Here is a 112538-nt window from a genome sequence, read left to right as displayed (position 1 = left end):
TGAACATCGGCATCTTCGGCGTCGGCTGGATCGCCTATCTGATCACCGGCTTCATCGGCGCCTGCATTCTGATTGCGGTCGGACGACTGGTGCGCCGCTAACCTCTGTCGGCACTTGCTATGCGAAAAAGGCCACCGCGGCATGCGTGATCGCGGCCTTTTTCTTTTCGCCGAAAAGTCCTAGATGACGTGGGTAGAGCGAGCGCTGGACAAGCGCTTGCCAATGAGCCGGGTTTCACATGGTCACCGTCCTTGACACGATTGCCAATGCGCCGCGCCTGCGGCATCCCGAAAAGGCGCACAAGCCGGATCAGGACGTACTGCGCAAGCCTGACTGGATCCGCGTCAAGGCGCCGATATCGAAAGGCTATGCCGAGACGCGCGAAATCGTGAAGTCTCACAAGCTGGTGACGGTTTGCGAAGAGGCGGGCTGCCCCAATATCGGCGAGTGCTGGGAGAAGAAGCACGCCACCTTCATGATCATGGGCGAGATCTGCACGCGGGCCTGCGCCTTTTGCAATGTCGCCACCGGCATCCCGACCGCACTCGATCCCGACGAGCCGGCGCGTGTCGCGCATGCGGTCAAGCAGATGGGCTTGAGCCATGTCGTCATCACCTCCGTCGATCGCGACGATCTCGCGGATGGCGGGGCCCAGCATTTTGCCGATGTCATCCGTGCGATCAGGGCAGCAACCCCGTTGACGACGATCGAAATCCTGACGCCCGATTTCCTGCGCAAGGACGGTGCGCTGGAGATCGTCGTGGCGGCCAAGCCGGATGTTTTCAACCATAATCTCGAGACCGTGCCGTCTAACTATCTGACGGTTCGGCCGGGCGCGCGCTATTTCCACTCGATCAGGCTCTTGCAGCGGGTCAAGGAGCTTGACCCCTCGATCTTCACCAAGTCCGGCATCATGGTTGGCCTTGGCGAGGAGCGGAACGAAATCCTGCAACTAATGGACGATCTGCGTTCGGCCAATGTCGATTTCATGACCATCGGCCAATATCTGCAGCCGTCGAAGAAACACCATCCGGTGATCCGCTTCGTCACGCCTGAGGAATTCAAGTCCTTCGAGACGATCGGCAAGACCAAGGGCTTCCTGCTGGTGGCGTCAAGCCCGCTGACACGCTCGTCGCACCATGCCGGCGACGATTTCGCCAGACTACGCGCGGCGCGTGAAGCGTTTCTCAGGAAGTCCGCCTAACAAACTGGTTTCATGCCACAATTCGAAGCCCATCGCCGCGTCGCGCATACGCCGGAGCAGATGTTCGCTCTGGTCGCCGATGTCGAATCCTATCCGCAATTCCTTCCGCTTTGCGAGGCACTGACGGTTCGCTCACGCAAGGAACGCGACGGACGCACCTTGCTCATCGCCGACATGAGCATCGGCTACAAGGCGATCCGCGAGACCTTTACCACGCAGGTGCTGCTGAAGCCGGACGAGAACGCCATCGATGTCAAATACATTGACGGCCCTTTCAAATATCTGAGCAATGTCTGGCGCTTCGACCCGGCGGACGGCAGCGGTTGCAACGTCTGCTTCTTTATCGACTACGAGTTCAAGAGCCGCATTTTGGGGGCGTTGATGGGAACCATGTTCGACCGCGCCTTCCGCATGTTCTCCGAGGCGTTCGAGAAAAGGGCCGAAATCATCTACGGCGCGCCATCGGCAGCCTGATCCGCAGCGAGCGCGCGCAGACCCAGCTCAAGCGCATGCCGGACCGTCTCCCGGCGGATGAAATCACGGCCCTTGTCGGCGAACAGCTGGCATTCGCTGACTACCGGCCGGCCAGCCACGGCGACGCCGAACCAGACCAGGCCGACAGGTTTTTCCGCCGAGCCGCCGGCCGGACCGGCGATGCCAGTTACCGCCAGTGCAAGCCCGGCCGGCGAATGGGCCAAGGCTCCGGCCGCCATCTCCACTGCGGTCTCGCGCGAGACCGCGCCGTGCGCCTCGAGCGTAGCGGCCGAGACGCCGAGCATCTCGGTCTTGGCCTGGTTGGAATAGGTGATGAAGCCGCGATCGACCACCGCGGAAGAGCCGGCGATGTCGGTCAGGGCGGCGATGATCATGCCCCCGGTGCAGCTCTCGGCCGTCGCCAGCGTGATGCCGCGCTGCTGGCAGGCCTGAAGTAGGGCATCTGCGAGATCGCTATTGCTCACTCGGGGACATCCCCTGGAAACACGACGCTGGCGGTCGCGATGGCCGCTATGCCTTCCTCACGGCCGACGAAGCCGAGCTTCTCATTGGTTGTCGCCTTGATCGAAATGCGATCGAGCGAAATTCGCAGGATTGCGGAAAGCGTTTCGGTCATGGCCTCGCGATGCGGGCCGACGCGCGGCGCCTCGCAGATCAGGGTGATATCGGCGTTGGCGATGCGCCCGCCGCGCGCGCGCACCAGCTTGGCCGCGTGTTCGACGAAGATGCGCGAAGCGGCCCCTTTCCACTGCGGGTCGGAGGGCGGGAAATGCGTTCCGATGTCACCGGCGCCGCAGGTGGCGAGCAGGGCGTCGGTCAAGGCGTGGAGACCGACATCGGCATCCGAATGGCCGGACAATTTCCTGTCGTGTGGAATGGCGACGCCGCACAGGGTGACATGGTCGCCGGGCTCGAACGCATGGACGTCATAGCCATTGCCGGTTCGGATGTCGGGAAAACGTGGGGCGCTAGAAAGCCGCTGATCCGCCATTGCAATATCCCGTGCCCAGGTCAGTTTGACGTTCTCCGGCGAGCCAGGAACGATCTTCACCGGAATATGCGCCCATTCGGCGATTGCCGCATCGTCGGTGAAATCCGCTTTGCCCAGATGATGAGCCTTTTCGTGCGCAGCCAGAATCGGCCAGAACGGAAAGCCTTGCGGTGTCTGTGCGGCATAAAGCCCGGCCCTGGACACGGTTTCGCCGATCATGCCTTCTGCCGTTTCGCGCTTGAGCGTGTCGGCAACCGGCAAAGCAGGCAGTGCCCCCTGGCGCTCGCCAATAGCGGCGATCGTGCGGTCTATCAGTTCCGCATCGACAAACGGCCGGGCCGCATCATGGATCAGGACCCGGCCCGGCGCATTGCTTCTCAACGCCAGCAGTCCAAGGCGGACGGACTCCTGCCGTGACGTACCGCCGGTCACAGCGACGACACGGTCGGCGTTCGCACCGGCCGCACGGCGGAAAAGCGCGCCGTCGTCGGCATGGATAGCAACGACGACAGGTCCAATCTTCGGATGCGTCAGAAAGGCGCCGAGCGTGCGTGCAATAACGGCGCCGCCGCCAATTTGCTGGTACTGCTTTGGCCCATTGGCCTGTCCGGCGCGCGCGCCGCGGCCGGCAGCAACGATGACCACGGCGACCTTGTCGTCCGCAGCTTGCTTTTCGCTCACATCTCTCATGCCGAGACGCTTAACCCATGATCCCGAAAAGTGGTATCGCTTTTGAAAGACCCAGGATTGATGCGGTGCGGCGATCCGTTTTTTTTCCCAAATGCGCCTTAATGTCACGACATTGCGCGTTGCACATTGCCGTCGTTCTGGCTAGAGAATGTGCAGCAACCGAAGGTGCTTGGTTTTTGTGCATGCCTGATGTGACCAAATTGGCTTCGCCGCTAGATGTGGGTGGCGTGAGAATCCGCAATCGCGTGTTTCTCGCGCCGATGTCGGGCATTACCGACGAACCGTTCCGGCAGCGCGCCCATGCCCATGGCGCCGGGCTGGTTGTATCGGAAATGGTGGCGAGCGGTGAGCTTGCAAAGGGCAGGGCTGGTTCGGGCCTGCGCATCCGTCATTCCGGGCTGCCTGTTCACATGGTCCAGCTTGCCGGCCGCGAGGCGGTGCACATGGCCGAGGGCGCGCGAATCGCGGCCGGCGAGGGCGCCGACATCATCGACATCAACATGGGCTGTCCGGCCAAGAAGGTGACTGGCGGCTATGCCGGTTCGGCACTGATGCGAGACCTCGACCACGCGCTGTCGCTGATCGAAGCGGTGGTCGGCGCGGTCAACGTGCCGGTCACGGTCAAGATGCGGCTCGGCTGGGACGAAGGTGCGCTCAACGCGCCGATGCTGGCGCGACGCGCCGAGCAGGCCGGGGTGATGATGGTGACGGTACACGGCCGGACACGTTGTCAGTTCTACCAGGGCAAGGCCGACTGGCGTGCCATCGCACGCGTCAAGCAGGCGGTCTCTATCCCGGTCGTTGCCAATGGCGATGTCGGCTCGCCGGCAGAGGCCGCGTCGATCCTCGAGCAGTCTGGCGCCGACGCGGTGATGGTCGGCCGCGCGCACTATGGCGCGCCGTGGACGGCCGGCAGCATTGTAGCGGCCGCGCTGGCCGAGCCGGTATCCAGCATGCCGGAAAGCCCGCAAGCGCTGGCCGACTACGTCATTGCCCATTACGAAGACATGCTGGCGCTCTATGGCGTGGAAAGCGGAGTGCGCCAGGCGCGCAAGCATCTCGGCTGGTATCTCGACCGCCACGCCGGCGGCACAAGCGACGACCGGCGCAAGACCATACTCACGTCTTTCGAGCCTGGGCGTGTCATTGCGTTGCTGCGCGACATGTTTTCAACCGCTCCCGAAGCGGCGAACCTGCGGAGTGCGGCATGAACGCCACCGTCACACAGAGCACGGATATGGCGGACGCCGCGCATATTGTGCTCAACACCATTCGCCGGCCGGTAATCATGGTCGATCCGCAAGGTTTCATCACCTTCGCCAATGCCGATGCCGAGGATTTTTTCCGGTCGAGCGCCACGATGCTCGCCCGCAACACGCTGCACAAGCTCATTCCTTTCGGCAGCCCGCTGCTGACGCTTGTCGACCAGGTGCGCGAGCGCCGGGCACCGGTCAACGAATACCGGGTCGACGTGTCGTCGCCACGTCTCGGCATCGAGAAGGTGGTCGACCTCTACGTCGCACCAGTGACGGAATTTCCAGGCTCGGTCGTGGTGATGTTCCAGGAACGCTCAATGGCCGACAAGATCGACCGGCAGATGACGCATCGCGGTGCGGCACGCTCGGTCACCGGCCTCGCCGCGATGCTTGCCCATGAGATCAAGAACCCGCTGTCCGGCATTCGTGGTGCTGCGCAGTTGCTAGAGCTGTCGGCGTCCGACGAGGATCGCGCACTGACCAGGCTGATCACCGACGAAACCGACCGCATTGTCTCGCTGGTCGACCGCATGGAGGTGTTTTCCGACGAGCGGCCGATCGACCGCTACCCCGTCAACATCCATGTCGTGCTCGACCATGTCAAGGCAATCGCCAAGAACGGTTTTGCCAAGCGAATCAAGATATTGGAGGACTATGATCCATCATTGCCTCCGGTTTTTGCCAATCGCGACCAGCTCATCCAGGTGTTTCTCAATCTGGTAAAAAATGCCGCCGAGGCGATCGGCAGTGATCCGCAGGGCGAGATCATGCTATCGACCGCCTTCCGTCCGGGCATCCGTGTTTCCGTACCCGGGACCCAGGACCGCGTATCGCTGCCATTGGAATTCTGCGTGCGTGACAACGGTTCGGGTGTTTCCGAAGACATCCTGCCGATCCTATTCGATCCTTTCATCACTACCAAGCCGAACGGCTCCGGTCTCGGTCTGGCGCTGGTCGCAAAGATCGTCGGCGAGCATGGCGGCATCATTGAATGCGAATCGACCCCGCGCGGCACCACTTTCCGCATCCTGATGCCGGCGTGGAAAGAAACCCAGTTTGGCACCGACGACGACGGTGAAGGAGACCGCAAATGACCGTTCGCGGCAATATTCTCGTCGCCGACGACGATGCGGCCATCCGCACTGTCCTCAACCAGGCGCTTTCGCGCGTCGGCCATGACGTGCGCGTCACGTCCAACGCTTCGACGCTGTGGCGCTGGGTTGCGGCGGGCGAGGGCGATCTGGTTATCACCGATGTTGTCATGCCTGACGAGAACGCCTTCGACATGCTGCCGCGCATCAAGAAGGCGCGACCGGAACTGCCGGTCATCGTCATGAGTGCGCAGAACACGTTCATGACAGCAATTCGTGCCTCCGAAACCGGGGCCTACGAGTATCTGCCGAAACCGTTCGACCTGACGGAGCTGCTTAACATCGTCAACCGCGCTCTTTCCGAGCCGCGGCGGCCGAAGATCGATACGCGGGCCGACGAGCCGCCGGAAACGATGCCGCTGGTCGGCCGCTCGGCGGCCATGCAGGACATCTACCGCATGCTGGCGCGCATGATGCAGACCGACCTGACGGTCATGATCAGCGGCGAGTCGGGTACCGGCAAGGAACTGGTGGCGCGCGCGCTGCATGAATACGGCCGCCGCCGAGGCGGTCCGTTCGTCGCTATCAACATGGCGGCGATCCCGCGCGACCTGATCGAATCGGAGTTGTTCGGGCACGAGAAGGGCGCCTTTACCGGCGCGCAGAACCGCTCCACCGGCCGTTTCGAGCAGGCCGAAGGCGGCACGCTCTTCCTCGACGAGATCGGTGATATGCCGATGGAAGCGCAGACGCGGCTGCTGCGTGTGTTGCAGCAGGGCGAATACACCACGGTCGGCGGCCGCACGCCGATCAAGACCGACGTGCGCATCGTCGCTGCCACCAACAAGGACCTGCGCACACTGATTAATCAGGGGCTTTTCCGCGAGGACCTGTTCTACCGCTTGAATGTTGTGCCGCTCAGGCTGCCGGCGCTGCGCGAGCGGTCGGAGGACATTCCGGACCTCGTCCGCCACTTCTTCAAGCTCGGCGTCAGTGAAGGCTTGCAGACCAAGCGCATTTCCACCGGCGGCATCGAGCTGATGAAGCGCTACCCATGGCCCGGTAATGTGCGCGAACTCGAAAACCTCATTCGCAGGCTGGCCGCACTGTATTCGCAGGACGAGATTTCCGCCGAGATCATCGAGGCGGAGTTGAAGACCGGCGAAAGGCCTGTCGTTCCAGGTGGCGGCAACCTCATTCCCGATGACCTTTCCATCGGCCAGGCGGTGGAGCATTTCCTGCAACGCTATTTTGCCTCGTTTGCCGGCGACCTGCCCCCGGCCGGGCTCTATCAGCGAATCCTCTCTGAGGTCGAATATCCGCTGGTCCTCGCCTCGATGACCGCAACGCGCGGTAACCAGATCAAGGCTGCCGAATTGCTGGGGCTCAACCGCAACACGCTGCGCAAGAAGATTCGCGAACTCGGCGTCAACGTCTACAAATCGTCCAGGCAGGTCTAGACGAATCCCTTTACGAGCGCTTTCCAGGGGATCGATTGCCGAAAGATTTCCGTCTAGGCCACACTTGTTGCATAATCGCCACAATGCGTTGCATACATCCGACGTAATCACTGGCTCTAGACAGCGACATGGCCCTGCACGCACCGACACTGAGCAAATCGCTTTTCAGCAATACGGGCGCGCGAGACGGTCGCCGGCTGCTTGCGCTGCCGGGCGTGATCGCCATTGCCGGTGCGCTGGTGACGGCGGCGATCTCCTTCGCCATTCTGGTCGGTGCGACGCCGATCACGCCCGACGCGAGGACGACGCTGGCGCTGATTGCGCTTAATGCGGCGTTCGTCCTGTTTCTGATTTTGCTGGTCGGCCGCGAGGTGCATCGCATCCTGATGGCACGACGGCATGGCAAGGCTGCGTCGCGGCTGCATGTGCGCATAGTGGCGATGTTTGCGCTGGTCGCCGCCATCCCCGCCATCATGGTGGCGATCATCGCGTCGATCACGCTCGACATCGGCCTCGACCGCTGGTTCGAGATCCGCACCAAGACGATCGTCAATTCGTCGTTGTCGATCGCTGACGCCTATGTGCAGGAAAACGCGCGAAATCTTCAGGGCACGACGTTGTCGATGGCTTACGACCTCGACGCTTCGCGCACGCTTTACGGCCTCGATCGTACCGGTTTCCTCGACCTCATGAACAAGGAGGCGGTGGGTCGCTCGCTGGCGCACGCGGCACTCATCAAGCCCGATGGTTCCTTCGTCATGAGCGCCAAGACCGACGCGGACTTTGCCATGCCAGAGCCGCCTGAGGGCGCCGTGGCAAGCGCTGCAGACGGCAAGCCGGTGCTGATAGAACCGCGCACCCGCAACATCATGGGTGCCATCGTCAAGCTGCGCGAGATCGACGGCCTCTATCTTTACACCATCCGCCTCGTCGATCCCGAGGTGATCAAGGCGCGGCAGATCGTCAAATCCAACACCGCCGAATATCGCGGTCTCGAAGACAATCGCCGCACCTCGCAAGTGGCTTTCGCGCTTCCCTATCTGTCGCTGACGCTGATCATCATCCTGTCCGCCATCTGGACCGGCATTGCGGTGGCCGACCGCCTGGTGCGGCCGATTCGTCAGCTCATCGGCGCGGCCGACGAGGTCGCTACCGGCAATCTCGACGTAGCCGTGCCTGTCCGCCCCTCCGACGGTGACGTCGCCTCGCTCGGCGACACCTTCAACAAGATGCTGATGGAGCTGAAATCGCAGCGCAACGAGATCCTGTCGGCCAAGGATTTGATCGACGAGCGGCGGCGCTTTTCGGAGGCGGTGCTTGCCGGCGTCACCGCCGGGGTCATCGGCGTCGATCCATATGGCATCGTCACCATCGTCAACCGTTCGGCCGAAACCATGCTGGCCATATCCGCTCCGGCAGCGCTTGGGCAGAACCTTTCCGCGGTGCTGCCGCATGTCGGCCGCGTCTTCGAGATCGGCCGCAAATCGGGCAAGCCGGTCTATCGCGAACAGGTCACCTTCTATCGTGCCGGCACCGAACGGACCTTCAACGTGCAGATCACGATTGAAGCCGGCGACGACGGTTCGGAGGATAAGTCCTACGTCGTGACAGTCGACGACATTACCGATCTGGTCCAGGCACAGCGTTCCTCTGCATGGGCCGACGTGGCGCGGCGCATCGCCCACGAGATCAAGAACCCGCTGACGCCGATCCAGCTTTCGGCCGAGCGCATCAAGCGCCGTTACGGCAAGGTCATCACCGAGGACCGTGAGGTTTTCGATCAATGCACCGACACCATCATCCGGCAAGTGGAGGACATCGGCCGCATGGTCGACGAGTTCTCGGCGTTCGCCCGCATGCCGAAACCGGAAATGAAGGCAATCGATCTGCGCGATTCGTTGCGCGAGGCCTCGTTCCTGGTCGAAGTAAGCCGCGCCGACATCACCTTCGAGCGCGTCTTCGGCAATGAGCCGCTCAAAGGCACGTTCGACAGCCGCCTGATGGCGCAGGCGTTCGGCAACGTCATCAAGAATGCCGCCGAAGCCATCGACGGACTTGATGCAGAGGATCGTCCGCACGGCATAATCCGGATTCAAGCCGGACGTCAGAATGGCGCGATTCGAATCGACGTCATCGACAACGGCAGGGGCTTGCCGCGCGAAAACCGGCAGCGCTTGCTCGAGCCTTACATGACGACACGCGAGAAAGGCACCGGGCTTGGCCTCGCTATCGTCAAGAAGATCGTGGAGGACCATGGCGGGCGACTCGAATTGCACGATGCACCAGCGGACTTCCACGATGGGCGGGGTGCAATGATCAGCATCATCCTGCCGGTTGCCGCCACAGTTCCGATACGCGGCGAGGGCAAGACGGAACACGAAAAAGAAACTGAAAAGGTCGGTAATGGCGTCTGATATTCTCATCGTCGATGACGAGGAAGACATCCGCGAACTCGTCGCCGGTATCCTGAGCGACGAAGGTCACGAAACACGCACGGCGTTTGACGCCGACAGCGCGCTGGCGGCGGTCGCCGACCGAGCACCCCGGCTGATCTTCCTCGACATCTGGCTGCAGGGTTCGCGGCTCGATGGCCTCGCTTTGCTGGACGAGATCAAGACGATGCACCCGAACCTGCCGGTGGTGATGATCTCGGGCCACGGCAATATCGAAACGGCGGTCTCGGCCATCCGCCGCGGCGCCTATGATTTTATTGAAAAGCCGTTCAAGGCCGACAGGCTGATCCTTATTGCCGAACGGGCGCTTGAAACGTCCAAATTGAGACGCGAGGTTTCGGATCTCAAATTGCGCAGCGGCGAGACTTTCGACCTCATCGGCATGTCGTCGGCAATGAGCCAATTGCGCCAGACCATCGAGCGCGTCGCGCCGACCAACAGCCGCGTCATGATTATCGGCCCCTCCGGCTCGGGCAAGGAACTGGCGGCGCGCGCCATCCACGCATTGTCGGCGCGCAAGAGTGCACCTTTTGTGACGCTGAGCGCCGCCAACATCACGCCTGAGCGTATGGAGATCGAGCTGTTCGGCACCGAATCGAACGGCGTCGAACGCAAGGTCGGCGCGCTGGAGGAAGCCCATCGCGGCATTCTCTACATCGATGAAGTGGCCGATATGCCGCGCGAGACGCAAAACAAGATCCTGCGCGTGCTGGTCGAACAGCAGTTCGAGCGGGTAGGGGGCACCAAGCGGGTCAAGGTCGACGTGCGCATCATCTCGTCGACCTCGCAGAACCTCGAAGCCATGATCGCCGACGGCCGTTTCCGTGAGGACCTTTATCATCGCCTGGCCGTGGTTCCGGTCATGGTGCCGGGACTGGCCGAGCGTCGCGAGGACATTCCTTATCTGGTCGACAATTTCATGAAGCAGATCGCTCGCCAGGCCGGCATCAAGCCGCGTCGCATCGGCGACGACGCGCTGGCGGTGCTGCAGGCGCACAACTGGCCGGGCAACGTTCGGCAGTTGCGAAACAATGTCGAGCGTCTGATGATCCTGGCGCGTGGCGATGATGTCGATGCGCCGATCACCGCCGACCTCTTGCCTGCCGAGATCGGCGACGTCATGCCGCGCACTCCAAACAAGTCCGATCAGCACATAATGGCGCTGCCGCTGCGTGAAGCACGCGAACAATTCGAAAAGGATTATCTGATCGCCCAGATCAACCGTTTTGGCGGCAACATCTCGAAGACGGCAGAGTTTATCGGCATGGAACGCTCTGCATTGCACCGCAAGCTGAAGTCGCTGGGCGTCTGACAGCCAAACCAGTCGTGGCCCACGCAATTATCGGTTACTGCGGTCCTTGGAATCGCATAAGAAAGCTGGGACTTCTTCCAGGGATTTGCCATGCCGCGCATTGCCTATGTTAACGGGCGCTATGTCGCTCACGCCGAAGCTTCGGTGCATATCGAAGACCGTGGCTATCAATTCGCCGATGGCGTCTACGAGGTCTGCGAGGTGGCACGAGGCTTCATCGTCGACATGCCGCGCCATCTCGCTCGATTGAATCGCTCACTTACCGAACTCTCGATCGATTGGCCGATCACGCGCGGCGTGCTACCGCTCGTCATGCGCGAGGTGGTGCGCCGCAACCATGTCGTCGACGGTCTGATCTACGTCCAGGTGACACGCGGCGTCGCCAGCCGCGAGTTTTTCTTCCCGCCGGCGGGCACGAAGCCGTCACTGGTGGTGATCGCCAAAAAAGCCGATCCTGCAGTTGCCGCGAAGCGGGCCGAGAGCGGGATCCGGGTCATCACGGTGCCGGAGAACCGATGGGATCGGGTCGATATCAAGTCGGTCGGCCTGCTGCCGAACGTGCTGGCCAAGCAGAAAGCCAAGGAAGCCGGCGCTCAGGAGGCCTGGTTCGTTGATGTTGACGGTACCGTCAAGGAAGGTGGATCGTCGAACGCGTGGATCATCACCAGGGACGGCGTGCTGGTGACACGGCCCGCCGAGCACGGCATCCTGCGCGGCATCACCCGCACGACACTGTTCGATGTCGCCGCCAAGCTTGGCCTGAAGATTGAGGAGCGCGGCTTTTCGGTTGCCGAAGCCAAGGCCGCGCGCGAGGTTTTCATCAGCTCTGCAACCACGATTGCCATGCCGGTGGTGGCGATCGATGGCGCTCCCGTCGCCAACGGCCACCCGGGCTCGATAACAGTTTCATTACGGCAGGCCTTTTTTGACGTTGCGGAAAAAAGTCCAGCCTGATAACCGCACAGATGGAATGAACATCAATATATCTCGTTCTGCTTGTCGTTACTGACGGCAAGATGGTGTTTGCGTGCTTGACATGTGCCGGCTAATTTGGCGCATTGGCCTGCAAACCGAAGGGGATCGGCGAAAGACAAGAACAATGGCGGAACGATCGCAAAATCTTCAGGACCTGTTCCTGAATTCAGTTCGCAAGAGCAAAAACCCACTCACCATCTTTCTCATCAACGGCGTGAAGCTGACCGGCGTGGTCACTTCGTTCGATAATTTCTGCGTTCTGCTGCGTCGCGACGGCCATTCCCAGCTTGTCTACAAGCACGCTATTTCCACGATCATGCCGAGCCAGCCGGTTCAGATGTTCGATGGTGAGGAAAGCCAGGGCGCCTGATTGGCACGTGAGAAAGACGCGGACCGCAGCGTTCGCGGAAAACCAGCACATCAGACCGGGACAGAGGCCAACGGCCGGACCCGGGCGGTGGTCATCGTGCCGGTGCTTACCCGGCAGCCGCGTGGCGACGACGATACCAATCGTCCGCGCCTGACCCGTTCCGCCGAGGCCCGTCGCGACGAGGCGGTCGGCCTCGCCAGCGCCATCGACCTTGACTTGGTCCACACGGCGGTGGTGACCGTCAATGATCCACGTCCGGCGACCCTGCTCGGCAGCGGCAAGGTCGCGGAGTTCGCCGAGATCGTCAAAGAGGGCCACGCGGAAGTGGTCATTGTCGATCATCCGCTGACCCCGGTACAGCAGCGCAACCTCGAAAAAGAGTTGAACGCCAAGGTGCTCGACCGCACCGGGCTGATCCTGGAGATTTTCGGCGAGCGCGCCCGCACCAAAGAAGGCACGCTGCAGGTCGACCTTGCCCATCTCAACTACCAGAAGGGCCGCCTTGTCCGAAGCTGGACCCACCTCGAGCGCCAGCGCGGCGGCGCCGGCTTTCTCGGCGGTCCTGGCGAGACCCAGATCGAGTCGGATCGGCGTGTGCTGCAGGACAAGATCACCAAGCTGAAGCACGAGCTCGAAACCGTGCGCCGCACCCGCGACCTGCACCGTGCCAAGCGCAAGAAGGTGCCATTTCCGGTGGTGGCGATCGTCGGCTACACCAATGCCGGCAAGTCGACGCTGTTCAACCGGCTGACCGGAGCAGGGGTGCTGGCCGAAGACATGCTGTTTGCCACGCTCGACCAGACGCTGCGCCGCGTGCGCCTGCCGCACGGTACGCCGATCATCCTTTCCGACACGGTAGGCTTCATTTCCGACCTGCCAACACATCTGGTCGCGGCCTTCAGGGCGACGCTGGAGGAAGTGGTCGAGGCAGACCTCGTCATTCATCTGCGCGACATCTCCGATCCCGATACGGCCGCGCAGGCCGAAGATGTCGAGCGCATCCTTGCCGATCTCGGCGTCGATGCCCGCGATAGCAAGCGCGTCATCGAAGTATGGAACAAGATCGACCGGCTCGACGAGGGCAACCGGGCGCGGCTGCTTGCTGATGGTGCTGACGGCAAGAAGGCACCGCCAATCGCCATATCGGCAGTGACCGGCGAGGGCATCGATGCGCTGAAGGCGATCATCGAGACGATGATGTCGGGCGAACTGGAGACGTTCACCGTCACGCTCAAGCCCGACCAACTCGCCGTCGTCGACTGGCTTTACCGCAACGGCGACATCGCCTCGCGTGATGACAATGAGGATGGCAGCGTGACCATCGCGCTCAAGGCCACGCACAGCGCCCGGCAGGAGATCGAAAGCCGATTGCGACGTCAAAACAGCGGGTAGGGACCTTTACTTCGCGCTTTTTGCTTGCTGCCAGAGCGCTTCCATCTCGTCCAGCGTCGCCTCTTCTAGGCTGTTTCCCGACGCTTGCAGCGTCCGCTCGACATAGTGGAAGCGCGACCGGAATTTTTCGTTGGTGCCGCTGAGTGCCGCTTCGGAATCAATTTTGAGGTGCCGGCCGAGATTGACGATCGCAAACAGCATGTCGCCGAACTCATCCTTGATCGGCGCGCTGTCGCCTTTGGCGAGCGCTTCGCGCAATTCGCCGATCTCCTCCTCTATCTTTTCGAGGATCGGTGCCGCCTCGCTCCAGTCGAAGCCGACGCGGGCGGCCTTTTCCTGCAGCTTGAGCGCCCGGGTCAGCGCGGGCAGCGCGACCGGCACGCTGTCGAGAAAGCCCTTGCCATGGTCTTCCGGGTCGAGCCCACGGGTGAGGCGCGCACTGCGCTTCTCCGCCTTTTCCTCTGCCTTGATCTTTTCCCACATGCCCTTGGCCATGCCGGCGCTGCGCGCCTTGTCGTCGCCGAAGACATGGGGATGGCGGCGGATCATTTTTGTGGTGATGGCCTGGACCACATCGCCGAATGAAAATTCGCCGGCCTCCTCGGCCATTTGCGCGTGGTAGACCACTTGCAGCAGGAGATCGCCAAGCTCGTCCCGCAGATCGTCGAGATCGCCGCGCGCAATGGCGTCCGCCACTTCGTAGGCTTCCTCGATCGTGTATGGCGCGATTGTCGAAAAGCCCTGCTCGATATCCCACGGGCAACCGGTTTCCGGCGCCCGCAGCGCTGCCATGATCTCGATCAGCCGGGAAATGTCTTTCGAGGGTTTCATCTGGGAAACGCTATCCTGTACACGGCTGTGCGGCCAACGGCTTCAGCCGGTGAGGGCGCCTTGTCCACAGATGGGCCGCCAGACCATGATACGAAAGTGGAAGCCGGTTTCCGGAAGATCCTAGTTAGCAAAAGCATCAGTCGAGCACGGAGACGATCGCCTTGGCGAGCGCATCCATGCCGTCCTCGGGCAGCCCGGCAACGTTGATGCGGCTGTCGCCGACCATGTAGATGCCATGCTCGGCGCGCAGCCGCTCGACTTGCGCTTCCGACAGGCCGAGCCGGGAAAACATGCCGCGATGGCTGGCGACGAAATCGAAACGGTCGGAGTTGGACTGCCGGCGCAGCGCCTCGGAGAACTGGACGCGCAGCCGCAGCATGCGCAGCCGCATCTCTTCAAGCTCTGCCTCCCAATCGGAACGCAATGCGGGGTCTTCGAGCACGATGCGCACCGCCGCCGCGCCGTGGTCCGGCGGCATCGAATACATGGCACGTGCCGCCGACAGCATCTGGCCCATCGCCAAATCCGCCTGCGCGCCGTCTTTCGCCATGATCAGCGCTGCACCGACTCGGTCGCGATAGACGGCAAAGTTCTTCGAGCAGCTCGAGGCAACGACCATTTCCGGAACTTTTGCCGCCAGAAGGCGCAAGCCGGCGGCATCCGCATCAAGCCCGTCGCCAAAGCCCTGATAGGCGATGTCGACAAAGGGCAGCAGGCCGCGCTCAACGACAAGATCGGCAATGGCAGCCCATTGCGGGATTTCTAGATTGGCGCCCGTCGGGTTATGGCAACAGCCATGCAACAATACGACGTCGCCAGGATTGGCGGTTCTCAATGCATTCAGCATGTCGTCGAAGCGAACCGCACCAGAAGCAGCGTCGAAATAGGGATATTCGCGTGTCTGCAGGCCAGCGGCGCGCATCACCGGCGTGTGGTTCGGCCATGTCGGATCCGACAGCCAGACCATCGCGTCGGTGCGAGTCCTTTTCAGTAGCTCTGCCACCAGCCGCAGCGCGCCGGAGCCGCCGGGCGCCTGTGCCGCACGAATGCGCGTCATGTCGGCGGCTGGGCCGAACACCAATCTGGCCATCGCCGCGTTGAAGGCGGTATCCCCGGCAAGGCCGAGATAGGTCTTGGTATCCTGGCCCTGCAGCAACCGCTTTTCGGCTTCGCGCACCGCGCGCATCACCGGCGTCTTGCCGTCGCGATCCTTATAGACGCCGACCCCGAGATCGACCTTGTCGGGACGCGGGTCGGCGCGATAGAGGCCGATCAAGGCCAGGATCTTGTCGGCAGGCGCGGGCTGGAGATTTTCGAACATCGATAAGTTTCCGTTGGCGGCGGAGTGATACGCAAACCGGCCGTGCTTTGCCAGCAGTTTGATATGCGCCAACTCGGCGTCGGTTTGCCTCGAGGGCGGGCCGATACTATCTGCCGGGCGAGGGTAGGCGCGATATCTCCCAGAGAGAGCGCGGCGAGCCGAAAAATTCGGGGAGAGCGGGATTAAAATTCCGACCTGCTCCGTAAACAGGACATGAAACGGCCGATGCCACGCTTCGACATTCTGGGACAGCTCGGTTCACTGCGCCGCTATGCACGCTCGCTGACACGCGACAGCGCCGATGCAGAGGATCTGGTGCATGATGCGCTGGTGCGTGCCTATGAGCGACGCGGCAGCTTCCGCTCCGGCGGAAACCTTCGCGTATGGCTGCTGTCGATCGTCCACAACGCGTTCATCGACGGCTTGCGATCCCGCAAATCCGAAGCAATGCGCATCGAACAGGCCGGCTATCTCGCCGAGGCCAGCGTCCAGGCTGCGCAGGAACATTCGGTCCGTCTGGCACAGGTGCGCGACGCTTTTTTCACATTGCCGGAAGAGCAGCGTTGCGCGCTGCATCTCGTCGCCATCGAGGGGCTCAGCTACAGCGAGGCAGCCGAGGTTAGCGGCGTGCCGCTTGGCACGCTGATGTCGCGCATCGGCAGGGCACGTGCGGCACTCCGCGAGATGGAGGACGCGGCACCGGCACGGGCGAAAGGCCATCTGAAGATCGTCGGAGGTCGATGATGAACCAACTGCGCGATCCCGTGACCGACACCGATCTTGACGCCTATGTCGACGATCAGCTGGACGTGGCGCGTCGCATCGAGGTGGAGGCGTTCCTTTCGGCCCGCCCGGAGGCGGCCGCGCGGGTGATGTCCGACCTGCGGATGCGTGACGAATTGCGCGTGGCGCTTGCCGGATCGAAAGGCATGGCGCGGCCCGCGACGGCCGATGCTGCACGGCGGCTGGAGCGGGGATTGGCGCGCGGCCGCGTCCTTGGTGCTTTGCAGCGAGCGGCGGCAGTCGCTGTCTTCGTCGCCGCCGGCTGGCTTGCGAACGGGCTCATCGGACCGATATCGGTGACGGAAGTCGTCGCTTCGACCCATCCGCCCGCCTATGTGGAGGACGCGGTCCGGGCGCACCGCACGACGCTCGTGCGCGAGGCGATGTCGTCGCAACCCGAAGCGCCCGGCTACAATGCCGACGAAATTCGCGCCGCGACGGCGATCATTATGCCATCGCTGCCAGCGGACTGGACGGTCCGCGACGTGCAGATCTACCCATCGCAGTTCGGCCCGAGCGTCGAGATGGCTGTCGAGACGAAAGAGATGGGGCTGGTCTCGTTGTTCGCAACCAGGCCCGGGACATTCGACGTCGTCAAGCCGACTGTCGTTCCCTCGGGCGATGTTTCCTCAGCTTATTTCCAGATCGGCGAGGTCGCCTACGCGGTCGTCGCACGTAGAGATATCCAAGGCATAGATCTCACGGCCGAATCGCTCGCCAAGACGCTTTACTGATCGACCTTCAAGAAGGAGAACCAAATGAACAATCTCGGATATATCGGGGCCGGAGCCCGAGCCGGAGCCGTCTACGACGAAGGCCTGCGCCGGCACATGCTGCGCGTCTACAACTACATGGGCCTTGGCCTCGTCGTTACGGGCGTGATCGCGTTCGTGGTGGCTTCCACACCCGCGCTTTACGTGCCGATCTTCTCCACACCGCTGAAATGGGTGGTTATGCTGGCACCACTGGCCTTTGTGCTCTTGTTCTCGTTCCGGATGCAGACGATGTCGGCGGCCGGCGCCCAGGCGATGTTCTGGGCATTCTGCGCGGTCATGGGGCTGTCGCTGGCTTCCGTGTTCCTGGTCTTTACCGGCACCAGCATCGCACGCACCTTCTTCATCGCCGCCACCATGTTCGGCGCGACCAGCCTTTACGGGTACACGACCAAACGCGACCTGACGCAGTTCTCGTCGTTCCTGATCATGGGCCTGATCGGCGTGGTGATCGCCAGCATCGTCAATATCTTCCTGGGCTCGACCGCGCTCCAGTTTGCGATCTCGGTGATCGGCATCGCCGTCTTCATCGGCCTCACCGCCTGGGATACCCAGACTATCAAGGAGCAGTATGCGGAAAACTTCGGTGCGGAATCACAGCAGAAGCTCGCTGTCTTCGGTGCATTCTCGCTCTATCTGAACTTCATCAACATCTTCCAACTGCTGTTGAACTTCACCGGCGAGCGCGAATAGCCGGCGTCGGACCACGACCGGAGGCGGATATCATGGACAGAAACGATCAACAGGCGATCGGACACCTCTTCGAGAAGTTGGCAAATGTCGAGCGCCAGGCGCCGCCGCGCGATGCGGAAGCAGAGCGCTTCATCCAGGATCAGATCGGTCAGCAGCCTGGCGCGCCATATTACATGGCCCAGACGATCGTGGTGCAGGAGCAGGCCTTGAACGCAGCTCAGGCACGCATCGAAGAACTGGAAGAGCAGGCGCAGCAGCCCGCCAGCGGTGGACCGCTCAGCAGCTTCTTCGGCCGCAGCGGCGGCAGGCGCTCAGGCTCGGTTCCGCGGGTAGGGCGCGCCGCCTCCGTTGCAACTGAAGGGTCGCAGGACACGCCACAGCGGGCAGGCGGCGGTTTTCTTGCTGGCGCTGCGCAGACCACGATGGGCGTGGCCGGCGGAGTGCTGCTCGGCAACGCGATCGCCGGCATGTTTGGCGGCAGCGAAGCGAAGGCAGCTGAACAGCCGACGCCGCAGCCGGACGAAGCCGATCAGGCAGGCGATGCCAGCTCCGACAATGGCGGTGACTTCGGTGATATGGAGTTCTGACGAGCGACCCAGACTGTGCCTGTGCCGGCGCTGGTGACGATTGCGGGTCAGCATAGGCGAGATGGCGAGGGCAGCATCCGGGAAGCGAGCCCTCGCCGGCGGCTAATAACCCAGGCGCTTCAGTTCAGTCTTGACCGCTGCGATCGTCTTGAAGCGGAAGTGCTTCGTTGTGCCGTCGCGCCAATGGCAGTCGCATGTGGCGTCGAACTTCCGGGTCGCTTTCAATTGAGTCAGCGCCTTCTGGCCTGGCTTTGGACCGTCGAAGATGCGAACTTCGTAGAGCGTTCCTTCGACATCGTAGTGCATCTGAGCCCAGGAAAGTATCACGATCAGTTCCTTTGCCGGGTCGTGGTCGGCGTTGGCGAGGCCGAGCGCTATGTCCGGTGTGTCGCCCTCTTGTTCACCGATCGTGACCTGGATTGCGCGATATCTGTTGTCAGCTAGCCGTTGCAGCGCGACGAGCGGGCGTTCCGGATAGTCCTCAGCGGTCTGGTAATCGACGAAGAGTGTCTGGAGGCCGCTCCAACTCACGGCTGTGGTGTGCGGATCAGCATTGTCGGCGAACCCAACAACACGTTTGGCGAAAGCCAGGTCGTTCTCGCCTGGCGCACGATCAAGGTCCTGCGCTCGCGCGCCAGTGAGCGCGCAGGCGAGGGTGAGGACGAAACTTGTGAAGAGCCAAAGTCGCTTCATGATTCGCAACCCTAGCATGCCGGTTGCGAATCTTCGCGCCTGGCCGTCGGCAGCGGGATGTGGAACTCCCGCGCGCACCAGTCGCATAAGATAGATTATGGAACTGAAATGGCGGATAAGGATGTGGCGTGGAAGTGGCACCAGCGAGCCGCTGGGCCGCTTTTAGAGCGAGAATTGAGACCCCACTCAGAAACCCAACCGTAAAAACTCGATCCTTCACGCTGATTCGTAAGGGATTTCGATCGTCATGCCATCATAAGCAGGCTCGACGTTGGCCGGCGTCTCGGCCATTACCGTGGCGTAGTCGAGTGGCACATGCATATGCGTCAGCACCGCGTTCTTCGGCGCCAGTCTTTCGATCCAGCCAAGCGCCTGGCCAAGCGACAGATGGCTCGGATGGACGGTGTATTGCAGCGCGTCGATGACCAGCACGTCCAACCCGCGCAAACGCTCGGCGGTCGCGTCCGGAAAGTCGCTGACATCAGGGCAATAAGCCAGCCCGCCGATGCGGAAACCCAGCGAGGTGATGTCGCCATGAAGCTGCACCAGCGGTTCGAGGGTGAGGGCGCCGCCCTCGCCCTCGATCACCACCAGCCTGTCGTGGTCGATGATATGGGCGTTGACGATCGGCGGATACGAACTGCCTTTCGGTGTTTCGAAACAGTAGCGGAACGCCTCGCGTAAGCGCAGCATGGTGGCCTGATCGGCATGGATGTCGATCCGGTGGCGCTGCTCCAGTACGAAGCCGCGCAAATCGTCGATGCCGTGGATATGGTCGGCATGCGGATGTGTATAGACCACCGCATCGATGCGCCTGACCGATGCCAGCAGCATCTGCTCGCGGAAATCCGGGCCGGTGTCGATGACGACCGTGGTCCGGACGCCATTCGCCGCGATCCGCTCGACGAGCGCTGCGGTGCGCGTGCGCCGGTTCCGGGGGTTCGCGGGATCGCAACTGCCCCAGTCGCCGGTGATGCGTGGCGTGCCCGGCGATGAGCCGCAGCCGAGGACGGTAAGACGTAACCGGTCGCTCATGCGTCAGGCGCCCGGCGCGCTCGGGCGCGGCATTTTCCTGAACAGCCGGAAGAAATTATCCGTGGTGATATCAGCGATCTCGGCCTCGCTGAAGCCGATCGTCTCGGCCAGCACCTTGGCTGTATGCGCGACATAGGCGGGCTCATTGCGCTTGCCGCGAAACGGGATCGGCGCAAGGTATGGCGCGTCGGTTTCGACCAGCAGACGGTCGCGCGGCACATCGGCGGCGACGGCGCGCAGCTCGGCGGAGTTCTTGAAGGTCAGGATACCGGAAAACGAAACGTAGCCGCCGAGCGCGACACCGATCTCGGCTAGCCTGCGCCCAGACGAAAAACAGTGCAGGATGAAGGGGAAGGCGCCCTTCCCTGTTTCTTCTTCGAGGATGTCAGCCATGTCGTCGTCGGCGTCGCGCGAATGGATGACCAGCGGCAGACCGGTCACGCGCGCCGCGGCGATGTGGGTGCGAAAGCCCTGAGCCTGTGCGTCGCGCGGCGCATGATCGTAGAAATAGTCGAGCCCGGCCTCGCCGATCGCCACCACTTTGCGATGAGCAGAGAGCCGCACCAGATCATCGACAGTGACGTCAAGCTCTTCCGCCGCATTGTGCGGATGGGTGCCCACCGAGCAATAGACCTCATCGACAGTCTCTGCAATCTCAAGCACTTGGCTAAATCGCTTCACCCTCGTCGAGATCGTCACCATACGGCCGACGCCGGCCGCGAGGGCGCGGGCGACGATGGTCGCCCGCTCTTCGGCGAAATCCGGAAAGTCGAGATGGCAGTGACTGTCGACCAGCATCAGGCGCTTGTATCCGTTTGCTCGACATAGCGTGGAAATACTGGTTCCGGCGCCGGCAGTGCCGTACCGGACACCAGCGCATGAGCTTCGGCGACATGCGCGAAGTCGCGGCTGTCCGCCGGCACTGCCAAAAGATCGAGCAGCTTTGCCGCCGAGCCTGGAATGAAGGGCTGGCACAGCAATCCGACACGCCGGATCACCTCAGCCGTCGTCCACAGCACCGTTTCCATGCGTGCCGGATCGGTCTTCTTCAGCGCCCATGGCTCCTGCCCGGCGAAATAGCGGTTGGCTTCGGCCACCACGCCAAAGATCGCCGCCAGCGCCAAATGGATGCCCTGGTCGGCCATCGTCCTGCGCGCCGTGACAAGGGCGGCATCTGCCTGATCGAGGATCGCCTTGTCGGCGTCGCTCAATTCGCCACGCTTCGGCACCACGCCGCCGCAGTTCTTGGCGATCATCGACAGCGAGCGCTGCGCCAGATTGCCGAGATCGTTGGCAAGGTCGGCATTGGTGCGGTTGACGATCGCATCATGGCTGTAGCTACCGTCCTGACCGAACGGCACTTCTCGCAGGAAGAAATAGCGCACCTGGTCGAGACCGTAGTGCTCGATCATGGCGAACGGGTCGATGACGTTGCCGACCGACTTCGACATTTTCTCGCCGCGGTTGAACAAAAAACCATGCGCGAACACGCGCTTCGGCAATTCGATGCCAGCCGACATCAGGAAAGCCGGCCAGTAGACCGCGTGAAAGCGCACGATATCCTTGCCGATGACATGAACGTTTGCAGGCCAGAAAGACCATCTCTCGCTGGCCGGATCCGGATAACCGGCAGCGGTGATGTAGTTGGTCAGTGCATCGACCCAGACATACATCACATGCTTGTCGTCGCCCGGGACCGGCACGCCCCAGTTAAACGTGGTGCGCGAGATGGACAGATCCCTGAGGCCGGATTTGACGAAGCTGACGATTTCATTGCGCCGCTCCGCCGGCCCGACGAATTCCGGGCTGTTCTCGTACAGTGCGAGCAGCCTGTCCTGATAGGCGGAAAGCCGAAAGAAATAGCTTTCTTCTTCGGTCCATTCGACAGGCGAGCCGAGCGGTTCGCGGCGCACGCCGTCGTCGCCGACCTTGGTTTCGGCCTCGTCGAAATAGGCTTCCTGCCGCACCGAATACCAGCCGCTGTAGCGGTCGAGGTAAATGTCGCCATTCTCAGCCATGCGTGTCCAGATCGCCTGGCAGGCCTTGTAGTGCCGGTCCTCGGTCGTTCGGATAAAAACGTCGTTCGAGCAGCCGGTCGCTTCGAGCATCGAACGGAAGATCGCCGAATTGCGATCGGCAAGCGCCTTCGGCGTCAGGCCTTCGGCGTCCGCCGTCTGCTGCATCTTCAAGCCGTGCTCGTCGGTCCCCGAGACAAAGAAGACGTCCTTGCCGTCGAGCCGCTGGAAGCGGGCAAGCGTGTCGCTGGCGATCACATTGTAGGCATGGCCGATATGCGGCTTTCCGTTCGGATAGAAGATCGGCGTCGTGACGTAGTATTTTTCGCGTGACATGGATGAGCCGTCATGAATGTCTGAATGAAAGATGTCGCGGTGAGATATCGCATCGAAACGGCAATTGCCATCCGAGGCCAATGCGGTGGCTTCGAAGTTCCTGCGATTGATTGGGATCAATGCTCAGGGGCTTCAAAAGCCACGCCAGCGGCCGTCACATTCGCATTGCAGAATTCAGGCGGTCGATCATGGTTAGGGCGTGCTGCTTTTTGTCGAGATTGTAGGTCTCGGTTTCAGATATAGCGTTCAAAGCCTCGTGCCAAGTATCCGACAGCGTTTTGGCCCGCGCGAGATCGCCGGCGAGCGCGGCCTGGCTGGCGCCGGCCGACAGCAGGTCGAGCGCGCGGCGATTGAATATCTCGAACGGGATTGCCTGGTCGCGGCCGGCGACCGCCTCGGCAAGACGGTAGGCGCCTGCGACATCTATCTTTTTGGACATCACCAGGGCATCGAGGGTGGCGGCGATTTCAAGCCCGCCATACTGCGTCAACAGGATCGCGTTGCGCGCGCTGCCCCCTGCCCGCTCCGCCAGCGCCGCGCGCGCCGCAGGATCCTCGGGTGGCGGCGGCTCGATGCCCTCCAGAACCGCCATCAAGCTCTTGGCATCGAGCGGGGCTAATCGCACCATCTGGCAGCGCGACCGGATCGTCGGCAGCAGACTGCCCGGCGCATGGACGATGAGGATGAACAAGGTGCGCGCGGGTGGCTCTTCAAGATTCTTCAGCAAGGCATTGGCAGCATTGGTGTTCATGTCGTCGGCGGGATCGACGATAACCACCCGGTAGCTGCCGTCGTGCGAGGTCAGCGACAGAAAACGGCTGACCTTGCGGATTTCGTCGACCGTGACCACTGTCTTGAAGCTCTTGGTCTTGTCGTTCGCCGGGCGTGTAAGATGCAGCACCGAAGGATGCGCGCCGGTGGCGATCTGTCGAAACAGCGACGAAGCCGGATCTGGAACGGCAAGGCTTTCCGGCGCCTGCTCGAAGACCGGGTGCTTCAACAGATGATGCGCCAGGTGAAAGGCCAGCGTCGCCTTGCCGATGCCAACCGGTCCGGCAAAGATCAGTGCGTGCGGCAGCTTTCCCGAGCGGTAAGCGGTGGCGAGCATGTTGGCCGCCTGCAGGTGACCGACAAGACGCGGCGTCTCGGATGGCTCGGGCACCCCGTCCAGCGTGTCGTGCTGTTCGGGCGCGATGCGTTCGAAAATCATGCTGGCGCCGCCTGCCTTCTTTGTGCCGGCATCATCCTCTCGAGAGCCGCGAAGACCGCGGCGGTAACGACATCCTCCACCGCATCTAGGTCGGCTGAGGCATCGACGACAACGCAGCGTTCGGGTTCAGCTGAGGCGATCGCGAGAAACGCCTCGCGCCGGCGTTGGTGGATGGCCAATGTTTCTTTCTCGAAGCGGTCCGGTCCGTCACTGCTGCCCCGCCGGGCGGTAGCGCGCCTCAGGCCCTCGGCGGGGTCGATGTCGAAGATCAGTGTCATGTCCGGCACCATGCCGTTGATGGCGACCTTCTCCAATGCGTCCATGAATGCCGGGTCGAGGCCGCCGGTGACGCCCTGGTAGACGCGCGAGGAATCCATGAAACGATCGCAAAGTACGACCGAACCGCGCTCGACTGCCGGCCGGATGACCTGTTCGACATGGTCGGAACGCGCAGCGGCGAAAAGCAGCGCTTCCATCTTGGGGCCGAACGGCTCGGCTGCGCCTGAAAGCAGGACATGCCTGACCGCCTCCGCGCCCGGCGAGCCACCCGGCTCACGTGTCACCAGCACATCGTATTTCTTGGCGCGCATCTTCTTTGCCAGCCGCTCGATCTGCGTCGACTTGCCTGCTCCTTCGCCGCCTTCAAAAGTGATGAAAAATCCGCGCGCCAAAGCCTTTGTCCATACTTCGGGGACCGTATAGTCCCGGCGGGAAAAAAGGTCCACCGCGACGGTGCTAACGCAGCCAGCCGACGGCCAGTTCCTTGGCGGCGTCGAGCGCGCGCTGCGGCAGCGAACCGACACCGATCGACTCGGCGGCAAACAGCGGCGTCTCCTGGCTCAGCGTATCGCCGATCCAGACGCGCAGCGTACCCACCGGCTGCCCCTCCTCCACCGGCGCTGCCACCGGTCCGTCATAGACGATCCTGGCGGTGAGCTTGTCGCGGTTGGTGATCGGCAGGAAGATCTGCACCGGTCCTTTTGCCTTTAACGTGACACCGGACTTGGCGCCGCCAAAGACCTGGGCTTCGCCAACCACTTCGTCCTTGGCGAATACTTCAGTCTTCTCGAACGAGCGAACGCCCCAGTCGAGCAGCTTTCGCGCTTCCTCAGCACGCTCACGGTCGTTTGCCAGGCCGCTCATCGCCGCGATCACCCTTGTGCCGTTGTGGCTGACCGAGCCGACAATGCCGAACCCGGATTGCTCGCTGGCACCGACCGCGAGCCCGTCGGCGCCTATGTCCATGGCCAGTAGCGGATTGCGGTTCCTCTGGGAAATCTTGTTCCAGGTAAAATCCTTCTGGCCGTAATAGCGGTAGAGATCCGGGTAGTTGCGCCAGATATGCAGCGCCAGAAGCGCGAGTTCGCGAACGCTCGTTTGCTGCCCATCGGCCGGCAGACCGGTGGAATTGACGAAAGTCGATTTCTGCAAGCCGATCTGGCGGGCACGCTCGGTCATCTGCGCCGCGAAGTTTGCTTCGGACCCGGCCATTCCTTCAGCGATGACGATACAGCCGTCATTGGCCGCCTGCACGGTCACGCCCTGGATCAGGTCTTCCAGCCGGATCGTCGACTTGAGCTTGGCGAACATGGTCGATGTCCCCGAAGGAGCGCCGCCTTTGCGCCAGGCGTTCTCGCTCACCACGAAGGTGTCATCGAGCGTCATGCGCCCTGATTTGATGGCGTCGAAAACCACTTCCATCGTCATCAGCTTGGCCAGCGAGGCCGGCGGGATCAACCTGTCGGCGTCCTTGGAAAACAGCACGGTTCCGGTTTCGGCATCGATCATGAAGACCTGCGCGGCCTTGGTCTCGAAAAGCTGAGCTGAGGCCTGCGCAAGCGAGAGCAGCAGCAGGCCGAGCGCCATAAGCCCGGTGAAAGGGTGAAAAGATTTCATCAGGTTCGACCCGTGAGCCGGCGCTTTTGCAAGTTGGCAGAAGCTATCAGGCTTTTGCCTGGCGGATCAATCGCGCGCGAAAAAACCAGGCAGCCCCGAGCTCAGTTGCGTACAGCAAGCGCATCCGGCGCACCATGCGACCACGCTGCCTGCAGCATCTCGTCCAGGCTGCCACGACCGTCGGCAAAGAGGTTGACCGAGTACCAGTCCTTGCCTTCAAGTTCCGAGCGCTGGATTTCGGTCTTGCCGAAGTTGGAAAGCTGGGCCGCCACACGCTCCGCTTCGGCGGCATTCTCGAATGAACCCGCCGCGACATAGGCGGTGGGCGACCCGGCTGGAGGGGCTTGCCGCTTCCACGATTGAAGAATTTCGGCGGGCGACATGCCGGCGCCATCCAGCTCGGCAAACGCGTTGGAGGCGCGTTGCACGCGCTCGTCGGCGTAAGACAGCGACGCCACGGTGAACGGCGATTGCGCCGGCAGGTTGATCTCCGGGCGCTCCGGCACGATCGGGCCGAAATCGGGCAGTACAATGTCTCCCAAAGCAGATGCTTGCACTGCCATGACAGGCCGTGCATCGGATCTCTGCCCGGAATTCGTCAGCTGACCGGGGAACGGCACGGCAGCAGCGCTCACCGGCAGGCTTGGCGACGGCCCATTCATCGCGACCATGACACCGCTGGGCAGGCCGTCCGACGGATCCGGCGCCCTGTTGCCTGGACGATACGAAGCCATAAGATACTGCCCGTCATTGCCTTCAAGCGGCGCACGGCCGACATATTCGACCTTCACCTCGGCCGTACCGATGTTGGCATAATCGAGCATTTCAGCAGCGCGCTTCGACACATCGATGATGCGTCCATCATGATAGGGTCCGCGGTCGTTGACGCGCACGATCACCGAGCTGCCGGTCTTCATGTTGGTGACCCGCGCATAGCTCGGCAGCGGCATGGTCGGATGCGCCGCGGTCAGATCTGCCATGTCGTAGACTTCGCCGTTGGCGGTCAACCGGCCGTGGAAGGCCTCACCGTACCAGGATGCGAGGCCAACCTTGGCGTAACGTTTGTCTTCCTTCGGATAATACCATTTGCCGCGCACCTGATAGGGCTTGCCGAGCTGGTCGCGTCCGCGAGACGTCTTGAACATGACGCGCGGGCTGGCTTTCACGCCGTATTCGGCTTCGGAAAAATATTCCTTGGAGCGAGGTTTCTTGTTGACCATCGCCTTTTGCTGCGGCCCGGCACATGCTGCAAGAAAGGCTGCCGACAAGGCAAACAGCGCGAAAGCGGAAGCGCGACGAAGACGCGGGCGCGCCGTGGTCTGCATATTTTGATTGTCCCCTATAGCATCGACGAAGGCACCGCAGCATGAACGTCAGCGATGCCAAAGCACCCACTCCAGAAACGCCGGCGACGCCCTACCCCAATCCTTTTTGTGCGCAGGAATTGTTTATCACCGTATTAACCGATTGTGGTCGGAACCGGGCGAGATTGTGGCACGGACCGCCTCGCTGATCGGCATGAAAATCATCGCTGATCGATCAGCAATGCGGTTCGTGGCGCGTTGCCCTTGGCTGGCCTGGCTGCGAGCGCAGATTCAGGGACCGAAGATCACAAGCTCGGTGAACGTCAGATCTCCAGGTGCGGGTGGTCTGGGACCCTTGAAGTATTTCAGCCCCTTGTTGGGCCGGTACCATCCCACCAAACCTGGAATCGGCTCCTTGGCGTCGACAAAGCAAACCAGGATTCCGCTTCGCAAGAGAAAGCGCCCCATCGCACCGGCGCAGCGGCTCAAATCCGCAAGCGAGCGGCAATAGATGACCTGATGGCACTGGATAACACCGTGCAACATTCGGCGCGGCATCAATACCAAGGGGAACGCTGCTCCGTCGCAAATGCAGATCAACGACAGGCAGCCCAGCGCGGCGTGTTCCGAGAGTATGTATCTCTCACTCTCGGGCAGCATCGCCAATTCCGGAAGATCGGGACGCACTTCGACCACGCGACATGACCGCTGCGCCGAACTCAAAGCCGGCAAGAAGGTAAATTGTCCGCTGGAGAAGAGCCGAAAGCCGAGCGCCCGGTTGGCTTTCAATGTCGCTTGTGCAGGCGAAATGTTCGTGTAGGTCACGTCCTTCCGCTTGAGAACCGCCGCAACCAACATGGCGCCATAGGGACGGAAATCTGCATCGACTGACCAGCTTGAAAGATTGCAGCGAATTTCCTCGCTCTCCGACCCCTGATAGCGAGCATAAAGGGTGAGCACAACGCCGACGATCCGACCGGCATGCTCCAAAGCAAAGCCATATCGTGGGAACTCGGCAACCGCAGGACGCTGCGACAAACGGGTCAGAGCGTGTATCCAGTAACTCCGGTTACGCGCCGGAAAGCCCCTGCACAGGCAATCAACCACTCCCTCCCAGTCGGTTTCGCGGATTGGTCTACAGCGAAGACCGGGCGGGAGAGCGCCAAGTACGGCCAAAATCAACTCCAGAATACGATTTACTTACATGTGCCTAATGCGCTCCACATATCAGCGCTCAACGATTAATAGTCCGTGCGGGTTTTAAAAACGATTTTCCACACTCAGCACAAACACAGCTTGCCATGACGCTGCTCACGCCCTGGATCGCGCCGAAAGGTGCGGCCGCCACGGTTGACTTGGCGTTGAATGCGGCTTTACAGGGATGGAGCGCGAACCGGTCGGGGAACGTCCTGGTGCCAATCCGGTACCGACAGCTCGAACCCGCTCCTCTCGCGATATCCTAAGTGATTGAAAAATCACCTTGGAGGGATGGCCGAGCGGTTTAAGGCACCGGTCTTGAAAACCGGCGTGGGTGCAAGCCCACCGTGGGTTCGAATCCCACTCCCTCCGCCAGATCCGTCCAATTTCTTCAATCCTGCAGGCATGACGTCGAGTTTTCCGCTCGTCGGATTCTCGACTGCCTGGGTTTAACAGGCCGGTCCGCTTCGGGGAGAACTGCCGCTCTGCCCCATGCAGCGCACCACCTCTCGCGTCGCTGAAATGCGACAGGTGCTGATCATGGCAACGATACCAAAGTACCGGTGATACTATTGCGTAATCAACAACCTGCCACAAAGCGAACACTGTCACCCGCCGCGCAGCCGCGCTCGTCGGGTTGATTTCTCCGCCCGAATATGGTGCTTCACCCGCCTATGAATAAACTATTTTCTGCGGTCCTCGGATGGACGATAGTGGCTTGGCCGGCCGGCGCGATGGACAGCGCATTGCGCGCCGGCCTGCTGAAACTCGATCCGCAAACCCGGCTGGAGCAGCGATGCGACGCCGAAATTCTCGACCGGATTACCCGCGACGACCACAAATACAAAGCCGATCGTGTCGTCGCCTACGCTTTTGCGACGCCCGAAATGGGCGCCGATGCGATCAAGAGCCCGGGTGCTGCGTTTCGCAGCAAGGGACAGTGGTACCGGCTGAAATTCAAATGCGAAACAGCGCCGGACCATATGGAAGTCCTGCAGCTCCGCTATCGGATCGGTGATGAAATTCCGGAAAGCGACTGGCCCAAATACAATCTCTATAACTAGGCATTCGCGACCTGTGGCCGCATTTTGCCGGTGTTCGGGCCGATCGTCGCAAACTCTGTATATTGCCGCAATAACGGGCGGTTTGCCGACCTTGTTCCAACCAGTCCCTTGACGCGCGTGAACCATACACGTTAGGCCCTCCAGGCGTTCGACGCGAACGGTCGGCCAACCAGCAAGGGACTTCCAGTCGATGGAAATTTTCACTGCCGCGGGCTTCTCTGCCCTGCTCCAGGTCATCGCCATCGACCTCGTGCTTGCAGGCGATAACGCCATCGTCATCGGCTTGGCCGCGGCGGGCTTGCCGGTCGAGCAGCGCAAGAGAGCGATTCTCATCGGCGTGGTGGCGGCGACGGTGCTGCGTATCGGTTTTGCTGCGATCACCGTCACCCTGTTACAGATTGTCGGCCTGCTGCTGGCCGGCGGCATCTTGCTGCTGTGGGTGTGCTGGAAAATGTATCGCGAGCTGCGCACGTCGTATGCCGACGAGGTGGAGGCGACCGAAGCGCTGTCCAATTCCGATATCAACAGCGATGATATGGTGGCCGGCAAGGCGCGCAAGAAGACCTTGGGTCAGGCGGCATTGCAGATCGTCATCGCCGACGTGTCGATGTCGCTCGACAACGTACTGGCGGTCGCCGGCGCGGCGCGCGATCACTTCCAGGTGCTGGTGATAGGCCTCGTCCTGTCGATCGCGCTGATGGGCCTTGCCGCGAGCTTCATCGCCAAGCTGCTGCACCGCCATCGCTGGATCGCCTATATCGGCCTTTTGATCATCTTTTATGTCGCACTCGATATGATCTACCGGGGCGCGGTGGAAGTCTTGCCGCATGTCAGCAGTGCGGTGAGCTGACACGCCGACTCGAATTCTCATCGGCCGGCCTTTCAGCTTCGGCGAGCCTTCGGCGACGCTGGCGGTTGCGTTTCGCCGCAGCCGCTGCCCATACCAATGCCGCGACAAGTGTGATACTGCGCCGCCAATCCTGAAAATCCGGAAAAGCTTAGATGTCCGCCCCTCGCGTCAGTTTCGTCAGCCTTGGATGCCCGAAAGCCCTTGTGGATTCCGAGCGCATTATCACCCGCCTGCGCGCCGAAGGCTACGAGATCGCCCGCAAGCACGACGGCGCCGACCTAGTCGTCGTCAACACCTGTGGCTTCCTCGATTCGGCTCGCGACGAATCGCTCAACGCCATCGGCTCCGCACTTTCGGAGAATGGCAAAGTTATCGTCACCGGCTGCCTCGGCGCCGAGCCGGACGTCATCCGTGAAAGACATCCGAACGTCCTCGCCATCACCGGACCACAAGCTTATGAAAGCGTGATGGCGGCGGTGTATGAGGCTGCCCCCCCGAGCCATGATCCCCACATCGACCTTTTGCCGCCGCAAGGGGTCAAGCTCACGCCGCGCCACTATGCGTATCTCAAGATTTCGGAAGGCTGCAACAACCGCTGCACCTTCTGCATCATCCCGGCGCTGCGTGGCGACCTGGTATCGCGGCCGGCCGCCGACGTGTTGCGCGAAGCCGAGAAGCTGGCCAAGGCCGGGGTCAAGGAGATCCTCGTCATCTCGCAGGATACCAGCGCCTACGGCATCGATATCAAATACCAGACCAGCATGTTCGGCGATCGCGAAGTGCGGGCGAAATTCCTCGATCTATCGGAAGAACTGGGCAAGCTCGGTGTCTGGGTGCGCATGCACTATGTCTATCCCTACCCGCATGTCGCGGACGTCATCCCACTGATGGCCGAAGGCAAGATTCTTCCCTATCTCGATATCCCATTCCAGCACGCCTCGCTGCAGGTGCTGAAGAACATGCGCCGGCCCGCTCATGGCGAAAAGACGCTCGAGCGCATTCGCGGCTGGCGCGACGTCTGCCCGGACCTTGCCATCCGCTCCACCTTCATCGTCGGCTTCCCCGGCGAGACGGACGACGACTTCGAGATGCTGCTCGACTGGCTGGACGAGGCCAAGATCGACCGCGCCGGCTGTTTCAAATACGAGCCGGTCAGAGGCGCCCGCTCAAACGAGCTCGGCCTCGAGCAAGTGCCGCAGGAGATCAAGGAAGCCCGCTGGCACCGCTTCATGCAGCGCCAGCAGAAGATTTCGGCAACGCAGCTAACCAAGAAAATTGGCAAGCGACTGCCGGTCCTGATCGACGAGGCGCATGGCAATTCGGCCAAGGGCCGGACCAAATACGATGCGCCCGAAATCGACGGTTCGGTCCATATCCAGTCGCGGCGGCCACTGCGCGCCGGCGACATCGTCACGGTCAAGGTCGAGCGCGCCGACGCTTACGACCTTTACGGCTCAGCAGTCTGATATTCCGTCCAAAATGAAAAGGGCGCCGCGTGGCGCCCTTTCGTTCGATATGTTTCCGACCGCCTACTGCGGCAGCTTGTCGTCGACGCCCTTCACGTAGAAATTCATGCCGAGCAACGTGGCGTCGTCGGCGACCTCGCCCTCCTTCAGCCAAGGAGTGCCGTCCTGCTTGGCGATCGGCCCGGTGAAGGGGTTCCAGCCGTCGGCGATCTTCTTGGTGGTGGCTTCGGCCATCGCCTTGACGTCGTCGGGCATGTTGGTGAACGGCGCCAGCTTGACGGCGCCGTCCTTAATACCGAGCCAGACATTGTCGGGCTTCCAGGTGCCGTCGAGCGCCGCCTGGACCCGGCTGATGTAGTAGGGACCCCACTCGTCGGTCAGCGCGGTCAGCTGCGCGTGCGGCGCGAACTTGATCATGTCGGAGGACTGCCCGAAGCCGTGCAGCTTGCGCTCCTCCGCCACCTGCAAGGCAGCGGTCGAGTCGGTGTGCTGGACGATGATATCGGCGCCCTGGTCGAACAATGCCTTGGCAGCATCGGCCTCCTTGCCCGGATCGAACCAGGAGTTCACCCACACGATCTTCGCCTTGAAGTTCGGGTTGATCGACTGTGCGCCGAGCATAAAGGAATTTATGCCCATCACCACTTCCGGGATCGGGAAGGAAACGATGTAGCCGGCGACGCCCGACTTCGATTGCTTGGCGGCGATCTGGCCAAGCACGTAGCGGCCTTCGTAGAAACGCGCATTGTAGATGCCGAGATTTTCGGCCGTCTTGTAGCCGGTGGCGTGCTCGAACATCACCTTGGGGAATTTCTTGGCGATCTTCACTTCCGGGTCCATGAAGCCGAAGGACGTGCCGAAAATGATCTTGCATCCCTCGCGCGCCAGGCGCTCGAAGGCGCGGTCGGCATCGGGGCCTTCGGAGACGTTTTCGAGATAGGCGGTCTCGACCTTGTCGCCGAGTGCCTTTTCCACCTCGAGGCGGCCTTGGTCGTGCTGGTAGGAGTAGCCGAAATCGCCGATCGGGCCGGTGTAGACCCAGCACGCCTTCAGCTTGTCCGCCGCCTGGGCTGATGCCGCCAGCGACAATGCGGCCGTCGTCGCCATCAGGGCAATAAGCAGTTTTTTCATTGTGTTACCTCTCTGAGTTAAGCCTTGGAGCTTCCGTCTTTTTGTTGTCAACGATCCGGAACGAATGGCTGGCCCAAGGAGGCCGGCGTGTTCATCATCGTCAAACGCTTGTTGCGCGAGATTAGAACGAGAACCACGACGGTTGCCAGATAGGGCAGCGAAGAAAGCAGTTGCGAGGGAAACGATTTTAAGAACGCAATTAACTTGTAGAGCAACCAGGGCGCGTCGACGAAGTCCTGCAGATTTATGGCTTGGACGTGAAGCTGGCCAACCCAGATCGCGCCGAAAATATAGGCGCCGGCCAGCACCCGCCATGGCCGCCAGGAGGCGAAGACGACCAGAGCCAGCGCGATCCAGCCGCGGCCGGCGGTCATGTTCTCCACCCATTGCGGTGTGTAGACCAGCGATAGGTGACCGCCGGCGAGGCCGGCACAAGCGCCGCCGAAAATCACTGAGAGATAGCGGTAGCGGATGACGTGGATGCCAAGCGCATGGGCGGATGCATGGCTGTCGCCGATCGAGCGCAGCGTGAGCCCGGTGCGGGTCTTGAACAGGAACCACATGACGGCGGCGGTCAGCGCGATCGAGATGTAGAAGATTGGATCCTGGCCGAACAGCAGCCTGCCGACGACGGGGATTGCGGTCAGGCCGGGAATATCGAGGTTTGGCAGCCTTTCGCCGGGCTGGCCGACAAAATTCGTTCCCATCATGCCGGAAAGGCCGAGGCCGAGCAGTGTCAGCGATAGGCCGGTGGCCACCTGATTGGTGGCCAGCGACAGCGTCATGACGGCAAACAGAAGCGAGAACACTGCCCCCATGGTGATTGCCGCCAACAGCCCTATCCAAGGCGAGCCGGTGAGATAGCCGGCGCCGAAACCGCCGACGGCACCCATGATCATCATTCCTTCGACGCCGAGATTGAGCACACCCGAACGTTCGACCACCAGTTCGCCGATCGCCGCGATCAGCAGCGGCGTCGCCGCCGTCGCGATGGTCAAGAGGATGTTGACGGTGATGTCCATCAGCGGGCTTCCTCCAGCTTCGGCGCTGCCTCGAGCTTCGGCGCGGAAAAGCCGGTCAGGCGAATGCGGTAATGGATGAGCGTGTCACAGCCGAGCACGAAGAACAAAAGCATGCCCTGGAACACGCGCGCCACCTTGTCGGAGATGCCGAGCGCGCTTTGCACTGCCTCGCCGCCCAGATAGGTCAGCGCCAGCACAAGGCCTGCGGCGACGATGCCGAGCGGATTGAGCCGGCCGAGAAATGCCACGATGATAGCGGTAAATCCGTAGCCGGGCGAGATCACCGGCTGCAATTGTCCGATGGCTCCCGAGACCTCCGAAATCCCTGCAAGTCCGGCCAGTGCGCCCGACAGCAGGAAGGCAAAGAAGACCATGCGGTTAAGGCCAAACCCGGCGAAGCGCCCTGCCCTCGGGCTTGAGCCGAGCACGCGGACCTCGAAGCCTTTCAGCATACGGCTCATCAGGATCCAGATCAGTATCGCCGCGATCAGCGCGAAGACAAATCCCCAGTTTGCCCGGCCGGATTCCGGGAGGAGTTCCGGCAGTATGGCCGAGTCGTTGAACTGGATGGTCTGCGGGAAACCGTGGCCCTGCGGATCGCGCCACGGCCCGCGTACGAGCCAATCGAGGAAGAGCTGGGCGACATAGACCAGCATCAGGCTGGTCAGGATCTCGTTGGTGTTGAAGCGCGTCTTCAGCAGTGCCGGGATTGCAGCATAGGCGGCCCCACCGACCATGCCGAGCAGAAGCATCAGCGGCAGCACCAATGGGCCTTCGAACTGCGGAAACAGCACGGGAATGATCGAGCCGACAATGCCGCCCAGGATGAACTGGCCTTCGGCGCCGATGTTCCAGATGTTGGCCTTGTAGCAGACCGACAGTCCGACCGCGATCAGGATCAGGGGGGCGGCCTTGATCGCCAGCTCATGCAGCTGCCAGACCTGGCTGATCGGTTCGATGAAGTAGATGCGGAACGCAGTCAACGGGTTGACGCCGAGCAGCGCGAACATGATGGCACCGGCAATGATCGTCAAAACGAAAGCGATGAAAGGCGAGAGTGCCGAAAACAGCATCGAGCGCTGCGGGCGTTTTACAAGTTCGAGGCGCATCAAGCCGTCTCCAGCGTATGTTCGGCATGCCCGGGTTCGGCGCCGCCCATCAGCAGCCCGATCTTCTCGAATGTCGCTTCAGCTATCGGCAGCGGCTTCGATAGTTCGCCATTGTGCATGACCGTGATCGCATCGGAAATCTCGAACAGCTCGTCGAGGTCCTGGCTGATCACCAGCACCGCCGAGCCGCTACGTGCCAGTTCGATCAGCGCCTGGCGGATGTGGGCGGCCGCACCCGCGTCGACGCCCCAGGTCGGCTGATTGACCACCAAGACGCTCGGCCGGCGGTCGAGTTCGCGGCCGACGATGAATTTCTGCAGATTGCCGCCCGAAAGAGCCGCAGCTTCCGGATCCGGCGCGCTCTTGCGCACGTCCATCGCCTTTATGATGCGCTGGGCAGCGGTATGGATCGCATCGCCCTTGACCATTCCACCGGCGCCGACAAACATCTTGCCATCGGTGGCGTGGCGCGACAGAAGCAGGTTCTCCGAAAGCTTCATGCGCGGTGCTGCGCCATGGCCGAGCCGCTCTTCCGGGACGAAGGCAGCGCCCATCAGACGCCTGCCGGTGATGGTGAGGCCGCCGGCATCCTTGCCGCGGATGCGGACCGAGCCGGCATCCTGCTGCAGCACCTCGCCGGAAACGGACTCGAAGAATTCGCCCTGGCCGTTGCCGGCGACACCGGCAATACCGATCACCTCGCCGGCGCGGACGTCAAGATTGATGTTCCTGAGCGGGATCGAGAACGGGGTCGCCGGCTTGCGGGTGAGTTCGCGGATTTGAAGCAGCACCGGCGCGGTCTCGATACCCTCGGCCGGCGCACGCACCACGGCCAGCACCTCGTTGCCGACCATCATCCGCGCCAACGAAGACGCGGTTTCCTGGCGCGGATTGCAATGGCCGACCACCTTGCCGTGACGCAGCACGGTGGCGCGGTCGCAGATCCGTTTGACCTCTTCCAGCCGGTGCGAAATGTAGAGGATGGACTTTCCTTCCGAACGCAGCCGTTCGAGCGTCTCGAACAACTTATCGGCCTCCTGCGGCGTCAGCACCGAAGTTGGTTCGTCGAGGATGATGAGTTGCGGCGTCTGCAGCAGGCAGCGGATGATTTCGATACGCTGACGCTCGCCGACCGACAGATCACCGACCAGCGATAGCGGATCGAGAGGCAGGCCGTAACTGTAGGAGAGCGCCCTCGCCTTGGCCGCGATCGTGCTGATCGGCGAGCCGTCATCCAGCGACAGCGCGATGTTCTCCGCCGCCGTCAGCGCTTCGAACAGGGAAAAATGCTGGAAAACCATGCCGATGCCGAGCTTTTTTGCGGTGCCGGGGCTGGTGATCCTAACCGCCTGGCCATTCCAGAAAATCTCGCCGGAATTCGGTTCCAGCGATCCAAACAGCATTTTCACCAGGGTCGACTTGCCGGCGCCGTTCTCGCCAAGCAACGCATGGATCTCGCCCTTGGCGATGTTGAGATCGACATGGTCGCACGCCGTCAACGTGCCGAATATCTTTGTGAGGCCGCGAACCTCAAGCAGGTTTGCGCCGTCCTGATCTGCACTCACGGTGCCTCCATCTGGTTTGCCAGACATGTTCTGTGTTCCCGCAAGCATCGTATGCGCGGGCTGCTCTCTACGGTAAGCGCCTCACGACTTGAAAGAGCTTCAAGAATTTCAGCGGAAACTCAAGCGGTAAAGAGCAGTTCGCAAGAACGGCGGCGTCGGCGGCCCGAAACGGCGGGCGCCTAAGGGATAAGTATTGTTGTCCCGGTGGTCCTGCGCCCTTCGAGATCGGAATGCGCCTTGCCGGCCTCGCTGAGCGCGTAACGCTGGTTTATCTTGATCTTGACGGCGCCGCTGAGCACCACGTCGAACAAGGCGGCGGCGGAAACCTCGAGGTCTTCGCGCCTGGCATTATAGACGAACAGCGTCGGCCGCGTTGCGAACAGCGAGCCCTTCTGCGCCAGCAACGAGATGCTGAAGGGCGGGATCGGCCCAGACGATTGACCGAAGCTGACGAAAGTGCCGAGCGGCCGCAGGCAATCGAGCGAGGCTGGAAATGTGTCGTTGCCGACTGAATCGTAGACAACGTCGCATTTCTTGCCACCGGTGATAGCGGCAACGCCGGCCACGAAATCCTGTTCGCGATAGTTGATCACGTGGTCGAAGCCATGCGCCTTGGCGAGCTCGATCTTGTCGGTGGAACTCGCCGTGCCGATCACTGTCGCGCCGAGATGCTTGGCCCATTGACCGAGGATCAGCCCGACACCGCCGGCCGCCGCATGAAACAGGATCGTGTCGCCGGCTTTCACCTTGAATGTACGGCGCAACAGATATTCGGCCGTCATGCCCTTTAGCATCATCGCCGCGGCCTGTTCGTCGCTGATGCCGTCCGGCACCTTCACCACTCGGTCGGCAGCGATCACGCGCTGCTCGGCATAGGCGCCGGTGGTCACGGCATAGGCGACGCGATCGCCGGGTTTGAGCCAGTCGACATCCGAGCCGACCTTCAAGACCACGCCGGCCGCCTCGCCGCCGGGGATCAGCGGAAATCCGCCCTGCGGCGGATAGAGGCCCGAGCGATAATAGACGTCGATGAAATTGAGACCGATCGCGCTGTGCTTGACCAGGATCTGTCCCGAGCCTGGCTGCCCGGGATCGGCGTCCTCATAGGTCAGGACCTCCGGACCGCCATGGGCATGGATGCGGATCGTTTTGGACATTTTCAGGCTCTCTTGGGATCAGGCTTTCTTGTCCGGCTTGGCGCCGAGATTTGGAAAGAACTGCATGATAGCGCCGATGCAGGCGAGGTAAAGCCCGGTGACCGTAATCCCGATCTTGATGAAATCGCTGACCTGCTCGCCCAGCACGCCGATCTGGTCGTAGAAGGAGGCAAGTGCCGCCTGCGCCAGCGCCAGCGCGCCGAAAGCGCACCAAAGCAGCGTCATGCCGAGATTGATTGGCCGCAGCCGCTTCACCCGCACCGGATGGATGAAATTGATCGGCACGAAGGTGAGAATGCCGGCCACCACGACCACGGCGAAGGAAACCCATTGTCCTGGTTCGATGACGAACAGCGTGAACACCACCATGTTCCAGACGACCGGAAAGCCTTTGAAGAAATTCTCCTTCGTCTTCATGCCGGTATCGGCATAGTAGATCGCGCTCGACACCACGATTATCGCCGCAGACAGGAACGACAGGCGCTCGCCCATGAAGCCGCGCTGATAGAGCGCGAAGGCCGGAATCAACACGTAGGTCACGTAGTCGATGATGTTGTCGAGCAGTTCGCCCGACCATGTCGGCAGGATTTCCTTGACGTCGAGCTTCCTGGCGATCGGCCCGTCGATGCCGTCGACGAAAAGCGCCAGGCCCAGCCACCAGAACATCGCCGTCCAGCGCTGCTCGCTTGCCGCCACCAGCGACAGAAACGCCAGGAATGAGCCCGACGCGGTCAAGAGATGGACCGAGAACGCCCGCGCCTGAGGCCATGTGACTTTCTTCTTCGGCCGCGGAATCCGGTCGGCGATTTTCCTGGCCGTCGTCTTCTTGCTCACGGGCCCCGCCAATCCAGCTTGCAGATTTCGGCCGAGCGGCCAGCAAAGTTCCAGTTGCGGCCAAAGGCCCGCATCTTGCTCTTGTCGGATTTGGCGACGATGATTTCCGGCGCAATCCAGTATTCCGAATTGCTGATGACCGTATCCTTGTCGCGATCCTTGCCGGTGATCGGCGTCACCGCACCATCGATAATCTTCGGTATCTGGAAGATACGTGTTTTCTCACGCGTCTCGTAGGTGATCGGCACCTGCTCGACGCCGAGGAACTGTCCGACCAGGATGGAGAGCAGCGATGTGGTTCCACCGGCCTTGCCGGTGAATATCTTCGTCAGTCCCTTCACAGCGTAAACCGAGGCGCGCTTGTCGATGAAAAGGCCGGCCGTCCAGTTGCCGCGGCTCATATAGCCGGGGATTTCCATGATCAGCCCAAGATTGAGACCGGACAGGTCGACCTCGCCGAAATGGCCGGCATCGATGCGGAACCCCGCCCAGGTTTGGCAATAGCCTTCCGTAGGCGGATGGTTGCCGAGCGACAGAACGCAAGGGCAAAAAACCGTGCAATTGCAGGAGAGGACGAGTTCTCCCTTCATTGCCCAGTTTTGGTCTGTCATCGAATTGTCCCCCTCATGTCGAGACTACTAGTAGCGCTGCTGCCCAGACAAGCAGTATCGCACCGGCCAGCCGCGTCGGCAGATTGCCTGCCGTCTGCTTTTCGACCAGGCTGAACAAGCCGATCAGCGCCATCCAGAACACGTTCATCACACCGAGGGCAAACATTACCAGCATTAGAGCCCAGCAGCATCCAAGGCACCACAGGCCCTGCTTCATGCCGAGCCGCAAAATGCGAATAGGCCTGGCGCTCCAGTTGGCGAACAGGATCGAGAACGGATTTCTGCACTTGTCCAGACAGACTTCCTTCAGCCGGCTGAACTGATAGAGACCAGCGATCGACAGCGCGCCTGCCCCGGCAATTCCAACCAGCGGATCGAGCATCTGCCCGGATGAGGCGAATGCATGGATTGCGAACGTCAGGGCAGCGAACATTGCCGAGGCGACAAGCCAGACGCTCAAATATCCAGCGACCAGGGTCAGCGGATGGACGGCCGGCTCCCTCTTGATCCGGGCGGTATCCGCGATCTCGCAATAGGTGCGAATCATCGGCGCCGCGGAGGGCAGCATGGTCGCGATGGCCATCAACAGCCACATCGCGGTGAGTGCCCCGCCTTGCGCGCCTAGGCTTGCGCGAAGCGGCGCCGGCGCAAGGCAGAGGGCGAAGAAACGCGCAAGGAAATCCGGCAACGGCAGTAGCGGCAGGTATTCCAGCACGGCGTCGCCGGGTACATCGGCGCCCGGGAGCCGGCTCACCGCCCCCCGAACTGCCATTGCGCCGAGAAGGAGCCAGGCAAGGGCAACGCCCATGCCGGCAACAACGCTCACGGTCAGTCGAGGGCTGCGCGCAACGCTCGCCATCGCGCGGCCGGTACCGTCGAGGTGGCTGAAATTGTCTTGTTGGCCGGTCATGGCAACCGAATGGGCCGAATCGCCGCGTTGATCAAGCCGCATCACCTGACCTATATGGACCAGCAGGTCGGACAGACCTCACCTCCCAATCCGGAAGCCGAATTTGAACCATCGGGAAACAGCACGGATACTGGTCGCCGGCAGCGGTCCTGCGGGGCTGATCGCGGCGCTTGGCTTTGCCGAGGCGGGCTTTCCCGTGACGCTCGTCGGACCCGACGCAGCCGGCCCCGACGGCCGGACGACAGCCTTGATGAACCCTGCCCTAGAGATGTTCGAACGGCTAGGGATCTTCGACGGAATCAGGCCGCACGCAGCGCCGCTCAAGGTGATGCGTATCGTTGACGCAACCAACCGGTTGATCCGCAGCCCGACAGTGACCTTTCGCGCCAGCGAGATCAACGAAGAGCAATTCGGGCTGAACTTGCCCAACAGCGTTCTCAACCGCACGCTAGCCGAGGCTGTCGCGCATTCGGGTATCGAATGGCGAAAGTCGATGGTGGAGGCATGGCGCCTCGATGCCGACCATGCCCATGCCGTTCTCGCCGACGGTAGCGAGGTTGAGGCATCGTTGGCAGTTGCCGCCGATGGCCGTCAATCGCCGGCCCGCGAGGCAGCCGGCATCCGGACCTCGGTCCGATCCTTTCCGCAGGCGGCGCTGGTGCTCAATTTCGGTCACCGCAGCGACCATGCTTTCACCTCGACCGAATTCCACACCGAAACCGGTCCGTTCACACAGGTTCCCCTGCCCGGCAACCGGTCCAGCCTTGTCTGGGTGCTCGAACCCGAAATCGCCAAGGATCTTGCAGCACTCGACGAGGCCGAGCTTTCGACGCGGGTCGAACAGCGGATGCAATCGATGCTGGGCCGCGTGTCGGTTGAGCCCGGCCGGCAGGTCTACCCACTTTCAGCGGTAAGCCCGTGGCGGTTTGCGCATCGCCGCGTGGCACTTGTCGGTGAAGCCGCCCACGTGTTTCCCCCAATCGGCGCGCAAGGGCTTAATCTCGGCATCCGGGACATTGACGACCTGATTGGTACCGCAAGCAGAAACCGCTCGGACCCGGGCGCCGCCCAGGCGCTTGCAGCCTATGATTTCAAGCGGCGGCCGGACATTCTGGCGCGCAGCAGCGCGGTCAACCTGCTGAACATGTCGTTGCTTTCCGACATGCTGCCGGCCCAGCTGATGCGCAGTGCTGGTCTTGGCGCGCTTGAGGGGTTTGCGCCGTTGCGGGCGTTTTTCATGCGCGAGGGTCTTCGACCCGGCAGCGGTTTTGCGGCGTTTTTTGGCGGATTGCGAAAAGCGGCCGCGCGATAGCGATCGTGGCGCCGCCCTTGATCCGCATCTTGTGATGCTCAACCCGGCATCAAGTTGATCGGGATTGAATTGACGCGGCGTCTGCGCCAAATAATGACGATATCGACCGTAAGGCCTGGGCCGATCTTTGCCTGACCGGTGTGTAAGAATCTAAAGTCCTGGAGCGTTTCGTTGCGTGTTCCAGGATGCGTGGCGTTCAAGAAGTTCAAGTGGTGAGTGCGATGAAGACAGCCAAATTCTCGATCGGACAGGTGGTTCGCCACCGGCTGTTTCCGTTCCGCGGCGTCATTTTCGACGTCGATCCGCAATTCGCCAATACCGACGAATGGTACGAGGCGATCCCCGCTGACGTGCGGCCGCGCAAGGACCAGCCCTTCTATCATCTGCTCGCCGAGAATTCGGAGACGGAATACATCGCCTATGTGTCCGAGCAGAATTTACTCGAGGACCGGTCGGGCGAACCGGTTCGGCATCCGCAGATTGGTGAAATGTTCGACAAGAAGCCGGACGGGCGCTACGAGCCGAAGCACCAATTGAGACATTGACTTAGTCGGGATCTGGCTGGGCTCGGACAGGCTTGAGACAAGTCTTGACCCGATAATCAGCCGATTCAATAAAAAAGCGGGGCATGAACCCCGCTTTTTGTTTTGTTCGAAAACCCGTCGATCAGTTGGCGGCCTTCGCCTTTTCCTGCTCTTCCTTGAGCTTCTTGGCAAAATCCTGATTGTTCTTGGCGACGAACTCCTGGAGCTTCTTCTGTCGGTCCTCGATGTCCGACTGCTGCAGCGGCGGGCCGTCGAAGGCGCCGCTGAAGCCGGTCAGCGCGATCTTGATCGGGTTCGGCTGGTTCTGGAAATTGACCGAGGTCAGCGTCAGGTTCGAACCTTTCTTGAAGGACGCGACGAGCTGATCGGTCAGCGGCACTTCCGCCACGCAGCGATCCGGGAAACAGATCACGTACTCGAGCTTCTGCGCCTTGCCGGCGTCGATCTGGAGGCCGATGCCGGGAGGAACCAGACGGCCAGTCGGAACCGTCACCTGGAACACCTTGCGGTTCACCTTGCCCTTCAATTCGATCAGGCTGACGCCGGTGATGAGCTGACCATTGCCGGCGGTGGTGATGTTCTGGACGTTGCAAATGTCGACATCTTCCTGCTTGGTGCAGGCCTTGAACCAGCCTTGCGGAATCTGCTGTTGCTGCTGGGCGACAGCAGCGGGAATGCCGGCGCCCAGAATGCCGACCACGCCAGCGGCCATGACCGACAGGCGGTACGCGTTGCTGTTCAGGCTCGTCATGTCGTGCATTCCTCTCAAATGATCCCGGGACCGGCTTTTTTCATGCCGTGTGGTCCAGCTACCTGTTGCCGAAATGAGGCAACAGAATGACTTCGGACGGCGTGTTACACTGCAAGCGACGCCGAATCCAGCCCGGGCCGCGCGAATCTTGGCCGAGGGACTGGGTCGAGGGATTGGCCGGTGCACGACCGGCTCATGTATGCTGCGCATCGAATCGGGAAGGAGACGGTCATGGGCCGCGTTGTCGTTTGGCTGATCGCCACAATCTTGTTTGTCGGCCTTTCCCTGCAGCCGGCCCTGTCGGAACCGAAGCACGCGCTTGCCATGCAGGGCGAGCCGGCGCTGCCGGCCGACTATGATCATTTCAACTACGTCAATCCCGACGCGCCGAAAGGCGGCAGCATTACCTATTGTGTCGTCGGCAGCTTCGACAATCTCAATCCGTTCATCCTGAGAAGTCTGCGCACCACCGCGCGCGGCATGATGGATCAAGCTTTTGGCAATCTTGTCTTCGAGCCGTTGATGCAGCGCAACTACGACGAGGCCTTCAGTCTCTACGGCCTGCTCGCCGATACCGCCGACATGGATCCCGAGCGCAAGAGCATCGAATTCCACCTCGATCCCAGGGCCAAATGGTCGGACGGCGAGCCGGTGACGCCGGAAGACGTGTTGTTCACCTATGATGTCTTCACCGAGAAGGGTCGGCCACCTTACAGCCAGCGAATGAAAGCGATCGCCAAGCTCGAAAAGACCGGCGACCGCAGTGTGCGCTTCACCTTCAACGAAAAGGCGGACCGCGAATTTCCCCTAATCATTGCGCTGACGCCGATCATCCCGAAACACGCGTTCAACAAGGACACTTTCGACAGGACGACGCTGAAGCCGGTGATCGGCAGCGGGCCTTACATGGTGGCGCAAGTCGCGCCCGGCCAGCGCATCGTGTTCAAGCGCAATCCGCACTATTGGGGCAAGGACGTGCCGTCCAAGCGCGGCTTCGACAATTACGACCAGATCACCATCGAGTATTTCCTCAACGCCAACGCCAAGCAGGAAGCGTTCAAGAAAGGCATCTGCGCCATCGACGACGACAGCGACCCAGTCAAACGCGAGCGCGATCTCGACTTTCCGGCCTTCCACAGGGGCGAGGTCATCGCCGAAACTTTCGATACCGGCATTCCGCCGGTGGTCAACGGTTTCCTGTTCAACACGCGGCTGCCGAAATTTTCCAATCCGGTCGTGCGGCGCGCGCTCGGCATGCTCTACGATTTCGAATGGGCCAACAAGAATCTGTTCGGCGGCAAATACACGCGCACGATGAGCTTTTGGCAGAATTCCGAGCTGTCCGCGCTCGGCCACCCGGCCAGCGAAAAGGAAAAGGCCCTGCTGGCCCCCTACCCCGGCCGCGTGCCCGCAGATGTCATGGACGGCACCTACAGGCCGCCCGTTACCGATGGCTCCGGCCAGGACCGCAAGGTGCTGAAGGCGGCATTCGAGCTGCTGAAGAGCGCGGGCTATACGGTGCAGGACGGCGCGATGCTCGATCGCCAGCGAAAGCCGTTCGGTTTCGAGATCCTGACCGCCTCGCAGGACGAAGAGCGACTTGCCGCTATCTATCAGCGCACGCTTGAGAAGCTCGGCATCGACGTCGGCATCCGCAGCCTCGACGGCGATCAGATCCAGTCGCGCAAGCAGCGTTTCGATTTCGAGGTGCTGGTCGGCTCGACCGGTTTCAACAACTCACTGTCGCCCGGTATCGAGCAAGCCGGGCGCTGGGGATCCGCCGCCGCCAAGGCCGAAGGCTCGTTCAACCTAGCGGGTGTCGCCGACCCCGCAGTGGACGCGGCGATCGATGCGATGTTGAGAGCTCGCTCGAAGGGGGACTATGTCGCTGCTGTCCGGGTCCTCGACCGGCTGCTGATCTCAGGCAATTACATGGTGCCGACCCAGCACAACAACCGGCAATGGCTTGCTTATTGGAACTATCTGGAACATCCGCAAAAGACGCCCATATACGGTTATCAGTTGCCGACCTGGTGGCGCAAACCGAAGTGACCTCTTCAGAACAGGAGATCAAGATGAACGACGAGAACTCGATTACCGTCGATGTGGTCTCCGATGTCGTGTGCCCCTGGTGCTTTATCGGCCAGAAACGGCTCGACAAGGCGATTGCCGCAGTCGACATCGACGTTCACATACGTTGGCGGCCCTTCCAGCTCGACCCGACGATTCCGCCCGAAGGCAAGAACCGCCGCGACTACATGGTGGCGAAATTCGGCAGCGAGCAACGCATCCGCGAGATCCATGCCAGGATCGAGCCGTTGGGCGAGGCTGAGGGGATTTCCTTTGCCTTCGACGCCATCAAGGTCGCGCCCAATACGCTGGATGCGCACCGGCTCATTCGCTGGGCCGGGACGGCCGGCGAGGCTGTTCAGAACCGGCTGGTGCGCCGGCTGTTCCAGCTGAATTTCGAAGAAGGCGCCAATCTCGGCGATCATGCCGTGCTGATCGAAGCCGCCCGCGAGGCGGGCATGGATGCCTCCGTCGTCGAAACGCTTCTGTCGACGGACGCGGATGTCGAGGCGGTGCGCACCGAAATCGCCACCGCTTCGCGCATGGGCATATCGGGCGTGCCGTGCTTTCTGCTTGAAGGCAAATATGCGGTGATGGGCGCCCAGGACGCCGATACGCTTGCCGATGCGCTGCGCCAGGTGGCTGCGGCCAAGGCACGCGGCGAACTGGAGGCGGCGAACTGAGCCGGACTATTTTCGACTACTTCACCGTCACCTTGGCCTTGCCGACGAAAAAGCCATGGCCATGCTTGCCGGGGCAGGTCAATCCCTTGGTGGAGGACTGGCAGGAAAACGGCCCCTTGCTCCAGCTGTCGCCGTAGGCCTTGCTCGCCCGGGTTCGTGATCTGTGTCGGAATAGATGTCGGTCCGCATCCTGGACGTAGGGGCAACGTCGTTGCTTGGCTGATTACGGGCTCTCCCGACAAGGCGGCTTCACCCACGAATCATACAGGTCGCGTTCTGGCCGCCAACGAGGTCGGACCTAGCCGTAAGGGCGCGCTGAAGATCGGTTCAGGCTGTGAAGATCGACCGCTGGACGGCGCTTCTACGTTCACAAAGCTGTGTGAGGGCCTTCCCCAAGGGAAGGTCCCTATTTTCTCCGGCGCAGGCAAGTAACATATTGAAATTGCATTGATATCAAGCGCCTAGAATTCCGACGGCACAGCCCCGAGATCATCCACTCTGTTGCTCCACTGCAACGGCCGGCGAGTTAAGCCACCCGCGGCTGGTGAAAAGCTAATGGAAAATGATCAATTGGTGTTACTGTCCGTAATAAAAGAAAAATCGTTTGGGCGGGATAGTGATTCGGGTCGATAGACCAACGCGACATTCAATATCGGAAAAATGGCTCCGCGGTGCCGCAAGGCAGTCGCCCCTTACGGCCGTATCGTCGATGCGCAGCTTCTGGGGCCTGATGCGGGCCTACTGGTTTTCGGACAAGTGGGTGGAAGCCTGGACCTTGACGCTGGTGATCGCCCTGCTCACCGCGCTCTCCAGCAAGTCAGGCGTGTGGTTTGCCGTAGCATCCGGAGAGCTGGTCAACTCGATCGCCTTTTTCCATGATGCCGCGAACACCACCCCGCTTCAGACACTGCTGGCCAATGCCGGGATACTTGTCCTCCTGGTCTTGCTCAAGGATGCGGGTTTTACCGGTATCCGCAGCCTGGTGTCCGCAACGTTGCATCGCAAGTGGCGCGGCTGGCTGGACAGCCAGTTCAACGAAGCCCTGCTTGATTCCAATCACACCCATTTCCACGCTCAGCATGGCTCGTCAGGTGCCGCCGCTCCCGACAATATCGACCAGCGCATCCAGGAATCGATCAAGGATATGACGGGCGGCGCCATCGGCCTCGCGATGGGGGTTTTGGCCGTTGCTACTTCATTGTATTTCGTCGGCCAGCAACTGCTTGCACACTCGGCGGAGGTCAAAGGGCTGGAGTTCCTCGGCAGCTATGGCAGCGCCGTCCTCGCCTTTCTGGCAGTCGCCACCTACGTGCCGTTGAACACCTGGATCGCCGTCAAGCTGGGCAGGCTGCTGGAACGGCTCAATGTCAGGATGCAGCAGGCCGAAGGCAGCTATCGCGGCGAGCTGATCACCTTTCTGCGCCGCAGTTTTCATGTCGCCGCATCGCAAGGCGAGAACGTGCAGAAGGCAGTGCACAGCCAGCGCTATGTCGACATCGACCGCACCTGGGCGCGGCTGAACATCGTCAACACAGGCTACAATTCGTTCGAGCTGATCTACAATTTCATCGGTGCCCGCATTGTCGCCTACGGGCCAGGCTTGGTTCCCTTCATCCATAACGGGTTCGATCTCAAGGGCTACATAACCGGCTCCGAGATGGTCAACTCGCTGATCAGTCAATGCTCGTGGTTCATCCATGTGATGCCTGCCATCGCCGCGCTGCGGGCCAACAGCCAGCGCGTCACCGAACTCGCAAACGCGATCGAAAACGTTCAGCACCCGCAGGAATTTTATCAGCAGACCGGCCGCTCCGATTTTCGCTACGACCGCCAAAACCCTGTTTTCGGCCTGACCATCCAGAAACTAGAGCTAGCGCATCAGGGCAAGGACGCAACGCCCTTCCTGAGTGCCGCGAACTTGCGCTTCCGGCGTGGCGAATGGACTTTCCTGAAGGGCGAATCCGGTTGCGGCAAGACCTCGCTGATCAAGGCGATCAACGGCCTTTGGCCCTATGGCCGCGGCACCATCGTCTTCCCGGAAGGGGTCAGGAGTTTCTACGCCGCCCAGGAGGTGAAGCTGCAGCAGGTTTCGCTGAAGCAATTGGTCTGCCTGCCGGGTTCCGAGCATGATTATCCCGACGTACAGGTCGCATCCGCCCTGCACAAGGCCGGCCTCGGCGATTTCATCGAGCATTTGGCCGATGAGAGCCGTGAAGGAAAGATCTGGGATCAGGTTCTCTCGGGTGGGCAGAAACAGAAGCTGGTTGTCGCCCGTATCGTGCTGCAGCAGCCGGGATTGCTGTTCCTCGATGAAGCCACTGGCGCTCTCGACCCCGATGGACGGATCGCCTTCCACCAGGCGATCAAGGACAATTGCCCTGATGCAACTGTGATCTCGATCATGCATGAGGCGACGCCGCCGAGATCGCTCGCGGGCACCGAATTCTACCACAGCGTCGTTGCGATCGCCGACGGCGTCGCCACCAAGAAGCCACTGGTTCCGAGCTTGCCGGTCGAGCTCACCACCATCCTTACGCAGCCGACGCGGCCGGCCGAGGACAAGTGGCTGCGCTTTCCCCGCCGGCTTAAGCAGAGATAGCTGCGGCACCATTGCCAGCATCCAGCCTGCCTGCCACGTAGCCCGATCACAGTCTCGCGATCCGGTCGGTCTGCCGCCGTTTTAACCCGCTCTCGCGATTGACTCGGCAAGGCACGCTCCTATGTTGCGCCGGCTTGCAGAATCTCAATCCGAACCCGCGAGCAGAAAGGTCACCGTGCCATGCCTGGCGACAGTCACAGTCGAACGCAACCGCCGTCCGCTTGACGTGACCTGACAGGCTCACGTCCTGCCGGACGGCAAGGAGTGAGCCATGAACGAGTTTTCCCCCGTTGCGGGCGGCGACGCCGTCGCCATCGCCCGCGTACTTGCCAACGAACACGTCGCCGACATGGTCGAGGCGCTGAACCAGGAGCCCCGCGAGACGGCATCGGAGCTGCTTTGCGAAGTGCCGTTCGAGCGGCTGGTCGATATCTTCGACCAGCCTGAACTCGACGGCGCATCCGAACTGGTCGAGGCGCTGCCCCGCATCAAGGCAGGCAGACTGCTTGCCGCCATGTCGGTCGACCGCGCCGCCGACATACTGCGCGATCTGAACGAACCGGCTCGTTCCGAGCTGCTCGGCGGCCTGGCGCCACCGCTGCGCGCGACGCTGCTTGCTATTCTCGGCTACCCCGAGGGCAGCGCCGCCTCGCTCATGACGACTGAATATGTGGGCGTGCCGCCGGACTGGAGCGTTGCCCGCACGCTGGATTATGTTCGCAGGGTGGAGCGGACGCGCGAAACCGTCTACGCGATCTACATCGTCGATCCGCAAACGCAGGTCCTGTTGCGCTCGACCAGCCTGCGTCGACTGATCGCTGGCGAACCCGACGAGCTGATCATGGCAATAGCGCCGGATCGTGCGCCTATCACTGTTTCACCGCTGACCGATAGTGAAAAGGTTGCTCAGTTGATCTCCAAATATGATCTGCTCGCCGTCCCGGTCGTGGACAACGGCAAGCTCCTCGGCATCGTCACCATCGACGACATTATCGATACGATGATCTCGGAAACGACCGAGGACGTGCATCGTTTCGGCGGCATGGAGGCTCTCGACGAGCCCTATATGAAGATGGGTTTTCTGGCGATGATCCAGAAGCGCGCCGGGTGGCTGTGTGCGCTGTTTATCAGCGAGATGCTGACCGCCAACGCGATGCAGAGCTACGAGGGCGAACTGGAAAAGGCGATCGTGCTGACCCTGTTCATTCCATTGATCATGAGCTCCGGCGGCAATTCCGGCTCGCAGGCGACCTCGCTCGTCATCAGAGCCCTGGCGCTGCGCGAGATCGGCCTTGGCGACTGGTGGCGGGTGGCCCTGCGCGAGCTGCCCACCGGCCTGGTGCTTGGCTCGATCCTTGGCGTAGTCGGCGTCTGCCGCATCGCGCTCTGGCAATATTTCGGCTTCTACGACTACGGCCCGCACTGGCCGCTGATCGCAATGACGATCGGCGCCACGCTGGTTGGCATCGTCACCTTCGGCTCGCTGTCTGGATCGATGTTGCCGTTCGCCCTGAAGCGCATCGGCTTCGACCCGGCCAGCGCATCGGCCCCGTTCGTCGCCACGCTGGTCGACGTCACCGGGCTGGTGATCTATTTTTCGGTTGCGCTGGTGATCCTGCGCGGAACGTTGCTGTAAGAAAACTCACGCACTTCCATCGCGGCAATCTTGTTGCCGCGATGGGTCGTCGTCGCGTCAGACGCGTTCACCATCTCTCACCCGGTAAGTCGGCTTGTACATAGTGACGAGTTCTTCCGCCGCGGTCGGATGCACCGCCATGGTGCGATCGAAATCATCTTTGGTCAGGCCGGCCTTCAGCGGTATGCCGAGAAGCTGCGCCATTTCGCCGGCGTCCGACCCGAGGATATGGGCGCCGAGGACCTTTTTCGAGGCGCCGTCGACGACCAGCTTCATCAGCATCTTTTCATCGCGGCCGGAAAGCGTGTGCCGCATCGGCCGGAAGGTGGCGCGGTAGATTTCAAGATCCAAAAAGCGTTTTGCCGCTTCATCCTCCGACAGGCCGACCGTGCCGATCTCGGGCTGCGAAAAGACTGCGGTGGCGATCGTGTCATGGTCGGGCGCCGTCGGCTTGTCCTTGAAGGCGGTCTCGACGAAGCACATCGCCTCGTGGATCGCCACCGGCGTCAATTGCACGCGGTGGGTAACGTCACCGATCGCCCAGATGTTGTCGATGTTCGTGCGGGAGTATTCGTCGACCTGGATTGCCCCGGTTTTGGTCATCTCGATGCCGACGCCTTCCAGGCCCATGTTCTCGGTGTTGGGGATGCGGCCGATGGCGAGCATGACCTGATCGACCGTCAACACGGTGCCGCCGGTGACAAGCGCGTCGAGCCGGCCATCAGGGCGCTTCCTGACCCACTCGGACACGGCGTGGCAGAGGATTTTTATCCCCTTCTTTTCCATCGTCTCGTGCAGCATGCGTCTGAGGTCCATGTCGAAGCGGCTGAGTATCTCCTTGCCGCGATAGACCAGAGTCGTGTCGACGCCCAGCCCATTAAAGATATTGGCGAATTCGACGGCGATATAGCCGCCGCCCTCGATCATGATTGCCTTCGGCAGCTCCTTGAGGTCGAAGGCTTCGTTGGAAAAGATGCAGTGCTCATGGCCGGGCAATGCCGGATGCGGCGCCGGGCGCCCGCCGGTAGCGATCAGGATCTGGTCGGCGGTAACGGTGCGATCCTCACCGAGAAGATGCACCAAATGCGGATCGACCAGGGTGGCGCGCGAATGAAAGACCTCACCGCCGGCGCCCTGCACGTTCTTCTTGTAGACGGCCTCCAGCCGGCTGATTTCGCGGTCCTTGTTGGCGACCAGCTTCTGCCAGTCGAAATGCGCCTCAGGCACCGTCCAGCCAAAACCGGCAGCGTCGGCGAAATGCTCGGGGAATTGCGAGGCGTAGACATAAAGCTTCTTCGGCACGCAGCCGCGGATCACGCAGGTGCCGCCGTAGCGGAATTCCTCGGCAATGCCGACACGCTTGCCGAGTAAAGCCGCGACGCGCGCCGCCCTCACCCCGCCGGAGCCGCCGCCGATGACGAAAAGATCGTAGTCGTAACCGGCCATGGCTGAACTCCTTGCCCCTCAAACACCGAGACAGGTAGGCTGCCGACTATCAAAAGAAAAGCCCGGACTTGCCGGGCTTTCTGGTCCAGTGGCGGTCAGGCCGCTCGGAAGTCCGCAATCAATTCGGTGTAGCGTCCGCGGGAGCTGCGCCATCGGCCGGAGCGGTACCGTCGGCGGGTGCAGCCGGCGCCTTGGCATTCGCCGCTGCACCCAGGGTCTCGCCGACCTGCTGGGCGAGATCGCGAGCCAGGCCGTTCTGCCAGATGTCGGCAGCCTTCACCAGTTCGCGCGTCACGATCGGGCCGTTGTCGAGCAGCTTCTTGCCGGACTCGGAATTGTAGAAGGCGGCGATTTCATTGAGTTCCTTTTCCGAGAACACCTTTGCGTAGGCAAGCGCTGCTTCCTTTTCCAGGTCGGCGCGGCGCGATGCCAAGGCCATCGCCTTCTCGTTGATCGTCTTGGCGATCAGTTCCTGCATGTCCGGGTTCTTCTGGATAAGCTGCTGCTCGAGCGCTGCGGCCGCTTGCGGCAGGATGTTGTCGAACGCATCCGTCGCATGGATCGCCGCGACCGCGGCACGCGCCGCCTTCAGATGCGCATCAGTGACGTCCTGCGAAAACGCCGGCGACGAAAACGCAAAAACGGCCGAGGCCGCCAGAATGGCAAAAAAGCGGCCAACCCGGTTATGCAACATCATGATCGGTAAAACTCCTTGGTTTTCGGGCGGCATGGACGGTTTGGATGCCGTCGCCGCCGGCTATGATGGCCGTTGTCGCCAGCCCGATGAAAAGACCATGCTCGACCACGCCGGGAATGGCGTGGAGAGCATTCGAAAGCGCTCTTGTATCCGGAATGCGGCCAAAAGATGCATCGAGGATAAAATGGCCGCCGTCTGTAACAAATGGCTGGCTCCCCGTCATCCTCAATGTAACAGGGCCGGAAAGGCCCAGGTTTGCAGCCGCCGCGCCAACCGCAATTTCGGTGGCGCGCAGGCCAAACCGGTTGACTTCGATGGGCAGCGGAAAGCGGCCGATCATCTCGACCATCTTGGAGCTGTCGGCGACGACGATCATGCGGGCGGAGGCCGCCGCGACAATCTTTTCGCGCAGCAGCGCGCCGCCGCCGCCCTTGACCAATGTCAGCGCCGGATCGATCTCGTCGGCGCCGTCGATGGTGAGGTCGAGCTCCGGTGTTTCCTCGAGGGTCGACAGCGGCACACCAAGCTCGGTGCAAAGGACGGCGGTGCGCTCCGAGGTCGGCACGCCGATGACAGTCAGGCCGGTGGCGACCTTGTCGGCGAGCAGCCGCACGAACTCATCCGCTGTCGTGCCGGTGCCGATGCCGAGCCGCATGCCATCCGTGACATGGGCAAGCGCTGCCCGCGCGGCCTCAACCTTCAATTGCCTCGCATCCATTGCCGGGCCCCACGATTTGTTTCGGCGCTCGTAGCATTTTTGCCGAGCTGGTCAAAGGACCTTGCCCGCGGTGGATAAGCCGGCTTGCCTGAACGGGCCGCAGCGGTTATCGCCTGCCGGCAATCGAATCGTCACAGGACAGGCCATGACCCGACCGACCATCGTGTTCGACCTCGACGGGACGCTGATCGACACGGCGCCGGACCTGCTCGACAGTCTCAACCACAGCCTTGCCGCCAGCCAGCTCGCGGCCGTCGACGAAGCCGGCTTCAAGCGTTTCGTCGGCCATGGCGGCCGCGTGATGATCGAGCGCGCCCATGCAGCGCAGCACAGGTCGCTGGCCGTGGAGGAGCACGATCGGCTGCTAAAGCTGTTTCTGGACCATTACACCGTTAACATTCCCGGCAAATCGCGCCCCTACCCGGGCGTTCCCGAGGCGATCGCACGGTTCGAGGCAGCCGGTTACCTGCTGGCCATCTGTACCAATAAATACGAGGCCAATTCGGTGGCACTCATCGAGGCGCTCGGAATGACCACGCATTTCGCGGCGATCTGCGGTCAGGACAGTTTTCCGTTCCGCAAGCCCGACCCGCGCCATCTCACGCAGACTATCGCGCGCGCCGGTGGCGACCCGCACCGTGCACTGATGGTCGGTGATTCGCAGACCGACATCGACACGGCGAAAGCCGCCGGGATTCCGGTAGTGGCAGTCGATTTCGGCTACACCGATCGTCATGTGCGGGAGTTCGAACCATCGGCGGTGATCTCGCATTTCGATTCGCTGACGCTCGATCTGGTACAAGGGCTGATGGCCGCGGCAGAAGGCTGAAGCCGGTCATAGTCCAGACGGCCAGATGACGGCCGACAAGTGGTTGACTTCGCAGGCCGGCCTCCCTTATATCGCGGCGCGCTTGGCCTTCGGGCAACGAGCGGGCGATTAGCTCAGCGGGAGAGCACACCCTTCACACGGGTGGGGTCGCAGGTTCAATCCCTGCATCGCCCACCATCTTTTCGGCACTTAGCCATCACCGACGGGGAAGGCTGCCGTGATCGAGAACCAGCGCATGATCGCATTGGTTTTCCGTGCGCTTTTCCGCAAGCTATAAGACTGACTGGCACACTTACGCTCGGCACAATTGCCGGTCTGGACGATCCGCAAGCCCGAGTCCGGGAACAAACCCGTATGTAGATGAGTTTCTGCTCATCGAAATGTGAGGGAAAGCCATGTCCAGACTTGTTTTGGCGGCCGCCGTGCTGCTTGTCGGCGGATCGGCCTTTGCCGCGAACGAAAATCCGGTGCCGCCGCAGAATGCCAAGAAGCTGTCGGAAATCATCGCCAAGGTCGAGCAGCGCGACGACTTCCGCTACATCAAGGAAATCGATTGGGACAGCGGCGCCTACACCGTCATTTATTACACGAACGACAAGGCCAAAGTCGAAATCACCTATGATCCGGTGACAGCCGCGCCGAAATGAAGCTGGGCGCCAACGGTCCAGATTCTAAAAAATGGCGCTCCTCGAAGGCCCCCGGCCTTCGGCACACCCTTGCGTAGATATGACTTTGATGGCTGACTGGGTGCTATCATTGCGCGCGGGGGTGGGCATGGCGACGGTAAAGCACGTATTGAAACGCTTTTTGATGGTGCTCGCGGGTTATTTCATAGCGGTACTGGTTGGGCTGATCGCGGTGGCGGCGATCTATGGCGGGCTGAGTTCGCTGCCAAATGCGCCGAATTATTTCGACGTCATGGGGGTCACCCCCGTTGCGGTGCTGCTGTTGCCGCCGCTCGGCATGTTCATCTATTTTCTGACGATTGTGATGACCGGCCTGCAGACGCTGATCTTCGCACTGATTGCCGAGTTTTTCTCGCTGCGCAGTTTTTGGCTGCACATGGTCTTCGGCGCGGCGGCCGCGGTTGGCGGCTTCGCCTTGATCTGGCCCAGTGTACCGGACGACACGAACCCGGAGCGCTGGGCCGATATCGGCATCATTGCCGCGGCAGGCGTTGTCGCGGGCTTGGTCTACTGGCTCATCGCCGGACGCGATGCGGGTTTCCGGCGCCCACTGTTTCAGCGCTAGAACCGTATCTCTCAGCTGGCCGGCGAACGCACCGCTTCCGTGCTGTCGAGCGCCTGCTGCAGCCTTGTGTCGCGGCCGTAGACGTCATTGAAATATTCGACGGTACCGGACAGGTCCGGCCATGCGGTGAAATAGGCGACATAGACCGGGATCTTGCGTGTCACGTCCTCGGTCGAATGTCCGTGTTTCAGTCTGTCCTCGATGTACTCGACCGAGGTGCCGAGCACGGCAGCCGCCATGCCGCGCGGATCCTGCAAGCGAACGCAGCCATGGCTGAGCGCGCGCATGTCGCGCTGAAACAATGACTTCTGCGGTGTGTCGTGCATGTAGATGGCGTGCTTGTTGGGAAACAGTATCTTCAGCTCGCCCAGCGCATTGGCCTCGCTCGGCAACTGGCGCACGCCGTAGGGTATCTTTGCGCCATAGGCACCCCAATCGACTGAGGATGAGGGAATGCGCTTGCCGCGGGCATTGACCACCTCATAGCCGGCGCGGTCGAGATAGCCAGGATCCCGCCGCAGCCGCGGCAACATCTCGTTGACCAGGATCGACTGCGGCACGCCCCAATAGGGATGAAAGTCGACCTGCTCGATCTGATCATAGAAGAAAGCAGTCTGGTTGGTGGGCCTGCCGACCACGGCGCGGGTCTTCAGCTTCTCCTCGCCGTCGTCGATATAGCTCGCGGTGAAAGCCGGCTGGTTGATGAAGACGCGCGGGCTGCCGAGGTCGGAAGGCAGCCAGCGCAATTCCTCGAGCGCGACCCGAACCTTCTGAATTTTGTCGGCCTTGGACGTTCCGGCCAACGATGCGACGGTACGCGGGCCGATGACTCCGTCGCCTTTCATGCCGGCCCGTTTCTGCACCGCCTTGATCACCGGCACCAGTTCCGGATCGTAGACCTCGCTGGTGGCGAGCCTCGCCAGCACCTCGCCATAGGCACCGCCCATCTCGTCATCGAGATTGCGCGCGATCCTTGTCAAAAGCTTCGGCAGCTCGGGGCTGGTCTGCCCCGGTTTCAACAGCAGATTGGGATCGACGACGATCTCGTCCTCGGCGCTGGCCTGTAGCGATTCCAGTTCGACGCGCAGCGCCTGATACTCGGAATTCTGTGGATGCCGTGATTCGAGATAAGTGCGCACTTGCTGGGTATGGGCCAGCGTCTTCAGTACCCCTTCCATGTCGAGCGGCTTCGGCGGAAAATCGTAGTAGCCGGTGATGCGGTTGGGATCGACGCGGCCGCTTTGTGCGTCACGTGCGTAGCGCAGGACACGGGCCGACATCGCCATCTCGAAGCGAACCAGCTCTTTCAGGCGCTCATCGGCATTGCCCGCCGATGCGCCTGCTGCCGGAACTTCGACGGTGTAGTCGGCGGGCGTCAGGCCGTAGCTCGCGGCCTCGCCCAGCACCCGCACCGCATCCTCGGCACGGCTGTTGGGACTGGTTCCCGTCACCCAGATGAAATCCGGATTGGCTGAGTAGTACGCGATCAGCGCCTTGGCGATGTCCTTCTCGGCGTAGAGATCATAGCCGTCGAGCCCGGCAATGGCTTCGCGGAATGCAGCCCCGGTGGCCGTCGGCTCGAATGCAGCATCCTGAGGCGTTGCCGGTTCAGGCGCTGCCGACAGTGCCGAAAAATCGACGCGCACCAGCGGATCGCTCTTGTAGGTGTAATAGGACGGGCTGCTGATTTGCGCACCACCACCCCCACCGGAAGCGGCTGGCGCCTTGGGCTTGTATTTTGACGGTGGCGGCGGAAAGTTACCTTTCGGCGCTGCGTGTTTGGCGCCGCCGCCGAAAAGCATGTCGAAGAACCCTTGCGCTTCAACCTGCGGCGTCCCGAAGGCCAGCATTGCCGCGGCCACCGCGAACGGCAGCACGGTTGCTTTGTTTCCAAGGAGTTTCATGGATCACCCGCTCCGGTTGAACCGGATCCCGTTCCGCACCGCTTTCACGGTCTCGCCCACCCCATGGCGGATGTAAGGCGTGACTACACTGATTCATACTGATTTCGTTAAGCTTCCATAAATTTCGGAACGTCTGTTGCAGAACGGTTTCACAACGTCGTGACGGGTCAAGCGAATCCGTCGCCGTCCTCGGCCAGAACGGCAACCGTCCAGTGACCAAGTCTCACGCGTTTGCGCCGCCGTCGATGGTCAATGCCGCGCCTGTCACGAAGCGTCCTTCGGGACCGGCAAGCCAGGCGACCATGCCGGCGATCTCGTCGGCCGTTCCGAAGCGAGGCATCGCCATCTTCTGGCGCTGATGCTCGGCGTGCGGGCCGGCTGCCGGATTCATGTCGGTATCGGTCGACCCCGGATGGACGACATTGGCGGTGATGCCGCGCGGACCGAGATCGCGGGCAAAGGCCTTGGTCAGGCCAACCAAGGCAGCCTTGCTGGCCGAATAAGCGCTCAGGCCGGCGTCGGTTGCACGCTCGGCCAGATTGCTGCCGATCGAGATGATCCGGCCACCCTCGCCCATATGCGCTGCTGCCGCCTTGACGGCGACGAACGGGGCCCTGAGGTTGACCGCCATCGTCTCATCGAAGTCGGCAAGCGACAGAGCATCGATCGGCGCAGCGCGCCAGATGCCGGCGCTGTTGACGAGGATGTCGAGCCGTCCGAAGGCTTTTGCTGCCTCATCGACTGCCGCCTCGATCGCCGCAGCATCGCGATTGTCGGCCTTGATGGCAAAGCCCCGGCCGCCGGCCGCCTCGATTTCCCTGACCACCGCGAGTGCCCTTTCCTCACCATTCACATAGGTGATCGCCACGCCTGCGCCGTCGGCCGCGAGCCTTCTTGCGATCGCCGCACCAATGCCGCGGCTGCCGCCGGTGACGAGGGCGGCCTTGCCGTTCAAGCTTCTGGGTGACATCTGCTTCTCCATTTTGTAGTGATTGATACATAAATATCTGCCAGCCTTGTTGAACCACGTCAACTGAATTATGTATCGATCAATACAGAAAGGATACCATGCCGGAACGAGGCCGCCCCCGCACCTTCGATCGAGCCGCCGCCTTGCGGCGCGCAATGGAAGTGTTTTGGCTCAAGGGTTATGAGGGCGCGTCGATAAGCGATCTGACCGCTGCAATGGGCATCAACTCACCCAGCCTCTATGCCGCCTTCGGCAGCAAGGAAGCGCTGTTTCTCGAGGCAACCGAGCTTTACACGCGGGTCGAGGGAACCGAGATCTGGTCCGCGCTGGAAAAGGCGCCGACCGCGCGCCAGGCCGTCGAGCGGTTCCTGCGGCAGACTGCCAGGGCCTATTCACAGACCGGTCGTCCGCAAGGCTGCCTTATCGCGCTCGGCGCATTGCACCAGGACTCAAGCCGCGGCGCCATCTGTGATGATCTGCGCCGTCGCCGCGCCGAAAACCGCGAAGCCTTGCTGAGACGCTTCGAGCGTGGCGTGGCCGAAGGAGAGTTGCCGGCCGATTTCGACTGCGGTACGGCCGCGACCTTTTACGCGACCGTGCAGCACGGCATGTCTATCCAGGCGCGCGACGGCGCGTCGCGCTCGGCCCTTCTGGCGACGGTGGCCGGGGCAATGGCGGCTTGGATAGCGATGGCCGGCACCGGGGTGGCGGCGTGACGATCGAACCCGGCAGATAAGAACGACATTCAGATCACTGCAGAAACGGCTCCAGCCTGCCGGCAACGAAGCCAACGGCACGCTCCACCACACCCTTGTCGGCGAGAATGCGGCGGTGGCCGAGCCCGTCGGCCCAGTACAGCCGCACATGGTCTCCGGCGCGCGCGTAGAGCCTTGCATGATCGGCGGACACTTCGCGGTCGTCCGGCGCGTGGATCACCAGCGTCGGCAGCAGCGTGCTTGCCAGCTGGCGATCACCGGTAAACTCGTGCAACGGCCGGCCGGCGATACGCTCGACCCGGTCGGCCATGGCGACCTGCGAGCGCGAGCCGACATTCAGCATGCGACTGAAATCAGCAAAGATTGCCGGCAGTGAGCTCGGCGCAGCGATAAGCACCAGTCGCCCGGCCGCCAATCGCGGGATGTTCCTGATTGAACCGGCAACTGCATTGGCGGCAACGGCACCACCAAAGGAATGGCCGACGATCGCGGCAAACGGCCCGAACCATTCGCCGGCAACCCGTGCCGCGTCGACCGCACTGACCAGGGTAAGCCGGCGGCCCTGCGACTGGCCGTGGCCCGGCAGGTCGAGCGAGACGACCTTATAGCCAGCATCGCGATAGGCTTCGATCAGCGTGCGCATGTATTCGGTGCGCGAACGCCAACCATGGATGACGAGCACGGTGCCGGCAGTGGCCCTGCCCGGCTCGGGCCGGAATTCATGCACCATGACGCAGCCGGTTCTGGTCTTTAGCCGGTGATGTCGTGCCTGGGTCATGAAATCGGCGGCGCGATCGATCGCGCGGCGCTCGCCTTCACTCAAGCTCTTCTCATGCGGCGTGCGGCAGAACAGCTCGAATGCAGCGCGCCCGGTGAGTCGCGGTGCCACATGCTCAGCCACTCCGAACGTGCCGCGGATGACCTTCAGTCCAAATGATGCCATAGTGGCGATCCATTCATTGGTTCAAGCATGAACATAATAGTTCAAACATGAACATTAAGCAAGACCTGCCCTGGGACAACCCGCGCTTTCGCAACTGGGTGGCAGTGGCGCGCGCATGCCACGTGCTGGAACGCACCCTGGCGGTGAAGCTGGCGCCGCTCGACCTGAAGCCGGCGCAGCTCGACGTGCTGATGAACCTCTACCGTCATCCCGGCATGTCGCAGCACGACCTCGCTCGCCGGCTGCTGGTCGGTCGCTCCAACATCACCATGCTTTTGCCGCAGCTGGAGACTCGCGGCCTGCTGCGCCGCGAGGGCGACGAGAAGGACAAGCGCGTGCTGCGGCTGACGTTGACCGAGACCGGCGAGGCACTGCTGATGCAGGCGCTGAAGGTCCATATGGCGCTGATCGAGAAGGCGATGAGCCAGTCGACGCCGGAGCAATGCGACATGATCGGCGAACAGATGCGTAGGGTTGCCGAGGTTTTGAAGACCGCCTGACAGCCCAGCGCTCCACCAACAAGTGCTTCACCACGTCGATTTTTTCGCGCGCTCCGGCCATTCCTTGTCGTAGACCTCGCCGTCGATGTTCTTGCGGCTGGTGATTTCCAGGATTTGGCCGGGAGTCGGCAGCGATCTCGGGTCGACATGCCTTGCCGGATTCCACAACTCCGACCGGTGGATGGCGCGGGCGCACTGGAAATAGACCGCATCGACCTCGATGACCGTCACCGAGCGCGCCGGCTTGCCTTCGACTGCGAACGAGGCGCAGAGCGCGGTATCGATGGTGATGTGGGCGCGGCCATTGACGCGCAGCGTCGTGCCGGAACCCGGCACCAGGAACAGGAGCGCGACGCGCGGATCGCGAAGGATGTTCCTTAGCGAATCGGCACGGTTGTTGCCGCGCCGGTCCGGCATCATCACCGTTTTCGGATCGTGGATGCGGACGAAGCCGGCGAGATCGCCGCGCGGCGAGCAGTCCAGCCCTTCAGGCCCGCAGGTTGCGAGCACGGCGAACGGCGAAGCCTCGATGATAGCTGCGTATTCGGGAATCAGCTGATCGAGTTCTTTGACCACCGACGTCTCGCTAGGCAGGCCATAGAGCGTTTCGAGCTGTTCGACGCTGGTGATCATGGACATGTTTTCGTCTCCAAAGCTTTGCCGGCGCTACTCCAGATGCATGACGTTTTCACGACATCGTGCCCGCTTGCCGGTCATCAGGAAACGGGTGTCGAGGCAACGCGAAGAAGGGCAAACCGCTTTCACCTACACAATCGCACCGACGGATACGGAGACCGAAAATGGATAAACCGCTCGACCGGCGACGCACCGCCATGGAACTTATTGAAAACATGTTCAATGTTGAAATGCGTTTCCTGCAATCAGGGTCGGAAAGGCTCGATGTGCTTGCCAGCGCATTCCATGCCGAGATTGTGGTGCATGAGCCGCAGTCCCTGCCCTATGCCGGTGACTGGAATGGCCTCGACGGCGTTGGCGCTCTTTTCCGCAACATGCGGGAAATCTGGAGCGACGTGGCGGTGGAGGATCTTCAAACCGCCCAGAACGATAACGTGGTGTTCATGAGCTGCATGCTTTCGCTGACGTCGCGAGCCACTGGTGCAACAATCATACAGCCGTTTGCCGAAGTCTTGCGCTTCAAGGATGACCGACTGATCGAAGGCACGCCGTTTTACTATGACACCGGCGAGATACTGGCGATCCTGCGCTGAGCATACCGCGAAACCATTCAGCGGTCGCGGCTCAGCCCCTTCTCTTCCAACTCGGCGAGATAGGCGGCCCAGCGTGCGTCCTTCTCATGACCCAGCGTATGCAGGTAGTTCCAGGTGAAGATACCGGTGTCGTGGAAATCGTCGAAGGTGATGCGCACGGCATAGTTGCCGACCGGCTCGATCTTCAGGATCGCCACATTGCGCTTGCCGGGAACGGTGACGCGCTGTTCGGGCGAATGGCCCTGCACCTCGGCCGATGGCGAGGCGACCCGCAGAAGCTCGGCCGGCAACTCGAACGGCTGATGTCCCGGAAAGGTCACGGAAAGCAGCTTGCGATCTTTCGAGACCCTGAGTTCCTTCGGCGCTGTCATGGTGGTGGATCCTGCGGAGAACCGCCCTTCCCTACGCCGCTTCGTGTCGAGGGAAAAGGCCGCATCGAAAGTTCCGACATGATCTGTCGGCGTCGGAATGTTACCGGAGATCGCGAGCTGATATCTTGAATGGCAAGTTGGCTCGTATCACATAGCTATATATAACGAAGCCGTTCACGGCCACGGGAAGCGTACAGCATGGATATGATCGATCCTTTCGGTCGCACGATCACCTACCTGCGCGTGTCGGTTACGGACCGCTGCGATTTTCGCTGCACTTATTGCATGGCCGAGGACATGACGTTCCTGCCCAAGAAGGACCTGCTGTCGCTGGAAGAGCTCGACCGGCTCTGCACGGTCTTCGTCGAAAAGGGCGTACGCAAGCTCCGCCTCACCGGCGGTGAGCCGCTGGTGCGCAAGAACATCATGCATCTGGTGCGCCAGCTTTCGCGGCATCTCGAGAGCGGTGCGCTGGACGAGCTGACGCTGACCACCAATGGATCGCAGCTTTCCCGCTTTGCCGCCGAGCTCGCCGACTGCGGCGTCAAACGCATTAACGTCTCGCTCGATACTCTCGATGCCGACAAATTTCGACAGATCACCCGCTGGGGCAATCTGGACAAGGTCACGGATGGCATCGACGCCGCGCAGGCGGCCGGGCTGAAGGTAAAGCTCAACGCTGTGGCGTTGAAGGACTTCAATGACGCCGAATTGCCGGACATGCTACGCTGGGCGCATGGCCGCGGCATGGATCTGACGGTCATCGAAACCATGCCGATGGGCGAGATCGATGCCGACCGCACCGATCAGTATTTGCCGCTGTCGCTGCTGCGTGCAGCACTCGAGCGCCAATTCACGCTGAGCGATATTCCCTACAAGACCGGTGGCCCGGCCCGCTACGTCCATGTCGCCGAGACCGGCGGGCGGCTGGGCTTCATCACGCCGATGACGCATAATTTCTGCGAAAGCTGCAACCGGGTCCGGCTGACCTGTACCGGCACCCTTTACATGTGCCTCGGCCAGGAAGATGCCGCAGACCTGCGCGCGCCACTGCGCGCGTCGGAAGGCAACGAGCTGGTCGCCGATGCCATCGACGAAGCAATCGACCGCAAGCCCAAAGGCCATGACTTCATCATCGATCGCCGCACCAACCGTCCGTCGGTGTCGCGGCATATGAGCGTCACCGGCGGCTGATTTTTAGCCGATTTCGTGCAAGAACAATCGCCTTGGTATCAGCGCGAGGCAAGGCGTGCAGCGGTTTCTTGCAGTCCTGACGTTTTTCGGAGTGATGGCGGGGACCATGGCAGTTGCCGCGTCATTTACCTATACGAACGAGCGCTTCGGTACCGTCTGCACCTTTCCGGATGAAATCTTCACTCTTCGCCAGCCTGAGCCGGATAATGGCGATGGACAGCAATGGCTCACCGCCGATGGCGCCAGCCTGATCTGTTCGGGTATCCTCAATATCGATGATGACACCCCGAAAGCCTTCCTCTCCGCCGAGAGGGCCAGCAAGGAACCTGGCTACAGGATCACCTACAGCAAGACCGGCAAGGACTGGGCGGTGCTGTCGGGCATCAAAGGCGGGAACATCTTCTACGAACGCCGCCTGTTCGGAAAAGACGGTGTCATCCGCACGGTCTGGATCGACTACCCGCGAGCCCTGAAATCGAAATACGACCCGCTCGTCGATGCGATCGCCGGTAGCCTCAAGGGACCGTGAGCATCCGGCAACGTCAGAACTTATTCGCAGCCTATTGTTTTTGCTTGCGAGTCACGGTTGTTGGCGCGTGTAGTCGTATCGTACGGCAAGCCATTGTTTGCCGCTGCCATTGGCCTGGAGGAAGTGTTGCTCGGCCACTTCGTGATTGTCGCCGTCCCTGGAAATGATGAAATCGGAGGCCGTGAATCGCCCTTCGACCTCGGGCCCGAAGCCGACGAAACCAAGCGGCTCGAAAAGCAGTGAAATCTTGCCGTCCTCCTCGCCACCAAAACTCCAGGCGGGCATGATCCCTGCCGGGAAACGGGTGTCCATGGAGACATACTTCCAGCGGCCCTCCACCCGGTCATAGCTCAAATAGGCTATCCGCTGGAAGTCCGGGCTTTTCGACCCGGGCGCCGGGCGCATCACCTCCTGCATGAGGGGGCCGATCATCGTACGTTCGGCCACCAGCCCGGTCATCACGATCGGCTGCGCACCGGGGGTTGGCCAGATCGTGTTGACGACGTTCCATTTCCCGATGCGGCGAGCGAGCTCATTCGCTTCGTGACCCGGCGTGGACATCCGTTCGACTGCCGACGCCGAAGCGCCGTTCTCGGCCAACGCAGGCGCTATCGCCATGAAGATGACCGCCAGTGCAGAAGAGAACCGGAAAGCCGACGAAACGTGCCGCCTGCTGCCTGTGCCAAGCCTGGCCGCATTGCCTCGTGCATTCGTCATGGACCACCTCCCCGGACAAGATCAGAGGCCTACAATGACCAATTTGGCGACTCTTGCCGAGCAAATTGATCTCGTCGAGAATTTTCCTCGAGCGGCAGTGTGATCGATTTGCTATCCGAACCGAACCTTTAAAAGGGCACCTTTCGGGGTCACACCCAGAAAAGGTCTTGTCCGCAAACGGTCACCGGATTTACCGCAAGCCCATTCGAGCCTAGCCTCTGCTCTGGAGCGGTTCTTCGCCCAGTGGGGGAATACGATATGCGCAAACTCATTCTTTCTCTTGCATTGCTCAGCCTCGCGGCCCTGCCCGCGGCGGCCCAGTCGATCGGCGGCACCTATGCCGTGGCCGGCACCAATTTCGATGGATCGTCCTATGGTGGCAACGCGACGATCACGCTGACCAGCGAGACGACCTGCACGATCCATTGGGAGACGGGCGGCTCGTCCTCGGACGGCATCTGCATGCGCAACGACGATGCCTTCTCCGCCGGTTATGTCATGGGCAAGGCGGTCGGTCTTGTCGTCTACAAGGTGCAGGACGACGGCTCGCTGCGTGGCCTGTGGACGATTGCCGGTAAGGAAGGCAACGGCACCGAGGTACTGACGCCCAAATAAGCCCTGCCGCTCTTGCGCGACAGATGTTACGGGCCATAGAAAGGCTGTGGCCCAGCCCTTTGACATTGCTGTTTTGCGGTGCCTGCTAGACGCTTGCTGTAGGATTCACTCGGTAATCTGCCTTGCCTCTTTCGCCAAACCTGCGCGGCGCGTTGTTCATGATGGTGGCCATGGCTGGTTTCACCCTCAACGACGCTATCACCAAATTCTCGTCGGAATCGATGAACATGGCGCAGGTCATGCTGATCCGTGGCGCCTTCGCTTCGCTTTTCGTTGGCCTGCTTGCGTGGCAACGCGGCGCGCTTGCCCGGCCAGGTTCGATGCTGCAGCCGACCGTTGCGCTGCGCGTTGCCAGCGAGGCCGGCGCCACGGTGTCGTTCCTGGTTGCTCTGGCGCATCTTCCGATTGCCAATGTCTCCGCCGTGCTGCAGGCGCTGCCGCTGGCGGTGACGATGGGCGCAGCGCTTGTGTTCAACGAGGGCGTCGGCTGGCGGCGCTGGCTGGCTATTGCCGTCGGTTTTGCCGGCGTGCTGATCATCGTGCGGCCGGGCTTCGAAGGGTTCAGCGTCTTTTCTCTGCTGGCGCTGGCCAGCGTGGCATGCTGTGCGGTGCGCGATCTCGTCACCAAGCGGATACCGCAGGCAATTCCGACATTGCTGGTGTCGAGCGCCACCGCCCTTGCCATGACGTTTCTGGGCGCGGCATTGCTTTCACCGATGGGCGGTTGGACACCGATGACAGGACAAAGCACGGCGTTTCTGGCGCTGGCGGCAGTGCTCGTGCTCATCGGCTACCACTTCATCATCACGGCGATGCGGGTGGGCGATATCTCCTTCATCGCGCCGTTCCGTTACACCGCCCTGCTCTGGTCGATCCTGCTTGGCTTCACGATCTTCGGCGATGTCCCGGATCTGCCGATGATCGTCGGTGCCACGATCATCATCGCCTCAGGCCTCTATGCACTCTACCGCGAACGGATCGTCGGCCGGCGAAAAACAGCCGCCGAAAGCACTGGACCGGACATGGCGCCGGACGGCATATAGGATGACTGTCGACGACTGTCCGATTTGAAAACTGGATTTTGGTCATTGGGTCTAGGCAGCAAACGATGGGCCGACATATCGCAGGGATCATTCTGGCCGGCGGCCGATCGAGCCGGATGGGTGGCGGCGACAAGACCCTGCTTGCGCTTGGCGACGGCACCCTGCTCGACCGTGTCGTTTCGCGCCTTGGCCCGCAGGTCGGCCCGCTTGCGCTAAACGCCAATGGCGATCCGACACGGTTTGCCGCGACGGGGCTTCCGGTGCTTGCCGACACCGTCAAAGGTTATGCCGGGCCGCTTGCCGGGATACTGACCGGCCTCGAATGGGCTTCCGACACGGCCTGCCAGGCGCTGGTCACGGCTGCCGGCGATACGCCTTTCCTGCCCAAGGACATGGTCGAGCGGCTGCTCGCGGCAGCCTATGCGCGCCCGGGCTCTATCGCGGTCTCCTGTTCCGGCGGAAAACGACATCCGACCTTTGCACTGTGGCCGCTAGGGTTAGATCAGACCTTGCGACAATTTCTCGTCGAGGAAGACAACCGGCGCGTTGCGGCGTTCATCGACCGGCACGGTTTTGTCGAGGTGGAATTTCCCATCCTGAAATCCGGCGGAGCCGAGATCGATCCGTTCTTCAACATCAACACTCCCGACGACCTTGCCCAGGCCGCGCATCTGTTGCAGAGCATCGAGCCATGAAAAGACGTATCTTTGGCATCACCGGCTGGAAGAACTCCGGCAAGACGACATTGACCGAAAAGCTGGTGGCCGAGCTCGTCCGGCGCGGCTGGAAAGTGTCGACGGTAAAACACGCCCATCATGATTTCGACATCGACAAACCCGGAGCGGACAGCTTTCGCCACCGGCAGGCGGGAGCGATGGAGGTCGCGGTCGTGTCGGGCAGGCGCTGGGCGCTGATGCACGAATTGCGCGGCGAGGACGAGCCGACGCTGGACGCGATCCTGTCACGGCTGGCACCCTCCGATATCGTGCTGGTCGAGGGTTACAAGCGCGAGGCGCACAAGAAAATCGAGACGCGACGGCTCGAGGCCAAGGACCAGACACCCCTCTCTGCAGCCGATCCACACATTGTCGCTATCGCGGCCGACTTCCACATTGTCGGCGAAGACCTGCCGGCCTTCGATCTCGACGACACGAATTCGATCGCTGACTTCATCGAGCGCGCCACCGGCCTGACGCGCTGAGATCGCGGCCGCAGGGGGTTCCGGCCACTTTCTCTCCATTTAGGCGTTTGACCCAGCGTCACCGTTTTCTGAACATGACCTTCCCTCAAGCGACGGTTTTTGCAGTTGCTTTTTCTTGGGAAACAATGGGAGTATCGCGCCAGCGGGCGGTCAAAAGCACCGCCCACAGAGCCGTTCGGGAACGACGGCCGGGACCAACAGAGAGGACCATTATGCGTATTGCACTGCGTATCGCGCTCGCCGCTTCGGCTGCGCTGCTGACGCTTGGCGTTGCCCAGGCCCAGGAAAAAACCTTGAGGATCGGCACCGAGGGAGCGTATCCGCCATTCAACAACCTCACCGCCGACGGTCAACTCGTGGGCTTTGATATCGACATCGCCAAGGCGCTGTGCGACGAGATGAAGGTGAAGTGCACCTTTGTCGCGCAGGACTGGGACGGCATCATTCCCGCCCTTCAGGCAGGCAAGTTCGACGCCATCGTCGCGTCGATGTCGATCACGCCGGAACGCGCCGAGAAGGTCGACTTCACCCACAAATATTACAATACGCCGCCGGCGATTGCCGCCCCCAAGGACACTGACATCAAGGGTGTAACCAAGGAAGATTTGGCCGGCAAGACGATCGGCGTGCAGGCGTCCACCACGCATTTCAACTATTCGACCAAGACTTATACCGACAGCACCGTCAAGCCGTACCCGACCGCACAGGAATACCAGCTCGATCTGGCCAATGGCCGGCTCGATGCCGCCAATGACGACATCGTCGTGCTGCAGCAATGGCTGGATTCGCCGGACGGCGCCTGCTGCAAGCTGGTCGGCACAATCAAGCCGGTCATCGAAATCCACGGTCCGGGCGCCGGCATTGCCGTGCGCAAGGGCGAGACCGACCTGGTCAACCAGTTCAATGCGGCAATCGACGCCATCCGAGCAAACGGAAAGTACAAGGAAATCAACGACAAATACTTCAAATATGACGTTTATGGCGGCGAGTCCTGATCGACCGACATACGAGGACTTGAACGGCGGGAGATTCCCGCCGTTCTTATAAGGATGCCGCGCACGAGGGGTGACGCGGCACGGGTCTCAAAGAGCCTCAAGGAGAACAGGCAGGCGGATGCAGAGCGCACTGACGCTTCTCAGTTGGGGACCCGAAGGCTGGCTCGACGACATCGCCGCGGGTGTGTTTGTCACAGTATGTCTTGCGCTGGCCACTCTGCCCTTCGGGCTGACGCTCGGCTTTTTCGTGGCGCTGGCCAAACAGTCGGAAGAGCCGTCGCTGAGACTGGCCGGGAACATCTACACCACGATTTTTCGCGGAATACCCGAGCTGCTCACGCTGTTTCTGATCTTCTTCGGCATCCCATTGATCCTGCAGTACATTGTCCGCCTAGTGAGCCCTGGAACGTCCGCCGACGTCAACAGTTTCGTCGCCGGCATGATCGCGCTCTGCTTCATTTTCTCCTCTTATTCCAGCGAGGTGTTTTTATCCGCCTTCCGCGCCATTCCAAAAGGGCAATATGAGGGAGGCTATTCGGTTGGCCTGTCCAGCGGCCAGACGATGCGGCTGATCGTGCTGCCGCAGTTGATCCGCATCGCATTACCCGGACTTGCCAATCTCTGGCTTATCCTGCTCAAGGACACCGCGCTCGTCTCGGCCGTTGGCCTCAACGAGATCCTCAGGCAGAGCGGGGTTGCCGCGCGCGTCACCAAGCATGCCTTCCTGTTTTACGGTTTTGCCGGCCTGATCTATCTCCTGCTGGCGATCGTCTCCTCCTTCGGCATCAATGCGATCGAACGAGCGGTCGGCGGCAGCGAGGTCAAGAGATGAGCCTGGCCACCGACACGCTGAAGGTCGACCGGCCGCCGCCGCCCGCACGCGGCTGGTCGCGTCAACGCATCCTCGGCCATGTCCTGGTCGGCCTGTGGATCGCTCTCGGCATTGGCATGGTCGTCTACCTGGTCGCTGCGTGGAACCCGGAGTTCTTCCAGAAATATGCACCCGGCTACATATCCGGCCTCGGCATCACCCTGTTGCTGGTTGCCATCTCGATTGTGCTTGGCGCGATCCTGTCGGTGCCGATCGCCTATGCACGCATGTCGAAGAACCCGATCCTTTCGGGGTTCGCCTATGCCTATGTCTATTTCTTTCGCGGCACGCCGCTGTTGGCGCAGACCTTCCTGGTCTACTATGGGGTCGGCTCCTTCCGGCCGGAGCTCGAGATGGTCGGACTGTGGGGCTTCTTCCGCGAAGCGTTCAACTGCGCGATCTTCGCCTTTTCGCTGAATACGGCCGCGTACCAGGCCGAGATTTTGCGTGGCGCAATCGAGAGCGTGCCGAGGGGCCAGTGGGAAGGTGCCGCCTCGCTCGGCCTGCACAAACTGCAGACGATGTGGAAGATCATCCTGCCGCAGGCGCTGATCGTCGCGTTGCGCCCGTATGGCAACGAGATCATCCTGATGATCAAGGGCTCGGCAATCGTCGCCATCATCACGGTCTACGATTTGATGGGCATCACCCGGCTCACCTATGCGCGCACCTTCGACTTTCAGTCGTACATCTGGGCGGCGATCATCTATCTGATCATCGTGGAAACATTGCGCCACGGCGTCGAGTGGATCGAACGGCGCATCACCATCCATCTGCACCGCTGACTCCCATCGCCTTGCCTGATCCGGTAAGAAGACCGCAAAGCAGGCTACTAAGGGATTCGAAAACATGGCTTCGGTGGCATTTCTTGGTCTTGGCGTCATGGGCTATTCGATGGCCGGACATCTCAAGAACAAGGGCGGTCACGACGTCACCGTCTACAACCGCACCAGGGCCAAGGCCGAGCAGTGGGTTGCCCAGCATGGTGGCAGCTTCGCCGCGACACCAGCCGAGGCGGCCGCGGGCAAGGACTTCGTCTTTTCCTGCGTCGGCAATGACGACGATCTGCGCTCGGTGACGACCGGTGCCGAAGGCGCCTTCAATTCCGTGAAGAAAGGCGCCATCTTCATCGACAACACCACGGCATCGGCGGAGGTCGCGCGCGAACTGGCGCAGCAGTCGCAAGCGCTCGGGTTTGCGTTCCTCGACGCCCCGGTCTCCGGCGGCCAGGCAGGCGCCGAGAACGGCATGCTGACCGTGATGGTCGGCGGCGAGCCCGACGCCTTCGACAGGGCCAAGCCAGTCATAGATGCTTATGCCCGCATGGTCGGATTGATGGGACCGGCCGGGGCTGGCCAGCTCACCAAGATGATCAACCAGATCTGCATCGCCGGCCTCGTTCAGGGCCTGGCCGAGGGCATCCATTTCGGCAAGAAGGCAGGGCTCGACATCGAAAAGGTCATCGAGGTGATTTCCAAGGGTGCGGCCGGTTCCTGGCAGATGGAGAACCGGCACAAGACGATGAATGCCGGCAAATATGATTTCGGCTTCGCCGTCGACTGGATGCGCAAGGATCTTGGCATCTGCCTCGCCGAGGCCGACCGCAACGGCGCCAAACTGCCGGTGACGGCACTTGTCGACCAGTTCTACAAGGACGTGCAGGCGATGGGCGGCAAGCGCTGGGACACGTCCTCGCTGCTGGCGCGGCTGGAGAAATAGGACTTCACCGTGGCCGAGCTTTCGCCTCAATCCAGCGCCGATGAAATCGTTGCTCATCTGCGCTCGATCGCCTCGGAGGAAAATCGGCTTGGCATGCTGCGCTACGGCATCAAGATCGAACGTGCGCTCGGTATCTCGCATGGCGTGCAGCGGCAGATTGCCAAGAAAATCAAGCGCAACCATGAGCGTGCCTTTGAGCTTTGGCAGACAGGCATCATGGAGGCGCAGTTCATCGCTTCCGTGACAGCCGATCCGGAGCGGTTCTCCGCCGCGGATGCAAGACGATGGGCGGCGACTTTCGACTCGTGGGATATCGTCGACGGGGTCTCCGATCTCTTTGTCGATACGGATTGCTGGAAGGAATTGATCGCCGAATTCGCGGTCGACGAACGGGAATTCGTTCGACGCACGGCTTTTGCGATGATGGCCTGGTCGGTAGTCCACCGGAAGAAGGAACCCAAGACGACCTTCCTCGAATTCCTGTCGATCATCGAAGCGCATGCGACCGACGGCCGCAATTTTGTGAAGAAGGCCGTGAACTGGGCGCTTCGTTCGATCGGCAAGCGATCGATGAATTTGCACGGCCCTGCCCTTGCCGTGGCGCTAAAACTGGCGGCCTCGACAGACAGGACCGCACGCTGGATCGGCAAGGACGCCGTGAAGGAACTTTCCGATGCCAAGACGCTCGAGCGGCTCGCCGCCAGAAAAGCTTGACCTGAGCGAAGTGCGCTTCACGGAGGTGACGCAATCGACGCGCGCCGATTTCGAAAACCTGTTCGAGCAACCCGGCGGGCTGGTGTATGGCTTGGCGCAATCTCGACCGCCGCGAGCATGTCGAGAACGACGAGAAGAAACGCGCGATGATGACGCTGATCGACGCCGGCACGCCGGTCGGCATTGTCGCCCAGATCGATGGCCGGACCGTCGGCTGGTGCTCGATTGCGCCGCGCGAGACCTACCGCAAGCTGTCACGGCAGCAGGACGATAGCGAGATGGGCATCTGGTCGATCGTCTGCTTCTATGTACCGAGAGCGCTGCGCGGCGGCGGGCTGGCAAGCGCATTGCTCGACGCGGCCATCGATCACGCCTTTGCCAAAGGCGCCAGGACGATCGAAGCCTATCCGGTCGACCAGGCGTCGCCGAGCTACAGCTTTATGGGTTTTCGGGACACGTTCGCCGCCCGCGGCTTTCGCGAGATCGGCATGACCGGCTCGCGCCGGCATGTGATGCGGCTTGAACGTTGACCTGTGGGCAGCGGCGGTTTTACTTGATGTCACCGGCAGCAAGGTCAAGGCTCAACAGTGGAGCAGCAATGAGCAACCGTCTCAAATCAGGAGCGATCCTGGCGGCCGCGGTGTTCGTGTCCATTGTGGCAGACAGCGCTTGCGCCGGGACGATGCATATTTTCTGGAAGGATCTGCGCCCGGCGACCCAGGCAGCCGCCGAAAGCGTCGGACTGCCAGTGATTGCGGCCAAAATGCCGGATCATGGCGAGACGCTCTCACTCAACTTGCAGGACAAGACCGTGCAGCTCGCGGGCTATGCGCTGCCGGTCGATCGCGACGGTGATCTCGTCTACCAATTCCTGCTGGTGCCGTGGACGGGAGCCTGCAGCCACATGCCGACGCCGCCGCCCAACCAGATCGTCCTCGTCACGCCTGCACACCCTTACAGGATGTCCGAGGCCTACCAGCCGGTTTCGGTGACCGGCGCATTACGGCCGGGCATGGAGAAGAGCCAGCTTTTCATCCTTGACGGCGTCAGCGTCATCCAGTCGGGCTACACCGTGCGCAAGGCCGAGGTGGTCAATGTCGACACCGTGCCGGACACGATCACGCTGCCGGTCAACTCGCCCTGGAGTTTCCTCAACAAAAAGAAGAACTAAACAGAAGAATCTCAGGCGGCGTTCGCGCCGGACTCCTTGTCGAGCATCATGTAATCCAGCGGCATCTCGGTCGTGTATTTGATCTGCTCCATGGCGAAGGAAGACGACACGTCGCGGATCTCGATCTTGGCGATCAGCCGCTTGTAGAAGGCGTCGTAGGCGGCGATATCGGGCACCACGACGCGCAAGAGATAGTCGACGTCGCCGCTCATGCGATAGAATTCGACCACTTCCGGGAATTCCTGGATGACCTCCGAAAAGCGCCGCAGCCATTCATGGCTGTGCGAATTGGTGCGGATCGAGACGAACACCGTGACCCGCACATTGACCTTTTCATGATCGAGGATGGCGACGCGCCGCTTGATGACGCCCTCTTCCTCGAGCTTCTGGATGCGCCGCCAGCACGGCGTCGTCGACAGGCCCACCTTCTTGGCGACGTCGGCGACTGCAAGCGTCGCATCCTCCTGCAGGAGGCGGAGAATTTTTCTATCAAGGCGGTCCATTGGGTGCTCCCCTGATGCAAGTCGTCCAAGTGCGCAGCGGCCTTGGCACAACGACATGCATAAAAACAAGAATTTAACGCGCGTCCCCTCATGCGCGACGCGCTTCGAGGAATGGATTACCATAATCCCTCTTGTTCGAGCCTATTACAAGAAAGAAATTCTGCCGCACAGTACGAAAGCGAGTGATTTCTTGCTGGATGCCTAGCCGAGGCGATAGCGGATTTCCGATCTCAGAAATGGCAGCAAATCCATTTCAAACCATGGATTGCGCTTCAGCCAGCCGGTGTTGCGCCAGGACGGGTGCGGCAGCGGCAGGACTTTCGGGTCGGTCGCCGCCGCCCAGATGGCACGCCAATCCATGACCGTTTCCGTCAGCGAGGGACGGCGCGCCGCGCCCATATGCCAGCTTTGCGCGTAGATGCCGATCGTCAGCACCATATCGACTTGCGGCATCAGCGCCATCAGCGATGTGCGCCATGCCGGCGCACATTCGCGGCGCGGCGGCAGGTCGGCGCCCCTGGCGTCCTGACCGGGAAAGCAAAAGCCCATCGGCACGATGGCGAATTTGTCCGTGTCGTAAAATTCCTCGCTGCCGACGCCCAGCCAGCTTCGCAGCCGGTCGCCGGAGGCGTCGGTGAACGGCATCCCTGTAATGTGAACCTTGGTACCCGGCGCCTGGCTGGCGATCAGGATACGCGCACTCGAAGATGGCCTGAGCACGGGCCGCGGTTGGTGCGGCAGCGGCCTGGCGGCCGGGTTATCGACGCAGATGCGGCAGGCGCGTACCCTCGCCGCCAAGGCTTCCAGCTCTTCGCTCATTCGGAACTCGTTGTCAGGCGGCGGCACTCGGCCGGCTGGAGATTTCCCGATGCCAGCGCAGCACGTTGGTGCACTCTTCGGGTACCTTGATGCGAGCCGGCTTCATGAAGTCGATGGCGACCAGCCCGGTGATGTCGGCGATCGAATAGGCATCGCCGGCGATGAATTCCCTGCCGGCGAGCTCAGTGTCCAGAAATCTCAGGAATTCGATCGCCTTCGGCTTGTTGGCCTCGCCCCATTCGGGGATTTGCGGGATCTCCCATTCCCTCATTGCGGGGTGGATGTGCCGGAACGCCGCGGCGACGCAGCCGAACAGATTGAACTCCACACGTCTTTGCCACATCTCGACGATCGCCTTGCCGAGCGCGCCACGCCCGAACAAAGCCGGCTCGGGGTGCAGTTCCTCGAAGTAACGACAGATTGCGACGGATTCGGTGATGACTGTGCCGTCGTCGAGCTCGAGCACCGGCAGACGCTTCAGCGGATTGCGCGAGCTGACCGGCTGCTCTTTGTGCTCCAGCGCGCCCATGTCGACGGGCATCAGCGGAACCTGAAGTCCCTTTTCGGCCAGAAAAATCCGAACCCGACGTGGATTGGGCGCGCGCCCGCCGTCGAACAGCTTCATCTCTATCCTCCTCGTCCGTCTCGACGAACTATAGGCGACAGCTCACCAGAAGCGAAAAATTTCGCGCAAGGCGTCGCCGATCGACGCCAAGGTACCGTGCTTTCTTTCGACCAGCTCATGGCCGTGGCTCTCGCGCCAGTTCTTCGGCTCGTCGAAAGTTCCGCCCCAGATGCCGGCTTTGCCCGCGCGCGCAGCAGCTTCCTCGGTCTCGAAATCGCCAAAGGCGACCGCCCAGCCGGCCTCGACCTGCGCGCGGTTGAGATCCTTGCCGCCGGCCTTGCAGTCGCCGAGCAGCCTGCCGTAGCGGTCGCGCTGCCAGCCGCTGCAGGAGACGGCTTTGCCGGCGATCAACCGCACCAGGGACTGCCGCGCGAGCTTGCCGCAGGGATAGTCGGCACCGTCCTTGCGGCAGATCTGCGAATATTCCGGCGCATCGATGCCGCGCATGCGGATACGCTCGCCGCCGAGCGTGATGCTATCGCCGTCATTGACGGTGGCCGCGCCCTCCGTCTTGCGCGTCTCGATCCGGTCGAGGCGCGCCGCCAGGAGGATCGCCAGGCCGAGCACGATGAGTGTCAGCCCATAGTCCATTAGTCGGCGCCACAGGCTTCGCGGACGTGGCGCATAGTATCGCTGGCGCGGCCATCGCGACCACGAACGGCTCATATGGCAAACCGTTGGTTAATCATTCGAACGTAGCTTAACGATTTGAAATTGCTGCCCGTGTAAATTGAAGACTTCATGCCCCTGCAACGCTCGACCACGGCGGACAAGTTTATTGTGGACCGCAGGAAACGCCATCGCAACAGCGATGTCGCGCGCGCGGTGCGCAAGACGCGCGACCGTCTTTCGCAGCAAGCCGGAAATCCCGACTTCGACCGCGAGCTGTTGAAGCTCCACGCGCTTTCGATGACCGGCGGCGTGATCGTCCTTCCGCTGCTCGTTCTGGCAACGGCCGCGGCAGGCTTGCTCGCGGGCATCGGCAAGGAGATCGGCGTCTGGGCGCTGTTCACATTCATCTGCTATACCATCGTTGCATTCATGGCCAAACGCGTCACTCAAGCGTCCGAGCTCAACCCGCTGGAAACGCATAGGGATTTCCTGATCGGCCATTTTCTGTGCGGGCTTGGCTGGGCTTGGTTCGCATGGCTCGGCTGCGAAACTTGCCAAATGGATCAGTTCCAGGTCGCCAAGGCGGTGGTGCTGCTGCTCGCCATGTCGGCAACCGCGATCCTGGCATCGTCCCTTCGCGGTGCGCTGTTGGCGACCTTCGCCCTCCCGGTCGCCATCTATGCCTATGCCAGTGCAAAATTATGGATGCCGGTCGAAGTGATCATGGCCGGGTTGCTGATCTCGTCGCTGCCGTTCTTCGCCTATGTGGCGCGCCAGCTCAACCGTTCCTCGCTGATGCTGTTTTCGTTCCGCTCCGAAAAGGATGCGCTGATCGCCGAAGTGGAGACGGCGAAATCGATGTCGGACGAGGCACGGCGGCGGGCGGAAGACGCCAATCTGGCGAAATCGCGTTTCCTGGCCTCGATGAGCCACGAACTGCGCACGCCGCTCAACGCCATTCTCGGCTTTTCCGAAGTAATGGCCAACGAGGTGCTCGGCCCGATGAGCAACCCGACATATCGCGACTATGCCCGTGACGTGCACGACTCCGGACAGCATCTGCTCGACCTGATCAACGAAATCCTCGACCTGTCGCGCATCGAAGCGGGCCGTTATCAGCTCAATGAGGAGCCGATGATGCTGCTTTCCGTCGTCGAGGATTGCTGCCACATGATGGAGTTGAAGGCGCGCAACAAGGACATCCGCATCGTCCAGGATTTCGAAAACGCCTTGCCGCGCCTGTTTGCCGACGAACGCGCGGTGCGGCAGATTGTGCTCAACCTCTTGTCCAATGCCATCAAGTTCACCGCGACCGGCGGCGAAATCCGCGTGCGCGTCGGCTGGACGGCGGGCGGCGGGCAATATCTCTCCGTCAAGGACAATGGGCCGGGCATACCGGAAGACGAGATTCCGATCGTGCTCTCGGCCTTCGGCCAGGGCTCGATCGCCATCAAGAGCGCCGAACAGGGTACAGGGCTTGGCCTGCCGATCGTGCAAGGCCTGCTGGCCATGCATGGCGGCGAATTCCAGCTCCATTCCAGGCTGCGCGAAGGTACCGAGGCGATCGCCATCTTCCCGCTGAGCCGGGTGATGGAGGAACTGCCGGCGCTGCCGACCAAGGCGGTTGCTTCGCGCCGGCGCTGAATGCTTAACCGCCGACCGCGGCTGCCATGCCGAAGCTGGTCAGCGCGGCCGCCTTGACCAGGCCGGCGGCAAGCGCCGCCCCTACCCCCTCGCCTTGACTGACGCCCAGATCGAGCAGCGGGCGAAGGCCGAGGCGCTCGGCGGCCTTGGCATGGCCAGGCTCCGGCGACAGGCTTGCGAGGAGACAATGATCGAGCGCGGCGGGGTTGGCGGTATGTAGGACGCCAGCGGCCGCAGTCACCGCAAACCCGTCGAGCAGCACCGGGATCTTCTGCATCCGCGCCGCCAGAATGGCGCCGCAGATCGCTGCGAATTCCCGTCCACCGACCCGGCGCAGCGCTTCCAGCGGGTCCTTGAGGCTCGCGCCGTGAAACGCGACCGCGGCATCGACCACCTCCGCCTTGCGCCTTTGCATCGCTGCGTCGGCCCCTGATCCGGGGCCGACCCAGTCGGCGCCGGTGCCGCCGAACAGTGCGGTGCAAAGGGCCGCGGCGACAGTCGAATTGCCAACGCCGAGGTCGCCAAGGCAAAGCAGGTCGGTGCCGCCGGCAATCGCTTCCATGCCGAAGGCCATGGTGGCGGCGCAACCGCGCTCGTCCAGTGCCGCATCCTCGGTGATGTCGGCTGTCGGAATGTGCAGAGCCAGATCGAACACCTTCAAGCCGAGATCGTTGGCGATGCAGATCTGGTTGATCGCTGCACCGCCGGCGGCGCAGAGCTCGACTGCATTTGCCGTAGCGGCGGCGGGGCGCGGCGAAATGCCGTGGCGGGTGACGCCATGATTGCCGGCAAAGATCGCCACCAATGGTCGAGTCACCACCGGCGGCGCGCGACCGCTCCAGCCGGCGAGCCAGGCGGCGATGTCCTCGATACGGCCAAGCGAGTCTTCGGGCTTGTCTGCCTTGGCAAACAACTGGCGAACGCGGGTGTTCGCAACCATATCTGCCGGCGGCAGGCTCACCAGGAGGTCGCGAAAATCGTCGAAAGGCAGTGCGCTGGTCATGTCGATGGCAATCATCCTGATGGCAATCATCCTGTGAATTGGGGAGCGGCATAGCCGCCTTGGCGGGCCGGCACAACCTTGGCACAACTTCGAGGTATTGACGCGAACGCACCCGTTGGCGGCGCATCCCGGAGGGCTTGCATTGACTTTGTCGTTGCACCATGTGGAGGCTAGCCCAAGGAAATCCTTATGACGGCCATTGAATCCCCGTGCATCCTGGTCTGCTCGATCGACATGAAGACCGGCTTCTGTTTCGGTTGCGGGCGCACGCGCGAGGAAATCGCAGCCTGGATCGACATGACCCCGCAAACCCGCCGCAGCGTCATGGCCGAGCTGCCGGCAAGGCTGGAAACGGTCGAGCGACGCCCCCGCCGGGAAACCCGTCGCAGCCGCATGGCACGCGAACGCGACGCCCTCTCGTGAACCGGCCGCACAGATGAACCGACTGCTGTGGATTCTGATCGTCGCGATCGGGGCAGGTGTACTCCTGCTCATGCTCAACGATTCCGCCGGCAGTACGTTCGGCATTGAGAATTACGATTTCAGCCAGCTGATCTGGCTTGGCGCCTTAGCGGCACTCGTCGGCGCCGGCCTGCTCAGATCGGGCAGGCCGTTGGGCACCATGGCCCGCAGCCTCGGCGCCTGGGGCGCCATCGTGCTGGCGCTGATCGCCGGCTATCAGTACCGCTATGAGTTGCAGGATTTCGCCAGCCGCGTCACCGCCGGCCTTGTTCCCGGCAGTCCGCTGGCGCTGGGCGTGGAAGAAGGCCATGCCACCGTCACCCTGGACAAGGCCGGCAGCGGCCATTTCGAAGCGCGCGTCACGGTCAACGGCACGCCGATCCTGACGGTTGTCGATACCGGCGCGACCAGCACAGTGCTGACCGCCGAGGACGCTCTGGCGGCCGGGTTCAATTCGGCGGCTCTCCACTTCACCATCCCGATCTCGACCGCCAACGGCATGACGCGCGCAGCGGCGGTGCGAAGCGACGAACTGTCGATCGGCGGCATCGTGCGCAAGGACATGCCCATCATGATCGCCGCACCCGGCACCCTCGGTCAGAGCCTGCTCGGCATGAATTTCATTAGCTCGCTGTCGGGTTTCGACGTGCGCGGCGATCGCATGATCTTGCGGGATTAAGTTTGCTCAGGCCGCCTCTGCGGTCCGGCCGAAATCGATCTCGACGAAGGCTGACTTCAGCACCTCCGGTCCGGCACCCGGCCGTGTCGCCTCGGTGGAGAGGATCTGCCGGTAGCGGCGTGCACCGGGCAGGCCGTGAAACAGCCCGACCATGTGCCGGGTGACATGCCCGAGGCGTCCGCCCTGCTCGATATGGCGTGACGCGTAATCCGCCATGGCATCGATCAGTGCGGCAAAATCGAACGACTCAGCTGTGCTGCCGTAAAACGCGGCATCGATGCCGGTCAGTATCCCTGGCGTGTGATAGGCGGCGCGGCCGAGCATGGCGCCATCGACATGGTCGAGATGCGTCAGCGCCTCTGCGAGAGATTGAATGCCACCGTTGATGCCGATGAATTTGTTTTGTTTTCTGGCTTTCAGCCGATAGACGCGGTCATAGTCGAGCGGTGGGATGTCACGATTTTCCTTTGGGCTCAGTCCTTCCAGCCAGGCCTTGCGGGCGTGCACCCACAGCGCGTCGGCGCCGGCCGCGAAAACACCATCGGCCAACGCATCGAGTGCCGGTTCCGGATCCTGCTCATCGACGCCGATGCGGCACTTGACGGTAACCGGTATTTTCACCGCCGCCTTCATCGCCGCAACGCAATCTGCGACGAGCACAGGCGCCTTCATCAGGCAGGCTCCGAAGGTGCCCGACTGGACGCGGTCGGACGGGCAGCCGACATTGAGGTTGATTTCATCATAGCCGAAGGCTTCGCCGATGCGCGCCGCCTCGGCCAGCTTTCCCGGATCGGCGCCGCCGAGTTGCAGCGCCACCGGATGTTCGCTGTCGTCGAAGCCAAGCAGCCGCTCGCGTGCGCCGTGGATGACCGCATCGGCCACCACCATCTCGGTGTAGAGCAGCGCCTCGCGCGTCAGCTGGCGATGGAAGAACCGGCAGTGCCGGTCCGTCCAGTCCATCATAGGTGCCACGGCAACTTTGTGGCGTAACATATTCATTTTACTAGTTTCTCTGTCTCAGTCCGTCCGACTCCGTTCGAATGACAGAGCAATTTAGCAAGAGATACAACACCTAACTAACCCGATATACGATTTTGCCGCCGCAACTGAAAGCAAATTGGCATGTCACAATGTCACTGTACGCACCAGTTAGATGCCTGCCGTGGAACGATGCACCGCCGGCGGCATACCAGTCAGCCAAGGCGAAGCGTGTTGCGGGCGATCTGCCACGCGGATTCGACATGCCGCCGCGCCGCCGCCGCCTCGTCCGGCTTGCGCGACCGGATTGCATCCATGATTTCGGTCATTCGGCGATCGCCGGCTTTCAGAACCCGACTTCCGGCGATGTCTTGCTGGAAGGAAAATCACTGCTTGCAGTGCCTTCGCACAAGCGCAACATCGGCATGGTCTTCCAACGCTACACACTGTTTCCGCATCTGACGGTGGCCGAAAACGTCGCTTTTCCGCTGCGGGTTCGCCGCCGGCTGGACGCCGAGGTGAAGAAAAAGGTCGCCGACATGCTGGCCCTGGTGCGGCTCGAAAGCTTTGCCGGGCGCTTACCCGGTGCGCTGTCGGGCGGCCAGCAGCAGCGCGTCGCGCTGGCCCGGGCGCTGGCCTACGATCCTCCGATCCTTTTGATGGACGAGCCATTGTCGGGGCTCGACAAGAAGCTGCGCGAGGAAATCCAGGGCGAAATCCGCCGCATCCATCGCCAGACCGGCGTCACTATTCTCTACGTCACCCACGATCAGGAAGAGGCGCTGCATCTGTCGGACCGAATCGCCCTGTTCAAGGATGGCCGCATCGAGCAGACCGGCACCGGCGAGGATCTCTATCTCAGGCCGGCGACCGATTTCGTTGCCGGCTTCATCGGCAATTCGAATTTCCTTGCTGCCGAACATCTCGGCACCACCAACGGCACGACAACGATCCGCATGACAGACGGTTCGGTCATATCCGGAGTCAGCGCCAACGGCACATTCGGCAAAGGCCAGAAGACCAGGCCTGATGATCCGGCCCGAAGCCTTTAGCATGGAGCGGAGCCCGGCGCGCGGAACTGAATGTCGAGATCGTCGACATCGCATTTTACGGCGAGCGCCGGCGGATCGTCGCGCGCATCGCCGCTGGGCAGGAGGTTGACATCAGGCCGACCTCCGCCGCCATGCAATCGCAGGATGTGTCGCCCTGCACCCGGCAGGTCTTTTTCGATCCGGCTGCTGCATTCCTGTTTCCGGCCTGACTAAGCCGCGGTGGATCGCCGCCCTTCAACGCTTCGCAGCGATGGAGGCGTGCTTAGGATAAGTTGTGGTTCGGTCCATCATCAGCTTCGGTCGGCAAGCGCGTAACGTGTTCGACACTACCGGCTGCTGATTGGATGGCGGGGGTAGCTCCTGTATCCATTGACAGTCGTCATGCTCGGTTGGAAGATGAAGAAGGTCAGCGGCGATAGCCATACGGGAAGGCAATGGTCCAACCGCCAGATACCGGACACCATCCTGGCAGCATCGTCGCGGTCATCGTCATTTGTTTGATCATCGTTGCTTTGTTCTTCATAGGCTTCAGATACTCAAGGCCGGGCCAGGGTACTCTCGTTATTCCTGACGGTACGCAGCAGCAACCGTGAATCCGCCCCTTGGCGCGCGCTGATGCGGAGCCGTTCTCGGGCTGCCAAAAGTAGCCGGCGGGACTGGGGGACACAGCAGAATGGTCCGGCGCGTCGCAGCCGGTCTTTTTGCTCCCGCCGCGGCATTCCTTTCCCACCTAAACAACCAAGGCTGGCCGGCGTGGTGTCGACCATGCTGGGAGATGACGAGCCCTCATCCACCAGGCACTAGACGGCCCTGATCAGCCGGAGCAAAGAAAGCGCTTCGAAAAAGGTCCCTTTGCGAAAGGCGAGATAGGTCGGTTCTTCGACACCATGGAACCGGCGCTTGAAGGCCGCCTGCCCCTGCAGGTTGAAGCGGGTGCGATTGACCCACGGCGATTCATAGGCACGCTGGAAGGCGCGCCGCCAGAAATCGCTTTCGGCAAACCCGCTAGGTCCGATTTCGACAAGCGGCGACAGGCCGAGGGTGACCACGGAAACACCTTCGTCGCGAAAGCGGTCGACCGCGAATTTGGTCAGGCCGATCTCGGCATGCGCCGAGGCATCGATGTGCTTGCGCTTGAACGAGGTGGTGTAGCCGATGACCTTGCCGTCGCTGAACAGCGGATCGAAATCCAGCAAGGCCACCAGTTCTCCATCCGGACCGTGCAGGACGAAACGGCGCATATCGACGCCAAGGTGATCGGCAAAAGGCCTGTTGAGAAACCTCATCTCCCAGCGCTTGACGATGCGGTCGGCCCGCCAATTCTGGGAGAGCCTGGCAATCTCGTCGAGGAAGACGGTCCCGTTGTCCTCCGCGAAGGAAAACCCCTTCCTCAAGAGCCAGCGTTCGGAATAACGCACTGTCTCATTGCGCTTTCCGGAAAAGTCGTGGCCGGGCAGGACAAGCCTGGTGTCGACGCCGAGGCGGTTGACCTGATAGCCAAGTCCGGCAAGCACGCGCGCCGTCTGTTCGCCGATCTGCACGAACCACGGGCTGCCGGCAACCTCGATGAAACGTTCGATATAGTCGCGCCGATCGGCCGGGGCAGCCATTGGATCGCCGAGCGCGAAGTGATGTCGCGTTTTGGTTCCGTAAGCGATGTAGCCCTGGGCATCGCCGAAGTAGTGAAGCCCCTTCTGCACGGCGGTCGAATAGGCAAGGGAAAAATCACCATGGCGACGGACCAGCGCCAGGCGCTCGACATGGTTCAGCCGCAGCCGCGGTATTTTAGGCCCGCGGTTTTCCAGGAAACGATCTAGGCGTCTTCGCAGTGACGACATGGTCGACTTTCGCGTGCCGGCTAGGCCGACGAAAGAGCTGACGGACCCCAAACCGATCATATTGCCGCGAGCTGATCCTTATCTCAGCGCGTCATGCTTCCCCAGCCGGAACCGCCAGATTCCTAGGCGCAATCTGCCCCGGTCCCGCCCCGAGGCGGCACCACGCGTTGTTGGCGACGCCGATGCCACTTCGGAAGCGCCCAGGTCACCTGCCAAACACAATGCTCTTATCGAACTGCGCTCTGAGAAGATTCTGCCTGATCGGAAGCCAGGAACTCGTCGCGTTCTGCTATCCACAAGTCGGCATAGTCGACATTCTGCCACTCGGCAAACCACGGGCCGCCGCTCGTATAGTGGACCGCCTTAGGTGTGCCGACAGCAGGCTTTTCGTTCCAGCCTTCGAGCCAATTCCACTCTACTGGCAATAAACCCAAATCTTTGTCGGCAACCCACTGCATTCGGTGAAGATAGGCGCCACTTTCCTGATTCACGACCTCTGGCGTGAGCGATTTGACCGAAGGATGCGCGCAATTGAACAGCATCAGCGACGACCAGTTTTTCCGAGGATAGGATGTCTGGACCACGCCATCCATCTTGGTTGTGGCCTTCGGCGTATAGTCATGCTGGACGCAATAGACCGCCTTGTCCGAGTCCGTATATTTCAGCAGGCCTGCGACGTCACCAAGCCACAGGAAATCGCAATCACAAAACAGGGCCCAACCCGTGTAGTCGGCGAGAAAAGGCGTGAGGAAGCGCGTGTAGGTGAACTCCGTCGAGGCGAGTGGATCTTTTTCCCGCCAATACAGCCTACGGGCACGCATCTCGTCTTGTTTGATCGGAATGACGGAGACAGGCGCCGACGCATGTTTGAGCAGCGAGTGTCGCGCGACGTCGTACGCGATCGGCTCACGGCTGTCCCATCCGATAAATACCCTAAACGCATCAGTCATATTCACTACCCTGGCTTTCGATTTTAACGGTCGTACACTAACTAGTTGGCGATGGCTCGGCAACAATTGCGGTCAACCGAGCCGGTTTCTCACAGATTTGTCCTGGCCTCAGCCTTGCTTTTCTGGGTGGACCCGGCCTCGCATTCCCAATGCGACACGCGCCCATTTCTGATAGGTGTAGCTGGCCGAATACGCGGCCACCATCGCACCAATGGAACCGTCCAGAAATCCCAGCCGGAAAATATAGCTGCGCACATAGGCCCAGACGGAACGCAAAACTGCCTTGCCTATCGAGCTTTTTTTGCCCTCGGCAAGCAGCTGCGCGGCGGATGCTTCTGCGTACCGGCCGATCTTGTCGTGGGCATCTGCCAGGTCGGTGATCGAGTCGTGCTCGATCGGCTGGGACAATCGCCCGACCTTTCCGTTCAGCACTACTTTCTCGTGCACGGTGTCGTCGCTGAAGCGCCCGGAGCGGCGACGGAAGAGCCTGAGCACCAGATCGGGCGACCAGCCACTATGGCGGACAATGTGCCCGCAAAAGCGCGATCTTCTCGGTGTTTCGAAGCCGTCATAGGCTTTTGGGTCGGCGATTGCGGCCCTGATTTCCGTGCCGAGCGGCGCCTCCACCCACTCATCGGCATCCAGCGAGAGGATCCAATCGCCCGTTGCCGCGGCCAGCGCACGGTTTTTTTGCGCGCCGAAACCGGGCCAATCAAGGGTCATCAAAACCTTGGCCCCCAAGTCACCGGCAATCTCCCTGGTGCTGTCGCTGCTGTCATTGTCGAGAACGATGATTTCGTCTGCAAAATCCACCGAGCGAAGGCAGCGCGCGATGGACGCCTCCTCGTTGCGGGTGATGATAATGACCGAGAGCGCCGGCACGGTCAGAAGGTTCCGGCATCAAAGCTGCCACTGTCATTCGAATGCATCTGCAGCATCGGCTCCCGGCCCGTTAGCACATTGAGGGTACTAACCTAATTCAACAAAGTCGAAAATCATTTCAGATCAAGGCTTTCATACAACGCCATCATTCGCTTGATCATGACATTGAAATCATAGTGTTCGGCCGCCGCTCTCACCCGGGTTCCGGTTTCAGGTCGTGACGCCAACTGCAGCGCGTGGGCGAGCGCTGCTGCGAGGTCACGTTCGCTGGCCGCATCGCAAACGAGCGTCGGCTCGAACCGCTCGACAAGCTCGCGCGCTCCACAGCCGGTGCTTACCACGGCGGGCAAGCCGCTGGCCATCGCTTCGATGACCACTGTGCCGAAAGGATCATAGATGGAAGGCAGCACGGCAATATCGGCCGCGCCGTACCACGGCAGCATGTCTTTCTGCGGCCCCAGCATCTTGAGCCGTGCGCCGAGACCGAGCCTGTTACCGGCCTGCCTGAAGGCGTTGGCGCGCGAATCATGGCCGATGACCCACAATTCCGGCTCGCCATCGAGCCTGGCGACAGCCTTCATCAGTGCAAGCAGTCCTTTTCGCGCAAAGCCCGAGCCGACAAACAGGACGACCGGCCTGTTTTCGTCGACGTCGAGCTGCGCGCGGACCGCGGCCCGATGCTGTTGGCGCAGTTGCGGATTGAAGCGGTCGAGATCCACCCCGTTGGGAATATGGTGCACATTTTCGGCCGGATAATCATAGTGACGGACAATGTCCTCGGCGACCATCTTCGAAATCGCTATGACAGCTTTGAGCCGTGGACTGGCATAGGTTGCGCGCTCGAGGCGCAGCGTCTGGCGGTGAAAGGGGCTCAGCGCCATTGCCGCCCTGCCGAGCCGCGTCTCGAAACGCCGCCGTTCGGCAAGATAGGCGGCATGAACGCCCTCCCCGGCCCGGAAAACATCGCAGCACGGGAGGCGATCGTTGCTCTGCACCAGCGCCGGTGGCATCTCGGCGATCTTGCGGCAGGCGGCTTGAGCAAAGGACGCCGCCCGCAGCGAACGCGGAAAGCGGCGGCCGGCGCAATGGATGAATTCTACGCCTTCATAGCGCGGCCAGTCACCCGAGAGCACGGCCACCGGCCGCTGACGCGCGGCAAATGCGGCCATGATGTTTTCCAGCATGATCTCGCCGCCCCCAAAGGGCGCATAACGCTGGCGCACGAACAGGATCGGCCTGTCGAATTGATTTTCGATGCCACGAATGCCGGCATGCATTGGGTCAGGGCTCCGGCCTTGTTGCCATCTGACGATGTCTATAGAGGCCAGCGCGCATCGGCAACAGTTGGAAGGCTCACTCGCGGAACTCAGAACAGGCCTGTGTCCATTGTCCGCGACTGCTTGCGATTTGCCTGACGGTGCTGCATGTAGAAATTAACTGCAAACAGCGGATCAGCGCCAGCCGGGTAGTGACCGCTATGAGGGGGAATCGACGGCTTGAGCAAAGCAACCTGGCCCGCCATTGTCCGCCGGACGATTACCGACACCGCCATATATCGGCTGAGACGCACCTTCGGAAGGCGGGCAGAAGTGTCATCGCTACGGCCGATAACGCCCCTTAAAGCGAATGACCTGCCTTTGATCCTCGTCATCCGCAACGAGGCGGACAGGCTGCGCCCGTTCCTGAAGCACTATCGCGAGCTCGGCGTCACCAGATTCGCCGTCCTCGATGATCGCTCAACCGACGGAACAGCTGAGCTTCTGGCCGAGCAGCCAGATGTCGATCTATTCAGCTCGCCGCTCACCTATTCTCAGTCGGACCTGGGAAACCTTTGGCGGCAGCGTCTTGTGCAGATTTATGGTCAGCCTCGCTGGTATCTGACCGTCGATGCGGACGAATATCTTGTCTATGACGGCATGGATCAGAATCCGCTCGGCGCGATGGCCGCCTGGCTCAAGCGGCGCGGAATGACACGCCTGCTGGCGCCGATGATCGACATGTATCCGAGCGGAAACATCTGGGACGTACCCTTCGATCCCATCGTGCCGCCATGGCAGGTTGCGGACCATTTCGACGGCAGCGGCTATGAGGTGACGAGGAGCCCCCGGCATCTCAAGATCACAGGCGGCCCGAGGACCCGGCTTTTCGCCAGGCAGCACAAGTTGACCAAGTTTCCTCTGATATATGTTGATCGCCAGACGATTTTTACGTCGATTCACGCACCGCTGCCCTACTGGCGAAACTATAAAAAGGGATTGGCCGGCCTGCTTCATTTCAAGTTCTTCGCCGATTTCAACGACAAGGCGCAGGTCGCGGTGGCGGAAGGTCAGTATTGGAACGGCGCTTCCAAATATCGCCAGTATCATGAGGTATCGAGCGGTAAAGCCGCTCTCAGCGCGATGAGCGAACAGTCAATGCTGTACGAAGGCGCTCACAGCCTATTCCAAACGGGTTTGATCGACAAAATTGATTGGTAGACGGCACTCCGGCAGATGCCGAACCAACATCATGCATAACCGAACGCTTTCATGAGCTGGGCACCTCGTCCTTGTACCAGGTCCTGTAACTCGGCGTTTCCAAGTTCGGAGCGCCATCTCCCGCTCCCGTCATAGATTGGCTGATTGACCTGGTGGTTCCGGAGCACCTCGTGTGGCGTCTCGACGCTGGCGTCGGTCGGCTTGAACCATTGCTGCGGGTTCTTGTGGTAGTCGAGGAGATCCGGGCTGAAGGTCACATCAAGAAAGCCGCATATCTGCTCGACCACTTTGGCCGGTTTCTCGACCAGATCCTCATAGCGATAGATCAGCACATCCGGCTTTCCCCGTTCCGCGAGAACCAGCGCATTATCGTTGATCCAGCGGTCGAGAGCCTCCTGTGGGTCGTCAAGTCGTTTCGTCAGCGACGCCACGACGTCGCGCCCGTCTCGCACCGGCATGATGAAACGCGCGCCGGGCACGAGCCGGCGAATGCGGGCCACACGGCGGATATGCCGCGGCGTCTTTTCAAGCAGCACGTTCTTTCCAGCCTCGCGCGCCGCCCGCTTCAGTTTCCAGAAGCGGAACATGGCCAGTGGCGTCCACTTGAAGAAAATGTTGGTTTCCTGAAGCGGCAGGTAGACGTCAGGATGCGACGCAAGGATCGTCGCAATCAACGTCGTCCCGCTATGGCCGCAGCCGCAAATGAATCCGGTCCGCATCACCATGTCGGCAATGCCCCCTAACCCAAGGCGACCCGGGCGCGGTTATCGACGCGAGCGTAGCACAAGCCGTTCGTGCTAAAGACCTTGTCCAGCTTCTCCCAATATTCGAACTTGGCTAACTGCTCGTCACAATAGGCCACGTCGTTCTCGGAAAGATATTCGCCGTAACCGCCTATCTTACCCTTGCGCACCTTGAAGCTTTCGGGATCATTCGCATCGCGCGGCTGTAATATCTTGCCGTATCGATCGGACAGATCACCGGTCGATTCACTCACTTTCATCTTGTCGAAGGTTCGGTTGTTCGCCACGTCGACAAGCGTCTGATCGTCAGCCTGCTGGTTCAGGAATCCAAGGATCGCGCGAAGGACACCAGCCGTATCCCGATGCATATCTTCATATTGAAGATACCGGATTTCGCGCATCCGGGGCATGGCCGCGAACCAATGCAGATTGAATCTGATGATCTTTTCAATCCCATGATTGTCGCTTCTGATAAAATCACTGAACGATCCGGCTGGAAGCATGTGGCGCTTCTGAACCTGAAAGTACCCTGAGACCACCGTATCTCTTGGATCGCGAACAAGCATTATTGTTCTTCTCTTCTTGTATCGAGATTTATTTTCCTTGAGGCTCGATTTTGGTCGAAGTAACTTGTGGTCGGTTCCGTCGTGAATGTATTGAACTTCAACTCCGAGATCGTCCAGCATGACACGCAGCCACGTGCGCCCTGATTTTGGAAAGGATACGATAAGAGGAAGAGGCGGCGCTTTGGCCTGGAAAAATTTTAGAAAGGACATGGGAGAGACCTCCTTTAGATTATCAGAGCTGGCGCCCGAACCGCTGCAGGCCAGACCAACCCCATTACTGGGCGCCTAAGCCTACGGCTGATTCGAACACAAGGCAGAAATGCCGGCAAGAATTGCGATCCTCTGCGGGGCGAATTGGCCTTTACTATATCCCGGTTCGGAATGCCTTATGTTTTTTGGCCTGTTGCGACGAGTGTTCGACACGGGCGCTCCATTCCGCGATCCGTCGGCCGAACGCTTAATGCGGATCGCGTCGATGCGTATTCAGTGACGCGCTTTCGGACGACATGCATTAGCCACTCACTTTTGTGATCCATGGCGCCAGGATGGCCTCGGCCTCGCTCATCACCACGGACCAGGGGCGTTCCCGTTTCGAGACCAGCACGGCCGATGGATAGTAGGGCGTGCGGTCGCCCTCGACCGGCCAGGAGCGCTTGAAGCCGTCGCCCAGAATGAAAACCGAGGGGATGCCGAGCGCGCCCGCCAGATGCGCTCCGGTATTGCTGATGGTCACCACGGCGTCCATCGCGGCAACCTGCGCGGCGAAAAGGTCCATGTCGACGAGCTGATCGACCGATCTGTCATAAAGAATGCGCTCCGGCTCACCGTCGGTCAGGATCTTCAGATCGGTCTCGATCTGGCCGTACTGCAGCGAGACGAACCGGAGGTCCCGGCGGCCGATCAGGTTTCGCCAGGCGGCAAGCGGCGGCAGGTCTTTGCCGGGATTGGAGCTGCCCCATGCGACACCGACCAACGGCCGCCCTTCCTTCCGGTAGCGGGCGCGAAGTTCAGCGACCCGGGCCGGATCCGGCTTAAGGGGCACGAAATGCTCGCGGATCGTCGCCTCGTCGGTCTCGAAAACGGCAGTCAGATGCTGGACGCCGGCGAAGGCCTGCGCCTCGGCATAGACGGCCTTGCCGCCAGCACCGACCGGCCGCACATCGGCAGTTAGAAAAGTGCGCTGAAAGAGCGGTACCAGGCGGCGCTCGACGAGGACGATCGAACGGGCGGCGCGCGCCAGGGCACAGCCAACGGAGCTGGCATGATGGATCGCGGTGGCCAGACCCTGCTTTTCGGTTTCCATCAGATCGATCAGCAGTGTCTGGCCAGAAATATCCTGGCCCAGCCACTCGCCATCGACGCGGCCGTTGACGATGTGGCGTCGTGCAATCCTGAGTTCGGCGGCTGCGCCATAGGCGCCCATCCGCATCAGCGCCTTGCTGAGCTCGTCGATCAGGTGGACCTCGCCCCTCGATTTCGCAATGGATCCAAGAGCCAGGGCTTTCGGCAGTGCCGCCGGCCAATCGCGGGACTCGACGCTTCGCCGATAATCCGCCATCTGATCGGCAATGTCGCCGTCACGCCAGCGAAGGAAGAGCTGCCGCCGGTGACGTCGGAACCAGACCTTGTATTTGTAGCCTGCAAGCGCGACAGCGCGGCGCAACCGGCCGAGAAGTAGGCTACCTTCCATCGCCAGCTCCGCCGATGATTTGCATGACCCGTCCGCCTGCTTCCTGCACTGCCGACGCCCAGGTTCGGCCGCCTTTTCGGACCAGTCGAACGCTCGGATATGCGGCGACGGTCTCGCCGAAGGCAGGCCAGGACAGTCGAAACCCGTCGTCGAGCATGACAACCGTCGGCACGCCGAGCGCTCCGGCCAGGTTGGCGCCGGTATTGCTGACCGTCACCACTGCGTCGAGCGCCGCGATTTGGGCGGCAAAGCGGTCCATGTCCGTCAACTGGTCGACGGAAGCGTCATGGATGATGCGGCCCGGCGCGTGGCGCTCGAACTCGGAGAGAGCCGGCCCGACATCGCCATATTGCAAGCTGACGAGGCGCCCCGGCAGGCTGCCGAACAGCGTCCGCCAATCGTCCAGAGCCGGCAGATCCTTGCTCTTGTTCAGGCTTCCCCAGGCAAATCCGATCAGCGGACCTGGGCCGCCATCGAGATAGGTGCCGCGCAGCTCGGCAACCAGTCGGCGGTCCGGCTCCAGCGGAACGAAGGGCGCGCGTGCCGCCGGGTCGTCCGGCCAGAAATGCTTTGCGAGTGTCTCGAAACCGGCAACGACATCGGCGTCCACTGCCGCCATGTCCTCTTCCCCTTCAATCCTAACATCGAGCGCAGGATATGTTCTGCGATAAAGCGGTGCCAGTCGCGGCTCGACGAAGACGATGCATCGACCGGCAGCCGCGACGACTGGACCAAGCAGCGACGCGAACTGGAAAAAGATCGCCAGGTCGCCTTCGCGACGATCGACGAGAAGCGTGCGACCCGCAAGATCACTGCCATCCCAATCGGGTCTGCCGCGCTGCTTGCTCGCCGCCATCAACTGCCAGATGCGATTTCCGCCGTCGAGACGCCTCAGTCCGCGCCCCGCTTTCTTGATCAGGCCGAGATCGCCAAGCTGCTCACCAAGCGCGCCAAGCGCCAGTGCATGGTCGCGAGCAGTTTGCCAGTCACCACGCTGCACGCTTTCCTCCATCAGCCTCATATGCCTTTCGGCACTTTCGTCGGCGTGGCGCGAGGGACGTCTAAGAAGTTCCTTTGCCCGCTCGAGAACCTTCTGCAGCCGCTTGCTGGCGGCGCCTTGCGGGCGCAGATCGGCGGTTTTTGCTTTCTGAAGGATGGTTCGTCTGTTCTGCACGGCGATGTTCTATCGTCCTCGGGGAGCGTCGGAAAGCGCCGTCAGGATCGATGAGAGCCGCCGGCCGGCCTCGTCGAGCACCAGCGACCAAGTGCGCCCCTCCTTGCGAATGACAATGCCCTTCGGATACCAGGGTGTCCGGTCGCCGGTCACCGGCCATGCCGTCTGAAAATTATCGTCGATGAGGAAAACAGTCGGCACGCCAAGGGCTCCGGCAAGATGGGCCGCCGTATTGCTGATCGTCACGACAGCATCGAGTGCGGCGACCTGTGCCGCGAAACCGTCCATGTCGACCATCTGGTCGACGCCGTCGTCAAAGATCAGACGCGCGTCATTGCCGTTGCGAAGGCGCCGCAACGCCGGCTTGATCTGTCCGTACTGGAGCGAAACGAAGGTCGCTTGTGTCTGGGCGATGAACCGTGCCCATTCAGGAAAATCAGGCACGTCCTTGGTGTGGGATTTGCTGCCCCAGGAGAGGCCGACCAGCGGCAGATCCGTCATCGCCCGATAGCGCTTGCGGAATGTCTCGACGTGTTCAGGATCTGCCCGCAGCGGCACGAAGTCGGCAGCAAGCTTTTCGGCATCGCGTCCGAACACCCAGGCGAGATCTTCGAAAGTCGCACGTTTGTTGGCGACCACATCCCGCTGCGCCGGGACCACGGTCGCCTTCGGGAACGTTCGCTGCAGAATTGGTACCAGGCGCGGCTCGACCCGGATTGTTGCGCTTTGCGCATAGGCAGCGGCAGCGCCGGCCAGTCGCGCGTGGCGGATAACCCGGCCAAGGCTGCGCGGGTCATCCTCCACAAGGTCGATCAGCAGTGTATCCGATCCGAGATTCTCGCCGGTCCACTCGTTCGCGCTTTTCCCTTTCCGCAGCCGGCGAGCGGAAAGCCGAAGCTCAGCTGCCCGCGCGAAGTTGCCAAGCCGTTCGAATGCCTGGCCCGCCTTCTGCATCAGCTCCGGGTCGCGATTATGATCGGCCGCGACAGCTATCTCATTGGTACCGGCTTCAAGGCCTTTCCAGTCCCTGCGAACGATCAGGGCCTCAACCTTGGCTTGCAGCTCAAGAATGGACCGCGGCTGCTTGGGGCCGGAAAACAACCTGCGCACCGCCTTTTTGTACCGGCGCACCTGAAGGCCCAGTCCACCAATCACATACCGAACATAGGAACCGTGATAAAAGCTGGTCATCGGCCCTCAGCGCAATATGCTCTGCCGCAGCTTTTTGCCGCTTTCGACCATCGGATCGGGCGCCTCCAGGTGGAATATCGAACGATATATCTCGCTGTGCTTGGCAAGCTGGTCATGCGTTCCAGCATCGACAAGCTGTCCGGCGTCAAACACGAGAATACGATCGGCCGCCTTAATTGTAGACAGCCTGTGCGCAATGCAGATCACTGTGCGCTGAAATGTGTTGTCGAAGGCTGCCTCCATGACTGCCCGTTCGTTTTCACCGTCAAGCGCCGATGTCGCTTCATCATAGACGATTACCGCAGCATTCTTGAGCAGGGCGCGTGCGATGGCGACGCGCTGTTTCTGCCCGCCCGACAGATTAGTGCCGCTCGGCCCGACAAGCGTGTCGAGCCCGTTTTCGAGCGCCGAAGCAAAGCTGGTGACCCGGGCGAGGTTCGCAGCGGACTCGATTTCCTGATCCGTGGCGCTCGGGCGGCCGTCGCGAATGTTGTCGCGGATCGAGCCTTCGAACAGGAAGACGTCCTGTGACACCAGTGCGATATTGTCGCGAACGTCGGCCAGGCTGATCTTCGAAATGTCCTTTCCGTCGATCAGGATCCTGCCCTTGTCCGGCTCCATCAGGCGCAGGATCAGATTGACGATGGTGGTCTTGCCGGCGCCGGAGCGGCCGACGATCGCCAGCTTCTCACGAGGTCGCACGTCGAAGGAAACACCCTCGAGCGCGGGGCTGTTGCCGTCATAGGAAAAGGCCACATCTTCAAAGCGGATACCACCATCGACGTCGGCCAGGCGCTCGCCCGCGATTGCACGTCGCCGCTGCTCGGGCGTGTCGATCAAATCATACATCTGTTCGACGGCGACCATTTGCTTCTGGATGTCGACATTGACCCGGGCCAACCGCTTGGCAGGCTCATAGGCAAGCAGGAACGCGGTAATAAAGGCCATGAATTCGCCGGGCGTCTTGCCGTTGCCGAGGGTCTGCCAGCTGGCGTACATAACGAAAAGCCCGATGATCACGCCGCCGCCGGTCTCCATCAATGGGCTCATCAATGCTGACGTCCGGTTGATCTGGATGCCACGTCTTTCCATCTTGCGGACGGCCTTTGCAAAGCTGGCAACCGCCTTGTCCTCGAGCTGGAAGGATTTGATGGTGCGGATGCCTTCGACGGCTTCCGTGCCGATCGACTGGACCTGTGCGGCCAATTCCGTCTCGCCCCTCGCCAGCGCCTTGAGCTTCCTGGTTATCGCGCCGACTGATAGGAACAGCATCGGCAGAACCGCCACGGATATCAGCGACATCACCGGGTCCTGCTTGACCATGACGCTGGCCAACGCAATCAGTGTCAGCAGATCAGAGACGGCGCTGCTCGTGAGGGTGAGAATAACGGTCGCCCCGGCGCGCGCGTTGAACATGATTTTGGAGATAAATTTTGCCGGATGCTGGTTCGCGAAACGGCTGATGTCGAAATACACCATTCGGGAAAATTGACGGTTTTGAAGGTCTGAAACGATAGCCCGGCGAATCTTCCCCGTGGTGATGGTCTGGCAGTAGGCAGCTATGCCCTTGACCAGGAAAATGCCGATGATGAGGACGCTGATACCCGATACAGCGGCAGCGTCTCGCTCGACATAGATGGTGTTGATCATGACTTTCATGATCCAGGCCGCTGCCCCGGTCGCCGCAGCAGCAGCGATCGAGCACAGCAAACCTGTCACATACAGCATCTTGTGCGGCGGCAGATTTTCGCCAATCAGACGCTTGATCAGCGGATATGCTGGGCCCGTTGACACTCGTTTCTTTGCAATCATCTCGTCGCCGCCCGTTGCGATCCCGTCCGGTCTTTGTGTTGTCTTGAAGCGCGAAACGGTTTCGATCACCTGTCTGTGGCTTCGTTCCCGACCGCAGTCAATGCCGAACCGGATCCTTGCACGTCATCGGCTTACGACCGTCGGTTCCTCGCATACGAGCATAGCGGACCCAGCCACGCGGCTCTTGCGCCATTCGCCGTCGGCCGCGCTATGCCCGGTCAGTGTTTCGCGAGGACCATGAGATGGCTTCCAAGAGGCGAAGTGTGATTGCTTTTGATTGAAAAGCCCACATCCGAAAGCACCGCGATCATCTCTCTATCCTTGCCAGGAGGAACGCGGGCAACGATCGTTTGAGCACGCCTGGCGATATCGCACAGCACGCGTCGCGCCTTGTCCGCGCCGAGGCTCCACTGCATGTGATGGTAGACCGCCAGCAGCATGACGATGTCATACTGCGGTTGGAGAACATTTTGCAGCTTCCGGCTGCCAAGATCGAGACAATCGAACCGGCTTTGAACCGGACAACCCAGGAAGATCATCCTGGCCGTCTCGATATGCGGCTTGAGAATGTCGATCCCATGGATCGAACTCGGTCCTAGCTTGGATATCTCATAGGCGACAACACCCATGTTGCAGCCAACATCGAGAATGGACTTCCCGGCGTAGTCGACCTCTGCTGAGAATAGGCCGTCCAGTCGGTCGTCCCACGTTCCCTTGAATCTCTTTTGCTTATTTGACCACCACAAATCATTGTTCTCCAAAAGCGGCGCCGGACTGGTTTCCTTGACGGAGGACGACTGTGCGCTGGGCCTTGCCCCGGACCAGTTGCTGGCGCGCAAACGACACTGTCCAGAACGTCCTGTAAACGTAACCGCGGAAGAAAGGAACTCCTGATCACAGCATCCTGCGAAGACGTTTCGGGAAGCTGACGAACACCAGCCCGACAGATCGACACATCGGTTGGAAACCGCAATGTCGCTTGGCGCCCCCTACCCGGGCCTGCCCTCGAGTTCCTGAAACGTACGCCCTTTCGGCAAGGCAAGCCATGTTTGTTCTTGCTTTGTGCCGGCAGCTATGCTACTAATTTGCCTACGGTGCTGATTTGCACCAACGACCGTCTTGCCGCGAGATGCGGTTTTTCAGCCAGGCTCGATCAAAGCTCGCCCGCATTCCCGGGCTTTTTGGCCAACAAGGTCGAGCGCCGGCCTTTTCGGCAGCTTCCGAGAAGGGAAATCGGAAAAGCAGCTTCCGGTTCTCGTCGCAGATTTCGAAGGAAAGGCCTGTCAGAACTGGGCCGCCGCTGAGCAGACCCTCGGCCAGGATTTCCTTGGCCGAAGCCATGGCGTTGTCCTGGGCGGCAGATAGGCCATTCAGCTCCCCCTCGAAATTTTCCGTCAAACGGCCGTCATTGTTTCGGAAATGAAAAAAATATCTCGCATGCCGCTCCGGCTGGTTGGTTATGTCGTCGCGAGCGGTCTCAGAAACAGCGTTGGATTCGTACAGGACAGCACTGTACGATTTTGACATCGGGATTCATGGCATTCAGGCCTTCATGCGTCAGGTCGATCGAACAGCACCCCCAGCCCATGTTCGAACGCACATGCCGCAATCATGTCGTCCAGGGCTTTTCCGGAGACCGGGCAATTCGGCATGACAGCCGTGATCGCCATCTCAGCCGCTGCGGTGGAAACCTCATCGTGGCGCCTCTTCCTGGTCTCGATATATTGCTCGATCAGAATTTTCAGGCGCCGCGCTGCAATCTCGTCGACGACCATCGTTCTCCCTCGATTCGGCACAATGTCCGTCTTCCGGGTGAAGGGTCCGCTGCCATTGGGTAGCAGCGGACCACTCGGCTGGGTGACCCAATAGCCCGAGGCGGGGGTCTCGGGCCGTCACACAATAGCTTCGAGAGGCCACTCGTTCCAGAACGCTGCCGTTGGTAATATTCGTACACTGAACATTGCCGCAGGCAGTCCGCGACTGTGCGATTTTTCGGCTAAGCTGCCGTCGCCGGATACCGGATCAGCTCCGGCTTTGATAGCTGTAGATGCCTGCGCCGATAGCGACCGCTCCTACGGTGATCAGAATCGATGGCACCCCCATCAACGTCGCGACGATCCCCCAGACGATGGCGACGGCGATTGCGCAGGCAGTTCCCAGGACCAGTCTAAGCCGTTTCGACATTATCGATTCCCCCAAAAGTGCATCTCTGGCCTTTTCCGGTCGAAATACAGCAATGCGGCACCATTGTCTGCGCTTCGTCCAACTTTCTATGCCGCCCCTGAGCCCGACCGCTGAGGCGTAAGCGATCCGTTTGCCGCCCTGTTGCAAACACCCACTCGACAGCGAGGAAGCTTTGGGCGCGAGCCCGAGAAGCGAGGCGTCAGAAAGCGAGGTGTCTATGCAAAATTTCGGAATTTACTCCGGTTCTCGATCATGGCGGTGGCGGCCACGACAACCGCAACCAGCGGAACAGGCGGTACCAGCGGCGGTGGCCACTCTACTTGACCCATGCCGGCGACCTGGCGGCCGCCAACGGCAATCAATCCTCATAACAACGGGAGTAGTAGCTTGACGCTCCAACCGAAATCGGCGACCGCGCCCCTCACCGGCCTCGCAGGATTGCTTGGTCTTGCGCTGGCTGTCGCGATGCTCGTCGACAGAAGCTGGCCTGTGCATTTGCAGGCCATGAACGCGTCTGTTCGCAAAAGCGCATCGGTCGCCGATCGAGCGCTCCGGCTGAATGCCACCCGTGCTCTGACGATCAGCGGCAGTTGGCGCCTATCGCCTCAACGCGTGATCGCGATGCCGATCCTCGCCGCTCATCGGCAACGGCCGATCGCCCTCGAGCAGGCGGGTGATCCGGGCAAAGCCGGTAAAAGCCTTTCGCGCTTCCTCGGCCGACATCCGGCCGGCCATGGCCGCAGCGCAGCAATTCACGGCGCACTGGTAAACGGGCCCGCGCCGCCCGGCCGGCCATTTTCGCAAGAATGCCATTGCTTCGGCAACGCTGTCGATCTCCTCCACGGGCTGTCCCTGTCCGCGCAAAATCCGCACGGGTGAAAAGAATTGCAAGCGGTCCATCATTTCCTCCCCGTCGACCGGATGCGTGCGATCGAACCCCACTAAACTCGCGAACCGGGCTTTGGTTCCCGGCAAAGAGGGCTTGGCTTGGAAAATGTTGGCGGACCAGACGAGCAGCGGTGGAAACGCCCCGCAGCCCCTATCGGATGACATCTTGCCCCAATTGGATGACATCTTGCTATGGTACGGGAACGTTAGCGCGGCTGATGCATTTCGATGCCACGAGCAGTCTTTTTTGAGGGAAATGCCAAAACATGAGAATAGCCCATGTGGCGCCGCTCCATGAATCCGTGCCACCCCGGTTCTATGGAGGGACGGAGCGCATCGTCTCCTATCTGACCGAAGGATTGGTCGAGCTTGGCCATGACGTGACCCTGTTCGCCAGCGGCGATACAAAGACATCGGCAAAATTGGTGGCGTGTCGCGAGCGCGCGCTCCGTCTCGATCCGCGCCCGCACAAATCCGAAACCGCGGCGCATCTCGCGATGCTCGCCGAGGTGAGGAACCGGGCGCAACAGTTCGACATCATCCATTTCCATCTCAGCCACTTCCTGCATTTTCCTTTCTTCGAACACATGCCTGACCGGACGGTGACGACACCGCATGGCAGGCTCGACTATGTCGACCTGGCCCCGGCCTACGAACGTTTTCCGCGCTTTCCGATGATCTCGATTTCGCGCAGCCAGAGAACCGGGCTACCCATGGCCAATTGGCTGGCGACCATCCATCACGGGCTGCCGATCAATATCTACGAGCCGACTTTCGAGACGGATGCGGACGAGCCGTATCTGGCCTTTCTGGGCCGGCTGTCGCGCGACAAGCGGCCGGACCGTGCCATTGAGATCGCCTTGCGCTCCGGGCTGAAACTGAAGGTTGCGGCAAAGATCGGCGACGACGACCGCGCTTTTTTCCACAGCACGGTCGAGCCGCTGATCGACGGCGACCGTGTCGACTACATCGGCGAGATCGAAGAGGACAGAAAAGCGGAATTCCTCGGCAAGGCGGCCGGCCTGCTGTTTCCGATCGATTGGCCGGAGCCGTTCGGTCTTGCCGCGATAGAGGCTATGGCCTGCGGCACGCCGGTGATCGCCTGGAAATGCGGTGCCCTGCCGGAGATCATCGACCACGGCGTGACCGGTTTCCTTGTCGATTCAGTCGAAGCTGCTGTCGCCTCGATACCGGAATTGCTGCGCCTCGACAGGCGACAGGTGAGAGCCGTATTCGAAAACCGTTTTTCTGCCACGAGGATGGCCCACGACTATGTGACTGCCTATGCGCACCTGATCGGCACTCCCGGTGAAGCGAGAGCGTCCTGATCGGCGTCATTGTGGACATTGGAAACGAAACGACAGAGCTTGTGACGTATGAATCAACTCGACGAGCGTAAGCTTGATCCCGCCGTAGCCCTTGCCTCGCTCGACGAGGTTGCGCCCCGGGAGCCGCACCGACTGTTCGCCCTCAAGCAAGGCGACTGCTTCGCGGTGGCCGACGCTTATGGCGACATCCGCGGCGCCGGCGACGGCTTTTTCCGAGACGACACGCGTGTGCTTTCGGAATTCCGGCTGACGATCGGTGGCCGGCAAATGTCGCTGCTGGGCGCATCGCTCAGCCAGGACAATGTGCTTTTCACCTCTAACCTGACCAATCTGCCGATCCAGAGTGTCGGTGGCCGCGACATTCCGCAGGGGGCGATCCACATAGAACGCGTCAGGCTGCTTTGGCAGGACCGGCTGTTCGAGCGCATCACCCTTTCGAACTACAGCCAGGAATCGTCGGCCATTCGGGTTTCCTTGCATTTCGCAGCAGATTTCCGCGACATGTTCGAGGTGCGCGGTTCGACCCGGCTCAAGCGCGGAATAGCCCACGCCGCCGAGACCAGTCCGATATCCGTGGTGCTTCGATATGACGGGCTGGACCAGCTCGTACGCCTGTCGGCGATCTCGTTCTCGCAGGCGCCGGACAATTTGACCGCCAGCCGTGCGGATTTCCTGGTTGCGGTGACGAAGCGCAGTAGCGAGGTCCTCTATATCGAGGTCGGCCCGGAGGTGGCGGAGACACCCGACCGTGACCGTTTTCGGGCTGCCGCCGCCCGCGCTCGCTTCGGCATGCGCGCCAAACGCCGCCACGGCGCGACGGTGCACAGCTCCGGCCGCGTCTTCAACGACTGGATCGAACGCGCGCGCGCAGACGTGGCGTTGCTGACCACCGAGCTTGCAACCGGACCTTACCCCTATGCCGGCATACCCTGGTTCTCGACGGCGTTTGGCCGTGACGGGGTGATTTCCGCACTGCAGATGCTGTGGTTGAATCCTGGGCTGGCGCGCGGCGTACTTGCCTTTCTCGCCCAGCATCAGGCAACCGAAACGTCGCCGTTCAGCGATTCGCAGCCGGGCAAGATCATGCACGAGACCCGCAAGGGCGAGATGGCGGCGCTGCGGGAGCTCCCGTTCGGCCGCTACTACGGCGGTGTCGATACCACGCCGCTCTACATTCATCTCGCTTGCGCCTATGCGGATCGTACCGGCGACATGGCGTTCGTCGACAGCCTGTGGCCATCGCTTTGTGCAGCGGCCGAATGGACGGAAGACACAAGCCGCGCGACCGGCTTCGTTACCTACCAGCGCGGCGCCGAGACCGGCCTCGCCAACCAGGGCTGGAAGGACAGTTTCGATTCCGTCTTCCATGCCGATGGCCGCATGCCCAAGGGGCCGATCGCCCTGGTCGAGGTGCAAGGTTACGTCTTTGCCGCGTTCCGTGGGCTGGCAGCGCTCGCCCGCCGCCGCGGCGAGGACGACAAGGCCGATCATTGGGAGGAACGCGCCGAAACCATGCGCGTCGCGGTGGAACGCCATTTCTGGATGGACGATCTCAATTTCTATGCACTGGCGATCGATGGTGCAGGCGAGCTCTGCAAGGTACGGACGTCGAATGCCGGCCATCTTCTCTATGTCGGGCTGCCCGAGCCGGAACGGGCGCAGATGGTCGCCGATCAGCTGCTCTCCGCGTCGTTCCACTCTGGTTGGGGAGTGAGGACGCTGGCCGACGATGCGATATTCTTCAATCCGATGTCCTACCACAATGGCTCGATCTGGCCGCACGACACCGCCATGTGCGGTGCCGGCCTGGCACGTTACGGCGTGCGCGACAGCGTGGTCCGGCTGATGAGCGGCACGTTCGAATCGGCTGTCCATTTCAACATGCGGCTGCCGGAACTGTTCTGCGGCTTTACCCGGTCGCCGGGCGAAGCGCCGATCGCCTATCCCGTCGCGTGCCTGCCGCAGGCCTGGTCGGCGGGATCGGCCTTCATGCTGATGCAGGCCTGCCTTGGCCTCGAAATCGACGGCTGGAAGAGCGAAATCCGGGTCACCCGCCCAAGGCTGCCGATCGGCATCGACACGCTGACATTGCGGCATCTGGGTGTCGGCTCGACGGTGGTCGACCTCACATTCCAGCGTGTCGGCGACCGGGTCGTCGCCTTTCTCGCCGATCGGTATGAGGGGATGGTGCCGCTCATCGTGCGCACTTGATGCCGCCGCGCTGCGACGCATCGAAATGATGCCCGGCATTGCAATCGTCCGGAACCGATAGCCTCTTTGTGCGTTGCAAAATGGGCAGCGGGGAATGCTGTCGTCGTCACACGGCAGCGAACCAGAAAAACAAATAGAAACGGCTATCGGCCGGCCGGAGGCGAGATCACATTCGATGTCAGATTATACTGTAAACCTGCTCTGGGTTTTGCTGATTGCAAGTTTTGGCTTTTCCGCTTTTGCCATTCTCCTATCGATATCCCGCCAGCGCCGCGGCCGCGCAACGGCGGCCGCATACACGCCGAGCGAGGATGTCGCGTCGGAAGCGGCACGCAAGGTGCTGCGCGAGTTCGAAAAGAACGGCCAATCGGCCGATGCGGCACTCGTCACGTGGTCGCCCGACACCTTGCGCAAGATCCTGGCCGATGACCTGCCGGACGCACAGGTCATCGTCGTGTCCAACCGCGAACCCTACATCCACAACATCAAGGATGACGGCGTGCAACTTTTAGTGCCGGCCAGCGGGCTGGTTTCGGCACTCGAGCCCATCACCCGCGCCTGTGCCGGCACCTGGATCGCCTATGGCGGCGGCACGGCAGACCGCCTCACAGTCGACAAGGACGACCGGGTGCAGGTGCCGCCAGGCAATCCGTCCTACACGCTGCGCAGGGTCTGGCTGACGGAGGAGGAATATCAAGGCTATTATCTGGGTTTCGCCAATGAGGGGCTATGGCCGCTTTGCCATATCGCCTTCACCCGCCCCGTGTTTCGCGCCTCGGACTGGGACGCCTACGAGGCCGTCAACCGCAAATTCGCCGATACGGTGGTTGCCGAAGCCCGCAACGAACGGCCGATCGTGCTAGTGCAGGACTACCATTTTGCGCTGCTGCCGCGCATGATTCGCCAGCGCCTGCCGGACGCGATAGTCATCACCTTCTGGCATATCCCCTGGCCCAATTCGGAAGTGTTCAGCATCTGTCCGTGGCGTGAGCGGATCCTGGAGGGACTGCTCGGCAGTTCGATCATCGGCTTTCATACCCAATTCCATGCCAACAACTTCACCGAAAGTGTCGACCGCTTTCTGGAGAGCCGGATCGAACGGGCAGACGCGGCAATCTCCTATGGTGGGCAGACCACATTGGTCCACGCCTATCCCATTTCCATAGAATGGCCGGCCCAATTGCTGGCAAAACTGCCGTCTGTCGAGGAGTGCCGCGCCCGTGTCCGCGACAGATTCGGCCTGTCAGCGGATACCAAACTGTGCATCGGAGTCGAGCGCCTCGACTACACGAAAGGCATTCTCGATCGCTTCCATGCCTTGGACGAATTGTTCACGAAATATCCCGAATGGATAGGCAAGGTGGTTTTCCTGCAGATCGCGGCGCCGAGCCGGGGGACATTGCCCGCCTACCAGCAACTCCACGACGAATGCCGCCGCTATGCCGACGAGCTCAACCGACGCTATGGCAGCGAGACATACAGTCCTATCCTGATGGTCGCCGAACATCATCGGCAGGAGCAGGTCTACGAGGTCTATCGCGCCGCCGACATCTGCATGGTCACCAGCCTGCATGACGGCATGAACCTTGTCGCCAAGGAATTCGTCGCAGCGCGCGACGACGAACAGGGCGTGCTTTTGCTCAGCACCTTCGCCGGTGCGTCGCGCGAACTGCTGGAAGCACTGATCGTTAACCCCTACGATGCGGCCATGATGAGCGAGGCGCTGTTGCAGGCGCTGACGATGACGCCGGAAGAGCAGCGCGAACGTTTGCGGCCGATGCGTGAGATGGTCCGCGACAACAATGTCTACCGCTGGGCCGGCAGCATGCTGCTGGACGCCGCACGCCTGCGCAAACGCGGCGATCTCGACAGGGTGACCGGAACCGGCGAGCGCCCGCCATCGAACACCAACAACGTCATCTCGATGTTCGAGCGGGCACGGAAGGCAGCATCGTGAAAAGCTTTGAACAACCGCCAGCGTTGAGCCTGTCGGAAGGGCAATGGGCGCTCTTCCTCGACATCGACGGAACCTTGCTGGAACACGCTGCCCATCCCGACGCGGTGTTTGTTGGCGAGGAATTGCGCAATCTGCTTGGACGCATCGAGCGGCGGCTGGATGGTGCGGTCGCCTTCATCACCGGCCGATCGATTCCCGCCGTGGACAAGCTGTTCCATCCGCTGAAGCTGCGGATCGCCGGACTGTATGGGCTGGAGCACCGGCTGACGCCGACCGGTCCGATCGATGCCGCCGACGCGCCGGCCGACATCGCCGCCCTTGCCGACGAGATCGAGGCCGAACTGGGCAGCGGCAAGGTCTATGTCGAGCGCAAGGGGCCGGTCCTTGCCGTTCATACAAGAGCAGCACCGCAACTGCTTGCGCCCGCAATCCAGCTCGTCGAACAGGCATTGGCCCGGCTTCCGAAGGGTTATCGGGTGCTTCCGGGAAACGCCGGCGTAGAGCTCATGCCCCTGGAAGCCGTCAAAGGTGCAGCCATCCGGCGTTTTGTGGACATTCCGCCCTTTGTCGGCCGGCGGCCGATATTCCTCGGAGACGATACATCGGACGAACACGGTTTCGAGGCGATCAATGAAATTGGCGGCATCTCCATCCGCGTGAAGCCGAACGGGCCGACGGCCGCAAACTATGCCCTCGACGACGTGACCGGCGCAATAGCCTGGCTCAAGGCCAGTTTCGAGACGTCGGCGGTCTCCGGTGCTCTACCGGCCGACAAGCAGGCAGAGACCGAATCAAGGGCGAAGATCAACATCGCAGCCACGGCATCGTCCGGCCGATAAGCGCGGTTCTCATTGAATGTCTTTAAGGCCAAGCCGGCAAATCGTCTGCTTGCCGGTTCCCCTGCGTCAGGCTTAACCTGCTGCCATGCGTGGAGGCGCGTGCCATAACAAGGGGAGGACATAGCAATGACCATACAAGGTGCATCACCGGACCTGTACAATGACGATCTCGCCCCGGCAAAGGTTCGAAACTGGGGACCGTTCTCGATCTTCAACGTCTGGACGTCGGATGTCCACAGCCTGTGGGGCTACTATCTGGCGGCCAGTCTGTTCCTGTTTTGCGGCGGCTTCGTCAACTTCATCATCGCCATCGGTATCGGTTCGCTGATCATCTATGCATTGATGAACATGGTCGGCTATGCCGGCGTGAAGACCGGGGTGCCCTACCCTGTCCTGGCGCGTGCCTCCTTCGGCATCTGGGGCGCCAACGTACCGGCGCTGGTGCGCGCCGTAGTCGCCTGCTTTTGGTACGGCGCGCAGACGGCGGCTGCCTCAGGCGCGATCGTAGCTCTGCTGATCCGCTCGCAATGGTTCGCCGACTTCAACCAGAGCACACATTTCCTCGGCCACTCCGGGCTCGAGGTGATCTGCTTCGCCGTCATCTGGGCGCTGCAGCTCCTGATCATCCAGAAGGGCATGGAAACGGTGCGCCGCTTCCAGGATTGGGCCGGACCGGCGGTGTGGGTGATGATGTTGATCCTGGCCGTCTATCTTTGCATCAAGGCAGGCACCTTCGCCTTCACCAGCGACATCCCGATGGATGTGCTGCTGGAAAAGACGAAGGACGCGGGCGTGCCGGGCACGCCGGGCTCCTGGACCTCGCTGTTTGCGGTGGCGGCTATCTGGGTGACCTATTTCTCTGCGCTCTATCTCAACTTCTGCGATTTCGCCCGCTATGCGCCGAACAAGGCATCGCTGCGCAAGGGAAACATCTGGGGCCTGCCGGTCAATCTCATCCTGTTCTCGCTTGTCGCCGGCGTCACCACGATCGCCGCCTTCGACGTTTATGGCGAAGTGCTGCTGCATCCCGACCAGATCTCGGCGAAGTTCGACAGCTGGTTCCTGGCGGCGCTCGCAGCGCTGACTTTTGCGGTGGCGACGCTCGGCATCAATGTGGTGGCGAACTTCGTGTCGCCGGCCTTCGACTTCTCCAACGTCTTTCCACGCCAGATCGACTTCAAGAAGGGCGGTTACATCGCGGCGTTGATAGCACTTGTGCTTTATCCTTTCGCGCCCTGGGAAGGCAGTGCTGCCTCCTTCGTCAACATCATTGGCGCGACGATGGGGCCGATCTTCGGCGTGATGATGGTCGACTATTACCTGATCCGGAAGGGCGAGGTCGACGTCGAGGCGCTCTACAGGGAGAATGGCGAATTCCGCTTCCAGGGCGGCTGGCATGTCAATGCCTTCATCGCCGCCGGCATCGGCGCGGTCTTCTCCTCGATCCTGCCCAACTTCACCAGTCTGCTGCCGTCATGGTGGGGCGTCTATGGCTGGTTCTTCGGCGTGGCAATTGCCGGCGTCATCTATTACGTGCTGCGCACGATGGCACTCGGTGCCGGAGCCAGGATAGCCAAGGCTTGAGCGATTCGGGGCGGCGCAAGCCGCCCCGTTCATTCTGCGACCATCTCGGCCAGGCGGCGTACGGTGTTCCAGTTGCGCGAGGTGCCGATGCCCAGGCGTTTCTGACTGACCGCTGCAAGCAGCCGCGAACTCGGCGTCTCGCGCGAAAAGACGATCCAGATGTCGCCGCCGACAATCCGCAGCTTCTCGCCCTCGCCGGCATAGGCCTCAAGCGCCGCGGCGGCCTCGTCGCGAACGGGCGCCCGCATCACGCGCACCGCCACCTGGTCCGCGGCCTCAGCCGATTCGGCTGGGAACGGATTGCCGGCCGCCAGCCTCAGCCAGCCGTCGGCGCGGCGCACGACGATGTCGACGTGGCGGCCGAAAGTCTTTGCAAACGCCGCCTCCAGCCGCTGCTCCAACGCCGCAAGTTCTGTTTCTTGCGCCTCGAAAACAAGATTGCCGGTCGCCACCAGCGTGCGCGGGTTATTCAGGCCCAGGTCTTCGGCCATCGCCTTCAGATCGGACATGGCGACCCGCCGCCCCTCGCCCAGAACAACGCTGTAGAGCAGCGCGACGTAAGTTTGCATGGGCGGCTAGTCTAGACCAGACGCGACTGCTCTACCGCCGCCTCGATGAAGCTGGCAAACAGCGGGTGTGGATCGAGCGGCCGGCTTTTCAGCTCGGGATGGTACTGCACGCCGATGAACCAGGGGTGGTCTGGATATTCGACCGTTTCCGGCAGCACGCCGTCCGGCGACATGCCGGCAAACACCAGGCCGCAATTCTCGAGCCGCTCCTTGTAGTCGACATTGACCTCGTAGCGGTGACGATGGCGTTCGGAAATCTGGGTATCGCCATAGATCTCAGCGATCTTCGATCCCTTGGCGAGGTCGGCCTGGTAGGCACCGAGCCGCATGGTCCCGCCAAGGTCGCCGGTTTCCCTGCGCTTTTCCAGCATGTTGCCCTTCAGCCATTCGGTCATCAAGCCGACGACCGGCTCCTCGGTCGGGCCGAACTCGGTCGATGATGCGTGCTCGACGCCGGCCAGCGAACGCGCCGCCTCGATGCAGGCCATCTGCATGCCGAAGCAGATGCCGAAATACGGCACCTTGCGCTCGCGCGCGAACTTCGCCGCCAGGATCTTACCCTCCGAGCCGCGCTCGCCAAAACCGCCGGGGACGAGAATGCCATGGACCTTCTCCAGCCACGGCGCCGGGTCTTCCTTCTCGAATATCTCGCTTTCGATCCAGTCGAGCTTGACCTTCACCCGGTTGGCGAGGCCGCCATGCGACAGCGCCTCGATCAGCGATTTGTAGGCGTCCTTGAGGCCTGTATATTTGCCGACGACGGCAATGGTCACTTCGCCTTCCGGATTGTGGATGCGGTTGGACACCGCTTGCCAGCGTTCCATGCGCGGCTTCGGCGCCGGATCGATGCCGAAGGCGGCCAGCACTTCCGAGTCGAGCCCTTCATTGTGATAGGCCATCGGCACGTCGTAGATGTGCGGGACGTCGAGCGCCTGGATGACGGCGCTTTCGCGGACATTGCAGAACAGCGACAGCTTTCTGCGCTCTTCCTTGGGGATCGGCCGGTCGGCGCGGACCAGCAGTATGTCGGGTGCAATGCCGATGCCGCGCAACTCCTTGACCGAATGCTGCGTCGGCTTGGTCTTCAGTTCGCCTGCCGTCGGAATGTAAGGCATTAAGGTCAGGTGGACGTAGACGGCGTTGTTGCGCGGCAGGTCGTTGCCGAGCTGGCGGATCGCCTCCAGGAACGGCATCGCTTCGATGTCGCCGACGGTGCCGCCGATCTCGCACAGCACGAAATCGTAATCGTCATTGCCGTTGAGGACGAAGTTCTTGATCTCGTCGGTGACGTGCGGAATGACCTGCACGGTGGCGCCGAGATAGTCGCCGCGCCGCTCGCGCTCGATGATGTTCTTATAGATGCGGCCGGTGGTGATGTTGTCTTGCTGGTTGGCCGAGCGGCCGGTGAAGCGCTCATAATGGCCAAGATCGAGATCGGTCTCGGCCCCGTCATCGGTCACAAAGACTTCGCCGTGCTGATAGGGCGACATCGTGCCGGGATCGACATTGAGATAAGGATCGAGCTTTTTGATGCGTGCGCGATAGCCCCGCGCCTGCAAGAGAGCCCCAAGGGCCGCCGCAGCAATGCCTTTTCCAAGTGAGGAAACCACGCCGCCTGTGATGAATACATATCGCGCCATGGGAGTCATCGCTTAACGCGGCCGAATTGATTCCGCCAGAGAAAAAACCGCCGCGAAGGCTTTTTCCCAAGAAGGCGCTCTGGTCGTTGGCGTATCAAAACAAAAGGGCCGGCGAGGCCGGCCCTTTTGGCACGATCTGTCAAAGCGTCAGATGATGACGACTTTGGTGCCTACTTTCACCCGGCGGTAAAGGTCCATGACGTGCTCGTTGATCATGCGGAAGCAGCCATTGGAGGCGCTGGTTCCGATCGACTGCGGCGCGATGGTGCCGTGAATGCGCAGGTGGGTATCCTTCTTGCCGTCGTAAAGATAGATGGCGCGCGCACCGAGCGGATTGTCGCCGCCGCCGGGCATACCGTCCTTGTATTGGCCATAGTGCTTGGGTTCGCGCTTTTGCATATCCAGCGTCGGAATCCAGCGCGGCCATTCCTGCTTGTCGCCGACGGCAACCGTACCCTTGAACTGCAGGCCTTCCCGGCCGACCGCGATGGCATAACGGCGGGCGGTTGACGATGATTCGACGAGGTAGAGACGGCGAGCGCTGGTATCGATGACGATGGTGCCCGGGTTGTAGCCAGTGAATTCGACCTCCTGCGGCACGAATTCCGGCTTGACCTTGAACTGCCGCTTGGCCTGCTTCCTTTCGAGTGCGGCGTCGAGCGCGCGTGTTTCCGGAAGCAGCGACATTGACGACGAAGTTGTGCCGCCGAACAGTCCCGCGAACAGCCCGACGCTCTGCGGCTTCTGCCCCACCGGTTCGCTGCGCAACTCGCCATTGTTGCCGGTCAGGGCAACGTTCATGGCCTCGGCCGGGATCGGCTCGGCCGACTGGATCGGCGCAATGGGTGCAATCGGTTCGATGATGTTGAGGGTCTTCTTCTTGGCTGGCGTAGCGTCAGCCACCTTCGCCGCCGCGAGCGGCTGGCTCTTCTTGGCAAGGAATGCCTGCCGTTCCGCATCGGCTTTGGCTTTCGCCGCCTCCCGCATCGCCAGCTTCCTGGCTTCGAGTGCTTTGGCGCGAGCGGCTTCCTTGTCGGCTGCGATCTTGGCTTCGATCTTGCGGATCTGCGCAAGGTCGTCCGGCGTCGGATCTTTCTTCTTCTTGAGAAGCTTCAATTGCGCCGCATCGCTTTTGGCAGCGACGTTGACGACGTCGGTTGTTGCTGCGGCTTTATGGGCCGAGTTTGCCGTCGGCATGGCCGCGTAAGCGGGCGCACCTAGGCTGAGCACGGCACAAAGGCCGGCAAAAATGAAGCTGCGAAGCTGCATGGGGAAGATCCGATCGTTCAATGCTTGTTGCCCACGGCATCGCCCGGCGCCCCCCAAGGACGCCGAGAATGCCGCGTGCAACCTATAATCGATTAGCCGGAAGCGCCTCAAGCGCGCGGTGCGGTCGAATCTTCGTGATCGTGCGGCATTTGCCGCGACTGTGTTCAAACGACAACAGATCGCGGCATAAGATGCCCGATTACTGGTTGGGGACCTGCGGCGTGGCCGGCGCGGTGGCGCCGTTTGTCGCTGGCGGCGTCGCCGGAGCGGTTGCCGGCGGCGTCGTTGCCGCGCCATTGCCGGACGGCGGGGTCGGCGCCGTGGTGCCCGAAGGCGGCGTCGGCGTCGTGGTTCCGGGCAATTGGTTGAGTACGCCCTTGCCTGCCCCGTCCGAGGTCGCCGGCACGCGATCGAGAATGTCGATCGGCTTCTCGCCATAGCGCGCTACGATCGACAGTGTCAGCGAAGTGACGAAGAAAGCTGCGGCCAGGATCGCCGTCGCCCGCGTCAGCGCATTGGCGGCGCCACGCGCGGTCATGAAGCCCGATCCGCCGCCGATGCCGAGGCCGCCGCCTTCGGAGCGCTGCAGCAGCACCACGCCGACAAGCGCGAGCACGACCATGAGGTGGACGACGATCAGTACGGTTTCCATAATTTATCCTGGCAAGGCCTGGTGCGGCCGCTGATTTGGAGGCGGCTCAATACAATGCTTTGACGGCATTTCCAAGCCCGTGGCCGGAATATGGGAAGCAATGCGTCCTTTGCAACGATTTCGGCGCCGGCCGTCCGCTCAAATGCAGCAAGCAGCCTTGTATCAAGCGATGTTTCGATAGGCTTCCGCGATGCCGAGGAAGTCCGCCGCCTTTAGGCTGGCGCCGCCGACCAGCGCGCCATCGACATTCCTGACGCCTAGCAACTCGACGGCGTTGGACGGCTTGACCGAGCCGCCGTAGAGAATGCGCATCTTGGCCGCCGTATTGCCGAGCTTCCGGGCCAGTTCTTCGCGGATATGCGCATGTGCCTCGGCGACGTCGGCGGCGGTCGGGGTCAAGCCGGTGCCGATCGCCCATACCGGCTCATAGGCAATGACGGTGTTGGAAGCCGTGGCGTTTGGCGGGACCGAGCCAGCGACCTGGCGCGACAGCACGTCGAGCGTGGCTCCTGCTTCGCGTTCGGCTCTTGTCTCACCAATGCAGATGATGGCCACCAGCCCGGCACGCCATGCGGCGGAGGCCTTGGCCTGCACTAAGGCATCGTCCTCCTTGCGATCGGCGCGGCATTCGGAATGGCCGACAATGACATGGCTGGCTCCTGCATCCTTCAGCATCTCGGCCGAAATGCAGCCGGTATAGGCGCCGCTTTCCTCGGTGTGGCAATCCTCTCCGCCGGCCCGCACCGGTGTGCGCGACAGAATCTCGGCGGCGTGCGCAAGTAAGGTCGCCGGCACGCAGAGCACCGCTTCGGTCTCGGCGTCGAGCCCGCTCATGAAGCCGTTGCCGATCATCCTGAGCTCGTTGAGCGAGGCGCTGGTACCGTTCATTTTCCAGTTGCCGGCGACGAGCGGGCGGATTCCAGGCGTCATGGGATTGTTTCTCCGGGCCAATTTCCAGCTGGCCCTCACTATCAAAATCAGGCCACAAAGCAATCGACAGTGAGCAGGAAGGGCGCTATTGCGCTTGTTTCAGACTCGGCGCATGCGAAATGCGCAAAAATCGGAAGTACTCATGCTTGGTATGTTGAGAAGTGCGGCGGGGACCTGGGTCGCGAAACTGCTGCTGTCATTGTTGGTGTTGAGCTTCGCCGTCTGGGGTATCTCGGGACGGCTGATGGGCGGTCTTGCCGGCCATGACGCCGTGATCACGGCCGGAGGCACCAAGGTCTCTATCAACGAATACCGCCTCGCCTACGATCGCCAGCTCAGCGTCATGTCGCAGCAATTCGGCCAGCGCATCAGCCGTGAGCAGGCGACGGCGCTCGGCATCGACAACCAGGTGCTGGCGCAACTCGTATCGGGTGCCGTCCTCGACGAGCAGGCCCGCAAGCTCGGCCTCGGCCTGTCCAAGGACCGGCTCGCCGAACTGACGCGTGAAGACCCGGCGTTCAAAGGGCCTGCCGGAACCTTCGACAGGAGAACGTTCGAGTACCTGCTTCGGCAGATCGGCATGCGGCCGGAAGACTATTTGAAGAACCGCGCCCAGGTCGCGGTCCGCCAGCAGATCGTCGAGGCGGTTTCGGACGGCCTCAAGGCCCCTGATACATTCTTCAAGGCGGTCGCGCTCTATCGCGGCGAAGATCGCACCATCGACTACCTGACCTTGCCGAAATCGCTTGTCGAGCCGATAGAAGCGCCGTCCGACAGCGTGCTTTCGGCCTATTTCGAGGAAAACAAGAAAACCTACGCCGCTCCCGAATACCGCAAGTTCTCCTATGTCAGGCTCGAGCCGGAAGACATCATGGATTTGAGCGCGGTGACCGACCAACAGGTCAGCGACGACTACAACAAGAACAAGGCGCGCTACACCACGCCGGAGATGCGCACCATCGAGCAGCTTGTATTCAAGACGCCTGATGCCGCAAAGGCGGCGCTCGATTCGCTCAGGACCGGCGCGACCTTCGACAAGATCGTCGCCGCCGAGGGCAAGACCCCGGCCGACACGCTGCTCGGCACGCTGGCCAAGGACAAGATCGCCGACAAGGCGGTCGCCGACGCTGCCTTCAAGCTCAACGTCAATGAGGTCAGCCCGGTCGTACAAGGCGCATTTGGTCCCGTTCTGCTGCGCGTCACCGAGATCAAGCCGGAAGTGGTGAAGCCGCTGGCCGAAGTATCCGAGCAGATCCGCAAGGACCTGGCACTGGGCGAGGCAAGCCGCATCTTGCTGGACGTGCACGACAATTACGAGGATACGCGCGCCTCGGGCAGTTCGCTCGCCGAGGCAGCCGCCAAATTGAAGCTGAAGGTCGTCACCATCGACGCCATCGACCGCACCGGCCAACGGCCGGATGGAAGCATCGTCAAAGACCTGCCGGAATCGCCGGCGCTCATCAAGGCAGTGTTCGAATCCGAACCCGGAACCGACAATGAAGGTCTCACCACCGCCGATAACGGCTTCGTCTTCTACGACGTGAGCGCGATCACGCCGGCCCGTGACCGCACGTTGGACGAAGTCCGCCAGAAGGTCGTGGCCGACTGGACCGCGGCGGAGACCACCAAACGGCTCACCGCAAAAGCACAAGAGCTCGAGAAGCGTCTCAAGGCCGGCGCCACGCTCGAGGTGATCGCCGGTGAGCTCAAGCTCGAAAAACAGACCAAACGCGGCGTCAAGCGCGATGCTGACGACGTCGATTTCGGCAAGGAAGGGGCCGCCGCGATGTTCGGCGTCGGCGAAGGCGGCACCGGGCTGATCCCCTCGCCCACCGGCGACGGACAGATCCTGTTCAAGGTTGCCGAGGTATTCGAGCCCGCCGGGGCCGACGCCAGCTCAGTACCCCAGGACGCACAGAAATCCTTCACATCCGGCATGTCCGACGACCTGCTCGACCAGTTAGTAGCGCAGTTGCAGACGCAATATGACGTCCGCATTGATCAGACTGCCGTAACCCAAGCCCTGGCCAGATGAGCGCACTGAAGATCCACATCGCCAAGGTCGCCGCCGGCAGCGCTCTTTCTTTCGAGGAGGCGCGCGAGGCCTTCGACATTATCATGTCGGGCGATGCTACTCCGGGCCAGATAGGCGGCTTCCTGATGGCATTGCGCGTGCGCGGCGAGACCGTCAGCGAGATCGCCGGCGCTGTCGCCACCATGCGCGCCAAGATGCTGCGCGTCGAAGCCCCCGAGGGCGCCATCGACATTGTCGGCACCGGCGGCGACAATTCGCACAGCGTCAACATTTCGACCGCATCCGCCTTCGTCATCGCCGGCAGCGGCGTGCCCGTCGCCAAGCACGGCAATCGCGGACTGTCCTCGCTGACCGGCGCCGCCGATGTGCTGATCGCATTGGGCGTCAAGATCGACATCCCTCCGGAGACGATCGGCCGCTGTATTCACGAGGCCGGCGTTGGCTTCATGTTCGCTCCGGCGCATCACCCGGCGATGAAGCATGTCGGCCCGACCCGGGTCGAGCTCGGCACCCGCACCATCTTCAACCTGCTGGGCCCGCTTTCCAATCCGGCCAGTGTCAGACGGCAGATGATCGGCGTGTTCCTGCCCGAATGGATCATGCCGGTGGCAGAAACGTTGAAGGAGCTTGGCGCCGACCACGCCTGGGTCGTCCATGGCGACGGCTATGACGAGATCACCACCACCGGCGAAACGCAGGTCGCCGAATTGGCCGGCGGCGAGATACGCAGC

110 protein-coding genes, 2 tRNA genes and 3 pseudogenes (2 of these 115 running past the window's edge) are annotated in these 112538 nt (G+C 61.5%); 58 read left to right on the top strand and 57 right to left on the bottom strand.

Annotated elements, in window-relative coordinates; all coding sequences use genetic code 11:
- The 3 genes from NKH50_RS04080 to NKH50_RS04070 form a co-directional block, all read left to right on the top strand.
- Positions 1-101, top strand: partial view of a GlsB/YeaQ/YmgE family stress response membrane protein gene (locus tag NKH50_RS04080; protein ID WP_023675081.1) — the 3' portion only. 157 nt of this gene lie to the left of the window's left edge; only the last 101 of its 258 coding nucleotides appear in the window; the start codon falls outside the window, past its left edge; it ends in the stop codon at positions 99-101.
- Positions 102-238: 137 nt separating this feature from the next.
- Complete coding sequence (gene lipA, locus NKH50_RS04075) at positions 239-1204, top strand: lipoyl synthase (protein WP_352876809.1); 966 nt, start codon at positions 239-241, stop codon at positions 1202-1204.
- A gap of 12 nt (positions 1205-1216) precedes the next feature.
- A complete protein-coding gene (locus NKH50_RS04070) occupies positions 1217-1678 on the top strand; it encodes a type II toxin-antitoxin system RatA family toxin (RefSeq protein ID WP_254817195.1) in 462 nt (153 codons plus the stop codon).
- Here the strand turns inward: NKH50_RS04070 and NKH50_RS04065 are convergent.
- Positions 1654-2163, bottom strand: coding sequence for a CinA family protein (locus tag NKH50_RS04065; protein ID WP_254817196.1), 510 nt, complete (start codon positions 2161-2163; stop codon positions 1654-1656). The genes NKH50_RS04070 and NKH50_RS04065 overlap by 25 nt on opposite strands.
- Positions 2160-3380, bottom strand: a complete 1221-nt coding sequence (locus tag NKH50_RS04060; RefSeq protein WP_352876806.1) for a bifunctional 2-C-methyl-D-erythritol 4-phosphate cytidylyltransferase/2-C-methyl-D-erythritol 2,4-cyclodiphosphate synthase — start codon at positions 3378-3380, stop codon at positions 2160-2162. The genes NKH50_RS04065 and NKH50_RS04060 overlap by 4 nt, the downstream gene beginning before the upstream one ends.
- 182 nt (positions 3381-3562) lie before the next feature.
- On the opposite strand from NKH50_RS04060, the gene dusB reads away from it, so the two are divergent.
- From dusB to hflX, 8 genes are all read left to right on the top strand, one after another.
- A complete protein-coding gene (dusB, locus tag NKH50_RS04055) occupies positions 3563-4591 on the top strand; it encodes a tRNA dihydrouridine synthase DusB (RefSeq protein ID WP_352645783.1) in 1029 nt (342 codons plus the stop codon).
- A complete protein-coding gene (locus NKH50_RS04050; protein WP_023675075.1) occupies positions 4588-5730 on the top strand; it encodes a two-component system sensor histidine kinase NtrB in 1143 nt (380 codons plus the stop codon). Before dusB ends, NKH50_RS04050 begins: the two co-directional genes overlap by 4 nt.
- Entirely contained in the window at positions 5727-7187 is a 1461-nt protein-coding gene (gene ntrC, locus NKH50_RS04045) for a nitrogen regulation protein NR(I) (RefSeq protein ID WP_254817199.1), read from the top strand. The genes NKH50_RS04050 and ntrC overlap by 4 nt, the downstream gene beginning before the upstream one ends.
- 128 nt (positions 7188-7315) lie before the next feature.
- Positions 7316-9601: a sensor histidine kinase NtrY-like gene (locus NKH50_RS04040; protein WP_352478832.1), complete on the top strand. Its 2286-nt coding sequence runs from the start codon at positions 7316-7318 to the stop codon at positions 9599-9601.
- Positions 9591-10952, top strand: a complete 1362-nt coding sequence (gene ntrX, locus NKH50_RS04035) for a nitrogen assimilation response regulator NtrX (protein ID WP_254817201.1) — start codon at positions 9591-9593, stop codon at positions 10950-10952. The genes NKH50_RS04040 and ntrX overlap by 11 nt, the downstream gene beginning before the upstream one ends.
- A 90-nt stretch (positions 10953-11042) precedes the next feature.
- Positions 11043-11906 carry a D-amino-acid transaminase gene (locus tag NKH50_RS04030; protein WP_352689299.1) on the top strand — a complete coding sequence of 288 codons (864 nt, stop codon included), beginning with the start codon at positions 11043-11045 and terminating at the stop codon, positions 11904-11906.
- A gap of 145 nt (positions 11907-12051) precedes the next feature.
- Positions 12052-12297, top strand: a complete 246-nt coding sequence (hfq, locus tag NKH50_RS04025) for an RNA chaperone Hfq (RefSeq protein WP_006202172.1) — start codon at positions 12052-12054, stop codon at positions 12295-12297.
- On the top strand, positions 12298-13689 hold the full coding sequence (gene hflX / locus NKH50_RS04020; protein WP_352876803.1) for a GTPase HflX: 1392 nt from the start codon (positions 12298-12300) through the stop codon (positions 13687-13689).
- 6 nt (positions 13690-13695) lie between these two features.
- On the opposite strand, the gene mazG is transcribed toward hflX, so the two are convergent.
- Together mazG and NKH50_RS04010 are read right to left on the bottom strand one after the other, a co-directional pair.
- A complete protein-coding gene (gene mazG / locus NKH50_RS04015; RefSeq protein WP_352507406.1) occupies positions 13696-14520 on the bottom strand; it encodes a nucleoside triphosphate pyrophosphohydrolase in 825 nt (274 codons plus the stop codon).
- Between the two features lie 136 nt (positions 14521-14656).
- The gene (locus NKH50_RS04010) at positions 14657-15841 is read right to left on the bottom strand and encodes an amino acid aminotransferase (RefSeq protein WP_352876801.1); all 1185 of its coding nucleotides are present in this window, start codon (positions 15839-15841) and stop codon (positions 14657-14659) included.
- 213 nt (positions 15842-16054) lie between these two features.
- Between NKH50_RS04010 and NKH50_RS04005 the strand changes: the two genes are divergently transcribed.
- The 4 genes from NKH50_RS04005 to NKH50_RS03990 are packed head-to-tail and all read left to right on the top strand — an operon-like array spanning position 16055 to position 18677.
- The gene (locus tag NKH50_RS04005) at positions 16055-16585 is read left to right on the top strand and encodes a sigma-70 family RNA polymerase sigma factor (RefSeq protein ID WP_352876799.1); all 531 of its coding nucleotides are present in this window, start codon (positions 16055-16057) and stop codon (positions 16583-16585) included.
- Complete coding sequence (locus NKH50_RS04000) at positions 16585-17358, top strand: anti-sigma factor family protein (protein ID WP_352876797.1); 774 nt, start codon at positions 16585-16587, stop codon at positions 17356-17358. Before NKH50_RS04005 ends, NKH50_RS04000 begins: the two co-directional genes overlap by 1 nt.
- Positions 17359-17382: 24 nt before the next feature.
- The gene (locus tag NKH50_RS03995) at positions 17383-18090 is read left to right on the top strand and encodes a Bax inhibitor-1/YccA family protein (RefSeq protein ID WP_254817208.1); all 708 of its coding nucleotides are present in this window, start codon (positions 17383-17385) and stop codon (positions 18088-18090) included.
- Positions 18091-18122: 32 nt separating this feature from the next.
- Positions 18123-18677, top strand: coding sequence for a DUF2076 domain-containing protein (locus NKH50_RS03990; RefSeq protein ID WP_352876794.1), 555 nt, complete (start codon positions 18123-18125; stop codon positions 18675-18677).
- Between the two features lie 102 nt (positions 18678-18779).
- Here NKH50_RS03990 and NKH50_RS03985 read toward each other — a convergent pair whose 3' ends face one another.
- From NKH50_RS03985 to NKH50_RS03945, 9 genes are all read right to left on the bottom strand, one after another.
- Positions 18780-19370 carry a hypothetical protein gene (locus NKH50_RS03985; protein WP_352703968.1) on the bottom strand — a complete coding sequence of 197 codons (591 nt, stop codon included), beginning with the start codon at positions 19368-19370 and terminating at the stop codon, positions 18780-18782.
- Between the two features lie 216 nt (positions 19371-19586).
- Entirely contained in the window at positions 19587-20405 is an 819-nt protein-coding gene (locus NKH50_RS03980) for an MBL fold metallo-hydrolase (RefSeq protein WP_352703967.1), read from the bottom strand.
- Positions 20406-20408: 3 nt separating this feature from the next.
- Positions 20409-21203 (bottom strand): TatD family hydrolase, encoded by a 795-nt coding sequence (locus NKH50_RS03975; protein WP_352876791.1) that lies wholly within the window; start codon positions 21201-21203, stop codon positions 20409-20411.
- Positions 21203-22789, bottom strand: coding sequence for a methionine--tRNA ligase (gene metG / locus NKH50_RS03970; protein WP_352704073.1), 1587 nt, complete (start codon positions 22787-22789; stop codon positions 21203-21205). Before metG ends, NKH50_RS03975 begins: the two co-directional genes overlap by 1 nt.
- A gap of 121 nt (positions 22790-22910) precedes the next feature.
- Positions 22911-23966: a DNA polymerase III subunit delta' gene (locus NKH50_RS03965; RefSeq protein WP_352876789.1), complete on the bottom strand. Its 1056-nt coding sequence runs from the start codon at positions 23964-23966 to the stop codon at positions 22911-22913.
- Positions 23963-24637, bottom strand: a complete 675-nt coding sequence (gene tmk / locus NKH50_RS03960) for a dTMP kinase (RefSeq protein WP_352448921.1) — start codon at positions 24635-24637, stop codon at positions 23963-23965. Before tmk ends, NKH50_RS03965 begins: the two co-directional genes overlap by 4 nt.
- Before the next feature lie 64 nt (positions 24638-24701).
- The gene (locus tag NKH50_RS03955) at positions 24702-25832 is read right to left on the bottom strand and encodes a D-alanyl-D-alanine carboxypeptidase family protein (protein ID WP_352876916.1); all 1131 of its coding nucleotides are present in this window, start codon (positions 25830-25832) and stop codon (positions 24702-24704) included.
- A gap of 131 nt (positions 25833-25963) precedes the next feature.
- Entirely contained in the window at positions 25964-27187 is a 1224-nt protein-coding gene (locus NKH50_RS03950) for a septal ring lytic transglycosylase RlpA family protein (protein ID WP_352876786.1), read from the bottom strand.
- Positions 27188-27457: 270 nt separating this feature from the next.
- On the bottom strand, positions 27458-28204 hold the full coding sequence (locus NKH50_RS03945; protein ID WP_352876783.1) for a hypothetical protein: 747 nt from the start codon (positions 28202-28204) through the stop codon (positions 27458-27460).
- 444 nt (positions 28205-28648) lie between these two features.
- On the opposite strand from NKH50_RS03945, the gene NKH50_RS03940 reads away from it, so the two are divergent.
- The 4 genes from NKH50_RS03940 (at position 28649) to rimO (ending at position 31743) form a co-directional block, all read left to right on the top strand.
- A tRNA-Ser gene (locus NKH50_RS03940) sits at positions 28649-28738 on the top strand.
- Positions 28739-29019: 281 nt separating this feature from the next.
- Positions 29020-29427, top strand: coding sequence for a DUF930 domain-containing protein (locus tag NKH50_RS03935; RefSeq protein WP_352876781.1), 408 nt, complete (start codon positions 29020-29022; stop codon positions 29425-29427).
- Positions 29428-29617: 190 nt separating this feature from the next.
- A complete protein-coding gene (locus NKH50_RS03930) occupies positions 29618-30277 on the top strand; it encodes a TerC family protein (protein ID WP_023675054.1) in 660 nt (219 codons plus the stop codon).
- Positions 30278-30429: 152 nt separating this feature from the next.
- Positions 30430-31743, top strand: coding sequence for a 30S ribosomal protein S12 methylthiotransferase RimO (gene rimO / locus NKH50_RS03925; protein WP_352876779.1), 1314 nt, complete (start codon positions 30430-30432; stop codon positions 31741-31743).
- 63 nt (positions 31744-31806) lie between these two features.
- Here the strand turns inward: rimO and NKH50_RS03920 are convergent, their stop codons facing one another.
- From NKH50_RS03920 to NKH50_RS03885, 8 genes are all read right to left on the bottom strand, one after another.
- Positions 31807-32874 carry a BMP family ABC transporter substrate-binding protein gene (locus NKH50_RS03920; RefSeq protein WP_352466189.1) on the bottom strand — a complete coding sequence of 356 codons (1068 nt, stop codon included), beginning with the start codon at positions 32872-32874 and terminating at the stop codon, positions 31807-31809.
- Positions 32875-32921: 47 nt separating this feature from the next.
- Entirely contained in the window at positions 32922-33896 is a 975-nt protein-coding gene (locus tag NKH50_RS03915; protein ID WP_352448916.1) for an ABC transporter permease, read from the bottom strand.
- A complete protein-coding gene (locus NKH50_RS03910) occupies positions 33896-35008 on the bottom strand; it encodes an ABC transporter permease (RefSeq protein ID WP_352636755.1) in 1113 nt (370 codons plus the stop codon). The genes NKH50_RS03915 and NKH50_RS03910 overlap by 1 nt, the downstream gene beginning before the upstream one ends.
- Positions 35005-36597, bottom strand: a complete 1593-nt coding sequence (locus NKH50_RS03905; protein WP_502906831.1) for an ABC transporter ATP-binding protein — start codon at positions 36595-36597, stop codon at positions 35005-35007. Before NKH50_RS03905 ends, NKH50_RS03910 begins: the two co-directional genes overlap by 4 nt.
- A gap of 152 nt (positions 36598-36749) precedes the next feature.
- Positions 36750-37727 (bottom strand): quinone oxidoreductase family protein, encoded by a 978-nt coding sequence (locus NKH50_RS03900; protein WP_352876774.1) that lies wholly within the window; start codon positions 37725-37727, stop codon positions 36750-36752.
- A gap of 18 nt (positions 37728-37745) precedes the next feature.
- On the bottom strand, positions 37746-38522 hold the full coding sequence (gene pcsA / locus NKH50_RS03895) for a phosphatidylcholine synthase (protein ID WP_502893794.1): 777 nt from the start codon (positions 38520-38522) through the stop codon (positions 37746-37748).
- A 35-nt stretch (positions 38523-38557) separates the two neighbouring features.
- Positions 38558-39172, bottom strand: a complete 615-nt coding sequence (locus tag NKH50_RS03890; RefSeq protein WP_352703944.1) for a DUF1326 domain-containing protein — start codon at positions 39170-39172, stop codon at positions 38558-38560.
- A gap of 13 nt (positions 39173-39185) precedes the next feature.
- Positions 39186-40082: a DUF2182 domain-containing protein gene (locus NKH50_RS03885; RefSeq protein WP_352876772.1), complete on the bottom strand. Its 897-nt coding sequence runs from the start codon at positions 40080-40082 to the stop codon at positions 39186-39188.
- 103 nt (positions 40083-40185) lie between these two features.
- Here NKH50_RS03885 and NKH50_RS03880 point away from each other — a divergent pair, with 103 nt between their 5' ends.
- Together NKH50_RS03880 and hspQ are read left to right on the top strand one after the other, a co-directional pair.
- The gene (locus tag NKH50_RS03880; protein WP_352703939.1) at positions 40186-41394 is read left to right on the top strand and encodes a UbiH/UbiF family hydroxylase; all 1209 of its coding nucleotides are present in this window, start codon (positions 40186-40188) and stop codon (positions 41392-41394) included.
- A gap of 221 nt (positions 41395-41615) precedes the next feature.
- Positions 41616-41939: a heat shock protein HspQ gene (hspQ, locus tag NKH50_RS03875; protein ID WP_023675043.1), complete on the top strand. Its 324-nt coding sequence runs from the start codon at positions 41616-41618 to the stop codon at positions 41937-41939.
- Positions 41940-42060: 121 nt separating this feature from the next.
- Here the strand turns inward: hspQ and NKH50_RS03870 are convergent, their stop codons facing one another.
- Complete coding sequence (locus NKH50_RS03870) at positions 42061-42690, bottom strand: invasion associated locus B family protein (protein WP_352478856.1); 630 nt, start codon at positions 42688-42690, stop codon at positions 42061-42063.
- A gap of 231 nt (positions 42691-42921) precedes the next feature.
- Between NKH50_RS03870 and NKH50_RS03865 the strand changes: the two genes are divergently transcribed.
- The 4 genes from NKH50_RS03865 (at position 42922) to mgtE (ending at position 49678) form a co-directional block, all read left to right on the top strand.
- The gene (locus tag NKH50_RS03865) at positions 42922-44742 is read left to right on the top strand and encodes an extracellular solute-binding protein (protein ID WP_352876769.1); all 1821 of its coding nucleotides are present in this window, start codon (positions 42922-42924) and stop codon (positions 44740-44742) included.
- Between the two features lie 23 nt (positions 44743-44765).
- Positions 44766-45443 carry a DsbA family oxidoreductase gene (locus NKH50_RS03860; RefSeq protein WP_352703936.1) on the top strand — a complete coding sequence of 226 codons (678 nt, stop codon included), beginning with the start codon at positions 44766-44768 and terminating at the stop codon, positions 45441-45443.
- Positions 45444-46152: 709 nt separating this feature from the next.
- Entirely contained in the window at positions 46153-48042 is a 1890-nt protein-coding gene (locus NKH50_RS03855) for an ABC transporter ATP-binding protein/permease (RefSeq protein WP_352703934.1), read from the top strand.
- Between the two features lie 271 nt (positions 48043-48313).
- Positions 48314-49678 (top strand): magnesium transporter, encoded by a 1365-nt coding sequence (gene mgtE / locus NKH50_RS03850; protein ID WP_352703931.1) that lies wholly within the window; start codon positions 48314-48316, stop codon positions 49676-49678.
- 57 nt (positions 49679-49735) lie between these two features.
- On the opposite strand, the gene gor is transcribed toward mgtE, so the two are convergent.
- From gor to rpiA, 3 genes are all read right to left on the bottom strand, one after another.
- Complete coding sequence (gene gor / locus NKH50_RS03845; protein WP_352703929.1) at positions 49736-51124, bottom strand: glutathione-disulfide reductase; 1389 nt, start codon at positions 51122-51124, stop codon at positions 49736-49738.
- 118 nt (positions 51125-51242) lie between these two features.
- Entirely contained in the window at positions 51243-51821 is a 579-nt protein-coding gene (locus tag NKH50_RS03840) for a DUF2059 domain-containing protein (protein ID WP_352703927.1), read from the bottom strand.
- On the bottom strand, positions 51808-52539 hold the full coding sequence (gene rpiA, locus NKH50_RS03835) for a ribose-5-phosphate isomerase RpiA (protein ID WP_352703925.1): 732 nt from the start codon (positions 52537-52539) through the stop codon (positions 51808-51810). Before rpiA ends, NKH50_RS03840 begins: the two co-directional genes overlap by 14 nt.
- Positions 52540-52684: 145 nt before the next feature.
- Here rpiA and NKH50_RS03830 point away from each other — a divergent pair, with 145 nt between their 5' ends.
- From NKH50_RS03830 to NKH50_RS03815, 4 genes are all read left to right on the top strand, one after another.
- Positions 52685-53368, top strand: a complete 684-nt coding sequence (locus NKH50_RS03830; protein ID WP_352876764.1) for a phosphoglycolate phosphatase — start codon at positions 52685-52687, stop codon at positions 53366-53368.
- Between the two features lie 102 nt (positions 53369-53470).
- Positions 53471-53545 (top strand) — tRNA-Val (locus NKH50_RS03825).
- A gap of 218 nt (positions 53546-53763) precedes the next feature.
- Entirely contained in the window at positions 53764-54015 is a 252-nt protein-coding gene (locus tag NKH50_RS03820) for a PepSY domain-containing protein (protein WP_352478864.1), read from the top strand.
- Between the two features lie 127 nt (positions 54016-54142).
- Positions 54143-54619: a hypothetical protein gene (locus NKH50_RS03815; protein ID WP_352689355.1), complete on the top strand. Its 477-nt coding sequence runs from the start codon at positions 54143-54145 to the stop codon at positions 54617-54619.
- Positions 54620-54630: 11 nt separating this feature from the next.
- Here NKH50_RS03815 and NKH50_RS03810 read toward each other — a convergent pair whose 3' ends face one another.
- Together NKH50_RS03810 and NKH50_RS03805 are read right to left on the bottom strand one after the other, a co-directional pair.
- Positions 54631-56523 carry a L,D-transpeptidase family protein gene (locus tag NKH50_RS03810; protein ID WP_352876762.1) on the bottom strand — a complete coding sequence of 631 codons (1893 nt, stop codon included), beginning with the start codon at positions 56521-56523 and terminating at the stop codon, positions 54631-54633.
- A gap of 223 nt (positions 56524-56746) precedes the next feature.
- Positions 56747-57493: a 3-oxoacyl-ACP reductase family protein gene (locus NKH50_RS03805; protein WP_352876760.1), complete on the bottom strand. Its 747-nt coding sequence runs from the start codon at positions 57491-57493 to the stop codon at positions 56747-56749.
- Between the two features lie 98 nt (positions 57494-57591).
- On the opposite strand from NKH50_RS03805, the gene NKH50_RS03800 reads away from it, so the two are divergent.
- Positions 57592-58209 carry a TetR/AcrR family transcriptional regulator gene (locus NKH50_RS03800; RefSeq protein ID WP_352876758.1) on the top strand — a complete coding sequence of 206 codons (618 nt, stop codon included), beginning with the start codon at positions 57592-57594 and terminating at the stop codon, positions 58207-58209.
- Positions 58210-58243: 34 nt separating this feature from the next.
- On the opposite strand, the gene NKH50_RS03795 is transcribed toward NKH50_RS03800, so the two are convergent.
- Positions 58244-59152, bottom strand: coding sequence for an alpha/beta hydrolase (locus tag NKH50_RS03795; RefSeq protein ID WP_352703918.1), 909 nt, complete (start codon positions 59150-59152; stop codon positions 58244-58246).
- A 47-nt stretch (positions 59153-59199) separates the two neighbouring features.
- Here NKH50_RS03795 and NKH50_RS03790 point away from each other — a divergent pair, with 47 nt between their 5' ends.
- Complete coding sequence (locus NKH50_RS03790) at positions 59200-59652, top strand: MarR family winged helix-turn-helix transcriptional regulator (protein WP_352689332.1); 453 nt, start codon at positions 59200-59202, stop codon at positions 59650-59652.
- 27 nt (positions 59653-59679) lie between these two features.
- Here NKH50_RS03790 and NKH50_RS03785 read toward each other — a convergent pair whose 3' ends face one another.
- Positions 59680-60291: a pyridoxamine 5'-phosphate oxidase family protein gene (locus tag NKH50_RS03785; RefSeq protein ID WP_352876756.1), complete on the bottom strand. Its 612-nt coding sequence runs from the start codon at positions 60289-60291 to the stop codon at positions 59680-59682.
- Between the two features lie 161 nt (positions 60292-60452).
- Between NKH50_RS03785 and NKH50_RS03780 the strand changes: the two genes are divergently transcribed.
- Complete coding sequence (locus NKH50_RS03780; protein WP_352876753.1) at positions 60453-60881, top strand: nuclear transport factor 2 family protein; 429 nt, start codon at positions 60453-60455, stop codon at positions 60879-60881.
- 17 nt (positions 60882-60898) lie between these two features.
- Here the strand turns inward: NKH50_RS03780 and NKH50_RS03775 are convergent, their stop codons facing one another.
- Positions 60899-61252 carry a gamma-butyrobetaine hydroxylase family protein gene (locus tag NKH50_RS03775; protein ID WP_023717628.1) on the bottom strand — a complete coding sequence of 118 codons (354 nt, stop codon included), beginning with the start codon at positions 61250-61252 and terminating at the stop codon, positions 60899-60901.
- A gap of 198 nt (positions 61253-61450) precedes the next feature.
- Here NKH50_RS03775 and moaA point away from each other — a divergent pair, with 198 nt between their 5' ends.
- Together moaA and NKH50_RS03765 are read left to right on the top strand one after the other, a co-directional pair.
- Positions 61451-62446 (top strand): GTP 3',8-cyclase MoaA, encoded by a 996-nt coding sequence (gene moaA / locus NKH50_RS03770; RefSeq protein ID WP_352876751.1) that lies wholly within the window; start codon positions 61451-61453, stop codon positions 62444-62446.
- A gap of 106 nt (positions 62447-62552) precedes the next feature.
- On the top strand, positions 62553-62975 hold the full coding sequence (locus tag NKH50_RS03765) for a hypothetical protein (protein ID WP_352876749.1): 423 nt from the start codon (positions 62553-62555) through the stop codon (positions 62973-62975).
- A gap of 51 nt (positions 62976-63026) precedes the next feature.
- Here NKH50_RS03765 and NKH50_RS03760 read toward each other — a convergent pair whose 3' ends face one another.
- Positions 63027-63593 carry a hypothetical protein gene (locus NKH50_RS03760; RefSeq protein ID WP_352876747.1) on the bottom strand — a complete coding sequence of 189 codons (567 nt, stop codon included), beginning with the start codon at positions 63591-63593 and terminating at the stop codon, positions 63027-63029.
- Here NKH50_RS03760 and NKH50_RS03755 point away from each other — a divergent pair.
- From NKH50_RS03755 to NKH50_RS03700, 12 genes and pseudogenes are all read left to right on the top strand, one after another.
- Complete coding sequence (locus NKH50_RS03755; RefSeq protein ID WP_254817250.1) at positions 63592-63795, top strand: hypothetical protein; 204 nt, start codon at positions 63592-63594, stop codon at positions 63793-63795. The genes NKH50_RS03760 and NKH50_RS03755 overlap by 2 nt on opposite strands.
- A 155-nt stretch (positions 63796-63950) precedes the next feature.
- The gene (locus NKH50_RS03750; protein WP_352478873.1) at positions 63951-64307 is read left to right on the top strand and encodes a hypothetical protein; all 357 of its coding nucleotides are present in this window, start codon (positions 63951-63953) and stop codon (positions 64305-64307) included.
- A gap of 122 nt (positions 64308-64429) precedes the next feature.
- Positions 64430-65350 (top strand): DMT family transporter, encoded by a 921-nt coding sequence (locus NKH50_RS03745; protein ID WP_352876745.1) that lies wholly within the window; start codon positions 64430-64432, stop codon positions 65348-65350.
- A 65-nt stretch (positions 65351-65415) separates the two neighbouring features.
- On the top strand, positions 65416-66045 hold the full coding sequence (gene mobA / locus NKH50_RS03740; RefSeq protein WP_352876743.1) for a molybdenum cofactor guanylyltransferase MobA: 630 nt from the start codon (positions 65416-65418) through the stop codon (positions 66043-66045).
- The gene (gene mobB, locus NKH50_RS03735) at positions 66042-66551 is read left to right on the top strand and encodes a molybdopterin-guanine dinucleotide biosynthesis protein B (protein ID WP_352876741.1); all 510 of its coding nucleotides are present in this window, start codon (positions 66042-66044) and stop codon (positions 66549-66551) included. Before mobA ends, mobB begins: the two co-directional genes overlap by 4 nt.
- A 212-nt stretch (positions 66552-66763) precedes the next feature.
- On the top strand, positions 66764-67546 hold the full coding sequence (locus tag NKH50_RS03730; RefSeq protein WP_023717637.1) for an ABC transporter substrate-binding protein: 783 nt from the start codon (positions 66764-66766) through the stop codon (positions 67544-67546).
- Between the two features lie 118 nt (positions 67547-67664).
- Positions 67665-68378: an ABC transporter permease gene (locus NKH50_RS03725; RefSeq protein WP_023675013.1), complete on the top strand. Its 714-nt coding sequence runs from the start codon at positions 67665-67667 to the stop codon at positions 68376-68378.
- The gene (locus NKH50_RS03720; RefSeq protein WP_023675012.1) at positions 68375-69202 is read left to right on the top strand and encodes an ABC transporter permease; all 828 of its coding nucleotides are present in this window, start codon (positions 68375-68377) and stop codon (positions 69200-69202) included. Before NKH50_RS03725 ends, NKH50_RS03720 begins: the two co-directional genes overlap by 4 nt.
- 61 nt (positions 69203-69263) lie before the next feature.
- A pseudogene (locus tag NKH50_RS03715) lies at positions 69264-70136 on the top strand (NAD(P)-dependent oxidoreductase); the annotation flags it as partial.
- A 9-nt stretch (positions 70137-70145) separates the two neighbouring features.
- Positions 70146-70850: a DNA alkylation repair protein gene (locus tag NKH50_RS03710; protein ID WP_352508417.1), complete on the top strand. Its 705-nt coding sequence runs from the start codon at positions 70146-70148 to the stop codon at positions 70848-70850.
- Positions 70851-70936: 86 nt separating this feature from the next.
- Positions 70937-71380 carry a GNAT family N-acetyltransferase gene (locus tag NKH50_RS03705; RefSeq protein WP_352508416.1) on the top strand — a complete coding sequence of 148 codons (444 nt, stop codon included), beginning with the start codon at positions 70937-70939 and terminating at the stop codon, positions 71378-71380.
- Between the two features lie 68 nt (positions 71381-71448).
- The gene (locus NKH50_RS03700; RefSeq protein WP_352876738.1) at positions 71449-72021 is read left to right on the top strand and encodes a DUF3299 domain-containing protein; all 573 of its coding nucleotides are present in this window, start codon (positions 71449-71451) and stop codon (positions 72019-72021) included.
- 11 nt (positions 72022-72032) lie between these two features.
- Here NKH50_RS03700 and NKH50_RS03695 read toward each other — a convergent pair whose 3' ends face one another.
- The 4 genes and pseudogenes from NKH50_RS03695 to NKH50_RS03680 form a co-directional block, all read right to left on the bottom strand.
- Positions 72033-72524 carry an Lrp/AsnC family transcriptional regulator gene (locus tag NKH50_RS03695; RefSeq protein WP_023675006.1) on the bottom strand — a complete coding sequence of 164 codons (492 nt, stop codon included), beginning with the start codon at positions 72522-72524 and terminating at the stop codon, positions 72033-72035.
- Between the two features lie 201 nt (positions 72525-72725).
- Positions 72726-73343: pseudogene (locus tag NKH50_RS03690) on the bottom strand (uracil-DNA glycosylase family protein); the annotation flags it as partial.
- A 13-nt stretch (positions 73344-73356) separates the two neighbouring features.
- Positions 73357-73968 carry a glutathione S-transferase gene (locus NKH50_RS03685; protein WP_352508415.1) on the bottom strand — a complete coding sequence of 204 codons (612 nt, stop codon included), beginning with the start codon at positions 73966-73968 and terminating at the stop codon, positions 73357-73359.
- A gap of 42 nt (positions 73969-74010) precedes the next feature.
- Positions 74011-74634, bottom strand: coding sequence for a thermonuclease family protein (locus tag NKH50_RS03680; RefSeq protein ID WP_352508414.1), 624 nt, complete (start codon positions 74632-74634; stop codon positions 74011-74013).
- A gap of 75 nt (positions 74635-74709) precedes the next feature.
- Between NKH50_RS03680 and NKH50_RS03675 the strand changes: the two genes are divergently transcribed.
- Positions 74710-76224, top strand: coding sequence for a sensor histidine kinase (locus NKH50_RS03675; RefSeq protein ID WP_352508413.1), 1515 nt, complete (start codon positions 74710-74712; stop codon positions 76222-76224).
- A gap of 4 nt (positions 76225-76228) precedes the next feature.
- Here NKH50_RS03675 and NKH50_RS03670 read toward each other — a convergent pair whose 3' ends face one another.
- Positions 76229-77227 carry a nicotinate-nucleotide--dimethylbenzimidazole phosphoribosyltransferase gene (locus NKH50_RS03670; protein WP_352876912.1) on the bottom strand — a complete coding sequence of 333 codons (999 nt, stop codon included), beginning with the start codon at positions 77225-77227 and terminating at the stop codon, positions 76229-76231.
- 189 nt (positions 77228-77416) lie between these two features.
- Between NKH50_RS03670 and NKH50_RS03665 the strand changes: the two genes are divergently transcribed.
- Together NKH50_RS03665 and NKH50_RS03660 are read left to right on the top strand one after the other, a co-directional pair.
- A complete protein-coding gene (locus NKH50_RS03665) occupies positions 77417-77650 on the top strand; it encodes a DUF1289 domain-containing protein (RefSeq protein ID WP_031193575.1) in 234 nt (77 codons plus the stop codon).
- Between the two features lie 13 nt (positions 77651-77663).
- Positions 77664-78368 carry a TIGR02281 family clan AA aspartic protease gene (locus NKH50_RS03660; RefSeq protein ID WP_352876734.1) on the top strand — a complete coding sequence of 235 codons (705 nt, stop codon included), beginning with the start codon at positions 77664-77666 and terminating at the stop codon, positions 78366-78368.
- Positions 78369-78374: 6 nt separating this feature from the next.
- Here NKH50_RS03660 and dusA read toward each other — a convergent pair whose 3' ends face one another.
- Complete coding sequence (gene dusA, locus NKH50_RS03655; RefSeq protein ID WP_352876732.1) at positions 78375-79367, bottom strand: tRNA dihydrouridine(20/20a) synthase DusA; 993 nt, start codon at positions 79365-79367, stop codon at positions 78375-78377.
- A gap of 311 nt (positions 79368-79678) precedes the next feature.
- Between dusA and NKH50_RS03650 the strand changes: the two are divergent.
- A pseudogene (locus tag NKH50_RS03650) lies at positions 79679-80607 on the top strand (ABC transporter ATP-binding protein); the annotation flags it as partial.
- A 591-nt stretch (positions 80608-81198) separates the two neighbouring features.
- Here the strand turns inward: NKH50_RS03650 and NKH50_RS03645 are convergent.
- The 4 genes from NKH50_RS03645 to NKH50_RS03630 form a co-directional block, all read right to left on the bottom strand.
- The gene (locus NKH50_RS03645) at positions 81199-82236 is read right to left on the bottom strand and encodes a phosphatidylglycerol lysyltransferase domain-containing protein (RefSeq protein WP_352705930.1); all 1038 of its coding nucleotides are present in this window, start codon (positions 82234-82236) and stop codon (positions 81199-81201) included.
- A 227-nt stretch (positions 82237-82463) separates the two neighbouring features.
- Entirely contained in the window at positions 82464-83186 is a 723-nt protein-coding gene (locus NKH50_RS03640; protein WP_352705933.1) for a glycosyltransferase, read from the bottom strand.
- A 108-nt stretch (positions 83187-83294) separates the two neighbouring features.
- Complete coding sequence (locus tag NKH50_RS03635; protein ID WP_352876729.1) at positions 83295-84068, bottom strand: glycosyltransferase family 2 protein; 774 nt, start codon at positions 84066-84068, stop codon at positions 83295-83297.
- Positions 84069-84181: 113 nt separating this feature from the next.
- Positions 84182-85345, bottom strand: coding sequence for a glycosyltransferase family 4 protein (locus NKH50_RS03630; protein WP_352876727.1), 1164 nt, complete (start codon positions 85343-85345; stop codon positions 84182-84184).
- A 219-nt stretch (positions 85346-85564) separates the two neighbouring features.
- Between NKH50_RS03630 and NKH50_RS03625 the strand changes: the two genes are divergently transcribed.
- Positions 85565-86545 carry a glycosyltransferase family 2 protein gene (locus NKH50_RS03625; protein WP_352876724.1) on the top strand — a complete coding sequence of 327 codons (981 nt, stop codon included), beginning with the start codon at positions 85565-85567 and terminating at the stop codon, positions 86543-86545.
- A 29-nt stretch (positions 86546-86574) separates the two neighbouring features.
- On the opposite strand, the gene NKH50_RS03620 is transcribed toward NKH50_RS03625, so the two are convergent.
- The 11 genes from NKH50_RS03620 to NKH50_RS03570 form a co-directional block, all read right to left on the bottom strand.
- Positions 86575-87264 carry a sulfotransferase family protein gene (locus NKH50_RS03620; RefSeq protein WP_352507291.1) on the bottom strand — a complete coding sequence of 230 codons (690 nt, stop codon included), beginning with the start codon at positions 87262-87264 and terminating at the stop codon, positions 86575-86577.
- Positions 87265-87284: 20 nt separating this feature from the next.
- Positions 87285-88064, bottom strand: a complete 780-nt coding sequence (locus tag NKH50_RS03615) for a sulfotransferase domain-containing protein (RefSeq protein WP_352688356.1) — start codon at positions 88062-88064, stop codon at positions 87285-87287.
- Positions 88065-88365: 301 nt separating this feature from the next.
- Complete coding sequence (locus tag NKH50_RS03610; RefSeq protein ID WP_352876721.1) at positions 88366-89544, bottom strand: glycosyltransferase family 9 protein; 1179 nt, start codon at positions 89542-89544, stop codon at positions 88366-88368.
- Complete coding sequence (locus NKH50_RS03605; protein WP_352876719.1) at positions 89534-90718, bottom strand: glycosyltransferase family 9 protein; 1185 nt, start codon at positions 90716-90718, stop codon at positions 89534-89536. Before NKH50_RS03605 ends, NKH50_RS03610 begins: the two co-directional genes overlap by 11 nt.
- 9 nt (positions 90719-90727) lie before the next feature.
- Positions 90728-91909 (bottom strand): glycosyltransferase family 9 protein, encoded by a 1182-nt coding sequence (locus tag NKH50_RS03600; protein ID WP_352876716.1) that lies wholly within the window; start codon positions 91907-91909, stop codon positions 90728-90730.
- A gap of 6 nt (positions 91910-91915) precedes the next feature.
- The gene (locus NKH50_RS03595) at positions 91916-93703 is read right to left on the bottom strand and encodes an ABC transporter ATP-binding protein (protein ID WP_352876713.1); all 1788 of its coding nucleotides are present in this window, start codon (positions 93701-93703) and stop codon (positions 91916-91918) included.
- 236 nt (positions 93704-93939) lie between these two features.
- Positions 93940-94560, bottom strand: coding sequence for a class I SAM-dependent methyltransferase (locus NKH50_RS03590; protein ID WP_352705942.1), 621 nt, complete (start codon positions 94558-94560; stop codon positions 93940-93942).
- A gap of 250 nt (positions 94561-94810) precedes the next feature.
- On the bottom strand, positions 94811-95248 hold the full coding sequence (locus NKH50_RS03585) for a DUF6894 family protein (RefSeq protein ID WP_352736517.1): 438 nt from the start codon (positions 95246-95248) through the stop codon (positions 94811-94813).
- Between the two features lie 23 nt (positions 95249-95271).
- Entirely contained in the window at positions 95272-95496 is a 225-nt protein-coding gene (locus NKH50_RS03580) for a hypothetical protein (RefSeq protein WP_352736519.1), read from the bottom strand.
- A 247-nt stretch (positions 95497-95743) separates the two neighbouring features.
- Positions 95744-95905, bottom strand: coding sequence for a hypothetical protein (locus NKH50_RS03575; protein WP_352736521.1), 162 nt, complete (start codon positions 95903-95905; stop codon positions 95744-95746).
- A gap of 597 nt (positions 95906-96502) precedes the next feature.
- Positions 96503-96805, bottom strand: coding sequence for a DUF982 domain-containing protein (locus NKH50_RS03570; RefSeq protein ID WP_254817285.1), 303 nt, complete (start codon positions 96803-96805; stop codon positions 96503-96505).
- Positions 96806-97059: 254 nt separating this feature from the next.
- On the opposite strand from NKH50_RS03570, the gene NKH50_RS03565 reads away from it, so the two are divergent.
- From NKH50_RS03565 to NKH50_RS03545, 5 genes are all read left to right on the top strand, one after another.
- Entirely contained in the window at positions 97060-98121 is a 1062-nt protein-coding gene (locus tag NKH50_RS03565) for a glycosyltransferase family 4 protein (protein WP_352876709.1), read from the top strand.
- 48 nt (positions 98122-98169) lie between these two features.
- A complete protein-coding gene (locus NKH50_RS03560) occupies positions 98170-100332 on the top strand; it encodes an amylo-alpha-1,6-glucosidase (protein WP_352876707.1) in 2163 nt (720 codons plus the stop codon).
- Positions 100333-100507: 175 nt separating this feature from the next.
- Entirely contained in the window at positions 100508-102289 is a 1782-nt protein-coding gene (locus NKH50_RS03555) for an alpha,alpha-trehalose-phosphate synthase (UDP-forming) (protein WP_254817288.1), read from the top strand.
- Entirely contained in the window at positions 102286-103128 is an 843-nt protein-coding gene (otsB, locus tag NKH50_RS03550; protein ID WP_352736526.1) for a trehalose-phosphatase, read from the top strand. The genes NKH50_RS03555 and otsB overlap by 4 nt, the downstream gene beginning before the upstream one ends.
- Before the next feature lie 126 nt (positions 103129-103254).
- A complete protein-coding gene (locus tag NKH50_RS03545) occupies positions 103255-104712 on the top strand; it encodes an NCS1 family nucleobase:cation symporter-1 (RefSeq protein ID WP_352876705.1) in 1458 nt (485 codons plus the stop codon).
- A gap of 29 nt (positions 104713-104741) precedes the next feature.
- On the opposite strand, the gene NKH50_RS03540 is transcribed toward NKH50_RS03545, so the two are convergent.
- The 5 genes from NKH50_RS03540 to tpiA form a co-directional block, all read right to left on the bottom strand.
- A complete protein-coding gene (locus tag NKH50_RS03540; RefSeq protein ID WP_352736528.1) occupies positions 104742-105281 on the bottom strand; it encodes a DUF1697 domain-containing protein in 540 nt (179 codons plus the stop codon).
- Between the two features lie 11 nt (positions 105282-105292).
- A complete protein-coding gene (gene pyrG, locus NKH50_RS03535; protein WP_254817292.1) occupies positions 105293-106921 on the bottom strand; it encodes a CTP synthase in 1629 nt (542 codons plus the stop codon).
- Between the two features lie 147 nt (positions 106922-107068).
- Positions 107069-108190, bottom strand: a complete 1122-nt coding sequence (locus NKH50_RS03530) for a L,D-transpeptidase (protein WP_352751707.1) — start codon at positions 108188-108190, stop codon at positions 107069-107071.
- A 199-nt stretch (positions 108191-108389) separates the two neighbouring features.
- Complete coding sequence (gene secG / locus NKH50_RS03525; protein ID WP_254817294.1) at positions 108390-108842, bottom strand: preprotein translocase subunit SecG; 453 nt, start codon at positions 108840-108842, stop codon at positions 108390-108392.
- Between the two features lie 162 nt (positions 108843-109004).
- Positions 109005-109772, bottom strand: a complete 768-nt coding sequence (tpiA, locus tag NKH50_RS03520) for a triose-phosphate isomerase (protein WP_352507308.1) — start codon at positions 109770-109772, stop codon at positions 109005-109007.
- A 142-nt stretch (positions 109773-109914) separates the two neighbouring features.
- On the opposite strand from tpiA, the gene NKH50_RS03515 reads away from it, so the two are divergent.
- Both NKH50_RS03515 and trpD read left to right on the top strand, forming a co-directional pair.
- Entirely contained in the window at positions 109915-111807 is a 1893-nt protein-coding gene (locus NKH50_RS03515; protein ID WP_254817296.1) for a SurA N-terminal domain-containing protein, read from the top strand.
- A protein-coding gene (trpD, locus tag NKH50_RS03510) for an anthranilate phosphoribosyltransferase (protein ID WP_352751705.1) crosses the window boundary here: on the top strand, positions 111804-112538 show its 5' portion. It continues 276 nt past the right edge of the window; the window shows 735 of its 1011 coding nt (coding positions 1-735); the start codon lies at positions 111804-111806; the stop codon falls past the right edge of the window. The genes NKH50_RS03515 and trpD overlap by 4 nt, the downstream gene beginning before the upstream one ends.

It is taken from the genome of Mesorhizobium sp. M1027 (genome assembly GCF_040318745.1).
Taxonomy (GTDB): Bacteria; Pseudomonadota; Alphaproteobacteria; order Rhizobiales; family Rhizobiaceae; genus Mesorhizobium.
Note: the sequence above shows the minus strand (reverse complement) of the source record. Positions and strands in the feature narration are given on the sequence as shown.

Excerpts from the sequence above, each read along its gene's own strand:
- NKH50_RS03615 (WP_352688356.1), bottom strand. The coding sequence starts at position 88,064 with ATGTCCTTTCTAAAATTTTTCCAGGCCAAAGCGCCGCCTCTTCCTCTT.
- NKH50_RS03540 (WP_352736528.1), bottom strand. The coding sequence starts at position 105,281 with ATGCAAACTTACGTCGCGCTGCTCTACAGCGTTGTTCTGGGCGAGGGG.
- NKH50_RS04050 (WP_023675075.1), top strand. The coding sequence starts at position 4,588 with ATGAACGCCACCGTCACACAGAGCACGGATATGGCGGACGCCGCGCAT.
- ntrC (WP_254817199.1), top strand. The coding sequence starts at position 5,727 with ATGACCGTTCGCGGCAATATTCTCGTCGCCGACGACGATGCGGCCATC.
- NKH50_RS03775 (WP_023717628.1), bottom strand. The coding sequence starts at position 61,252 with ATGACAGCGCCGAAGGAACTCAGGGTCTCGAAAGATCGCAAGCTGCTT.
- NKH50_RS03695 (WP_023675006.1), bottom strand. The coding sequence starts at position 72,524 with ATGGACCGCCTTGATAGAAAAATTCTCCGCCTCCTGCAGGAGGATGCG.
- NKH50_RS03660 (WP_352876734.1), top strand. The coding sequence starts at position 77,664 with ATGAACCGACTGCTGTGGATTCTGATCGTCGCGATCGGGGCAGGTGTA.
- tpiA (WP_352507308.1), bottom strand. The coding sequence starts at position 109,772 with ATGACGCCTGGAATCCGCCCGCTCGTCGCCGGCAACTGGAAAATGAAC.
- NKH50_RS03675 (WP_352508413.1), top strand. The coding sequence starts at position 74,710 with ATGCCCCTGCAACGCTCGACCACGGCGGACAAGTTTATTGTGGACCGC.
- NKH50_RS03795 (WP_352703918.1), bottom strand. The coding sequence starts at position 59,152 with ATGGCATCATTTGGACTGAAGGTCATCCGCGGCACGTTCGGAGTGGCT.
- NKH50_RS03705 (WP_352508416.1), top strand. The coding sequence starts at position 70,937 with ATGGCTTGGCGCAATCTCGACCGCCGCGAGCATGTCGAGAACGACGAG.
- NKH50_RS03785 (WP_352876756.1), bottom strand. The coding sequence starts at position 60,291 with ATGTCCATGATCACCAGCGTCGAACAGCTCGAAACGCTCTATGGCCTG.
- NKH50_RS03570 (WP_254817285.1), bottom strand. The coding sequence starts at position 96,805 with ATGGACCGCTTGCAATTCTTTTCACCCGTGCGGATTTTGCGCGGACAG.
- NKH50_RS03995 (WP_254817208.1), top strand. The coding sequence starts at position 17,383 with ATGAACAATCTCGGATATATCGGGGCCGGAGCCCGAGCCGGAGCCGTC.
- NKH50_RS03920 (WP_352466189.1), bottom strand. The coding sequence starts at position 32,874 with ATGAAAAAACTGCTTATTGCCCTGATGGCGACGACGGCCGCATTGTCG.
- NKH50_RS03730 (WP_023717637.1), top strand. The coding sequence starts at position 66,764 with ATGCGTATTGCACTGCGTATCGCGCTCGCCGCTTCGGCTGCGCTGCTG.
- NKH50_RS03905 (WP_502906831.1), bottom strand. The coding sequence starts at position 36,597 with ATGTCTGGCAAACCAGATGGAGGCACCGTGAGTGCAGATCAGGACGGC.
- NKH50_RS04060 (WP_352876806.1), bottom strand. The coding sequence starts at position 3,380 with ATGAGAGATGTGAGCGAAAAGCAAGCTGCGGACGACAAGGTCGCCGTG.
- NKH50_RS03515 (WP_254817296.1), top strand. The coding sequence starts at position 109,915 with ATGCTTGGTATGTTGAGAAGTGCGGCGGGGACCTGGGTCGCGAAACTG.
- secG (WP_254817294.1), bottom strand. The coding sequence starts at position 108,842 with ATGGAAACCGTACTGATCGTCGTCCACCTCATGGTCGTGCTCGCGCTT.
- NKH50_RS03685 (WP_352508415.1), bottom strand. The coding sequence starts at position 73,968 with ATGAAGCTGTTCGACGGCGGGCGCGCGCCCAATCCACGTCGGGTTCGG.
- NKH50_RS03555 (WP_254817288.1), top strand. The coding sequence starts at position 100,508 with ATGTCAGATTATACTGTAAACCTGCTCTGGGTTTTGCTGATTGCAAGT.
- NKH50_RS03575 (WP_352736521.1), bottom strand. The coding sequence starts at position 95,905 with ATGTCGAAACGGCTTAGACTGGTCCTGGGAACTGCCTGCGCAATCGCC.
- NKH50_RS03870 (WP_352478856.1), bottom strand. The coding sequence starts at position 42,690 with ATGACGAGCCTGAACAGCAACGCGTACCGCCTGTCGGTCATGGCCGCT.
- NKH50_RS03755 (WP_254817250.1), top strand. The coding sequence starts at position 63,592 with ATGAAGATGACCGCCAGTGCAGAAGAGAACCGGAAAGCCGACGAAACG.
- NKH50_RS03930 (WP_023675054.1), top strand. The coding sequence starts at position 29,618 with ATGGAAATTTTCACTGCCGCGGGCTTCTCTGCCCTGCTCCAGGTCATC.
- pyrG (WP_254817292.1), bottom strand. The coding sequence starts at position 106,921 with ATGGCGCGATATGTATTCATCACAGGCGGCGTGGTTTCCTCACTTGGA.
- NKH50_RS03765 (WP_352876749.1), top strand. The coding sequence starts at position 62,553 with ATGGCAGTTGCCGCGTCATTTACCTATACGAACGAGCGCTTCGGTACC.
- hfq (WP_006202172.1), top strand. The coding sequence starts at position 12,052 with ATGGCGGAACGATCGCAAAATCTTCAGGACCTGTTCCTGAATTCAGTT.
- NKH50_RS03565 (WP_352876709.1), top strand. The coding sequence starts at position 97,060 with ATGAGAATAGCCCATGTGGCGCCGCTCCATGAATCCGTGCCACCCCGG.
- NKH50_RS03840 (WP_352703927.1), bottom strand. The coding sequence starts at position 51,821 with ATGATGTTGCATAACCGGGTTGGCCGCTTTTTTGCCATTCTGGCGGCC.
- NKH50_RS03860 (WP_352703936.1), top strand. The coding sequence starts at position 44,766 with ATGAACGACGAGAACTCGATTACCGTCGATGTGGTCTCCGATGTCGTG.
- lipA (WP_352876809.1), top strand. The coding sequence starts at position 239 with ATGGTCACCGTCCTTGACACGATTGCCAATGCGCCGCGCCTGCGGCAT.
- NKH50_RS03815 (WP_352689355.1), top strand. The coding sequence starts at position 54,143 with ATGGCGACGGTAAAGCACGTATTGAAACGCTTTTTGATGGTGCTCGCG.
- hspQ (WP_023675043.1), top strand. The coding sequence starts at position 41,616 with ATGAAGACAGCCAAATTCTCGATCGGACAGGTGGTTCGCCACCGGCTG.
- NKH50_RS03665 (WP_031193575.1), top strand. The coding sequence starts at position 77,417 with ATGACGGCCATTGAATCCCCGTGCATCCTGGTCTGCTCGATCGACATG.
- mobA (WP_352876743.1), top strand. The coding sequence starts at position 65,416 with ATGGGCCGACATATCGCAGGGATCATTCTGGCCGGCGGCCGATCGAGC.
- mobB (WP_352876741.1), top strand. The coding sequence starts at position 66,042 with ATGAAAAGACGTATCTTTGGCATCACCGGCTGGAAGAACTCCGGCAAG.
- NKH50_RS03670 (WP_352876912.1), bottom strand. The coding sequence starts at position 77,227 with ATGACCAGCGCACTGCCTTTCGACGATTTTCGCGACCTCCTGGTGAGC.
- NKH50_RS03680 (WP_352508414.1), bottom strand. The coding sequence starts at position 74,634 with ATGAGCCGTTCGTGGTCGCGATGGCCGCGCCAGCGATACTATGCGCCA.
- NKH50_RS03630 (WP_352876727.1), bottom strand. The coding sequence starts at position 85,345 with ATGCATGCCGGCATTCGTGGCATCGAAAATCAATTCGACAGGCCGATC.
- NKH50_RS03750 (WP_352478873.1), top strand. The coding sequence starts at position 63,951 with ATGCGCAAACTCATTCTTTCTCTTGCATTGCTCAGCCTCGCGGCCCTG.
- NKH50_RS03865 (WP_352876769.1), top strand. The coding sequence starts at position 42,922 with ATGGGCCGCGTTGTCGTTTGGCTGATCGCCACAATCTTGTTTGTCGGC.
- NKH50_RS03610 (WP_352876721.1), bottom strand. The coding sequence starts at position 89,544 with ATGGAAGGTAGCCTACTTCTCGGCCGGTTGCGCCGCGCTGTCGCGCTT.
- NKH50_RS03980 (WP_352703967.1), bottom strand. The coding sequence starts at position 20,405 with ATGAGCGACCGGTTACGTCTTACCGTCCTCGGCTGCGGCTCATCGCCG.
- mgtE (WP_352703931.1), top strand. The coding sequence starts at position 48,314 with ATGAACGAGTTTTCCCCCGTTGCGGGCGGCGACGCCGTCGCCATCGCC.
- NKH50_RS03580 (WP_352736519.1), bottom strand. The coding sequence starts at position 95,496 with ATGGTCGTCGACGAGATTGCAGCGCGGCGCCTGAAAATTCTGATCGAG.
- NKH50_RS03975 (WP_352876791.1), bottom strand. The coding sequence starts at position 21,203 with ATGCTGGTCGACAGTCACTGCCATCTCGACTTTCCGGATTTCGCCGAA.
- NKH50_RS03800 (WP_352876758.1), top strand. The coding sequence starts at position 57,592 with ATGCCGGAACGAGGCCGCCCCCGCACCTTCGATCGAGCCGCCGCCTTG.
- moaA (WP_352876751.1), top strand. The coding sequence starts at position 61,451 with ATGGATATGATCGATCCTTTCGGTCGCACGATCACCTACCTGCGCGTG.
- NKH50_RS03640 (WP_352705933.1), bottom strand. The coding sequence starts at position 83,186 with ATGACTGATGCGTTTAGGGTATTTATCGGATGGGACAGCCGTGAGCCG.
- NKH50_RS03600 (WP_352876716.1), bottom strand. The coding sequence starts at position 91,909 with ATGACCAGCTTTTATCACGGTTCCTATGTTCGGTATGTGATTGGTGGA.
- NKH50_RS04005 (WP_352876799.1), top strand. The coding sequence starts at position 16,055 with ATGAAACGGCCGATGCCACGCTTCGACATTCTGGGACAGCTCGGTTCA.
- NKH50_RS03990 (WP_352876794.1), top strand. The coding sequence starts at position 18,123 with ATGGACAGAAACGATCAACAGGCGATCGGACACCTCTTCGAGAAGTTG.
- NKH50_RS04040 (WP_352478832.1), top strand. The coding sequence starts at position 7,316 with ATGGCCCTGCACGCACCGACACTGAGCAAATCGCTTTTCAGCAATACG.
- NKH50_RS03720 (WP_023675012.1), top strand. The coding sequence starts at position 68,375 with ATGAGCCTGGCCACCGACACGCTGAAGGTCGACCGGCCGCCGCCGCCC.
- NKH50_RS03935 (WP_352876781.1), top strand. The coding sequence starts at position 29,020 with ATGGTGCTTCACCCGCCTATGAATAAACTATTTTCTGCGGTCCTCGGA.
- dusA (WP_352876732.1), bottom strand. The coding sequence starts at position 79,367 with ATGAATATGTTACGCCACAAAGTTGCCGTGGCACCTATGATGGACTGG.
- NKH50_RS03530 (WP_352751707.1), bottom strand. The coding sequence starts at position 108,190 with ATGCAGCTTCGCAGCTTCATTTTTGCCGGCCTTTGTGCCGTGCTCAGC.
- ntrX (WP_254817201.1), top strand. The coding sequence starts at position 9,591 with ATGGCGTCTGATATTCTCATCGTCGATGACGAGGAAGACATCCGCGAA.
- mazG (WP_352507406.1), bottom strand. The coding sequence starts at position 14,520 with ATGAAACCCTCGAAAGACATTTCCCGGCTGATCGAGATCATGGCAGCG.
- NKH50_RS04030 (WP_352689299.1), top strand. The coding sequence starts at position 11,043 with ATGCCGCGCATTGCCTATGTTAACGGGCGCTATGTCGCTCACGCCGAA.
- NKH50_RS03725 (WP_023675013.1), top strand. The coding sequence starts at position 67,665 with ATGCAGAGCGCACTGACGCTTCTCAGTTGGGGACCCGAAGGCTGGCTC.
- NKH50_RS03900 (WP_352876774.1), bottom strand. The coding sequence starts at position 37,727 with ATGTCCAAAACGATCCGCATCCATGCCCATGGCGGTCCGGAGGTCCTG.
- rimO (WP_352876779.1), top strand. The coding sequence starts at position 30,430 with ATGTCCGCCCCTCGCGTCAGTTTCGTCAGCCTTGGATGCCCGAAAGCC.
- dusB (WP_352645783.1), top strand. The coding sequence starts at position 3,563 with ATGCCTGATGTGACCAAATTGGCTTCGCCGCTAGATGTGGGTGGCGTG.
- NKH50_RS03545 (WP_352876705.1), top strand. The coding sequence starts at position 103,255 with ATGACCATACAAGGTGCATCACCGGACCTGTACAATGACGATCTCGCC.
- NKH50_RS03620 (WP_352507291.1), bottom strand. The coding sequence starts at position 87,264 with ATGCGGACCGGATTCATTTGCGGCTGCGGCCATAGCGGGACGACGTTG.
- gor (WP_352703929.1), bottom strand. The coding sequence starts at position 51,124 with ATGGCCGGTTACGACTACGATCTTTTCGTCATCGGCGGCGGCTCCGGC.
- NKH50_RS03890 (WP_352703944.1), bottom strand. The coding sequence starts at position 39,172 with ATGACAGACCAAAACTGGGCAATGAAGGGAGAACTCGTCCTCTCCTGC.
- NKH50_RS03830 (WP_352876764.1), top strand. The coding sequence starts at position 52,685 with ATGACCCGACCGACCATCGTGTTCGACCTCGACGGGACGCTGATCGAC.
- NKH50_RS03780 (WP_352876753.1), top strand. The coding sequence starts at position 60,453 with ATGGATAAACCGCTCGACCGGCGACGCACCGCCATGGAACTTATTGAA.
- NKH50_RS04000 (WP_352876797.1), top strand. The coding sequence starts at position 16,585 with ATGAACCAACTGCGCGATCCCGTGACCGACACCGATCTTGACGCCTAT.
- NKH50_RS03585 (WP_352736517.1), bottom strand. The coding sequence starts at position 95,248 with ATGTCAAAATCGTACAGTGCTGTCCTGTACGAATCCAACGCTGTTTCT.
- NKH50_RS03820 (WP_352478864.1), top strand. The coding sequence starts at position 53,764 with ATGTCCAGACTTGTTTTGGCGGCCGCCGTGCTGCTTGTCGGCGGATCG.
- NKH50_RS04070 (WP_254817195.1), top strand. The coding sequence starts at position 1,217 with ATGCCACAATTCGAAGCCCATCGCCGCGTCGCGCATACGCCGGAGCAG.
- NKH50_RS03955 (WP_352876916.1), bottom strand. The coding sequence starts at position 25,832 with ATGGCGCTCGGCCTGCTGCTGCTCTCGCTTGCGCAGGCCTCAGCTCAG.
- NKH50_RS03965 (WP_352876789.1), bottom strand. The coding sequence starts at position 23,966 with ATGATTTTCGAACGCATCGCGCCCGAACAGCACGACACGCTGGACGGG.
- NKH50_RS04010 (WP_352876801.1), bottom strand. The coding sequence starts at position 15,841 with ATGTTCGAAAATCTCCAGCCCGCGCCTGCCGACAAGATCCTGGCCTTG.
- rpiA (WP_352703925.1), bottom strand. The coding sequence starts at position 52,539 with ATGGATGCGAGGCAATTGAAGGTTGAGGCCGCGCGGGCAGCGCTTGCC.
- NKH50_RS03560 (WP_352876707.1), top strand. The coding sequence starts at position 98,170 with ATGAATCAACTCGACGAGCGTAAGCTTGATCCCGCCGTAGCCCTTGCC.
- NKH50_RS03700 (WP_352876738.1), top strand. The coding sequence starts at position 71,449 with ATGAGCAACCGTCTCAAATCAGGAGCGATCCTGGCGGCCGCGGTGTTC.
- NKH50_RS03760 (WP_352876747.1), bottom strand. The coding sequence starts at position 63,593 with ATGGCGATAGCGCCTGCGTTGGCCGAGAACGGCGCTTCGGCGTCGGCA.
- NKH50_RS03855 (WP_352703934.1), top strand. The coding sequence starts at position 46,153 with ATGCGCAGCTTCTGGGGCCTGATGCGGGCCTACTGGTTTTCGGACAAG.
- NKH50_RS03950 (WP_352876786.1), bottom strand. The coding sequence starts at position 27,187 with ATGCAGACCACGGCGCGCCCGCGTCTTCGTCGCGCTTCCGCTTTCGCG.
- NKH50_RS03805 (WP_352876760.1), bottom strand. The coding sequence starts at position 57,493 with ATGTCACCCAGAAGCTTGAACGGCAAGGCCGCCCTCGTCACCGGCGGC.
- NKH50_RS03645 (WP_352705930.1), bottom strand. The coding sequence starts at position 82,236 with ATGTCGTCACTGCGAAGACGCCTAGATCGTTTCCTGGAAAACCGCGGG.
- NKH50_RS03810 (WP_352876762.1), bottom strand. The coding sequence starts at position 56,523 with ATGAAACTCCTTGGAAACAAAGCAACCGTGCTGCCGTTCGCGGTGGCC.
- NKH50_RS03885 (WP_352876772.1), bottom strand. The coding sequence starts at position 40,082 with ATGACCGGCCAACAAGACAATTTCAGCCACCTCGACGGTACCGGCCGC.
- NKH50_RS03985 (WP_352703968.1), bottom strand. The coding sequence starts at position 19,370 with ATGAAGCGACTTTGGCTCTTCACAAGTTTCGTCCTCACCCTCGCCTGC.
- NKH50_RS03915 (WP_352448916.1), bottom strand. The coding sequence starts at position 33,896 with ATGGACATCACCGTCAACATCCTCTTGACCATCGCGACGGCGGCGACG.
- NKH50_RS03790 (WP_352689332.1), top strand. The coding sequence starts at position 59,200 with ATGAACATTAAGCAAGACCTGCCCTGGGACAACCCGCGCTTTCGCAAC.